101 protein-coding genes, 8 pseudogenes and 1 riboswitch (2 of these 110 only partly in view) are annotated in these 111139 nt (G+C 70.4%); of the genes and pseudogenes, 69 read left to right on the top strand and 40 right to left on the bottom strand.

Annotation, left to right across the window (positions count from 1 at the left end):
• Positions 1 to 88, top strand: partial view of a cache domain-containing protein gene (locus DEW08_RS29055; RefSeq protein WP_146214784.1) — the final stretch only. Its footprint begins 488 nt before the window's first position; the window shows 88 of its 576 coding nt (coding positions 489–576); its start codon lies off the left edge, out of view; it ends in the stop codon at positions 86 to 88.
• Positions 55 to 1479, top strand: a complete 1425-nt coding sequence (locus tag DEW08_RS29050; RefSeq protein ID WP_245987073.1) for a methyl-accepting chemotaxis protein — start codon at positions 55 to 57, stop codon at positions 1477 to 1479. The genes DEW08_RS29055 and DEW08_RS29050 overlap by 34 nt, the downstream gene beginning before the upstream one ends.
• An 84-nt stretch (positions 1480 to 1563) precedes the next feature.
• Here DEW08_RS29050 and DEW08_RS29045 read toward each other — a convergent pair whose 3' ends face one another.
• A complete protein-coding gene (locus tag DEW08_RS29045) occupies positions 1564 to 2421 on the bottom strand; it encodes a polyphosphate kinase 2 family protein (protein WP_109333954.1) in 858 nt (285 codons plus the stop codon).
• Positions 2422 to 2629: 208 nt separating this feature from the next.
• On the opposite strand from DEW08_RS29045, the gene DEW08_RS29040 reads away from it, so the two are divergent.
• The 3 genes and pseudogenes from DEW08_RS29040 (at position 2630) to DEW08_RS29035 (ending at position 7548) form a co-directional block, all read left to right on the top strand.
• Positions 2630 to 5953, top strand: a complete 3324-nt coding sequence (locus DEW08_RS29040; RefSeq protein WP_109333952.1) for a maltotransferase domain-containing protein — start codon at positions 2630 to 2632, stop codon at positions 5951 to 5953.
• A 174-nt stretch (positions 5954 to 6127) separates the two neighbouring features.
• Positions 6128 to 6259, top strand: a pseudogene (locus tag DEW08_RS33625) (IS4/Tn5 family transposase DNA-binding protein); the annotation flags it as partial.
• Between the two features lie 2 nt (positions 6260 to 6261).
• On the top strand, positions 6262 to 7548 hold the full coding sequence (locus DEW08_RS29035; protein WP_342760821.1) for an IS4 family transposase: 1287 nt from the start codon (positions 6262 to 6264) through the stop codon (positions 7546 to 7548).
• A 16-nt stretch (positions 7549 to 7564) separates the two neighbouring features.
• Here DEW08_RS29035 and DEW08_RS29030 read toward each other — a convergent pair whose 3' ends face one another.
• Positions 7565 to 8515 carry a hypothetical protein gene (locus DEW08_RS29030; protein ID WP_109333950.1) on the bottom strand — a complete coding sequence of 317 codons (951 nt, stop codon included), beginning with the start codon at positions 8513 to 8515 and terminating at the stop codon, positions 7565 to 7567.
• Between the two features lie 574 nt (positions 8516 to 9089).
• Positions 9090 to 10016, bottom strand: coding sequence for a glycosyltransferase (locus DEW08_RS29025; protein WP_109333948.1), 927 nt, complete (start codon positions 10014 to 10016; stop codon positions 9090 to 9092).
• 173 nt (positions 10017 to 10189) lie between these two features.
• Between DEW08_RS29025 and DEW08_RS29020 the strand changes: the two genes are divergently transcribed.
• Together DEW08_RS29020 and DEW08_RS29015 are read left to right on the top strand one after the other, a co-directional pair.
• Complete coding sequence (locus tag DEW08_RS29020; protein ID WP_109333946.1) at positions 10190 to 10489, top strand: hypothetical protein; 300 nt, start codon at positions 10190 to 10192, stop codon at positions 10487 to 10489.
• Positions 10490 to 10585: 96 nt separating this feature from the next.
• Positions 10586 to 11623: an SDR family oxidoreductase gene (locus DEW08_RS29015; protein ID WP_109333944.1), complete on the top strand. Its 1038-nt coding sequence runs from the start codon at positions 10586 to 10588 to the stop codon at positions 11621 to 11623.
• On the opposite strand, the gene DEW08_RS29010 is transcribed toward DEW08_RS29015, so the two are convergent.
• From DEW08_RS29010 to DEW08_RS32995, 8 genes and pseudogenes are all read right to left on the bottom strand, one after another.
• Positions 11620 to 12060, bottom strand: a complete 441-nt coding sequence (locus tag DEW08_RS29010; protein ID WP_109333941.1) for a periplasmic heavy metal sensor — start codon at positions 12058 to 12060, stop codon at positions 11620 to 11622. The genes DEW08_RS29015 and DEW08_RS29010 overlap by 4 nt on opposite strands.
• A complete protein-coding gene (locus DEW08_RS29005; protein WP_109333939.1) occupies positions 12057 to 12500 on the bottom strand; it encodes a hypothetical protein in 444 nt (147 codons plus the stop codon). The genes DEW08_RS29010 and DEW08_RS29005 overlap by 4 nt, the downstream gene beginning before the upstream one ends.
• Positions 12497 to 13138, bottom strand: coding sequence for an RNA polymerase sigma factor (locus DEW08_RS29000; protein ID WP_109334174.1), 642 nt, complete (start codon positions 13136 to 13138; stop codon positions 12497 to 12499). Before DEW08_RS29000 ends, DEW08_RS29005 begins: the two co-directional genes overlap by 4 nt.
• 5 nt (positions 13139 to 13143) lie before the next feature.
• Positions 13144 to 16224, bottom strand: coding sequence for an efflux RND transporter permease subunit (locus tag DEW08_RS28995; protein ID WP_109333937.1), 3081 nt, complete (start codon positions 16222 to 16224; stop codon positions 13144 to 13146).
• Between the two features lie 127 nt (positions 16225 to 16351).
• Positions 16352 to 19411, bottom strand: a pseudogene (locus DEW08_RS28990) (multidrug efflux RND transporter permease subunit); the annotation flags it as partial.
• On the bottom strand, positions 19408 to 20733 hold the full coding sequence (locus DEW08_RS28985; protein WP_109334172.1) for an efflux RND transporter periplasmic adaptor subunit: 1326 nt from the start codon (positions 20731 to 20733) through the stop codon (positions 19408 to 19410). The gene DEW08_RS28985 and the pseudogene DEW08_RS28990, both read right to left, overlap by 4 nt.
• 111 nt (positions 20734 to 20844) lie before the next feature.
• On the bottom strand, positions 20845 to 21825 hold the full coding sequence (locus DEW08_RS33000) for an ATP-grasp domain-containing protein (RefSeq protein ID WP_245987072.1): 981 nt from the start codon (positions 21823 to 21825) through the stop codon (positions 20845 to 20847).
• Positions 21714 to 22502 (bottom strand): DedA family protein, encoded by a 789-nt coding sequence (locus DEW08_RS32995; RefSeq protein ID WP_245987071.1) that lies wholly within the window; start codon positions 22500 to 22502, stop codon positions 21714 to 21716. The genes DEW08_RS33000 and DEW08_RS32995 overlap by 112 nt, the downstream gene beginning before the upstream one ends.
• 317 nt (positions 22503 to 22819) lie before the next feature.
• On the opposite strand from DEW08_RS32995, the gene DEW08_RS28975 reads away from it, so the two are divergent.
• Genes DEW08_RS28975 through DEW08_RS28965 form a run of 3 tightly spaced genes read left to right on the top strand, consistent with a single transcriptional unit; the run spans position 22820 to position 25724 of the window.
• Entirely contained in the window at positions 22820 to 23992 is a 1173-nt protein-coding gene (locus DEW08_RS28975) for an acyl-CoA dehydrogenase (protein ID WP_425429150.1), read from the top strand.
• A gap of 38 nt (positions 23993 to 24030) precedes the next feature.
• A complete protein-coding gene (locus DEW08_RS28970) occupies positions 24031 to 24780 on the top strand; it encodes an electron transfer flavoprotein subunit beta/FixA family protein (protein ID WP_109333933.1) in 750 nt (249 codons plus the stop codon).
• 2 nt (positions 24781 to 24782) lie between these two features.
• Positions 24783 to 25724: an electron transfer flavoprotein subunit alpha/FixB family protein gene (locus tag DEW08_RS28965; protein WP_109333931.1), complete on the top strand. Its 942-nt coding sequence runs from the start codon at positions 24783 to 24785 to the stop codon at positions 25722 to 25724.
• Between the two features lie 100 nt (positions 25725 to 25824).
• Here DEW08_RS28965 and DEW08_RS28960 read toward each other — a convergent pair whose 3' ends face one another.
• Positions 25825 to 28038 carry a DNA topoisomerase gene (locus DEW08_RS28960; RefSeq protein WP_109333929.1) on the bottom strand — a complete coding sequence of 738 codons (2214 nt, stop codon included), beginning with the start codon at positions 28036 to 28038 and terminating at the stop codon, positions 25825 to 25827.
• A 21-nt stretch (positions 28039 to 28059) separates the two neighbouring features.
• Between DEW08_RS28960 and DEW08_RS28955 the strand changes: the two genes are divergently transcribed.
• The 5 genes from DEW08_RS28955 to DEW08_RS28935 all read left to right on the top strand — a co-directional run bounded on the left by DEW08_RS28955 (position 28060) and on the right by DEW08_RS28935 (position 33901).
• Positions 28060 to 28845, top strand: coding sequence for a trypsin-like serine peptidase (locus DEW08_RS28955; RefSeq protein WP_109333927.1), 786 nt, complete (start codon positions 28060 to 28062; stop codon positions 28843 to 28845).
• Positions 28846 to 28938: 93 nt separating this feature from the next.
• Entirely contained in the window at positions 28939 to 29298 is a 360-nt protein-coding gene (locus DEW08_RS28950; protein ID WP_109333925.1) for a RidA family protein, read from the top strand.
• 226 nt (positions 29299 to 29524) lie between these two features.
• Positions 29525 to 31666 (top strand): elongation factor G, encoded by a 2142-nt coding sequence (gene fusA, locus DEW08_RS28945; protein ID WP_109333923.1) that lies wholly within the window; start codon positions 29525 to 29527, stop codon positions 31664 to 31666.
• Between the two features lie 250 nt (positions 31667 to 31916).
• Positions 31917 to 32441, top strand: coding sequence for a tetratricopeptide repeat protein (locus DEW08_RS28940; protein WP_245987070.1), 525 nt, complete (start codon positions 31917 to 31919; stop codon positions 32439 to 32441).
• 104 nt (positions 32442 to 32545) lie between these two features.
• Complete coding sequence (locus DEW08_RS28935; RefSeq protein WP_146214783.1) at positions 32546 to 33901, top strand: hypothetical protein; 1356 nt, start codon at positions 32546 to 32548, stop codon at positions 33899 to 33901.
• 3 nt (positions 33902 to 33904) lie between these two features.
• On the opposite strand, the gene pyk is transcribed toward DEW08_RS28935, so the two are convergent.
• The gene (pyk, locus tag DEW08_RS28930) at positions 33905 to 35347 is read right to left on the bottom strand and encodes a pyruvate kinase (protein ID WP_109333917.1); all 1443 of its coding nucleotides are present in this window, start codon (positions 35345 to 35347) and stop codon (positions 33905 to 33907) included.
• A 234-nt stretch (positions 35348 to 35581) separates the two neighbouring features.
• Here pyk and DEW08_RS28925 point away from each other — a divergent pair, with 234 nt between their 5' ends.
• From DEW08_RS28925 to DEW08_RS28900, 6 genes are all read left to right on the top strand, one after another.
• Positions 35582 to 36808 carry an ISAs1 family transposase gene (locus DEW08_RS28925; RefSeq protein WP_109326513.1) on the top strand — a complete coding sequence of 409 codons (1227 nt, stop codon included), beginning with the start codon at positions 35582 to 35584 and terminating at the stop codon, positions 36806 to 36808.
• Positions 36809 to 37075: 267 nt separating this feature from the next.
• A complete protein-coding gene (gene rpsM / locus DEW08_RS28920; protein WP_109333915.1) occupies positions 37076 to 37444 on the top strand; it encodes a 30S ribosomal protein S13 in 369 nt (122 codons plus the stop codon).
• Positions 37445 to 37462: 18 nt separating this feature from the next.
• Positions 37463 to 37861, top strand: a complete 399-nt coding sequence (gene rpsK / locus DEW08_RS28915) for a 30S ribosomal protein S11 (RefSeq protein ID WP_012974490.1) — start codon at positions 37463 to 37465, stop codon at positions 37859 to 37861.
• 135 nt (positions 37862 to 37996) lie between these two features.
• Complete coding sequence (locus DEW08_RS28910) at positions 37997 to 39013, top strand: DNA-directed RNA polymerase subunit alpha (protein WP_109333913.1); 1017 nt, start codon at positions 37997 to 37999, stop codon at positions 39011 to 39013.
• Between the two features lie 241 nt (positions 39014 to 39254).
• On the top strand, positions 39255 to 39677 hold the full coding sequence (rplQ, locus tag DEW08_RS28905) for a 50S ribosomal protein L17 (protein WP_109333911.1): 423 nt from the start codon (positions 39255 to 39257) through the stop codon (positions 39675 to 39677).
• Between the two features lie 158 nt (positions 39678 to 39835).
• A complete protein-coding gene (locus DEW08_RS28900; RefSeq protein ID WP_109333909.1) occupies positions 39836 to 40414 on the top strand; it encodes a YqaA family protein in 579 nt (192 codons plus the stop codon).
• 53 nt (positions 40415 to 40467) lie between these two features.
• Here the strand turns inward: DEW08_RS28900 and DEW08_RS28895 are convergent, their stop codons facing one another.
• Positions 40468 to 40731 carry a hypothetical protein gene (locus DEW08_RS28895; protein WP_109333907.1) on the bottom strand — a complete coding sequence of 88 codons (264 nt, stop codon included), beginning with the start codon at positions 40729 to 40731 and terminating at the stop codon, positions 40468 to 40470.
• A 168-nt stretch (positions 40732 to 40899) separates the two neighbouring features.
• Between DEW08_RS28895 and DEW08_RS28890 the strand changes: the two genes are divergently transcribed.
• Genes DEW08_RS28890 through DEW08_RS28880 form a run of 3 tightly spaced genes read left to right on the top strand, consistent with a single transcriptional unit; the run spans position 40900 to position 43553 of the window.
• Positions 40900 to 41295: a hypothetical protein gene (locus DEW08_RS28890; RefSeq protein ID WP_109333905.1), complete on the top strand. Its 396-nt coding sequence runs from the start codon at positions 40900 to 40902 to the stop codon at positions 41293 to 41295.
• A 9-nt stretch (positions 41296 to 41304) separates the two neighbouring features.
• Positions 41305 to 42627 carry a replication-associated recombination protein A gene (locus DEW08_RS28885; protein ID WP_109333903.1) on the top strand — a complete coding sequence of 441 codons (1323 nt, stop codon included), beginning with the start codon at positions 41305 to 41307 and terminating at the stop codon, positions 42625 to 42627.
• Positions 42624 to 43553, top strand: coding sequence for a hypothetical protein (locus DEW08_RS28880; RefSeq protein WP_109333901.1), 930 nt, complete (start codon positions 42624 to 42626; stop codon positions 43551 to 43553). The genes DEW08_RS28885 and DEW08_RS28880 overlap by 4 nt, the downstream gene beginning before the upstream one ends.
• Here DEW08_RS28880 and DEW08_RS28875 read toward each other — a convergent pair.
• Positions 43513 to 44097, bottom strand: a complete 585-nt coding sequence (locus DEW08_RS28875) for a cysteine hydrolase family protein (protein WP_109333899.1) — start codon at positions 44095 to 44097, stop codon at positions 43513 to 43515. The genes DEW08_RS28880 and DEW08_RS28875 overlap by 41 nt on opposite strands.
• Positions 44098 to 44203: 106 nt before the next feature.
• Between DEW08_RS28875 and crcB the strand changes: the two genes are divergently transcribed.
• From crcB to DEW08_RS28855, 4 genes are read left to right on the top strand one after another with little or no spacing between them, the layout of a single operon-like run.
• Positions 44204 to 44605 (top strand): fluoride efflux transporter CrcB, encoded by a 402-nt coding sequence (crcB, locus tag DEW08_RS28870; RefSeq protein WP_109333897.1) that lies wholly within the window; start codon positions 44204 to 44206, stop codon positions 44603 to 44605.
• Entirely contained in the window at positions 44605 to 45630 is a 1026-nt protein-coding gene (locus DEW08_RS28865; protein WP_109333895.1) for an RluA family pseudouridine synthase, read from the top strand. The genes crcB and DEW08_RS28865 overlap by 1 nt, the downstream gene beginning before the upstream one ends.
• A gap of 7 nt (positions 45631 to 45637) precedes the next feature.
• The gene (locus DEW08_RS28860; protein ID WP_109333893.1) at positions 45638 to 46312 is read left to right on the top strand and encodes an HAD-IA family hydrolase; all 675 of its coding nucleotides are present in this window, start codon (positions 45638 to 45640) and stop codon (positions 46310 to 46312) included.
• Positions 46313 to 46315: 3 nt separating this feature from the next.
• Positions 46316 to 47011 (top strand): ATP12 family chaperone protein, encoded by a 696-nt coding sequence (locus DEW08_RS28855; protein WP_109333891.1) that lies wholly within the window; start codon positions 46316 to 46318, stop codon positions 47009 to 47011.
• Positions 47012 to 47115: 104 nt separating this feature from the next.
• On the opposite strand, the gene DEW08_RS28850 is transcribed toward DEW08_RS28855, so the two are convergent.
• The 4 genes and pseudogenes from DEW08_RS28850 to DEW08_RS28835 form a co-directional block, all read right to left on the bottom strand.
• Positions 47116 to 47673 (bottom strand): PRC-barrel domain-containing protein, encoded by a 558-nt coding sequence (locus DEW08_RS28850; protein ID WP_109333889.1) that lies wholly within the window; start codon positions 47671 to 47673, stop codon positions 47116 to 47118.
• A gap of 130 nt (positions 47674 to 47803) precedes the next feature.
• Positions 47804 to 48700 carry a CAF17-like 4Fe-4S cluster assembly/insertion protein YgfZ gene (gene ygfZ, locus DEW08_RS28845; protein WP_109334170.1) on the bottom strand — a complete coding sequence of 299 codons (897 nt, stop codon included), beginning with the start codon at positions 48698 to 48700 and terminating at the stop codon, positions 47804 to 47806.
• Positions 48701 to 48892: 192 nt separating this feature from the next.
• Positions 48893 to 49057 (bottom strand): annotated as a pseudogene (locus DEW08_RS28840) (GreA/GreB family elongation factor); the annotation flags it as partial.
• Positions 49006 to 49281: a hypothetical protein gene (locus DEW08_RS28835; RefSeq protein WP_168220550.1), complete on the bottom strand. Its 276-nt coding sequence runs from the start codon at positions 49279 to 49281 to the stop codon at positions 49006 to 49008. The gene DEW08_RS28835 and the pseudogene DEW08_RS28840, both read right to left, overlap by 52 nt.
• A 330-nt stretch (positions 49282 to 49611) precedes the next feature.
• Here DEW08_RS28835 and DEW08_RS28830 point away from each other — a divergent pair.
• From DEW08_RS28830 to DEW08_RS28815, 4 genes and pseudogenes are all read left to right on the top strand, one after another.
• Positions 49612 to 51230: pseudogene (locus tag DEW08_RS28830) on the top strand (ABC transporter ATP-binding protein).
• Positions 51227 to 52303, top strand: a complete 1077-nt coding sequence (locus DEW08_RS28825; RefSeq protein ID WP_109333883.1) for an ABC transporter permease — start codon at positions 51227 to 51229, stop codon at positions 52301 to 52303. The pseudogene DEW08_RS28830 and the gene DEW08_RS28825 overlap by 4 nt, the downstream one beginning before the upstream one ends.
• Positions 52300 to 53232: an ABC transporter permease gene (locus DEW08_RS28820; RefSeq protein WP_109333881.1), complete on the top strand. Its 933-nt coding sequence runs from the start codon at positions 52300 to 52302 to the stop codon at positions 53230 to 53232. The genes DEW08_RS28825 and DEW08_RS28820 overlap by 4 nt, the downstream gene beginning before the upstream one ends.
• A gap of 88 nt (positions 53233 to 53320) precedes the next feature.
• Positions 53321 to 54397 (top strand): BMP family ABC transporter substrate-binding protein, encoded by a 1077-nt coding sequence (locus DEW08_RS28815; RefSeq protein ID WP_109333879.1) that lies wholly within the window; start codon positions 53321 to 53323, stop codon positions 54395 to 54397.
• 60 nt (positions 54398 to 54457) lie between these two features.
• Here DEW08_RS28815 and DEW08_RS28810 read toward each other — a convergent pair whose 3' ends face one another.
• Both DEW08_RS28810 and DEW08_RS28805 read right to left on the bottom strand, forming a co-directional pair.
• Positions 54458 to 55501 carry a GTPase gene (locus DEW08_RS28810; protein ID WP_168220549.1) on the bottom strand — a complete coding sequence of 348 codons (1044 nt, stop codon included), beginning with the start codon at positions 55499 to 55501 and terminating at the stop codon, positions 54458 to 54460.
• Between the two features lie 134 nt (positions 55502 to 55635).
• Positions 55636 to 56094: a hypothetical protein gene (locus DEW08_RS28805; RefSeq protein ID WP_109333875.1), complete on the bottom strand. Its 459-nt coding sequence runs from the start codon at positions 56092 to 56094 to the stop codon at positions 55636 to 55638.
• A 126-nt stretch (positions 56095 to 56220) separates the two neighbouring features.
• Between DEW08_RS28805 and DEW08_RS28800 the strand changes: the two genes are divergently transcribed.
• The gene (locus DEW08_RS28800) at positions 56221 to 56919 is read left to right on the top strand and encodes a phosphatidylserine decarboxylase (RefSeq protein WP_109333873.1); all 699 of its coding nucleotides are present in this window, start codon (positions 56221 to 56223) and stop codon (positions 56917 to 56919) included.
• A complete protein-coding gene (gene pssA, locus DEW08_RS28795; protein ID WP_109333871.1) occupies positions 56916 to 57812 on the top strand; it encodes a CDP-diacylglycerol--serine O-phosphatidyltransferase in 897 nt (298 codons plus the stop codon). Before DEW08_RS28800 ends, pssA begins: the two co-directional genes overlap by 4 nt.
• 4 nt (positions 57813 to 57816) lie before the next feature.
• Here the strand turns inward: pssA and DEW08_RS28790 are convergent, their stop codons facing one another.
• Positions 57817 to 58149, bottom strand: a complete 333-nt coding sequence (locus DEW08_RS28790; protein WP_109333869.1) for a hypothetical protein — start codon at positions 58147 to 58149, stop codon at positions 57817 to 57819.
• Between the two features lie 286 nt (positions 58150 to 58435).
• Here DEW08_RS28790 and DEW08_RS28785 point away from each other — a divergent pair, with 286 nt between their 5' ends.
• Together DEW08_RS28785 and DEW08_RS28780 are read left to right on the top strand one after the other, a co-directional pair.
• Positions 58436 to 59041 (top strand): GNAT family N-acetyltransferase, encoded by a 606-nt coding sequence (locus DEW08_RS28785; RefSeq protein WP_109333867.1) that lies wholly within the window; start codon positions 58436 to 58438, stop codon positions 59039 to 59041.
• A gap of 103 nt (positions 59042 to 59144) precedes the next feature.
• Positions 59145 to 59801, top strand: a complete 657-nt coding sequence (locus DEW08_RS28780; RefSeq protein WP_245987069.1) for a DedA family protein — start codon at positions 59145 to 59147, stop codon at positions 59799 to 59801.
• Here the strand turns inward: DEW08_RS28780 and DEW08_RS28775 are convergent.
• Positions 59782 to 60435 (bottom strand): LysE family translocator, encoded by a 654-nt coding sequence (locus tag DEW08_RS28775; protein WP_109333865.1) that lies wholly within the window; start codon positions 60433 to 60435, stop codon positions 59782 to 59784. The two genes, DEW08_RS28780 and DEW08_RS28775, sit on opposite strands and share 20 nt — an antisense overlap.
• Positions 60436 to 60739: 304 nt before the next feature.
• Here DEW08_RS28775 and DEW08_RS28770 point away from each other — a divergent pair, with 304 nt between their 5' ends.
• The 19 genes from DEW08_RS28770 (at position 60740) to DEW08_RS28685 (ending at position 78686) form a co-directional block, all read left to right on the top strand.
• A complete protein-coding gene (locus DEW08_RS28770) occupies positions 60740 to 61744 on the top strand; it encodes a BMP family lipoprotein (RefSeq protein ID WP_109333863.1) in 1005 nt (334 codons plus the stop codon).
• Positions 61745 to 61767: 23 nt separating this feature from the next.
• Entirely contained in the window at positions 61768 to 63330 is a 1563-nt protein-coding gene (locus DEW08_RS28765; RefSeq protein ID WP_109333861.1) for an ABC transporter ATP-binding protein, read from the top strand.
• A 31-nt stretch (positions 63331 to 63361) separates the two neighbouring features.
• Positions 63362 to 64078, top strand: coding sequence for a helix-turn-helix transcriptional regulator (locus DEW08_RS28760; RefSeq protein ID WP_109333859.1), 717 nt, complete (start codon positions 63362 to 63364; stop codon positions 64076 to 64078).
• Between the two features lie 100 nt (positions 64079 to 64178).
• Positions 64179 to 64559 carry a VOC family protein gene (locus DEW08_RS28755; protein WP_109333856.1) on the top strand — a complete coding sequence of 127 codons (381 nt, stop codon included), beginning with the start codon at positions 64179 to 64181 and terminating at the stop codon, positions 64557 to 64559.
• Positions 64559 to 65041: an EVE domain-containing protein gene (locus tag DEW08_RS28750; RefSeq protein ID WP_109333846.1), complete on the top strand. Its 483-nt coding sequence runs from the start codon at positions 64559 to 64561 to the stop codon at positions 65039 to 65041. The genes DEW08_RS28755 and DEW08_RS28750 overlap by 1 nt, the downstream gene beginning before the upstream one ends.
• A 105-nt stretch (positions 65042 to 65146) precedes the next feature.
• On the top strand, positions 65147 to 66292 hold the full coding sequence (locus DEW08_RS28745) for an ABC transporter permease (RefSeq protein ID WP_425429147.1): 1146 nt from the start codon (positions 65147 to 65149) through the stop codon (positions 66290 to 66292).
• Between the two features lie 3 nt (positions 66293 to 66295).
• The gene (locus tag DEW08_RS28740; protein WP_109333844.1) at positions 66296 to 67270 is read left to right on the top strand and encodes an ABC transporter permease; all 975 of its coding nucleotides are present in this window, start codon (positions 66296 to 66298) and stop codon (positions 67268 to 67270) included.
• 2 nt (positions 67271 to 67272) lie between these two features.
• Positions 67273 to 67692 (top strand): cytidine deaminase, encoded by a 420-nt coding sequence (gene cdd / locus DEW08_RS28735; RefSeq protein WP_109333842.1) that lies wholly within the window; start codon positions 67273 to 67275, stop codon positions 67690 to 67692.
• Between the two features lie 13 nt (positions 67693 to 67705).
• Positions 67706 to 68554 (top strand): purine-nucleoside phosphorylase, encoded by an 849-nt coding sequence (locus DEW08_RS28730; RefSeq protein ID WP_109333840.1) that lies wholly within the window; start codon positions 67706 to 67708, stop codon positions 68552 to 68554.
• Complete coding sequence (gene deoC / locus DEW08_RS28725; protein ID WP_109333838.1) at positions 68551 to 69375, top strand: deoxyribose-phosphate aldolase; 825 nt, start codon at positions 68551 to 68553, stop codon at positions 69373 to 69375. The genes DEW08_RS28730 and deoC overlap by 4 nt, the downstream gene beginning before the upstream one ends.
• A 7-nt stretch (positions 69376 to 69382) precedes the next feature.
• Complete coding sequence (gene deoA / locus DEW08_RS28720; RefSeq protein ID WP_109334164.1) at positions 69383 to 70699, top strand: thymidine phosphorylase; 1317 nt, start codon at positions 69383 to 69385, stop codon at positions 70697 to 70699.
• 101 nt (positions 70700 to 70800) lie between these two features.
• Positions 70801 to 71691, top strand: a complete 891-nt coding sequence (locus DEW08_RS28715; RefSeq protein WP_109334162.1) for a DMT family transporter — start codon at positions 70801 to 70803, stop codon at positions 71689 to 71691.
• A gap of 62 nt (positions 71692 to 71753) precedes the next feature.
• Complete coding sequence (locus DEW08_RS28710; RefSeq protein WP_425429146.1) at positions 71754 to 72593, top strand: GNAT family N-acetyltransferase; 840 nt, start codon at positions 71754 to 71756, stop codon at positions 72591 to 72593.
• Between the two features lie 70 nt (positions 72594 to 72663).
• Positions 72664 to 72760, top strand: a riboswitch (TPP riboswitch).
• A gap of 72 nt (positions 72761 to 72832) precedes the next feature.
• Positions 72833 to 73993, top strand: coding sequence for an ABC transporter substrate-binding protein (locus DEW08_RS28705; RefSeq protein ID WP_109333836.1), 1161 nt, complete (start codon positions 72833 to 72835; stop codon positions 73991 to 73993).
• Between the two features lie 4 nt (positions 73994 to 73997).
• Positions 73998 to 74645: a branched-chain amino acid ABC transporter permease gene (locus DEW08_RS28700; RefSeq protein ID WP_245987068.1), complete on the top strand. Its 648-nt coding sequence runs from the start codon at positions 73998 to 74000 to the stop codon at positions 74643 to 74645.
• A complete protein-coding gene (locus DEW08_RS32990; protein WP_245987067.1) occupies positions 74642 to 74881 on the top strand; it encodes an ABC transporter permease subunit in 240 nt (79 codons plus the stop codon). Before DEW08_RS28700 ends, DEW08_RS32990 begins: the two co-directional genes overlap by 4 nt.
• Positions 74874 to 76598 (top strand): branched-chain amino acid ABC transporter ATP-binding protein/permease, encoded by a 1725-nt coding sequence (locus tag DEW08_RS28695; RefSeq protein WP_245987066.1) that lies wholly within the window; start codon positions 74874 to 74876, stop codon positions 76596 to 76598. Before DEW08_RS32990 ends, DEW08_RS28695 begins: the two co-directional genes overlap by 8 nt.
• The gene (locus tag DEW08_RS28690) at positions 76595 to 77299 is read left to right on the top strand and encodes an ABC transporter ATP-binding protein (RefSeq protein WP_109333831.1); all 705 of its coding nucleotides are present in this window, start codon (positions 76595 to 76597) and stop codon (positions 77297 to 77299) included. Before DEW08_RS28695 ends, DEW08_RS28690 begins: the two co-directional genes overlap by 4 nt.
• A 121-nt stretch (positions 77300 to 77420) precedes the next feature.
• Positions 77421 to 78686 carry a hypothetical protein gene (locus DEW08_RS28685; RefSeq protein ID WP_109333829.1) on the top strand — a complete coding sequence of 422 codons (1266 nt, stop codon included), beginning with the start codon at positions 77421 to 77423 and terminating at the stop codon, positions 78684 to 78686.
• 53 nt (positions 78687 to 78739) lie between these two features.
• Here DEW08_RS28685 and DEW08_RS28675 read toward each other — a convergent pair whose 3' ends face one another.
• Positions 78740 to 79084 (bottom strand): hypothetical protein, encoded by a 345-nt coding sequence (locus tag DEW08_RS28675; protein ID WP_109333825.1) that lies wholly within the window; start codon positions 79082 to 79084, stop codon positions 78740 to 78742.
• A gap of 167 nt (positions 79085 to 79251) precedes the next feature.
• On the opposite strand from DEW08_RS28675, the gene DEW08_RS28670 reads away from it, so the two are divergent.
• Positions 79252 to 79926 (top strand): dienelactone hydrolase family protein, encoded by a 675-nt coding sequence (locus DEW08_RS28670; protein ID WP_109333823.1) that lies wholly within the window; start codon positions 79252 to 79254, stop codon positions 79924 to 79926.
• Here DEW08_RS28670 and DEW08_RS28665 read toward each other — a convergent pair.
• Both DEW08_RS28665 and msrP read right to left on the bottom strand, forming a co-directional pair.
• Complete coding sequence (locus DEW08_RS28665) at positions 79838 to 80539, bottom strand: protein-methionine-sulfoxide reductase heme-binding subunit MsrQ (RefSeq protein WP_109333821.1); 702 nt, start codon at positions 80537 to 80539, stop codon at positions 79838 to 79840. The genes DEW08_RS28670 and DEW08_RS28665 overlap by 89 nt on opposite strands.
• A 1-nt stretch (position 80540) precedes the next feature.
• Positions 80541 to 81488, bottom strand: a complete 948-nt coding sequence (gene msrP, locus DEW08_RS28660; protein ID WP_109333819.1) for a protein-methionine-sulfoxide reductase catalytic subunit MsrP — start codon at positions 81486 to 81488, stop codon at positions 80541 to 80543.
• Between the two features lie 536 nt (positions 81489 to 82024).
• On the opposite strand from msrP, the gene DEW08_RS28650 reads away from it, so the two are divergent.
• From DEW08_RS28650 to DEW08_RS28625, 7 genes are all read left to right on the top strand, one after another.
• Positions 82025 to 82465, top strand: a complete 441-nt coding sequence (locus DEW08_RS28650) for a hypothetical protein (RefSeq protein WP_109333814.1) — start codon at positions 82025 to 82027, stop codon at positions 82463 to 82465.
• 457 nt (positions 82466 to 82922) lie between these two features.
• Positions 82923 to 88745, top strand: coding sequence for a HAMP domain-containing protein (locus tag DEW08_RS28645; RefSeq protein ID WP_425429149.1), 5823 nt, complete (start codon positions 82923 to 82925; stop codon positions 88743 to 88745).
• 214 nt (positions 88746 to 88959) lie between these two features.
• Positions 88960 to 90036: an ATP-binding response regulator gene (locus DEW08_RS32985; RefSeq protein ID WP_245987065.1), complete on the top strand. Its 1077-nt coding sequence runs from the start codon at positions 88960 to 88962 to the stop codon at positions 90034 to 90036.
• The gene (locus DEW08_RS32980) at positions 90000 to 91058 is read left to right on the top strand and encodes an ATP-binding protein (RefSeq protein WP_245987064.1); all 1059 of its coding nucleotides are present in this window, start codon (positions 90000 to 90002) and stop codon (positions 91056 to 91058) included. The genes DEW08_RS32985 and DEW08_RS32980 overlap by 37 nt, the downstream gene beginning before the upstream one ends.
• Before the next feature lie 145 nt (positions 91059 to 91203).
• Positions 91204 to 91578 (top strand): hypothetical protein, encoded by a 375-nt coding sequence (locus DEW08_RS28635; RefSeq protein WP_109333812.1) that lies wholly within the window; start codon positions 91204 to 91206, stop codon positions 91576 to 91578.
• Position 91579: 1 nt separating this feature from the next.
• Entirely contained in the window at positions 91580 to 91849 is a 270-nt protein-coding gene (locus DEW08_RS28630) for a DUF5985 family protein (RefSeq protein WP_181449498.1), read from the top strand.
• Positions 91846 to 92142: a DUF5985 family protein gene (locus tag DEW08_RS28625; protein ID WP_342760817.1), complete on the top strand. Its 297-nt coding sequence runs from the start codon at positions 91846 to 91848 to the stop codon at positions 92140 to 92142. Before DEW08_RS28630 ends, DEW08_RS28625 begins: the two co-directional genes overlap by 4 nt.
• 21 nt (positions 92143 to 92163) lie before the next feature.
• On the opposite strand, the pseudogene DEW08_RS28620 reads toward DEW08_RS28625, so the two are convergent.
• From DEW08_RS28620 to DEW08_RS28595, 7 genes and pseudogenes are all read right to left on the bottom strand, one after another.
• Positions 92164 to 93413, bottom strand: a pseudogene (locus tag DEW08_RS28620) (MFS transporter).
• Positions 93410 to 94585 carry a thiolase family protein gene (locus DEW08_RS28615; RefSeq protein ID WP_109333808.1) on the bottom strand — a complete coding sequence of 392 codons (1176 nt, stop codon included), beginning with the start codon at positions 94583 to 94585 and terminating at the stop codon, positions 93410 to 93412. The pseudogene DEW08_RS28620 and the gene DEW08_RS28615 overlap by 4 nt, the downstream one beginning before the upstream one ends.
• Positions 94582 to 96033, bottom strand: coding sequence for a class I adenylate-forming enzyme family protein (locus DEW08_RS28610; protein WP_109333806.1), 1452 nt, complete (start codon positions 96031 to 96033; stop codon positions 94582 to 94584). Before DEW08_RS28610 ends, DEW08_RS28615 begins: the two co-directional genes overlap by 4 nt.
• Positions 96034 to 96037: 4 nt before the next feature.
• On the bottom strand, positions 96038 to 96583 hold the full coding sequence (locus tag DEW08_RS28605) for a biotin transporter BioY (protein ID WP_168220562.1): 546 nt from the start codon (positions 96581 to 96583) through the stop codon (positions 96038 to 96040).
• Positions 96584 to 96590: 7 nt separating this feature from the next.
• Entirely contained in the window at positions 96591 to 97040 is a 450-nt protein-coding gene (locus tag DEW08_RS28600; protein WP_245987063.1) for an energy-coupling factor transporter transmembrane component T, read from the bottom strand.
• Positions 97010 to 97219 (bottom strand): hypothetical protein, encoded by a 210-nt coding sequence (locus DEW08_RS32975; protein WP_245987062.1) that lies wholly within the window; start codon positions 97217 to 97219, stop codon positions 97010 to 97012. Before DEW08_RS32975 ends, DEW08_RS28600 begins: the two co-directional genes overlap by 31 nt.
• The gene (locus tag DEW08_RS28595; RefSeq protein ID WP_109333802.1) at positions 97219 to 97893 is read right to left on the bottom strand and encodes an energy-coupling factor ABC transporter ATP-binding protein; all 675 of its coding nucleotides are present in this window, start codon (positions 97891 to 97893) and stop codon (positions 97219 to 97221) included. Before DEW08_RS28595 ends, DEW08_RS32975 begins: the two co-directional genes overlap by 1 nt.
• 275 nt (positions 97894 to 98168) lie before the next feature.
• On the opposite strand from DEW08_RS28595, the gene DEW08_RS28590 reads away from it, so the two are divergent.
• The 5 genes and pseudogenes from DEW08_RS28590 to DEW08_RS28570 all read left to right on the top strand — a co-directional run bounded on the left by DEW08_RS28590 (position 98169) and on the right by DEW08_RS28570 (position 103394).
• On the top strand, positions 98169 to 99824 hold the full coding sequence (locus DEW08_RS28590) for a thiamine pyrophosphate-binding protein (RefSeq protein WP_109333800.1): 1656 nt from the start codon (positions 98169 to 98171) through the stop codon (positions 99822 to 99824).
• A gap of 59 nt (positions 99825 to 99883) precedes the next feature.
• Positions 99884 to 101370: pseudogene (gene amaB / locus DEW08_RS28585) on the top strand (L-piperidine-6-carboxylate dehydrogenase).
• Positions 101371 to 101519: 149 nt separating this feature from the next.
• Positions 101520 to 102194 (top strand): DUF6134 family protein, encoded by a 675-nt coding sequence (locus DEW08_RS28580; RefSeq protein WP_109333798.1) that lies wholly within the window; start codon positions 101520 to 101522, stop codon positions 102192 to 102194.
• Positions 102191 to 102937, top strand: coding sequence for an SDR family NAD(P)-dependent oxidoreductase (locus tag DEW08_RS28575; protein ID WP_342760814.1), 747 nt, complete (start codon positions 102191 to 102193; stop codon positions 102935 to 102937). Before DEW08_RS28580 ends, DEW08_RS28575 begins: the two co-directional genes overlap by 4 nt.
• A 7-nt stretch (positions 102938 to 102944) precedes the next feature.
• Complete coding sequence (locus tag DEW08_RS28570) at positions 102945 to 103394, top strand: nuclear transport factor 2 family protein (protein WP_109333796.1); 450 nt, start codon at positions 102945 to 102947, stop codon at positions 103392 to 103394.
• Here the strand turns inward: DEW08_RS28570 and DEW08_RS28565 are convergent.
• From DEW08_RS28565 to DEW08_RS28535, 7 genes and pseudogenes are all read right to left on the bottom strand, one after another.
• Complete coding sequence (locus DEW08_RS28565) at positions 103324 to 103944, bottom strand: DUF3833 domain-containing protein (protein WP_109333794.1); 621 nt, start codon at positions 103942 to 103944, stop codon at positions 103324 to 103326. The two genes, DEW08_RS28570 and DEW08_RS28565, sit on opposite strands and share 71 nt — an antisense overlap.
• Complete coding sequence (locus DEW08_RS28560) at positions 103941 to 105278, bottom strand: MFS transporter (RefSeq protein WP_109333792.1); 1338 nt, start codon at positions 105276 to 105278, stop codon at positions 103941 to 103943. Before DEW08_RS28560 ends, DEW08_RS28565 begins: the two co-directional genes overlap by 4 nt.
• A 10-nt stretch (positions 105279 to 105288) precedes the next feature.
• Positions 105289 to 106508 (bottom strand): annotated as a pseudogene (locus DEW08_RS28555) (class I SAM-dependent methyltransferase).
• On the bottom strand, positions 106505 to 107353 hold the full coding sequence (locus DEW08_RS28550; RefSeq protein WP_109333789.1) for a DUF1365 domain-containing protein: 849 nt from the start codon (positions 107351 to 107353) through the stop codon (positions 106505 to 106507). The pseudogene DEW08_RS28555 and the gene DEW08_RS28550 overlap by 4 nt, the downstream one beginning before the upstream one ends.
• The gene (locus tag DEW08_RS28545; RefSeq protein ID WP_109333787.1) at positions 107353 to 108732 is read right to left on the bottom strand and encodes an NAD(P)/FAD-dependent oxidoreductase; all 1380 of its coding nucleotides are present in this window, start codon (positions 108730 to 108732) and stop codon (positions 107353 to 107355) included. Before DEW08_RS28545 ends, DEW08_RS28550 begins: the two co-directional genes overlap by 1 nt.
• Before the next feature lie 112 nt (positions 108733 to 108844).
• Positions 108845 to 108979: pseudogene (locus DEW08_RS28540) on the bottom strand (ribbon-helix-helix domain-containing protein); the annotation flags it as partial.
• 105 nt (positions 108980 to 109084) lie between these two features.
• Positions 109085 to 110839, bottom strand: coding sequence for a thiamine pyrophosphate-dependent enzyme (locus DEW08_RS28535; RefSeq protein WP_109333785.1), 1755 nt, complete (start codon positions 110837 to 110839; stop codon positions 109085 to 109087).
• Positions 110840 to 110992: 153 nt separating this feature from the next.
• On the opposite strand from DEW08_RS28535, the gene DEW08_RS28530 reads away from it, so the two are divergent.
• A protein-coding gene (locus DEW08_RS28530) for a sigma-70 family RNA polymerase sigma factor (protein ID WP_109333783.1) crosses the window boundary here: on the top strand, positions 110993 to 111139 show its beginning. It continues 462 nt past the right edge of the window; 147 of the gene's 609 nt are visible here — the first part of the coding sequence; it begins with the start codon at positions 110993 to 110995; its stop codon lies beyond the right edge, outside the window.

The following is a 111139-nucleotide window of genomic DNA, read 5'->3' as shown; positions in this document are numbered from 1 at the left end:
CACCATCGCGCGGCCGGTCGCCGGTGCCGGCGATATGGCGGGCGGTGTGGCGGGGTGGCCGGCGCCGACCTCGACCTGTCGCGGGTGAACGACTTCCTCCACGGCATGGCGCTGGACGGCAACGGCTATGCCTTCCTGGTGGACTCCGAGGGAACGGTCCTGGTCCATCCCGACCAGTCCAAGGTCCTGAAGGCGCTGGACGGCGGCTTCGACCCGGCGCGCGCCGGGCGGACCGCCGGCGACGGCGACACGATGACCAGCTTCTTCCCCATCACCGGGCTGACCTCGGCCAGGTGGTATGTCGGCATCACGCTGGACCGCGCGACGGTCATGGCGCCGCTGGACGATTTCCGGCGTACGCTGATCCTGTCGGTCGGCGGGGTGATCGTGCTGCTGCTGGCGGCGCTCGGCGTGCTGATCTACCGCCTCGTCGCGCGGCCGGTGACGCAGATCACCGGGGCGATGCGCCGGCTCGCCGACGGCGACATGGAGGGGGACATCCCCGGGCAGGAGCGGTCGGACGAGATCGGCGCCATGGCGGAAACGCTGCTGGTCTTCAAGCGCAACATGGCCGAACACCGGCGGCTCGCCGCCGAGCAGGAGGCGCTGAAGGCCCGCGCCGAGGAGGAGAAGCGCAAGTCCATGCTCCTCCTCGCCGACGGCTTCGAGGAGACGGTCGGCGGCGTCATCCACGCGGTCGCCACCGAGTCCAAGGACATGGAGCGCCGGGCCCAGGAGATGGCGCGGGTCGCCGACCGCACCGGCCAGCTTGCCGGAACGGTGGTCGCGGCGACCGAGCAGACCTCGGCGAACGTGCAGACGGTGGCCGCCGCCACCGAGGAGCTGTCCAGCTCCATCGGCGAGATCAGCCGCCGGGTCGGCGAATCCTCGCGGATCGCCAACGAGGCGGTGGTGGTGGCCGAGCAGGCCAACGGCAAGGTCGAGGGCCTCGCCACGGCGGTCGAGCGGATCGGCGCGGTGGTCGAGCTGATCAACTCCATCGCCAGCCAGACCAATCTGCTGGCGCTGAACGCCACCATCGAGGCGGCCCGCGCCGGCGAGGCGGGCAAGGGCTTCGCCGTCGTGGCGCAGGAGGTCAAGGCGCTGGCCAACCAGACGGCCAAGGCCACCGAGGAGATCGCCGCCCAGGTCGCCGCCATCCAGTCGGCGACCGGCGACGCGGTGCAGCAGATCAAGCAGATCGGCCGCATCATCACCGCCATCGACGAGGCCGCCACCTCCATCGCCTCGGCGGTCGAGGAGCAGGGGGCGGCGACGCGCGAGATCAGCCGCAATGTCCAGCAGGCGGCGCTCGGCACCCAGGAGGTCGCCAACAGCATCGCCGGCGTCAACGCCGCCGCCGACGAAAGCAACACGGTCGCCGGCGAGGTGCTGCAGACGGTCCGGCAGCTCTCGGTCCAGGCCGACACCCTGAAGACCGAGGTCGGGCATTTCCTGGCGGGCGTGCGCGCCGGCTGACCGTCCGGGCCCGCGAGACCTTGCGGGGCGGGGCGGCGGACGAACCGTGGGCCGCCGCCCCGCCGCCGCCCCGTCCAGCCCCGCCTACCCCGCCTTGGCCGGCGCCATGACCTGGCTGATGTGGACGCCCAGCAGCTCGGCGGCGCTGCGGGCGACGTCCTGGTCCATGGGAGGCGGGGCGATGTTGACGCCCTCCTTCAGGGCCTTGGTCACGATCTCCAGCACGCGCAGGCGGGCGTACCATTTCGAGTTGGCGGGGATGGCGTGCCAGGGCGCCCGCTCGGTGGAGGTGTGGTCGAACATGTCCTCCGTCGCCTTCACGTAATCGTCCCAGCGCGCCCGGTTGCGCAGGTCCTCCTCGGTCAGCTTCCAGCGCTTGTAGGGGTTGGTCAGGCGCTCGCGGAAGCGGTTGAGCTGCTCCTCGGCGGTGATGTGCATGAAGATCTTGATGATCCGCACGCCGTCGTCGGTCAGCAGCCGCTCGAACTCGTTGATCTCGTCGTAGGCGCGCTTCCACTGCTCCCTGGTCGCCAGCTTCTCCACCCGCTCCACCAGGACGCGGCCGTACCAGGAGCGGTCGAAGATGGCGAAGGTGCCGCGGGCCGGCAGCTTGGTCCAGAAGCGGTAGAGATAGTGCTTGCCCTGCTCCTCGGCGGTGGGGGCGGAGATCGGCCAGACGTGGAAGCCGCGGGGGTCGAGCGGTTCGGTCAGCCGGCGGATGGCGCCGCCCTTGCCGCCGGCGTCCCAGCCCTCGAACACCAGGACGGCGCGGCGCTTCTCGTGCCAGTAGGTCTGCTGGATGTGCAGAAGCTCCTTCTGCAGCTTGCCCAGGCGGCGGTCGTACTCCTCCGCCGAGTCGATTCGGGCGTCGGCCATGTCCAGCTTGTCCAGCCGGATCTTCTTCGGTTTGCCGGTCTTGTCGGAGCCGTTCTTCTCGGCCATGCGCGGGTCCTTCGGTCGCAGGGGGCGGGGGTGGCGGGCAGGCGGCCGGGGAACCTTCGCCGGTGCCGCGGGTTGAGCGCGTGGCGGCCCGTCCGGTGCCGGTTGCAGTTCCGTGACCTTCCCGTTCAACGATCCCACATGGGTGGGTCCGGACTGTCAACGGCCGAACGCGCAAGCCGTTGCCCCATGCCGACGGAGAACCACACCCATGCCGACCGCCGGACCCCGAATCTACAATCTGTTCCCGACTCTGGCCGGGCCCGTGCGCGACTGGGCGCAGCACCTGCCCCGCATCGGCGGCATGGGGTTCGACTGGATCTTCCTGAACCCGATCCATTATCCGGGCTTCTCCGGCAGCCTCTATGCGGTGAAGGACCCCTACCGGCTGCACGACATCCTGCAGGGCGGATCGCCCGAAAGCCCCGCGGAGCTGCTGCGCGGTTTCGTCGCGGCGGCGGCGCGCCACGGCCAGTCGGTGATGATGGATCTCGTCATCAACCACACCGCCAGGGACGCGCTGCTGGTGGCGGAGCACCCCGACTGGTACCGGCGCGACGCCCGGGGAGAGCTCTACAGCCCGCGCGCCGTCGATCCGGTGGACGCCACGCGCGTCACCGTCTGGGGCGACCTCGCCGAGCTGGACTATGGCCGCGCCGAGGCGCGCGCCGGGCTGGTGGAGTACTGGACGCGCTACCTGCGCCACCATATCGGGCTGGGGGTGAAGGGCTTCCGCTGCGACGCCGCCTATCAGGTGCCGGCGGAGGTGTGGCGCAGCCTGATCGACGCCGCCCGCGCCGCCGATCCGGAGGTGAAGTTCTTCGCCGAGACGCTGGGCTGCACCATGGAGCAGGTGCGCGACCTGCGCGGGGCCGGCTTCGACTTCCTGTTCAACAGCGCCAAATGGTGGGACTTCAAGGCGGACTGGCTGCTCGACCAGTATGAGGCCTATCGCTGGATCGCGCCGACCGTCGCCTTTCCGGAGAGCCACGACACCGACCGTCTGGCGGCCGAGGTCGGCAGCCAGGACACCGAGCGGCTGGCCGCCCAGCTCAAGATGCACTACCTGTTCGCCGCCAGCTTCTCCACCGGCGTGATGATGCCCGTGGGGTTCGAATACGGCTTCACCCGCAAGCTGGACGTGGTGAACACCCGGCCGGAGGACTGGGAGCAGCCGAAGCTGGACCTGACCGGCTTCATCGGTCACGTCAACGCCATGAAGGCCGCCACGCCGGCGCTGAACGTCGAGGGGCCGCAGCGCCGCATGACCTCGCCGCAGGGGCCGGTGCTGGGGCTGCTGCGCACGGTGGACGGGGCGGATCCGGACGGGCCGGACGGCTGTTCCATCCTGCTGCTGAACCCGGACGAGTCGCGCAGCCATCCCATCGACCCCGGCCCGCTGCTGGCCGAGACCGGCGGCCGGTTCGAGGATTTCGAGGACGTCACCCCCGACAGCATGCCGCAGCCCTTCGAGCCGGGCCGGCCGCTGACCCTGCGCCCGCTGGAGATGCGGCTGTTCCGCGGCCGGCCGGCGCAGGCCCGTCCCGTCGAACTGCACGACGTGGAGGAGCGGGCCTGGATGGACGACCTCGCCGCCGGCCGCGTCGCCATCGAGGCGGTCTATCCGGAGGTCGAGGGCGGCCGCTTCCCCATCAAGCGGGTGGTCGGCGACCTGCTGGAGGTCTGGGCCGACATCTTCACCGACGGCCATTTCGAGCTGTCGGCCGCCGTGCTCTACAAGGCGGTCGACGAGCCGGACTGGCACGAGGTGCGCATGTCCTACTTCGACAACGACCGCTGGATCGGCCGGGTGCCGCTGACGCGCAACACCCGCTACCTCTACACCGTGCTGGGCTGGCGCGACGTGTGGGAGAGCTGGCGCGTCGATTTCCGCAAGAAGGTCGATGCCGGGCTGGTGGTGGATCTGGAGCTGATCGAGGGCCGCCGGTTCGTCGAGCGCGCCCTGGAGCTCGCCGCCACGGACGAGGCGCGCGGCAGCCTGCAGGCGGTGATCGACCGCATGATGACGCTGCGCGGGCGCGAGCTGATCGACTATGCCCTGTCGGAGCACCCGCGCCGGGTGATGGAGCGGCACGGCGAGCGGCAGTACCTGTCGCGCTACGGCCGCGACCTGCAGGTCTATGTCGACCGCACCGCCGGCGCCTTCGCCGCCTGGTTCGAGATCTTCCCGCGCTCCGCCTCGCCCGACCCGTCGCGGCCGGGGACCTTCGACGACGTCATCGGCCTGCTGCCGATGGTGCGCGACATGGGATTCGACGTGCTGTACTTCCCGCCGATCCACCCGATCGGCCGCAGCTTCCGCAAGGGGAGGAACAACACGCTGAACCCCGGGCCGGACGATCCCGGCGTGCCCTACGCCATCGGCGCGGAGGAGGGCGGGCATGACGCCATCGCGCCGGAGATCGGCGATTTCGAGAGCTTCCGCCGCCTGATCCGCGAGGCGAAGCGCCACGGGATCGAGATCGCGCTGGACTTCGCCGTCCAGTGCTCGCCGGACCATCCCTGGATCAGGGAGCATCCGGAGTGGTTCTACTGGCGGCCCGACGGCACCATCCGCTATGCCGAGAATCCGCCGAAGAAGTACCAGGACATCGTCAACGTCAGCTTCTACCGCGAGTCCTATCCGGACCTGTGGTACGCGCTGCGCGACGTGGTCCTGCTGTGGTGCCGCGAGGGGGTGCGGACCTTCCGCGTCGACAACCCGCACACCAAGCCCTTCCCCTTCTGGGAGTGGCTGATCCGCGAGGTGCAGGACCGCTATCCCGACGCCATCTTCCTGGCCGAGGCCTTCACCCGGCCGAAGCTGATGAGCCGGCTGGCCAAGGTCGGCTACACCCAGTCCTACAGCTACTTCACCTGGCGCAACACCAAGCAGGAGCTGACCGAGTATCTGACCGAGCTGACGCAGGGGCCGTCGAAGGAGTACATGCGCCCCAACTTCTTCGCCAACACGCCGGACATCCTGCCGCCGATCCTGGTCCATGGCGGCCGGCCGGCGCACATGATGCGCGCGGTGCTGGCGGCGACGCTGGGCGGCGTCTACGGGCTCTACGCGCCCTATCTGGTGTGCGAGGCCGATCCCTTCCCCGGCAAGGAGGAGTACAACCACTCCGAGAAGTACGAGGTGCGGCACTGGAACTGGGACCAGCCCGGCAACATCCGCGACTATGTCACGCGGATCAACCGCATCCGGCGGGAGAATCCGGCGCTGCACCGCTTCACCAACCTGACCTTCCACACGGCGCACGACGACAACATCCTGCTCTACGGCAAGATGACCGAGACGAAGGACAACGTCATCCTGATCGCCGTGAACCTCGACCCGCACAATGTCCGCGGCGGGACGATCGAGGTGCCGCTGTGGGAGCTGGGCCTGCCCGACGGGGCGCATGTCCAGGTGGAGGACCTGTTCACCGGCCACCGCTTCACCTGGATCGGCAAGTACCAGCAGGTCTGGCTCGACCCGCAGCAGAACCCGGCCGCGATCTGGCGGATCCTGCGGCCGGGGGCATAGCGAGCGTCGCTGCGGCGGTGGTGAGCGCCGCGGCCGGACGCCGCCCGAGGCGCGGCGGCGTCCGGCGCCTGTTAATTACCCACATCGTCGAAGGTCGTGCAGTAGACGGCGCGGTGGTCTTGGCCGTGTCGAGCCTCCGGCTGTTGGCATCGGAAAGAGGTGCTGGAGGTACCGATGGCCGATGCGTCAAGAACCTGGATCGACGATGAACTTGCCAGTTGCCAGTTGCTGGACCAGCGCCTGAACCGGCGGCTCCACGGATTGCTCGGGCAACTGGCGGATAACATGGGAGAGAGCATTCCCTTTGCCTGCCAGGACTGGGCCAACACCAAGGCGGCCTACCGGTTCTTCGCCAACAGCCGTGTCGGCGAGGGCGACATCCTGGGGGCCACGTCGAAGCAACGCGCCGTCGGGTTGCCGCCACGCGCGGCACCATCCTGGTCATCCAGGACACCACCGAGTTCTCCTTCGAGCGCGAGCGTCCCGACCGGGTCGGCTGGACCTACAAAGGCAACGGCAGCAATGAGCGGCAGGGGGGCGTGCGCCCGTACACCGCCTGCGGGCTGCTGATGCACTCCAGCCTGGTGGTCACAACGGACGGGCTGCCGCTTGGCCTGGGTGCGGTCAAATTCTGGACCCGCAAGAAATTCAAAGGAACCGCCGCCCTCAAAAGGCACATCAATCCGACGCGGGTCCCGATCGATGGGAAGGAAAGTGTCCGCTGGCTGGACAACATGCGGCGGACGGCCGAGCTGTTCGGGGATCCGGCCCGCTGCGTCTACATCGGCGATCGTGAGAACGATATTTACGAGTTCTTCTGTCTCGCGCGGGATCTCGGAACCCACTTCCTGGTTCGGACGTGTGTCGACCGGCTCGCGGGTGACGGCACCACGACGGTCGCCCGCTTGATGGACGAGGTGGCGGTGGGCGGTCGGCACCGCATCGAGGTCCGGGACGCCGGCGGGCGAACCGAAACCGCGGAAGTCGAACTCACCTACGCCACCCTGCACGTCCGGCCACCGATCGGGAAGGAAAAGCGCTATCCTGCCCTCGACCTGACAATCTTGTACGCCCGGGAACCAGATCAACCCGAGAACCGCCCACGCATCGACTGGAAGATTGCCACCGACCTGCCAGTCACCGACACCGCCTCTGCTGTGGAGAAGCTGCGCTGGTACGCTATGCGGTGGCGCGTGGAGGAATTCCACAAGATTATGAAGTCGGGGTGCAAAGTGGAGGCAGCGCGGCTCCGGACGGCTGAGCGCCTGGTGAAGCTGATTGCTGTCCTGTGCATCGTGGGCTGGCGCGTCTTCTGGTTGCGGATGATGAACCGGGTGGTGCCGGATGCCGAACCGGGTGTCGCCTTGACCGGAATCGAAACCGCGGTCCTCGATCGCGTGGTTCCCGACCGCGGCTCCAACCAGCCCCGTATTCGAGATTTGGCCAGCTACGTGCGGAAGATCGCAAGGCTCGGCGGCTGGCTCGCCCGCGCGGGGGACCCGCCACCCGGCGACAGGGTCCTATGGCGCGGCATGACGCGCCTGACCGATATCGTTCTCGGCGCCACCCTCACTCTCGACGATGTGGGTAATTAGCAGGTCCGGCGCGCCCTTACACCAGCACGGCCTCGGCGGCGTCGATGAGAATGTCGCCGAGGATGTGGATGGCCGCTTCGCGCAGCGTCTCGTTGACCGGATCCTGCTGGACGGCGGGCTTGGCGACGAAGCGCGTCACGGTGATGGCGACGCTCTTGGGATTGTTGTCGATCTGGAGCCAGCCGGTGACCGGCGTCCCCTGGTAGAGCCAGATGCTGCCGTCGCGATGCAGCTCGTAGAGCTTGCCGCCGCCGGCGGCGATGGCCGCGGCCTGCGGGTTGTTGTCGAGCATGGTCCAGCCGGTGATCGGCGTGCCGTCGTAGCGCCAGATGCTGCCGTCGTCGTGGAGCTGGTAGATCTGCCCGCTGGACTGGTCGACCATGATGCCGACGCTCTTGGGATTGTCGTCGATCTGGAGCCAGCCGGTGACCGGTGTCCCCTGGTAGAGCCAGATGCTGCCGTCGGAGTGGAGCTGGCAGAGGGTGCCGTGTCCGCCGGCGATCGCCCGCGTCTTGGGATTGTCGTCGATCTGGAGCCAGCTCGTCATCGGCGTGCCGCCGTAGGACCAGATGGAGCCGTCGTCGTGCGCCTGATAGAGCGCGTTGCCGTCGGCCAGGATGCCGATGGTCCGGGGGTTGTTGTCGATCTGGAGCCAGCCGGTGACCGGCGTTCCCTGATAGAGCCAGAGGCTGCCGTCGCGGTGCAGCTCGTAGAGCTTGCCGCCGCCGGCGGTGATGGCCGCGGCCTGCGGGTTGTTGTCGAGCATCGTCCAGGCGGCGGCCGGCTTGCCGTCCAAGCGCCAGATGGTGCCGTCATTGTGCATCTGGTAGAGCGCGCCGGTCGTGCTGTCGGACGTGATGGCGACGGTCTTGGGGTTGTTGTCGATTTGCAGCCAGCTCGTCATCGGCGTGCCGCCGTAGGACCAGATGGAGCCATCCTGGTGAATCTGATAAAGGGTTCCGGCCATAGTCATTTCTCCTGATTCTCGCGGTAATGGTCTCGGGATTCGAAGTGATCGCGGTGTTTTTCAAAGACGGCTGCTGAGCGGCATCGCGGCCAGGGCAGTGAATGCCGCAGACTGCGATGCGGAAACCGTGCCGCTTTCCCTGGGATGCAAGTGGTATCGGCCGTCGCCCAGCCCGCCTGCCGGCGCTTTTCGAGACTTCCCCGCTCCGTTGGAGGAAGGAAATCCCTTTTCCTGCGAGGTTTCGTTTCTGCTTACGAGAAATTTTATTGCAGAGTACGCAACTCACAGTCAATCGCATCATGGAAGCGAAAAGAAACTGATTTCCACCAATCCGATTATATTATCCATACCATCGCATGAACTGGTTATTCTGTTGAAACGCAGATCATGCATATGTATCTATATGGGTATTCTCGGGATCCGCGGATGGGATCCTGGTTTTTCTTTTGCCGTTATGGAAGCGATGTAAGACAAAGCACGACGAACCGGCCGCGAGCCCTTCGCGGCCGGTCGGAGTTTTGCGGATCGGTATGCGGATCTGTCGGGCCGGGCGTTGCCGGCGTACGGGTGGAGGCTATGCCTCCACCGGCTCCGGCTGGTCCGCCCAGGCCGGATAGCGCAGGCTCAGCCTGTGCTCGCGGTCGTCCATGTCCAGCACCGGGCGCAGCACGGCCGGGTCGGCGCGCATGGCGTCCTCGCCGGCGAGGTGGACGATGCCGAGGCGGCGGTTGGGCAGGTAGTACTCCACCAGTTCCCGCTTTTCGGAGTCGAAGCGCCAGGGGCCGATGTAGTTGCACCATTCCGGCAGCAGCTCGACCGGCAGCTTGTCGAGGTAGATGGCGCCGGCCATGGCGAGCTGGTCGGAGGTGAAGAGGCGGCCCTTGACCAGCACCCGCTTCTGCCAGCGCTGGAAGGCCTCCCAGTGCGGCGCGTCGGCCCTCAGCGCATAGGCGCCGGCGTTCAGCGTCGGGCGGGTCGCCAGCGCCCGGCACTCCGCACCGGACAGGCCGGCACGGCTGGCGTTCTTGAACAGGATGGAGCGCACGCGGGCGAAGCGGCCGAACAGCCAGTCGAGCCGCAGCTCCGTCTCCGAAAAGCGGCCGAACTGGGCGACGATGGCGAAGCGGCCGGTCGCCGCGCCGCGGCGCAGCAGTTCCACCGCCTCCCAGTCCTGCACCCAGGCGTCGGCGTCGATCCAGATGACGGTCTCGTAGCCGGGGAAATAGGTGGGCAGGTGCAGCTTGGCGAGGTTGGCCTTGAGGTGGATGCGGTTGCGCAGCCGGTGCGCCGGGATCTCCACCGGCCAGGGCGGCGTGACCACGGCCAGGCCCTGGCCCTTCAGCTCCGCCCGCTGCTCGTCGGTCAGGCCGGCGTCGATGATCCCGATCGGACAGGCCGCCGCCGGCCGCAGGGCGCGCAGCGAGGCCACCAGTTCCCGGATCAGCGGGCAGTAGCGGGAATCGCCACCGGTGACGATGATGAAGGAACCGGGCTGGGCCATGGAGGGAATCACCGGGAAAACGGAAAGGCGCAAGGCGGGGGAAGGCGGGCCCGGCGAGGGTGGATCCCCGTTGGTGGTATGTCAAGCGGCGTACCGAAGCTCTGGCGGTTGTCCTCGCGGACCGGTAGAAAGTCAGTCACGGAAATCAACGGAGGCGGAGGACCGGCCGGGGGATGCAGATTCGGCCCGACGACGAGGCGGCCTTGTGCTCGATCGAGATCCTGGCGGAGGCGGTGGACCGCGCCTGCGTGCCGGGGCTGCTCGACCTGCGCATGCTGCGCAACGCGCTGCGCGAGGCGGCGCGGAGCCCGACCCCCGACACCGTGAAGATCGCCTTCGGCATGTTCTCGCGCCTCGACGGCGACTACCGCCGCCGAATCGCGCACGAGGCGCTGAGCATCGCCGCCGAACAGCGCGGCCGCTTCGCCCCGCGGGGACGGCGGGGGCCGCGCCGCCTGCGCGCCGGGGCCTGAGGCGGGAACTCCCCGCCCGCCCGGGTCGTTGGGGTGGAGGCGCCCGGTCCGGAAGCCCGGCCGGTGCCGAGACCCGCGTCAGGAGATCGCCCCGCCATGTCCGGCCCCCATGGTTCCCGCCCCTACAACCGTCCCCCCGTCGTCTGCGTGACCGGCGCCTCCGCCGGCGTCGGCCGCGCCACCGTGCTGGCCTTCGCGGCGCGCTGGCGGGGGGCGCGGTTCGGGCTGATGGCCCGGTCCCGCGGCGCGCTGGAGGAGGTGAAGGCGGAGGTCGAGCGGCTGGGCGGCAGCGCCGTGGTCCTGCCGCTGGACGTGGCGGACGCCGACGCGGTGTCGGCCGCCGCCGACCGGGTGGAGCGCGAGTTCGACCCGGTCGACGTCTGGGTCAACGCCGCCATGGTGACGGTCTTCGGCCGGGTCGGCGACCTGACGCCGGAGGAGCTGCGGCGGGTGACCGAGGTGACCTATCTCGGCTCCGTCCACGGCATCCAGGCGGCGCTGCGCCACATGCAGCCGCGCGACCACGGGGTGATCGTGCAGGTGGGCTCGGCCGTCGCCTATCGCGCCATCCCGCTGCAGGCGGCCTACAGCGGCGCCAAGCACGCCATCCGCGGCTTCGTCGACAGCCTGCGCACCGAGCTGATCCACGACGGCAGCCATGTGAAGGTGACGATGGTGCATCTGCCGGCGGTCAACACCCCGCAGTTCGAATGGGGCCGCAGCCACATGCCGCGCCGCGCCCGGCCGATGGGCGCCATCTACCAGCCGGAGGACATCGGCCGCGCCATCGTCGACGCGGCGGAGAACCCGCGGCGGGAATACTGGCTGGGCGCCAGCTCGATGGAGGCGATCATCGGCAACTCGGTGATGCCCGGCCCGCTGGACCATTATCTGGCGGCGACCGCGGTGGACGGGCAGTTGACCGACGAGCCGGAAGTCCCCGGCCGCCCCGACAACCTGTTCACGCCGGTCGAGGGGCTGCACCGGATGCGCGGCCGGTTCGGCGAGCCGCGCAAGACGCTGCACCTCGCCAGCAGCGAGGGGCTGGCGCGCGGGCTGGTGCTGGCCGGCGGCGTGGCGCTGGTCGGCGGCCTCGGCGTCCTGGCGCGCACCGCCTTCGGCGGGCGGCGCTAGAGTCCCTTCCCGGCCAGCCTGGCGCGGGAGGCGGGCGGCAGGTCGGGGAGGATGGAGAGCAGCGTTTCCTCCGTCACCTCGCCGAACTGGCGGCGCTTGGCGCGGGCGTCCTCCAGGGCGCTGCGCAGCGCAGGCAGGTCGAGCGGGTCGGCCTGGGCCAGGAGACGGACCTTCTCGCGGGCGGCGCGGTAGTCGCGGCTCATCGCGTCGTAGCGCGGGCGCTGCCGGTCGAAGGCCTGGCGCAGGCGCTGTCCGTCCTCCGCCGGCAGGGCCGGGGCGACGCGTTCGACATAGCGGTCGGGCATCGGCAGGGGCGGCGGGCGCTGGTAGGCGGCCGCCAGCATGGCCCCCAGGAACAGGTTCAGCCCCAGCGAGGCCAGCGTCAGCAGGCGCCAGCCCGGCTTCGGTCCGCGCAAGCCCGTCGGGTTGCCGGTCATCGGCCGTCTCCGTCGAACAGGATGGTCACGTCGTCGCCCGGCAGCGCCACCTCCGTCGTGCCGACATGCGGCACCGTGGCGCCGATGACCCAGCCCAGCAGCAGAAGCCCGAGCCCCAGAGCCGCCGCCGCCGGGCGGGGCAGGGGGCCGAGCAGGAAGACCAGCAGCGAGTCCGGCGCCGCCCCCCGGGGGGTGTCCCGGGCCGCCCGGGTGACCGAGGCGACGAGATGCCGGACGCGTGCCTCGTCCACCACCGGCACGACGCCGGCGAGGCGGCGGTCGAAGGCGGCCTCCGCCGCGAGCAGGTCGCGCAGGGCGGGGCGGTCGGCGATCGTCCGGCCGGCGAGCAGCTGGTGGGCGGCGGCGCGCAGCTCCGCCGGCCAGCGGGCGGGATCGGCACCGTAATCGGCGAGGTGGCGCAGGAACTCCTGCTCGGTCATGGCTCCCGTCCTCCCGTCCTCAACGCGGCCCTCAGCGCCGCCCGTGCCCGTGCCAGGAGCGAGGCGAAGGCGCTTTCCCCGAGCCCCAGCACCTCCGCCCCGCGTCTCATGCTCATGCCTTCCTGATGGAACAGCACCACCGCGGCCCGCTGGCGGTCGGGCAGGGCGGCCAGCGCCTCGGCCACCTCCGCCGCCTGCTGCCGTTCGGCGATCCGCTCGTCGGCGTCGGGGCCGGGATCGGGCGGGTCGCCGGCCGCCTCCAGCGGCTGCCAACCGGGCCGGCGGCGGCGGTCGATGGCGAGGTTGACGACGATCCGGTGCAACCAGGTGGTGAAGGCGGCGCGCGAGCCGTCCCAGCGCCCGGCATGCTGCCAGACGCGCAGGAAGGCCTCCTGCGCCACCTCGTCGGCGTCGGCGGCGTTGCCGGTCAGCCGCTCGGCCAGAACGACGGCGCGGCGCATGTGGCGGGCGGCGAGCCGGGCGAAGGCGTCGGCGTCGCCGGCCGCCACCCGCTCCATCAGGGCGTCGTCGCTGTCGGCCGGCTGGGTCATCGCGGAGGCGGAGGCGGGCGCATGGAACGGTGGTAGCGCCGCCGGGCCGGGAATGCACGCGCGGAGGTCGGGGAACAGCCACGCCATCGCCGCTACTCCGCCGCCGCCAGGCGCCGGGGGGCGCCGCGGCGCAGCGCCAGACGCTCCAGCGCCAGATAGACCACCGGGGTGGTGTAGAGGGTCAGCATCTGGCTGACCAGCAGGCCGCCGATGATGGCGACGCCGAGCGGCCGGCGGATCTCGCCCCCCGTCCCGAAGTCGAGCGCCAGCGGCAGGGCGCCGAGCAGCGCCGCCATGGTGGTCATCATGATCGGGCGGAAGCGCACCAGCCCGGCCTCGCGGATCGCCTCCAGCGGCGACAGGCCGCGGCTGCGCTCCGCCTCCAGCGCGAAGTCGATCATCATGATGGCGTTCTTCTTCACGATGCCGACCAGCAGGATGATGCCGATCAGCGCCACGATCGACAGCTCGTTGCCCGTCAGCACCAGCGCGATCAGCGCGCCGAGCCCGGCCGAGGGCAGGGTGGACAGGATGGTCAGCGGGTGGATCAGGCTTTCGTAGAGGACGCCGAGCACGATGTAGATGGCGATCAGCGCCGCGGCGATCAGCAGCGGCTGGGTCGAGGTGGTGTCGTTGTAGGTGCGGGCGGTGCCCTGGAAGCCGGCGCGGATGCTCGCCGGAAGCCCGATCTCCTCCGACGCCCGCTTGATCGCCTCCGTCGCCTGGCTGAGCGGGACGCCGGGCGCCAGGTTGAAGGACAGGTTGGCGACCGGGAAGGAACCCTGGTGCTGGATGGAGGCCGGCCGGGTGACGATCGACACGGAGGCCACCGCCCCCAGCGGCACGAGCTTTCCGCCGCGTCCCGGCACATGCAGCCGGTCGAGCGATTCCGGGCCGGTCTGCTCGAAGGGCGGCACCTCCAGCACCACCTTGTGCTGGTTCTGCATGGTGTACATGGTGGTGACCTGCCGCTGCCCGAAGGCGTCGTACAGCACCGCGTCGATGTCGCGCAGCGCCACCCCCAGCCGGGCCGCGGCGTCGCGGTCGACGGTGATGCGCGTCTCCAGCCCGCCGTTCTGCTGGTCGTTGCCGACGTCCACCAGCTCCGGCAGGGTGCGCAGCGTCTCCACCAGCCGCGGCGCCCAGGCGTTGAGGGCGGCGATGTCGCTGCCTTGCAGGGAGTAGAGGTACTGGCCGCGCCCGGACCGCCCGCCCACCCGGACGTCCTGCACCGCCACCATGAAGAGCTGGATGCCCGGAACCCGCTGGGCCTTCTGGCGGAGCCGCTGCATGACCGCGCCGATGTCGTCGCGCTGGTCGCGCGGCTTCAGCGTGATGAAGAGCTGGCCGCGCCCGGCGGAATTGCCGCTGACGAAGGAGCTCACCCCCTCCACCGCCGGGTCGCCGGCGACGGCGTCCTGCATGGCCCGCTGGCGCGGCACCATGGCGCGGAAGGAGATGTCGGGCGGCGCCTCGGTGAAGCCGATCAGCAGGCCGGTGTCCTGCTGCGGGAAGAAGCCCTTCGGCACCTGCCCGTAGAGCCAGACGGTGATCCCGGCGATGGCGACCGTGAGGGCGAGCATGGTGCGGCGGTGGACGAGCACCCAGTCCAGCCCGTCGGCATAGAGGGCGAACAGCCGGTCGCCGGTCCGGTCCAGCAGCCGGCCGGGCAGTCCGGGCCGGCCGCGCGCGGCCTCCTCCGTCAGCAGGTGGCCGCACATCATCGGCGTCAGCGTCAGCGAGACGACGGCCGACACGACGATGGCGATGGACAGCGTCACCGCGAACTCGCGGAACAGCCGGCCGAGGATGCCGCCCATGAACAGGATCGGGATGAAGACGGCGACCAGCGACAGGCTGATCGACAGCACGGTGAAGGCGACCTGCCGCGCCCCCTCCACCGCCGCCTGCAGCGGCTTCGCCCCCCTCTCCAGGTGGCGCACGACGTTCTCGATCACCACGATGGCGTCGTCGACCACGAAGCCGACGGAGATGGTCAGCGCCATCAGCGAGAAGTTGTCGAGGCTGTAGCCGACCAGCCACATGACCGCGCAGGTGCCGGCGAGCGACAGCGGCACGGCGGCGGTCGGGATCACCGTCGCCCAGAAGCGGCGCAGGAACAGCGCCATCACCATGACGACCAGCGCCACGGTGATCGCCAGCGTCTTCTGCACGTCGGCGATGGAGGCGCGGATGGTCGGGGTGCGGTCGGTACGCACGGCGAGGTCGACGGCGGGCGGCAGCCAGCGCCGCAGGGTCGGCAGCTCGGCACGCACGCGGTCCACCGTCTCGACCACGTTGGCGCCGGCCTCCTTCTGGACGTTGACCAGCACGGCGCGGCGGCCGTTGTACCAGGCGGCGACGCGGGCGTTCTCCGTCGCGTCGACCACCTCGGCCACGTCGCCCAGCCGGACGACGGCACCGCGGTTCTCCGCCACCACCAGCCGGCGGTAGGCGTCGGCGCCGAAGAGCTGGTCGCTGGCGGCGATGGCCCAGCTCTCGGCATCGCCGTCGAAGCTGCCCTTGGGCGCGTTGGCGTTGGCCTGGGCCAGCGTCTTGCGCACGTCCTCCAGACTGACGCCCATGGCGGCCGCGGCGGCGGCGTCGACCCGCACCCGCACCGCCGTCTTCTCGGCCCCGTTGATGGTGACCTGGCTGACCCCCTCGATCTGGCTCAGCCGCTGTCCGACGATGGTGTCGGCCAGCGTGTAGACCTCGCCCGGCTCCAGCGTGTCGGAGGTCATCGCCAGCACCATCACCGGCGCGTCGGCCGGGTTGGCCCGGCGCAGCCGCGGCGGGCTCGGCAGGTCGGCCGGCAGGTCGCCGCCCGCCGCGTTGATCGCCGCCTGGACGTCGCGCGAGGCCGCCTCGATGTCGCGGTTCAGCGAGAACTGCACGACGACGGAGGTCGAGCCGAGCGAGCTGTTGGAGGTGATCTCCGTCACGTCGGCGATGCGGGCGAGCCGCCGTTCCAGCGGCGTGGCGACGGAGGCCGCCATCGTCTCCGGGCTGGCGCCCGGCAGGCCGGCGGTGACGACGATGGTCGGGAACTCCACCTGCGGCAGCGGCGCCACCGGCAGGAAGCGGTAGGCGACGATGCCCACCAGCAGCAGCCCCAGCATCAGCAGCGAGGTGCCGACCGGACGGTGGATGAACGGGGTGGAGAGCGACATGGCTCAGGCGCCCTCCGTTTTCCCGGCGGCCGGGCGGGATGGCGGGCGGGGGCTCATTCCGCCGCCTCTCCGCCCACGCCGTGCGGCAGCGGGTCCGGGGGCAGCGGGTCCGGGGAGGGCCGCCCCCGCGCAGCCGGCGGCCGAAGCGGTCCATGTAGAGGTAGACGACCGGCGTCGTGTAGAGCGTCAGGAGCTGGCTGACCAGAAGCCCGCCGACGATGGCGATGCCGAGCGGCCGGCGCAGCTCCGACCCCGTGCCGTTCTCCAGCGCCAGCGGCAGGGCGCCGAGCAGCGCCGCCATGGTCGTCATCATGATCGGCCGGAAGCGCAGCAGCGACGCCTCGTAGATCGAGCGCTCCGGGCTCATCCCCTGGTGGCGTTCGGCCTCCAGCGCGAAGTCGATCATCATGATCGCGTTCTTCTTCACGATGCCGATCAGCAGGACGATGCCGACCAGCGCGATCAGCGTCAGGTGGTGCCCGGTCGCCATCAGGGCGAGCAGCGCCCCCACCCCGGCCGAGGGCAGGGTGGACAGGATGGTGACGGGATGGATCGTGCTTTCGTAGAGGATGCCCAGCACGATGTAGACCGCCACCACCGCCGCCAGGATCAGCCAGGGCTGGCTGGCGAGCGAGCTGCGGAACTCCGCCGCCGTCCCCATGAAGCTGGCGGTGATGGTCTCCGGCAGGCCGATGCGCGCGCTCTCCTCCTGGATCGCCCGGACGGCGGCGCCCAGCGACACCCCCTCGGCGACGTTGAAGGACAGGGTGGCGGCGGGGAACTGGCCCTGGTGGGTGATGACCAGCGGGGCGGTGGTCTTCTCGACCGCGACCAGCGCGGTCAGCGGCACGACGGCGCCGGTCGTGCTCTTCACGTAGATCTTGGAGAGCGAGTCCGGGTCCTTCTGGAAGCCTGGCTCGACCTCCAGGATCACGCGGTACTGGTTGGTCTGGGTGTAGATGGTGGAGACCTGCCGCTGCCCGAAGGCGTCGTAGAGCGTGTCGTCGATCGCCTGCGGCAGCACATGCAGCCGCGAGGCGGCGTCGCGGTCGATGCGGAGATAGACCTGCAGGCCGTAGGGCTGCTGGTCGGTGGCGACGTCGGTCAGCTCCGCCCGGCCCTTCAGCGCCGCCAGCAGGCGGGGTGTCCAGCCGTCGAGTTCCTTCGGGTCGGCGGACTGCAGGACGTACTGGTACTGGGTGCGGCTGATGCGGCTGTCGATCTGGACGTCCTGCACCGACTGCATGAAGAGCGAGATGCCGGGAACCGCGGCGGTGGCGGCGCGCAGCTGGGCGATGACCTCCTCGGCCGTCGCGCCGCGCCGGTCGCGCGGCTTCAGCGCGATGGTCAGGCGGCCGGTGTTGGTCGTCGGGTTGACGGTCCCGGTGCCGACGAAGCTCGCCACACCCGCCACGTCGGGGTCGCGGCGCACGATGTCGGCGACGGCGCGCTGCCGCTCCGCCATCGCGGCGACGGAGATCGAGGGGGCGGCATCGGTCACTCCGATGATGACGCCGGTGTCCTGCTGCGGCAGGAAGCCCTTGGGCACCGCGTCGTAGAGCCAGAGCGTGGCGCCCAGCGTCAGGACGGCGAAGGCCAGCGTCGCCGGCTGGTGCCGCAGCACGACACGCAGCGAGGCGGCATAGCCGTCGCGCATCGCGTCGAAGGCGCGCTCGCTCCAGCGGAACAGGCGGCCCTCCGTCCCGCTCTGCGGCTTCAGCAGGCGGGCGCACATCATCGGCGTCAGCGTCAGCGAGACGACGGCGGAGACCAGCACGGCGATGGACAGGGTGATGGCGAACTCGCGGAAGAGGCGCCCGACCACGCCGCCCATGAACAGCAGCGGGATGAACACCGCGATCAGCGAGACGGTGAGCGACACCACGGTGAAGCCGATCTGGCGCGCGCCCTTCAGCGCCGCCTCCATCGGCGGATCGCCCGCCTCGATGTGGCGGACGATGTTCTCGATCATCACGATGGCGTCGTCCACCACGAAGCCCGATGCGATGGTCAGCGCCATCAGCGACAGGTTGTCGAGGCTGAAGCCGCACAGCGCCATGATGCCGAAGGTGCCGATCAGCGACAGCGGCAGCGCCGCCGCCGGGATCACCGTCGCCCACGCCTTGCGCAGGAAGAGGAAGATCACCAGCACCACCAGGGCGGCGGTCAGCACCAGCGTCTTCTGCACGTCGGCGACGGAGGCGCGGATCATCTCCGTCCGGTCGGTCAGGACGGAGAGCGCGATCTGCGGCGGGATGGCGGACTGGAGCTGCGGCAGCAGGGCGCGCAGCCGGTCCACCGTCTCGATGATGTTGGCGCCGGGCTGGCGCTGGATGTTCAGCAGCACCGCCGGCCTGCCGTCGTGCCAGGCGCCGAGCCGGGTGTTCTCCACCGAATCGACCACCGCCCCGATGTCCGACAGCCGCACCGGGCCGCCGTTGCGGTAGGCGACGATGATCGGGCGGTAGGCCGCCGCCCCGTCGATCTGGTCGTTGACCCCGATGGAATAGGCCTGCCGCGCCCCGTCGAAGCTGCCCTTGGGCGCGTTGACGTTGGCCTGGGTCAGGGTGGTGCGCACGTCCTCCAGCGTCAGGCCGAGCCCGGCGACCGCCGCCGGATTGACCTGCACCCGCACCGCCGGGCGCATGCCGCCCTCGATCCCGACGAAGCCGACGCCCTCCACCTGGCTCAGCTTCTGCGCCATCAGCGTGTCGGCGGCGTCGCTGACCGCCTCCAGCGGCAGGCTGTCGGAGCTGAGCGCCAGCACCATGACCGGCGTGTCGGCCGGGTTGACCTTGTTGTAGACGGGCGGGTTCGGCAGCCCCTTGGGCAGGTTGCCCGCGGCGGCGCTGATCGCCGACTGCACGTCCTGCGCCGCGGCGTCGATGTTGCGCGACAGGCTGAACTGCAGGGTGATGTTCGACAGCCCGAAGGAGCTGGTCGAGATCATCGAGGTGACCCCGGCGATCTGGCCGAGCTGCCGTTCCAGCGGCGCGGTGACCGAGGAGGCGACGACCTCCGGCGCGGCGCCGGGGAGCTGCGCCGTCACCTGCACCGTCGGGAAATCCACCGTCGGCAGGGAGGAGACCGGCAGCACGCCATAGCCCAGCAGGCCGAGCAGCACCACCGCCGCCATCAGCAGCGAGGTGGCGACCGGCCGGAGGATGAAGGGGGCCGAGATGTTCATGAGCGGTTCGGCTGCTCCTGCGCGGCCCGCTCCGGAACCGCCTGCTCCGCGGCCGGCCGCTCGCGGTTCTGGCGCCGCCGCTCCTCGCGCGGGGCGGCGGCGGGGCCAGCCGGTGCGGCGGCGGGATCGGCGGCGTCGGAGGTGACCGCGGGGGCGGCCGCGCCGGATCCGGCCGGCGCGTCGGTCAGCCGGACCCGGGAGCCGGGCTGCAGCCGGTACTGGCCGTCCACCACCACGCGGTCGCCGGGCTTCAGCCCCTCCTCGATCACCGCCTTGCCGGACTCGATCAGCCCGACGCGGATCGGCCGCGGCTCGACCGTCATGTCCTCCTTCACCAGGTAGGCGTAGGTGCCCTGCGGGCCGCGCTGGACCACCGTCGCCGGCACGGTGGTGGCGCCGCGCCGGGTCGCGGCGAGCAGCCGGACATTGACGAACTGGCCCGGCCACAGCCGCTGCGGCTCGTTGGGCATGGTGGCCTTCAGCCGGATGGTGCCGGTCGTCTGGTCGATCTGGTTGTCGACCACCGCCAGCGTGCCGTTGCCGAGCGGCCGGCGCCCCTCGCGGTCGAGCGCCTGGACGGCGGCCTCGCCCGCCGCCTGCGATTCCAGGACGGTCGGCAGCAGCTTTTCCGGCAGGGTGAAGACAACGGCGATGGGCTGCACCTGGGTGATGGTGGCGAGCCCGCTCTGGTCGCCCGCCCGCACGATGTTGCCGACGTCGAGGGTGCGCAGGCCGATCCGGCCGGAGATCGGGGCGGTGACGGTGGTGTAGCCGAGCTGGACCCGGGCATTCTCGATGACCGCCTCGTCGGCGCGGACCTGGGCCTCCAGCGCCGCCACCTGGGCGCGCTGGGTGTCCGCCGACTGGCGGGAGGCGTATTCCCGCAGGTTCATCGTGCGGTCGAGGTCGCGGCGGGCATTGGCGAGCTGCGCCTCGTCCTGCGCCTTCTTGGCCTCGGCCTGGGCGAGCTGGGCCTTGTAGGGGCGGGGGTCGATCTGGGCCAGCAGGTCGCCGGCCTTGACCAGCTGCCCCTCCTTCAGGGGAAGCTGCAGGATCTCGCCGTCGGCCCGCGCCCGCACGACGGCGCTGTTGAAGGCCTGCACCGTGCCGATGCCGTCGAGCCAGACCGGCACGTCCTCCCGCGCGGCGATGCCGGCGACCACCGGGACGGCACCGCCGCGTCCGCCGCCCGGCGGCCCGGCCTGCCCCTGCGGCGGGGCGGTCAGGCGGTCCTGCACGGCATAGCCGACCCCGCCCACCAGGACGGCGAGGATCAGGCCGGTGACGACCGGCTTCCAGCGGATGCTCTTCTTGGAACTCACGACGGACTCACGGCTGGGGCGGCAGAGGACGGCGGCCGGCAAGGGGCCTTGTCCTGATACGCGGCAGCCGGGAGAAGTCGTCGCGGAAAAATGAGCCGGGTGCGCGGGTCCTCAGTTGGAGGCGGGGTAGAGCGGCAGCAGGGTCTGCTGGCGGCGCTGGTAGCGCACCAGCTCCATCGCGGTCAGCGGCTGGAAGCCGCGGGCACGGTTGGCGGCGGCCACCTCGAACATCAGGGATTGCTGGTGGAACAGGGCGGCGTAGGCGTCGATCAGGCCGAATTCCGGATCCCACATGTGGATGGCCTCGGCGCCGGCGCCGTTCACCTCGATGATCCGGAACTCCTCGCCGCGCTGCAGCGACTCGATGGAGGCGAAGCGCACGTCGAAGCGGCCGAAATGGAACTCCGGCATCGAGTCGGCGATCTCGTCGAAGCGGGCGGTCAGCGTCGCCGTCACGTAGCCGCAGGCGTCCTTGTAGAGGCCGCCGACCCGGCTGCTGCCGACCAGCGACAGCCGCACCCGCTCGCCGGCCACGGGGATCTCGTGCAGGCGGTCGCGCAGGGCGTCGCGGTGCAGCTTCCCCTTCATGGCGGCGCGCGGGTCGCGGGCGATCAGCTCGTCCAGGGTCGAATGGCCGTCGCCGACGACATGCGGATAATAGCGGAAGGTCATGGAGAAGATGCGGCCGTGCCGCTCGCCCGGCATGCGGGCGTAGAAGACCCCGGCCTCGCCGGCATAGGGCACATAGGCCTGCAGGATGAAGCGGCAGTCGGCGGGGAAGCCGCGCAGATACTCCTGCAGATCCTCCACCGAGCGGACCAGCCGGACGCCGAAGCCGCGCCAGCCGATATCGGGCTTCACCACCAGCGGGAAGGACAGGCCGGCCGCACCGACGGCGGCGTCGAGGTCGGCCGCCGTCCAGCCGGCGCGGTTGCGCAGGGCCTGCGACTCGGCGACCCAGCGGCGGGCGTCGCCGGTGATCAGGTCGATGCAGGCGATCTTCGATTCGCCGAGCAGCCCCCCGCCTCGATCGACGGGTTGGCGGCGGTCGGCAGGGTCAGGCTGCGGTGGCGGAAGCCGAGGGCGAACCACTGGATGACCAGCGGGATGTAGAACAGCAGCGGCGGGATGCGCTCGGCGATGCCGATCGAGCCGGAGCCCGCCGGGACCAGCGGCAGGCCCGGCAGGTCGACCGCCTGCGGCAGCGCCGGCCCGTGCAGGACCGGGCGGAGCCAGGGAGCCAGCCGGCGGGCGGCCCGCCGCAGCACCGCGCGCGCCAGCGACTGCGCCGTGTGCGTCCGGGCGGCCATGATGGTGAGGACGGCGGCGACGCCGATCACCTGCACCTCCAGCGCCGCCGCCTCCAGCGAGGAGGTCATCAGGGTCAGCAGCAGCCAGACATGGGCGATCGCCGTCACCGTGGTGATCACGGTGAAGCGCAGGAAGGGCACCCGCATGATGCCGCAGGCGAAATAGGTCGGGAACAGGACGCCCGGAATCAGCCGGCAGGTCACCAGGGTGGTGAGGAGGTTGCGGTGAAGCGCCGAGCGGCAGCGCTCCAGCAACGGACCCTCCGACCGGCGCCGCAGCCAGCCGACGCGAAGGGACAGCAGGCCCAGGCAATAGATGACGACGTCGCCCGCAATGATGCCACCCATGAGGGCAAAGGCGGCGACGCCCAGGCTGACGGTGCCGAGGCTGATCAGGCTGGCGCCGGCGGCAATCGCGACGTCCTCGTGCAGCAGAGTCAGCAGAGCAAGGCCAAACAACAGGGGGAGTTCGGAGAAGGCCGTTATTGGGTGCAACGCAGCAAACACGGGGCCTGTCCCTTCGATGGATCGCTTAGGCCGAAAGTAGGAAGGAGAATACAAAAAAAAGGGTTACGGAGCCTACAAAACTTTTGCCGGCGACCCCAGCTTCGCGTTCTCCGCATGCCATAGCGAAACGATATGGCTTTCATCGCGAATATGTGTTTGCCACTATGGCCGGCGGCGGGGCAAAGTGCGCATCGGTCAATTGGACGCCACCCCAATCATTGCGCGCCAATACAAGCCCAACCCGAGTCAGGAGACGCGTCGTGAAGAGCATGCAGTGGGATGATCCCTTCCTTCTCGAAGACCAGCTTTCGGACGAAGAGAAGCTGATCCGCGACACGGCGCGCGCCTATTGCCAGGACAAGCTGCAGAGCCGGGTGATCTCCGCCTTCCGCGAGGAGCGGTTCGACCGCGAGATCATGACCGAGATGGGCGCGCTGGGCCTGCTCGGCCCGACCATCCCCGAGGAATACGGCGGGCCGGGCGTCAACCACGTCGCCTACGGGCTGGTGGCGCGCGAGGTCGAGCGGGTGGACAGCGGCTACCGCTCCGCCATGTCGGTGCAGTCCTCGCTGGTGATGCACCCGATCCACGCCTACGGCAGCGAGGAGCAGAAGAAGAAGTGGCTGCCGAAGCTGGCGACCGGCGAGATGGTCGGCTGCTTCGGCCTGACCGAGCCGGACCACGGCTCCGACCCCGGCGGCATGAAGACCCGCGCCCGCAAGGTGGACGGCGGCTATCTGCTGACCGGCTCCAAGATGTGGATCACCAACTCGCCGATCGCCGACCTCGCGGTGGTCTGGGCGAAGTCGGACGCCCATGACAACAAGATCAAGGGCTTCGTTGTCGAGCGCGGCACCAAGGGCTTCTCGACTCCGAAGATCGAGGGCAAGCTGAGCCTGCGTGCCTCGGTCACCGGCGAGATCGTGCTGGACGAGGCCTTCGTGCCGGACGAGAACCTGCTGCCCAACGCCAGCGGCCTCGGCGGGCCGTTCGGCTGCCTGAACAAGGCGCGCTACGGCATCGCCTGGGGCGTGATGGGGGCTGCGGAGTTCTGCTGGCACGCCGCCCGCCAGTACACGCTGGACCGCAAGCAGTTCGGCCGGCCGCTGGCCGCCAATCAGCTCATCCAGAAGAAGCTCGCCGACATGCAGACGGAAATCGCGCTGGGCCTGCAGGCCTGCCTGCGCGTCGGCCGCATGATGGACGAGGGAAGCTGGTCGCCGGAGGCGGTGTCGCTGATCAAGCGCAACAACTGCGGCAAGGCGCTAGACATCGCCCGCATGGCCCGCGACATGCACGGCGGCAACGGCATCTCCGACGAGTTCCAGGTCATCCGCCACATGGTGAACCTGGAGACGGTGAACACCTACGAAGGCACCCACGACGTGCACGCCCTGATCCTGGGCCGTGTGCAGACGGGCATCCAGGCCTTCTCGGCCTGACTACAGCCTGACTGCGGCCTGCCGAGGGAGATGAGACGATGAAGGTTCTGGTCCCGGTCAAGCGGGTGGTGGACTACAACGTGAAGATCCGCGTGAAGGCGGATGGGTCCGGCGTTGAGACCGCCAACGTGAAGATGAGCATGAACCCGTTCGACGAGATCGCGGTCGAGGAGGCGGTCCGTCTGAAGGAGGCGGGCAAGGCGGTGGAGATCGTGGCGGTGTCGATCGGTCCTGCGGCCTCGCAGGAGACGCTGCGCACGGCACTCGCCATGGGGGCCGACCGGGCCATCCTGGTGCAGACCGACGCCGAGACCCAGCCGCTGGCGGTGGCCAAGACGCTGAAGGCGCTGGTCGACAAGGAGGGCCCGCAGCTCGTCATCCTGGGCAAGCAGGCGATCGACGACGACTGCAACCAGACCGGCCAGATGCTGGCGGCCCTGCTCGGCTGGGGCCAGGGCACCTTCGCCTCGAAGCTGGAGGCCGGCGAGGGCAAGGTCACGGTGACGCGCGAGATCGACGGCGGTCTGGAGACGGTCGAGCTCGCCCTGCCGGCGGTGGTGACGGCCGACCTGCGGCTGAACGAGCCGCGCTACGCCTCGCTGCCCAACATCATGAAGGCCAAGAAGAAGCCGCTGGAGACCGTGACGCCCGACAGCCTGGGCGTCGACGTGGCGCCGCGGCTGAAGACGCTCAAGGTGGCCGAGCCGGCCAAGCGCAAGGCCGGCGTGAAGGTGGCGGACGTCGCCGCCCTGGTGGACAAGCTGAAGACCGAAGCGCGGGTGATCTGACCATGGCCAGCATTCTTGTTCTCGCGGAGCACGACAACGCGACGCTGAAGCCCGCCACGCTGCATGCGGTGACGGCGGCCGGGAAGATTGGTGGGGAGATCCACGTGCTGGTGGCCGGCCAGGGGGCGCAGGCCGCGGCGGCGGCGGCGGCCAGGGTGGCCGGTGTGGCGAAGGTGCTGCTGGCCGACGATGGCGCCTATGCCCACCAGCTTCCCGAGGCGGTGGCGCCGCTGGTGGTGGGGCTTGCCCAGGGTGGCTACGGCCATGTGCTGGCGGCGGCGACGTCGATGGGCAAGAACCTGCTGCCGCGGGTGGCGGCCCTGCTGGACGTGGCGATGGTGTCGGACATCACGGCGGTGGTGTCGGCGGACAGCTTCGAGCGGCCGATCTATGCCGGCAACGCGATCGCGACGGTGCAGTCGCCGGACGCGGTGAAGGTGGTCACCGTGCGCACCACCGCCTTCGAGGCGGCGGCCGGCGAAGGTGGTGCTGCGGCGGTCGAGAGCGTGGCGGCGGCGCAGGACGTGGCGGCCGGTCTGTCGCGCTTCGTGTCGGCGGAGCTGACGAAGTCGGAGCGTCCGGAGCTGACGGCGGCGCGGGTGGTGGTGTCGGGCGGCCGGGGCATGCAGTCGGGCGAGAACTTCGTGCTTCTGGAGGCGCTGGCCGACAAGCTGGGGGCGGCGGTCGGCGCCAGCCGGGCGGCGGTCGACGCGGGCTTCGTGCCCAATGATTACCAGGTCGGGCAAACCGGCAAGATCGTGGCGCCCGAGCTGTACATCGCGGTCGGCATCTCCGGTGCGATCCAGCACCTCGCCGGCATGAAGGACAGCAAGGTCATCGTCGCGATCAACAAGGACGAGGAAGCGCCCATCTTCCAGGTCGCCGATTACGGGCTCGTCGCGGACCTCTTCAAGGCCGTGCCGGAGCTGACCTCGTCCCTCTGATCCGGTCCGTTTCCGAGTTTCTTCCCTGCGATCTCCCCTGCCTCTCCCGCCGTCCTGGCGGGAGAGGATTTTTTCTTTACGGGACAGGCGCTTGGGAAGCCTACTTCGCGTGCTGGTCCAGGAACTGGCGGCAGTGGTCGAAGTCGTGCAGGCACGCCTCCGGCAGGGCGATTCCCTTGCGGGTGGCGAGGCTGCGGGCGAAGGCCAGCATGCGCTCCGTCGGCTCCCTGCGCCGCGCCGCTCCGGCCGCCGGGGCGGGGGCGGGGGCGGCGCCGTCCGACCCGGATCGCGCTGCATCCGGCAGCGCAGCCGCAGCGGCCGGTTTGCGGGTCCGCCGGACGCGGGGTTTCGGCGCTTCCTCCGCGGTGCCGGCAGCGGCGCCCTTGGGGCTCCGGCGCCGGCCCGCGCGGGGACCGGCAGCCGCGGTGGCGCCGCGCCGGCGGGTGAAGCGGCCCTTGGGCGCCGGGGTGCCGAGGTCGACCGTCGCGCCGCGGCTGCCGCACAGCACGCCGATCAACCGCCCGGCCTCCTCCGCGATGGCGTCGATCACCGCGCGGAAGGGCGCGCGGCCGGTCACCACCTCGTCCAGCTTCATCTCCCACAGGGCGGTGGTGCCGGGATCGACCAGGACGGGGGCGGCGGCGCGCAGCGTCTCGAAGAGCTGCAGCCCGGCCGGCGTCGGCATCAGCCACTTGCCGTCGGCGGTCAGCAGGTTCTGCCGGCGCAGGCCCTTGATGACCTCGGCGCGGGTGGCGGGGGTGCCGATGCCCTTCGCCTCCTTCAGCCGGTCGCGCAGGGCCGGATCCTCGACGAAGCGCCAGGCGTTCTGCATGGCGTCGACCAGCGTGCCCTCGTTGTAGCGCGGCGGCGCCTGGGTGCGCCTGGCCTCGACCCTGGCGTCGGACAGCGCCGCCGGCTCCCCGTCGGTCAGCGGCGGCAGGGTCTGTTCCGCCTCCTCCTCCTTGCCGGAGTCCGAGTCGGCGGAGCCGAAGGCCGCCTTCCAGCCGAGCAGCAGCGGGATGCGGCCGACCGCGCGGAAGGGCAGCGGCCGGCCCTCCACCGGGACCGGCATCACCACGGTGGTCTGGCGGTACTCGTAGTCCGGCATGACGGCGGCGAGGTAGGAGCGGCAGATCAGCGCGAACAGCCGCTTCTCGTCGTCGCCGAGCCGGGCCAGCCGCGGCTCGAGGTCGTCCAGCACGTTGACGTTGGGGATCACCGCATGGTGCGACACCCCCTCCAGCGCCTTGTCGCAGAAATGGCCGGACCTGCCCTTGCGGATCACCGGCCGGCCGATCTCCAGATGGGCGAAGCCGCGCAGCCGGGTCAGCGCCCCGACGATGGCCGGCACGTCGGCGATCTGGTTCTCCGACAGGTAGCGGGCCTCGGCGCGGGGATAGGTGATCAGCTTCTTGCCGTCGCCGTCGTAGAGCTCCTGCGCCACCGCCAGCGTCCGGTCGGCGGTCCAGCCCCAGCGCTGCCCGCAGGTCTTCTGCAGCGACGGCAGGTCGTAGAGCTTCGGCGGCCCCTGCCGCTTCGCCTCCACCGTCACCGACAGCGGCCCGCCATGCCCCTCCGCCGCGCGGGCGATCGCCTCGGCGCGGGCACGGTCCTTGATGCGGTCCTTCGGCGCCGGGGCGTGGCGCATCAGGAAGCTGCCGCCGGCGACGGTGGCGGTCGCCACCACCTCGAAATAATCCTCCGGCTTGAAGTCGCGGATCTCCAGCTCGCGCAGGCAGACGATGGCGAGCGTCGGCGTCTTCACCCGGCCGATGCCGATCACCCCGCGCGTGCCGGGCGCCAGCAGGGTCTTGGTGGCCGTGCGGGTCAGGGTGAGGTTGAAGATCTGGTCGGCCTGCTGGCGCGCCACCGCCGCCTCGTAGAGCGGCCGCATCGCCTCGTTGGGCCTGAGCGCGGAGAAGGCGTCGCGGATCGTCTTGGGGTCCTGGGCGGTGAAGAGCGCCCGCTCCACCCGGCCGCGGAACCCCAGATGCTCCAGGATCTCCTGTCCGATGAGCTGCCCCTCGCGGTCGCAGTCGGTGGCGAGGATGACCCGGTCGCAGGAGCGCAGCGCCGCCTTGATCGCCTCCAGCTTCGCCGCCTTGTTGCCGCCGGTGTCGGGCCGGGTGGGGTAGAGCCCGTCCGGCTTCAGCAGGGTCGGCGACCAGCGTTTCCAGGCGGGATCGACCTCCTCCGGCTCGGCCAGCCGCAGCAGATGGCCCTCGGCCGGCAGGATGCGCCCCCAGCGCTCGCCGAGCGCTGCGCGCAGATCCTTCGCCTGACTGGTTTTCTCGGTGATGATGACGGTCGCCATGGGCGGAAGGATAAGGCCAGGATGAAAACGGATCAAGAACACCGATGGCTGCCGCTTCTCCTCGCCGCCGGGCTGCTGCTGGCCGCCGGGCCGGCGCGGGCGGAGCGTCCGCTGCTGCCCGGCATCGGCGCGGAGGACCGGCGGGAGGCGGTGCCGGCGGCGGAGGCGCCGTGGCGCAGCCTGTCGCGGGTGCAGACCAGCCTCGGCGGGCGCTGCACCGGCGTGCTGGTGGCGCCCGACCGGGTGGCGACCGCCGCCCACTGCCTGCTGAACCGCGCCCGCCGGCCGCTGCCGGAGTCGTCGCTGCACGTCCTGTTCGGCTATGAGCGGGGCACCTTCCAAAGCCACGCCGCGGTGCGCGCCATCGCCGCCGATCCGGCCTATGATCCCGCCCTCCCCGCCCAGGCGATCGCGCGCGACTGGGCGGTGCTGACGCTCGCCGCGCCGGCCCCGTCCGGCGTGGTGCCGGTGCCGCTGCTCGACCGGGAGCCGCAGCCGGGCGAAGCGGCCATGCTCGGCGGCTACAGCCAGGACCGGGCGCAGATCCTGACCGCCGACCGGGCCTGCCGGATCCTCGGCACCGCGGCGGCGCCCGGCGGGCCGCTGCTGGTCCACGACTGCGCCGCCACCCGCGGCACCAGCGGGACCGCCCTGTTCGTCCGCGACGGCGGGGGATGGGCGGTGGCGGGGATCGGGGTTGCTGCAGGGCAGGGGGCCGGGCAGGAGACGGGGCGGCGCAATTTCGCGGTCCCGGCCGCCTCTTTGCGCCGCGCGGTGGGGGTATTCGCGCCCTCACGGCAGCCTTGAGCGGACGACGCGCATTTTTTGCTAGGTCGGCGCGCCTGAATCGCATAGAGGTACGCGCGTCCGAGCCTCGATAGATTCCGGAGACACCTCGTCATGTCGATTCAGCGCTTCCATACCGGACCGCGCATGAGCCAGATGGTCGTCCACAACGATACGGTCTACCTCGCCGGTCAGGTCGCCGAGTTCGGCGCGGGCGAGATGGTCGCCGAGGTCGAGGCGCAGACGGCCCAGATCCTGCGCCAGATCGACGCCCTGCTGGCGGAGGCCGGGACGGACAAGAGCAAGCTGTTGTCCGCCACCATCTACCTCGCGGACATCGCGACCTTCGGCCAGATGAACAAGGCCTGGGAAGCCTGGGTCGATACCCGGAACCCGCCGGCCCGCGCCACCGTCGAAGCGAAGCTCGCGGCGCCGCAATATCTCGTTGAAATTCAGGTCACCGCGGCCAAATAAGTCCGCGGGAACGGGGCAACCCGGCAGCCTCGGTTGGGGTGTGCCGGCGTGGCCCGACAACTGTGAGGGCCTCGCTCGCGGAAAAATCGGTGGAAAAAAGCTCCTCCGGTTTACAGAGTGTTAATGACGCCTTAACGGATCGCCCGTACAACCCCGACCAACCCTTGCCGCCGGAGCCGACACTCGTCGCGCCCCGGAAGCCGCGTTAATGTAATGGATCTGCAACATGCCGCGCCAAACGCCACTTTCTGACATCCGCAACATCGGCATCATCGCCCACGTCGATGCCGGCAAGACGACGACGACCGAGCGCATCCTGTACTACACGGGCCGGAAGCACACGATCATCGACGTCCACGAGACCAAGGACCTGAAGACGTCGACGACGACGGACTATCTGGAGCAGGAGCAGAAGCGCGGCATCACGATTCAGTCGGCCGCGGTCTCGGCGTTCTGGCGCGGCAAGAAGATCAACGTCATCGACACCCCGGGCCACGTGGACTTCACCATCGAGGTGAACCGCTCGCTGCGCGTGCTCGACGGCGCGGTCGTGGTGTTCGACGGCGTGGCCGGCGTGGAGCCGCAGTCCGAGACGAACTGGCGCCTGGCGGACAACTACAACGTCCCGCGCATGTGCTACGTCAACAAGATGGACCGCTCGGGCGCGAACTTCCGCCGTTGCGTGGACATGATCCGCAACCGCCTGGGCGCCCGTCCGCTGTGCCTGCAGGTTCCGCTGGGCTCGGAAGACAACTTCCGCGGCATGGTCGACCTCATCGAGATGAAGGCCTACGTCTGGTTCTCCGATGACAAGGACGCCAAGTGGGAAATCTGGGACATCACCGATGACCTGGCGAGCAAGCTGAACCTGACGGTCAAGGAAGACCTCGACAACATCGAGAGCATCCCGGGCCTGCGGCAGGAGCTGGTCGACACTGCCCTGGAGCAGGACGACGCCGCGATGGAGGCCTATCTGGAGACCGGTGAGGAGCCGTCGCCCGACGTGCTGCGCACCTGCATCCGCAAGGGCACCATCACCAGCGCCTTCACCCCGGTCCTCTGCGGCTCGTCCTACAAGAACAAGGGCGTGACCCAGGTTCTGGACGCCGTCGTCGACTATCTGCCGGCCCCGACCGACGTTCCGGCCATCGCGACCGTGGACGAGGACGGCAACCCGAACGGCGAGCGCGCCAGCTCGGACGAGGCGCCCTTCTCGGCCCTGGCCTTCAAGGTGATCAACGACACCTACGGCTCGATGACCTTCATCCGCGTCTATTCGGGCGTGCTGACGAAGGGCATGTCGATCCTCAACTCGACCCGCGGCAAGCGCGAGAAGATCGGCCGCATGGTCGAGATGTTCGCCAAGGAAGCCAACGCGATCGAAGAGGCCCGCGCCGGCGACATCGTCGCCCTCGTCTCGCTGACCGAGACCGAGACCGGCGACACGCTGTGCGACGCCTCGTCGCCCGTCATCCTGGAGCGCATGCGCTTCCCCGACCCCGTCATCAGCGTGTCGGTCGAGCCGAAGACCAAGGGCGAGCAGGAGAAGTTCTCCATCGCGCTCGGCAAGATGGTCCGCGCGGATCCGTCGCTCCGCCTGGAGACCGACCGTGAAACCGGCCAGACCATCCTGCGCGGCATGGGCGAGCTGCACCTCGAGGTGACTCTCGACCGCATGCGCACGGAGTTCGGCGTGGAAGGCAACATGGGCAAGCCCCAGGTCGCCTACCGCGAGACGATCACCAAGCCGGTCGAGCTGGTCTACACCCACAAGAAGCAGACCGGCGGTTCGGGCCAGTTCGCCGAGGTGAAGATCATCTTCGAGCCGCTGGAGCGTGGCCAGGGCTTCGAGTTCAAGGACGAGACGGTCGGCGGCTCGGTGCCGCGCGAGTATGTCCCGTCGGTGCAGAAGGGCCTGACGCTGCAGAAGGAAGACGGCGTCCTCGCCGGCTATCCGACCGTGGACTTCCGCGCCCGCTTGGTGGACGGCAAGTACCACGACGTCGACTCGAACGCCCTGACGTTCGAAATCGCCGCCAAGGCCTGCTTCCGCGAGGCCCTGCCGAAGGCCGCCCCGATCCTGCTCGAGCCGGTGATGAAGGTCGAGATCGTGACGCCGGAGGACTACCTCGGCGACGTGATCGGCGACATCAACCGCCGCCGCGGCACGGTGCTGGGCCAGCTGGAGCGCGGCTCGAACATCGCCGTCGAGGCCAACGTGCCCCTGAACGAGATGTTCGGCTACATCGGCCAGCTGCGCGGCATGACCTCGGGCCGTGCGTCCTACACCATGGAGTTCAGCCACTACGAGCCGGTGCCGCGCAACGTCACCGACGAAATCGTGGCCGGCCGCAACAAGGCCGCCTGATCTCCCGACCCCGTCCGGTCCCCGGTGAGGGGGCCGGACGACGGTTCTACGGCGACGGCCGGCGGAGCGATCCGCCGGCCGTTTCCTTTTGGCCCGGAATGCGGCGGAGCGGACGCGGCTTTGGTCAGGGCATAGGCCGTTCGCGAAAATTTTTCCGACTTTGGCAGAATCGACGAAAAGGGGGTTGGCGGTCCCGCCGGACACACCCACACTCTCTTTCATGAGCCAGCGCTTCTTTTTCTTGACTGTTGTGCTGACGCTTCTGCTTGGCGCCCCCGCCGGGGCGGGGCAGGGAAGCGCGCCGCTCGATTCGCTGTTCCAGGCCCTGCGCGCCGCCCCCGACGATGTCGCCGCCGAGCCGGTGGAGGGCCGGATCTGGGACGTCTGGCTGCAGCATCCCGACGAGACGCTGCTGGCGGAGATGCGGTCCGGCGTGCTCAGCCTGAACGCCGACGACTATCCGGCCGCCCTGGACGCCTTCGACCGCGTCGTCGCGCGCGATCCGACCTATGCCGAGGGATGGAACAAGCGGGCCAGCGCCCATTACATGCTGGGCGACTACGAGTCGGCGATGAACGATCTGCGCCGCGCCCTGCTGCTGGAGCCCCGCCATTTCGGCGCCCTGGCTACGCTCGGCCTCGTCTATCTCGAACTCGACCGGCCGGCCGCCGCCCTGCGCGCCTTCGACGCGGCGCTCGCCATCAACCCGCACCTGCCCAATCTGCGCCGGCAGGCGCAGTCCATCCGCATCAGCGCCGCCGGCCTCGCGCTGTGACATACGTCTGCATGTGTTTCGCGTAATTCTTTGCGTTTACTCCCGCTTTGGGTGTATGAAGAACGGCCTGGGCGGGCCGCCCGGCGACCGCGGCGGGATCTCGCATGTTGCACGGTATCTTTGAAGTCGTGGCGGAGCTGCGTGTCCTCAGCGCCGTCGCCCTGTTGTGCCTGTCCTTCATCCTGCCGCTGACGATCTTCATCGGCCGCAGCAACATCAAGACGATCCGGCAGAAGATCATCGCCGATCTGGAGAATGTCTTCCGCATCGACGGCCACGGTCCGGACACGCTGATCCCGTCCTTCGAGTTCGCCGCCTACAAGTACCGGGCGCTGCCGCATCAGAGCGACCAGCCGCAGCCATCGGAATGGCGGGCCTATTTCCTGCCGGTGCTGGTCTTCATCCTGGTGTCGTTCAGCGGATTCCTGACCTCGTCCGGCCTTTTGCTGACGCATGCCCGGCTGGAGCATTTCCAGCCCTTCTTCAGCGGCATGACGCTGGTCACCGGCGACCCCGCCAGCCGGACGACGATGGTCCATTACCAGATGCAGACCATGTCGGCGCTGACCTTCACCTTCATCGGCGCCTATATCTGGTCGATCGATTACCTGGTGCGGCGGATCTCCAACTACGACCTGTCGCCGATCTCCTTCCTGCGGGTGACGGCGCACATCATCCTGGCCTGCGTCACCTCGGTCACGCTGCATCACGGCTATGTCGAGCTGATGAACAGCAGTCCGTCCAGCGTGGTCGGCGACCGGGTGCCGGAGCTGATCGTCGCCTTCCTGATCGGCTTCTTCCCGAAGCTCGGCCTGCAGACCCTGCTGAGCCGGGTGCCGCAGCTCCAGGTGCGGCGGGTCGATCCGCGCGCCTCCGGCTTCGCCAAGGAATATCCCATCGACATGGTGCTGGGAATCGATTCGGCCATCAAGTTCCGGCTGGCCGAGTTCGAGATCGAGGACGTGCAGAACCTCGCCACCGCCAACCCGATCCTGCTGTTCGTCGAGACGCCCTACGGCATCTACGAGACGATGGACTGGGTGGCGCAGGCGCAGCTGATCCTGGCGCTGGACCTCGACCAGATCGAGGCGCTGCGGCTGATCAACGTGCGGACCATCTTCGACCTGGAGCATTTCCTGGAGACGCCGGCCTCGCGCGCCCTGCTCGTGACGGCGCTGAACACGCCGCGCACCGACGGCAAGGGCACCGTCCTGCAGCAGGACCGCGGCATCACCGACGCCACGGTCGAGACCATCGTCCGGGCGATCGGCGAGGACCTGCATGTCCAGCGCCTGCGCCAGATCTGGCGCAACATCGAGCTGAAGCTGAAGTTCGACCTGCCGCATGTCCGGCGGGAGAGCGAGATGCTGCACGCCCCCTGCCTGGATGCCGAGCCGCCGGCCCCGCCGCCGCCCCGCCCGCACGGGGAGGGGCGCAAGACCCTGGCGGCGGTGGAGTAGCGGCTACTCGCCCTCCACCCAGGCGATGCGCAGGATGTTGGTGTTGCCGGGGGTGCCGAAGGGCACGCCGGCGGTAATGACCAGCCGCTGGCCTTCCAGCGCGATGCCGTCGCGGAAGGCCGTGCGGGTCGCCGTCTGGACCATTTCCGAGAAGTTGCTGATGTCCTGGGTGTGGACGGCGTGGACGCCGTAGGCGAGCTGCAGCCGCCGCGCCGTCTCCATCGCCGAGGTCAGGCAGAGGATCGGCACCTCCGGCCGCTCGCGCGCCGCGCGCAGCGTGGTCGAGCCGGAGGTGGTGTAGGTGGCGATGGCCGCCGCCTGGATGGTGTGGGCCACCTGGCGGGCCGCCGCGGTGATGGCGTCGGCGGCGGTCTGCTGCGGGTCCGGATGCTGGGCGTCCATGATGGAGCGGTAGAGCGGGTCATGTTCCACCCGGCGGGCGATGCGGTCCATGATCGACACCGCCTCCACCGGATAGGAGCCGCTGGCCGTCTCCGCCGACAGCATCACGGCGTCCGCCCCGTCATAGACGGCGGTGGCGACGTCCGAAGCCTCGGCCCGGGTCGGCGCCGGGGCGGCGACCATCGACTCGAGCATCTGGGTGGCGACGATCACCGGCTTGCCGGAGCGGCGCGACTCGCGGACGATCCGCTTTTGCAGCGTCGGGACGTCCTCCGCCGGCAGCTCGACGCCGAGATCGCCGCGGGCGACCATGATGCCGTCCGACAGCTCGATGATCTCGGCGAGATGGGCGATGGCCTGGGGCTTCTCCAGCTTCGACAGCAGCGCGGCGCGGCCGGCGATCAGGCGCCGCGCCTCCGCCACGTCCTCCGGCTTCTGCACGAAGCTGAGCGCCACCCAGTCGACCCCGTGGTCGAGCGCGAAGGCGAGGTCGGCGCGGTCCTTCTGGGTGAGCGGCGACAGCGGCAGCACGACGCCGGGCACGTTGACGCCCTTGCGGTCCGACAGCCGGGTCCCGGACACCACGCGGGTGTCGGCATGGTCGGGGCCGCAGGACAGCACGCGCAGCCGCACCCGGCCGTCGTCGAGCAGCAGGTCGGTGTCCGGCGTCAGCGCCGCGAAGATCTCCGGATGGGGCATGCCGACGCGGCGGTCGTCGCCCGGCTCCTTCGACAGGTCCAGACGGAACTCCTGGCCGGCGGTCAGGGTGATCGGGCCGTTGGCGAAGGTGGCGATGCGCAGCTTCGGACCCTGCAGGTCGGCCATGACGGCGATCGGGCGGCCGGTCTCCGCCTCCAGCTCGCGCAGGATGGCGAGGCGCTGGCCGTGGTCCTCGTGGGTGCCGTGGCTGAAGTTCAGGCGGAAGACGTCCACCCCGGCCTCGAACAGGGCGCGGATCACCTCCGGCGAGGCGGAGGCGGGGCCGAGCGTGGCGACGATCTTGGTGAGGCGGGAGCGGCGGATCGGGCGGCCGGTGGCGGTCATCGGGGAGGCTTCCGTTGCGGTCGGACGGGACGGGCGGGAACGGCGCGGCCGGGCGGGCCGCCAACGCTGCGAACAGCGCATCCCCCGCCCATGTTGCCCGACCCGGTGCGCCGATCAAGCCCGGCATGCGCGGCCGGCCGGATCGGACAGGGCTCCGAAGTCGGGTTAACGCTGGTTTACGAACGGCACGGTTTCTGATTCGGTGGGGCCGAACCGGATCGGGGGTGCCGTGCCATGAGTTCCATCGCAGCCGAATTTGGTCAGAAATCGCGTCTGAAGGCGCTGCTGGATCATTTTTCGCTGATCGACGATCCGCGCGATCCGTGGCGGGTGGCCTATCCCTTGCCGGAGATTCTGCTTCTGGCGGTCTGTGGGACGATCGCCGATTGTGAGGATTATGAGGCGATCGCAGCGTGGGGCGAAGCCCGGCTCGATTTTCTGCGGCGGTTTCAGCCCTACCATCACGGGGTGCCGAGCGGACGCTGGCTGACCGTGTTCATGAACCGGATCAACCCGTGCCTGTTCCAGGACTGCTTCACAGCCTGGGTGCGCGAGGCTTGGCCCGACCGCCCCGAGCTTGTCGCCATCGACGGCAAGACCTCGCGGCGCAGCCATGACCGCAGCCGCGCTCAAGCCCCTCTCCACTTGGTGTCGGCCTTCGCCACCACCAGCCGTCTGGTGCTCGGGCAGGAAGCCGTCGAAGACAAGGCTGGCGAACTCGCGGCCATTCCCGTTCTTCTGGAGCGCCTGGCGGCCGACGGCGGCCTCACGGGAGCGATCGTGACCATCGACGCCATCGCCTGCAACGCCACCATCGCCCAAGCCATCCGCGACGCCGGGGCCGACTACCTGCTGGCGGTCAAGGCCAACCAGCCGACCCTGCGCGATGAGATCGAAACTTACTTCGCCGAGGCCCCGGACGTGGCCCTCGAGCACGCCACCGACATCGACAAGGGCCATGGCCGGATCGAGCAGCGCACGGTCACGGTCGCCCGCGAGGTCGATTGGCTGACCGGCGAGCGCCGCTTCCCCGGCGAGGTGCGTCTGCCCGCCGTCGCCTCGATCATTCGGGTTGGCAGCAAAGCCGAGTTGAAGGACCGCTGCCGCTTCGACACCCGCTACTACGTTTCTTCCGCCACGCTGAGCGCCCAGGCAGCGGCTGAGGCCATTCGGGGGCATTGGGGCATCGAGAACCGGCTGCATTGGGTTCTCGACGTCGTCTTCACCGACGACCAGTCCCGCTTGCGCAAGGGACATGGCGCTCAGAACATGGCCGTCGTCCGCCATTTCGCCATCAATCTCGTCCGCAAGGCCGAGGAACCCGCCCGGCCGCGCTCGGGACTGCGGCGCGCCACCAAAAAACCGGCCAAACCCAAAGCGACAAGCATCAAGCTCCGACGAAAGCTGGCGGGATGGGACACCGATTACCTCGACGCCATCCTTGCCGCCAAAATCCGTTAACCTGGATTCGGAGCCCTGCCGGATCGGACACCCCGCTTGCCCCGGCGGAGGAATCGCTTTATGTCCGTGTCCGTGCGCTGCGAACGCCCCGGCCGGGGATTCATCTTGACAAATGGCCGGTGGTTTTCAATATTCGCACCCTCTCGTGCCCCACCAGGGGTTCGAACGAAGTTTTGCGTCCCGAGATCAGGGGGATCTGGATCGGGCCGCTTTGTCGCACCGGCGGCCCCTTTTGGGGGCGGTTGTTGAGAATCGAGGAGAGCAGGCGTGGCGCGTATTGCTGGCGTCAACATCCCCGCGCAGAAGCGCGTGGAGATCGCGTTGACCTACATCCATGGGATCGGCCCGTTCAAGGCCAAGGAAATCTGCAAGAAGCTGGACATCCCGGCCGAGCGCCGCGTGAACCAGCTGACGGACGACGAAGTCCTGAAGATCCGCGAGACGATCGACAGCGACTATCAGGTCGAGGGTGACCTGCGTCGCGAAGTCGCGATGAACATCAAGCGTCTGATGGACCTGGGCTGCTACCGCGGCCTGCGTCACCGCAAGGGCCTGCCGGTCCGCGGCCAGCGCACCCACACCAATGCCCGCACCCGCAAGGGTCCGGCCAAGCCGATCGCCGGCAAGAAGAAGTAAGACAGAGGATTACCTTCCATGGCCAAGCCGTCCGCCGCCTCGCAGCGTCTTCGTCGTCGTGAGCGTAAGAACATCACTGCCGGCGTCGCCCACGTGAACGCCTCGTTCAACAACACGATGATCACCATCACCGACGCGCAGGGCAACACCATTGCCTGGTCGTCGTCGGGCACCATGGGCTTCAAGGGCTCGCGCAAGTCGACCCCGTACGCCGCCCAGGTGGCTGCCGAGGATGCCGGCCGCAAGGCTCAGGAGCACGGCATGAAGACCCTGGAGGTCGAGGTCAAGGGTCCGGGTTCGGGACGTGAGTCCGCCCTGCGCGCCCTGCAGTCGATCGGCTTCCAGATCACCTCGATCCGCGACGTCACGCCGATCCCCCACAACGGCGTCCGCCCGCCGAAGAAGCGTCGCGTCTAAGTCCGCAAGACGTCTCCGCGCCCGCGGGGACCAGCCGTTCCGGGACAGGGGGCCGCAGCCATCGCGGCCCTCGCAGAATGGGAACGGCCGGTCGCCGCGGTTTCGTGATTCACCCGATGGCAAGAGGTACGATCCGTGCTTCAGAAGAACTGGCAGGAACTCATCAAGCCGTCGAAGCTGGAAATCCAGCCCGGCGACGACGCCGACCGTGTGGCGACCGTGGTCGCCGAGCCGCTGGAACGCGGCTTCGGTCTGACCCTCGGCAATGCGCTCCGCCGCGTCCTGCTCTCCTCGCTGCAGGGTGCCGCCGTCACGTCGATCCACATCGACGGCGTGCTGCATGAGTTCTCCTCGATCCCCGGCGTCCGCGAGGACGTGACCGACATCGTCCTGAACATCAAGACGATGGGCCTGCGCATGGGCGGCGACGGCCCGAAGCGCATGCGCCTGCGCGCCGAAGGCCCGGGCGAGGTCAAGGCCGGCATGATCGAGACCGGCGCCGACATCCAGGTCATGGACCCGGATCTGGTCATCTGCACGCTGGACAACGGCGCGCGGCTGAACATGGAACTGACGGTCGAGACCGGCAAGGGCTATGTCCCGGCCAGCCAGAACCGGCCCGAGGACGCGCCGATCGGCCTGATCCCCGTCGACGCGCTGTTCTCGCCGGTGCGCAAGGTCTCCTACAAGGTCGACAACGCCCGCGTCGGCCAGGTCACCGACTATGACCGCCTGTCGATGACGGTGGAGACCAACGGCGCCGTGAAGCCGGACGATGCGGTGGCGCTCGCCGCCCGTATCCTGCAGGACCAGCTCCAGCTCTTCATCAACTTCGAGGAACCGACCCACACGGTCGCCGAGGAGAAGCACGAGGAGGTTCCGTTCAACAAGAACCTGCTCCGCAAGGTGGACGAGCTCGAGCTGTCGGTCCGGTCGGCCAACTGCCTCAAGAACGACAACATCGTCTACATCGGCGACCTGGTGCAGAAGACCGAGGCGGAAATGCTCCGCACCCCGAACTTCGGCCGCAAGTCGCTGAACGAGATCAAGGAAGTGCTGGCCCAGATGGGCCTGCACCTGGGTATGGAAATCCCGAACTGGCCGCCCGAGAACATCGAGGAGCTGGCCAAGCGTCTGGAAGAGCCGTACTAAGCCTTTTCTCGACACCGAGGTCATCCGTCCCCGCCGGCCGCCCGCCGGCGGGGACGTTTGTCAGGGCCATCCGGCCCGTTCCATCCCAGGGCCGTCCCGGCCCTCTTGTTTCCCAGGGCCGTTCCGGCCCTACTGTTTCCCAGGGCCGTCCCGGCCCGTCCCCTACCGTACCGGCTCCATCCGGGCGGCGGGGTCCACGATCGGCTCCCCGAGGGGGGCCAAGCCATGAAGGAGGACCGCCATGCGTCACGGCGTTTCCGGACGTAAGCTCAGCAAGACCAGCAGCCACCGCAAGGCGATGTTCGCCAACATGGCGAACGCGCTGATCAAGCACGAGCAGATCAAGACCACCCTGCCGAAGGCCAAGGAGCTGCGCCCGATCGCGGACAAGCTCATCACCCTCGGCAAGAAGGGTGGCCTCGCCAACCGCCGCCTGGCCTTCGCCCAGCTGCGCGACAACGCGATGGTCGACAAGCTGTTCACCGTTCTGGCCGACCGCTACAAGGACCGCCAGGGCGGCTACACCCGCGTCCTGAAGGCCGGCTTCCGCTACGGCGACGCCGCCGACATGGCGGTGATCGAGCTGGTCGACCGCGACGTGGAGGCCAAGGGCCAGGATTCGGGCCCGGTGCTGGTCTCCGAAGAGGCCGCGGGCGAGGAGTAACGGTCGCCTCACGGTGACCGGGTCGGCCGCCGCTTTGCTGGGCACTCAAATGGTTGTGCTTCGCGGGGCGGCGTCCGATATAGGTGATCGGCCAACCCGACCGACCCTTCCACCGGGCCTGTCTCCGGTGGAAGGGTTTCCCTTATCCGGCTGACGGAATGTTGCGATCCCTTTACAATCGAATCCAGCAGGCGGCCGCCCGCAAGGACGCCGTGTGGTGGATGTCCGCCGTCTCCTTCGCGGAGAGCTCCTTCTTCCCGCTTCCGCCGGACGTGATGCTGGTGCCGATGTGCCTGTCACAGCCGAAGAAGCTGTGGTTCTACACCAACGTCTGCGCCATCGCCTCGCTGATCGGCGGGCTGTTCGGCTATGCCGTCGGCTTCTACCTGTTCGAGAGCGTCGGGCGCCTGATCATCGACTTCTACAACGCCCAGGATTCCTTCCTGCGGTTCCAGGAGATGTTCGCCGAGTTCGGCCCCTGGTTCCTGATCCTGAAGGGCGTCACGCCGATTCCCTACAAGCTGCTGACGATCACCGCCGGCTTCGCGCATCTCGACCTGACGGTCTTCATCCTCTGCTCGATCGTCGCGCGCTTCTCGCGGTTCTACATGATCGCGATCCTGCTGCACTTCTACGGGCCGCAGGTCCAGCAGATCATCGAGCGGCGCCTGATGCTGGTCACCACGATCCTGGTGGTCATCGTGGTCGGCGGCCTGCTCAGCTTCAAGTTCGTCTGATCGGGCCCGGCCCTGGCTGAGCGCGCAGCCAGGGCCGTTTGCCCGGCCGCCCGTCAGTTCGGCGTGCCGTGATCCTGGCGGTCGCGGACCGAGGGCGGCAGCGACTCGCGGTCCCGCCGGTCGCGCCGCACGATCATCGCGATGGCGCCGGCGATCAGCAGCCCGCCCAGGAAGGGCAGGATCATATCCCCGAGTCCGACGTCCGGCCGGGCCAGGACGCGCATGCCCAGCATGGCGAGCCCGGCGATCAGCAGGGCTGCGAACAGCAGGACGGGCTTTCCCCGTCCCGGACGGCGGTCTCCGGTCTCTCGGCTCATTTGGGTCATTCCCTTCTCACACAGGTTACCGGCATAGTGGGGCCTGACCGGTCGGTGGTCCAGCGGCGTGGCGTCGTGCCGGCCCGGATGCGCCCGACGATCAGACCGACCTCGCACCGACCCCGTACCAGCACTCCGGTACCAAGAACAATGGGAGCTCCAGCCGAGATGTTCCGCCCCTTCCGCACCCTCACCGTGCCCGCCGTCCTGGCCATCGCCGTGATGGCGCTGAGCGCCTGTGCCGAACGGGCTCCGCAGCGCAGCAGCGGCAGCGCCCCGGCGGTGACGCAGTCCGCCCCGGCCCAGAGCGCCCCGCGGACCACCCCCGCCCCCGGCGCCTCCACGCGGACGGACGACCAGTCGCTGCGGCTCGACAACGAGATGACCGGCGTCGGCTCCTGCCGGACGCAGTGCGAGCGCAGCCACAACATGTGCATGGATTCGGTCGCCGCCCGCACGCAGAGCGGCGTCGAGCGGCCGGACCGCGCCGGTCCCTTCACCCCGATGGACAATTGCGGCGACGAGCTGCGCCGCTGCTACCAGCGCTGCAACACGGCGCGCTGAGTCCCGGCCATGGCGAGGCGAAGCGGGTCGGGCGACGGGGGCGGGCTGTTCGAATCGGCAGCACCGCGCCCGCTGGCCGACCGGCTGCGCCCGCGCACGCTGGACGAGGTGGTCGGGCAGGAGCATCTGCTGAAGCCCGACGGGCCGGTCGGCCGCATGGTGGCGGCCCGCCGCCTCGCCTCGATGATCCTGTGGGGGCCGCCGGGCTGCGGCAAGACGACGATCGCCCGGCTGCTCGCCCAGACCACCGACCTGCATTTCGAGCCGCTGTCGGCCGTCTTTTCCGGCGTCGCCGACCTGCGCAAGGTGTTCGACGCCGCCCGCGCCCGCCGCGCCGCCGGCCAGGGCACGCTGCTGTTCATCGACGAGATCCATCGCTTCAACCGCTCCCAGCAGGACGGCTTCCTGCCCTATGTCGAGGACGGGACGGTCACGCTGGTCGGCGCCACGACGGAGAATCCGTCCTTCGAGCTGAACGCCGCGCTGCTGTCCCGTGCCCAGGTCTTCGTGCTGAACCGCCTGGACGACGCGGCGCTGGAGCGGCTGCTGCAGCGCGCCGAGGCGGAGACGGGCCGCCCGCTGCCGGTGGACGCCGACGCCCGCGCCGCGCTGAAGGCGATGGCGGACGGCGACGGCCGCTTCTGCCTGAACCTGTGCGAGGAGCTGTTCGCCCTGCCCGAGGGCACCCTGCTCGACAACAACGGCCTCGCCACCACCATCCAGCGCCGGGCGCCGCTCTACGACAAGGCGCAGGAGGGGCACTACAACCTCATCAGCGCGCTGCACAAGTCGCTGCGCGGCTCCGACACCGATGCGGCGCTCTACTGGTACGCCCGCATGCTGTCGGGCGGCGAGGACCCGCGCTACATCGCCCGCCGCCTGACCCGCTTCGCGGTGGAGGACATCGGGCTGGCCGACCCCAACGCCCTGACCCAGGCCATCGCCGCCTGGGAGGCCTATGAGCGGCTGGGCAGCCCGGAAGGGGAGCTGGCGATCGCGCAGCTCGTCATCTATCTCGGCACCGCGCCCAAGTCGAACGCCGGCTATTCCGCCTACAAGGCGGCGGTGCGTGCCGCGAAGGAAACGGGCTCGCTGATGCCGCCCAAGCATATCCTGAACGCCCCGACCAAGCTGATGAAGCAGATCGGCTACGGCAAGGGCTACGAGTACGACCACGACACGGCCGAGGGCTTCTCGGGCCAGAACTACTTCCCCGACGGCATGGAGCGCCGCGAGTTCTACCAGCCGGTGGAGCGCGGATTCGAGCGCGAGATCCGCAAGCGGCTGGATTATTGGGCGAAGCTGCGGGACCGCAGGACGGAGGAGGGGTGACGGCGCCGCCGCAGGTCGGCCGCGTCGTCGCCATCGACTGGTCGGGCGCCCGCGGCCGGCGCTATGCCGGCATCGCGGTGGCGGAGTGCGACGCCGGCGCCGCGGCGCCGCGGCTGGTCGCGGGGCCGGGCGGCTGGTGGTCGCGCAGCGCGGTGTTCGACTGGCTGCGCCGCTCGCTGGACCGCGGGCCGGCGCTGGTCGGCATCGACTGCGCCTTCTCGCTGCCCTTCGCCGTGTCCCGGCGCTATTTCGCCGATCCCGCGCGGGCGACCGTCTTCGACCTCTGGGAGCTGATCGACCGCGTCGCGGCCGGCGAGCCCGATTTCGGCGGCGGCCCCTTCGTCGAGCATCCCGACTATGGCGGCGATTTCTGGCGCAGCGGCCTGCAGCCGGACTGGTACCGCGATCCGCACCGCCGGGCCGAGATGGCCTGCCGGGCCGACGGGCTGGGCAGCCCGCAGAGCCCCTACAAGCTGATCGGCTCCAGGCAGGTGGGGAAGGGCGGGCTGGCCGGCATGCGGATGCTGCACGCCCTGCGCCGGGCCGAGCCGGAACGGGTGGCGGTCTGGCCCTTCGAGGATCCCGCGCCCGGCCGGACGCTGTTCTGCGAGATCTATCCGCGCCTGTTCCTGAAGCAGACCGGCTTCGGCCAGAGGAAGATCCGCGATGGCGCGGAGCTCGACGCGGCACTGGCCGCGCTCGGCTCCTGCCCGCTGGGGATGGTGGGCGTGGTCAGCGACCACGATGCCGACGCCCTGGTCTCCGCCGCCGGCCTGCGCCGGCTGGCCAGCCTGGCGGAGGCCTGGGAGCCGCCGGGCCTCGACCCGCCCGCCCGCCGCATCGAGGGGTGGATCTTCGGGGTGGGCGGAGCCGGGCTGGCGGGGCTCACTCCCCCAGCAGCGCCAGCACCGCCGCGGTGTCGGTGATCGTCGCGTATTCGCCCGACAGGTTGGCGAGCGACAGGTCGTGGACCTCCCCGGCGCTGCGCAGGCGGCCGGACCAGTCGCGCCGGGCGAAGGTGAAGGTGGCGTCGGCGACGAGCCGGGTGTCGAAGCCGAGGTTGCCGGCCATGCGCGCCGTCGCCTCGACGCTGTTGTTGGTGATGGCGCCGGCGATCACCAGCACCCAGATGCCCTGCTCGCGCAGCCAGACATCGAGATCGGTGCCGATGAAGGCGCTGTTGGTGGTCTTGGACACCACGCGCTCGCCGGGCAGGGGCAGCACCTCCGGCTTGAAGGCGTGGCCGGCGGAGGCCGGGTCGTAGGTCGAGCCCGGCTCCAGCGAATCGTGGCGCACATGGATCACCGGACGGCCGGTGCGGCGCCAGGCCGCCAGCAGGGCGGCGGTGTTGGATTCGGCCTGCGGGTTGTTCCGCGGGCCATCGGCCGCCCAGCGCGGATCGTCGAGGGCCTTCTGCAGGTCCACGATCATCAGGGCGGCATTGTGGGGGAGGGTGGGATGGGTCGTCATGGCCACGATACCATGCCCTGCGCGTCCGTCGCGTGACAAGCGCCGCGCTTTCTGGCTCTAATCCGCCGGCAACCCCGATTCCCCGCAACCCCGCTTCGGAGGCCCCGTGCTCCCATCCCCCGCAATGCTCGCCGCGGTCGCCGCCGGCGGTGCCGCCGGGTCGGTCGCGCGCTATCTTCTGATGACGGCGGTCGGCCAGTGGCTCGGCACCCAGTTCCCCTACGGCACCCTGGCCGTGAACGCGCTCGGCTGCTTCGCCATGGGCGTGCTGGCGGAGCTGGCGGCGCTGGTCTGGTCGCCCTCGCCGGAGCTGCGGGCGCTGCTGATGGTCGGGGTGCTGGGGGGATTCACGACCTTCTCCTCCTTCACGCTCGACGTCGGGGCGCTGGTGGGGCGCAACGAGCTGGCCGCCGCGGCCGGCTATGTGCTGGCCTCGCTGGTGCTGACCGTCGTCGGTTTCTTCGCCGGCCTCGCGGTCGTGCGGTCCTTTGTTCCGGTGTCCCTCTGATGTCCGATTCTCCCAAGCCCGTTTCCGACAAGCCCGCCGTGGAGCTGCGCACCGTCACCGCCGACGAGGCGGAGATGCGGCTCGACCGCTGGTTCAAGCGCCATTTCCCGGACGTGAACCACAGCTACCTGCAGAAGCTCCTGCGCACGGGACAGGTGCGGGTGGACGGCAAACGGGCGGAGACCTCGACCCGGCTGGCCGCCGGACAGGCGGTCCGCATCCCGCCGCTCGCCGCCTGGGCCGCCCCGGTGGCGTCGCCGGTCACGGCCAAGCCCAAGCCGGCGATCTCGGACAAGGAGGCCGAGGAGCTGCGGGCGCTGGTGCTCTACAAGGACGCCGACGTCATCGCGCTGAACAAGCCGGCGGGTCTTGCCGTGCAGGGCGGCACCGGGACCTCCAGGCATCTCGACGCCATGCTCGACGCACTGCGCTTCGATTCGCCGGAGCGTCCGAAGCTGGTCCACCGGCTGGACAAGGACACCTCGGGCGTCCTGCTGCTGGCGCGCAACAGCTTCGCCGCGACCAAGCTGACCGAGCAGTTCCGCGGCCGCGACGTGCGCAAGATCTACTGGGCCGCCACGGTCGGCGTGCCGAAGCCCTTCCAGGGCAAGGTCGACCTGCCGCTGTCCAAGGAGACCGGCGGCGGCGAGCGCGTCGTGATCGACGAGAAGGAGGGCAAGAAGGCCGTCACCTACTTCTCGGTGCTGGAGAATGTCGGCAAGCAGGCGGCCTTCGTTGCCATGTGGCCGCGCACCGGCCGCACCCATCAGCTTCGCGTGCATATGAACGCCATCGGCACGCCGATCCTGGGCGACGGCAAATATGCCGGGCAGAACGCCTCGGTCGCCGGGGCGGAGGTGCCGAAGAAGCTGCACCTGCACGCCCGGCGGCTGATCCTGCCGCATCCGCGCGGCGGGCGGACCATCGACGTGACGGCCCCGCTGCCCGACCACATGCAGGCGACCTGGAAGTATTTCGGCTTCAGCCCCAACCTGCGCGGCGACCCCTTCGAAGGGGTGGAGTGACCCGACCATGACGGCCCCCTTGCGACTGGCCCTGTTCGACTGCGACGGGACCCTGGTGGACAGCCAGTTCTCCATCATCGACGCGATGACCGCCGCCTGGGCGGAGCACGGGCTGGGCGAGCCCGACCCGCTGGAGGTCCGCCGCATGGTCGGTCTGCCGCTGGTGGAGGCGGTGGCGCTGCTGCTGCCGGCGCTCGACCGCGGGACCCACGAGGCGGTGGCGGAGAGCTACAAGCAGGCCTTCGCCGCCAGCCGCGCCCGCGGCGAGGTGGACGAGCCGCTGTTCCCCGGCATCCTCGACACGCTGACGGCGCTGGAGGACGCCGGCGTGCTGCTGGGCATCGCCACCGGCAAGTCGCGCCGCGGCCTGGATGCCGTGCTGAAGGGGCACGGGCTGACCGGCCGCTTCGTCACGCTGCAGACCAGCGACGCCTGCCCGGGCAAGCCGCACCCGCACATGGTGCAGCGGGCGCTCGGGGAAACCGGGGTGGACGGCGCGCGGACGGTTGTGATCGGCGACACGACCTACGACATTCTGATGGCCCGCAACGCGCGGGTGGCGTCGGTGGGCGTGTCCTGGGGCTACCATCCGGTGGCGGACCTGGAGGCGGCCGGCGCCGACCGCATCGTGCATCGCGGACGGGACGTCGCGACGGCGGTCCTGGACCTGCTGGAAGGCTGAGGAATGAAGCGTTTCTACAAGACCGTGTCGGTGGAGCCCGCGGCGGGCGGGTTCGAGGTCCGCCTGGACAACCGCCCGATCCGCAGCCCCGCCAAGGCTCCGCTGGTCTTCTCCAGCGCGGCGCTCGCCGGCGGGGTGGCCGGGGAGTGGGAGGCCCAGGGCGAGCAGATCGACGCCAACTCCATGCCGCTGATGCAGCTTTCGAGCACGGCGGTCGACCTGATCCCGGCCAAGCGGCCGGACATCGTGGCGGCGGTCTCCGCCTATGCCGAGACCGACCTGCTGTGCTATCGCGCGGAGCATCCGCAGGAGCTGGTGGAGCGGCAGCACCGCGCCTGGCAGCCGCTGCTCGACTGGGCGACCCTGCGCTTCGACGCGCCGCTGCAGGTCTGCGCCGGGCTGATGCCCAGGCCGCAGCCCCCCGAGGCGCTGCGCGCCCTGCGCAGTGCCGTCGATTCGCACGACGACTGGATGCTGTCGGCCCTGCAGACGGCCACCGGGGCCTGCGGCTCGCTGGTGGTGGCGCTCGCCCTGCTGGACGGGCGGCTGTCGGCCGTCGAGGCCTTCGAGGTCTCGCAGCTCGACGAGAATTACCAGATCGAGCAGTGGGGCGAGGATCCGGAGGCCGCCAGGCGCCGCGCCGGCCTGCGCGCCGAGATCGACTCCTGCCGGCGCTTCGCCGATCTGCTGCGGGGATAGGGATGGACGGCGGGCCTCCCCCTCCGGGCGGAGAGGGAGGCCGGAGAGGGAGGCCACGGCCCTTGGCTGACTGCCGTCGACCGCCTGCCGTCGACCACCTGCCGTTACTTGGCGGTCGAACCCTGCTGGTCGCGCTGGTTGCGGTTCAGCGAGGTCATGCTGTCGTCGTACTGGAACTCCGGCATGTTGCGGATGTCGTCACGGCTCATCCCCGACAGGGTGATGCGGTCCTGCGACTTGTCCCAGTTCGCGGCGTTGTAGTCGATGGCGACCTTCTTGTCGCCGATGCCGAGGAAGCCGCCCGAGGACAGGACGAGCTGCTTGGCCTGGCCGCTCTGGTCGAGGATCACGTCCTCCACCTCGCCGATCTTCTCGTTGTCGCGGCCGTAGACGTTCTTGCCGAGAAGCTCGTCGGCGCTCGCCATCTGCCCGCCGGTCAGGCCGCCGCCCGTCGAGGTGACGCCGCCGTTGCCGGTGGTCGCGGTGCCGGTCGCGGTCGTGCCCTTGTTGGCGTCGGTGTCGGGCATCGGCGCGGTCAGAGAGGTCGAGCCCGATCCGTCGCTCGACGTGGGGCTGTTCGTGGCCGGGTTCGAGGTCTGGGCGATCGCGGCGCCGGAGAAAAGGGCGAGGGCCGCCGTGGTGGCAATGAAAGTGCGTCGCATCGTTGGCTCCCTTTGTCGTCAATGCCATTGGCAATCCTGACAACAGGGAAGCGCCGGACCCGTCACGTCATTACGGCGATTTAACGCGCGGGCCTTCGCGCGGCAGGAAACCCCCGCCGTTCCCGCGCGGTCACGCCTCCCAGGCCGGCAGGCGGGCGACCAGGGTGGCGGAGCCCGCCTGCAGGGGCAGGCCGCCGGCAACCGCCGCGGCCGTCTCCTCCAGCCGCAGCAGGGCGAGCGCCGCGGAGTCGCGGCCGCTGCGCACCTCGCCCACCTCCTTGCCCTCCAGCGTCACCGGCGTGCCCGGCTCCGGCAGGGGGCCGCTGACCGTGACGGGGAACAGCTTCTTCTTGACCAGCCCGCGGTAGCGGGTGCGGGCGGTCAGCTCCTGCCCCATGTAGCAGCCCTTGTCCCAGGAGATGGCGTTCAGCCCGTCGAGCCGGTTCTCCAGCGCGATGGCCTTCTCCGGCACCATGTCGCGGCTGCCGTCCGGCACGCCGAGCGACAGGCGCAGCCGGTCGTAGGCCTCCGGACCGGCTGCGGTGAGGCCCGCGGCCTCCAGGGCGCCGGCCAGCCCGGCGGCGGGGAGGAAGGCGCGGGCGCCGAGCTCCGGCAGGCGCGGGTCGGTGAAGGCGATCCCGCCGCCGAACGGCACCGCCGCGCCGGCTCCGGCCGGCAGCCCGAGCCGGTCGAGCGCCCCGGCGCCGAACAGCGCGACCACGGCCAGACGGTCGGCACGGTCCTCCAGCGTCACCTTGGAGCGCAGCTTGTACAGCTTCAGCCGCTTCAGCAGGTCGGCCCGCCGCTCCGCCTCGGGGTCGAGCAGCAGGGCGCCGTCCAGTTCGGCCAGCGTGAAATCATGCAGGAACTTTCCCTGCGGGGTCAGGAACAGCGAATAGGCGGCCCGTCCCGGCCCGACCGGGCGGACGTCGGCCGACACCAGCCCCTGCAGGAACGCCGCGCGGTCCTCGCCGGCCACCGCGATCACCGCGCGGTCCGCCAGCACCGCATAGCTTGCTCCAGCCATCTCCATGATCCTCTCCCGCGGCAGATCCCGCCGTCATACCGTCCAGCCCCGATAGTTGGGCGACGGGGCCGGGCGAGGCAAGGGTGATGGCAACCGCTCCGCCGAGCGGCGGGACACGAGGCGATGGCGGAGCGGCGCGTCCGGTCAGCAGCGGACGCGCCGGACTCCCGGCCCTTCCGGGCCGCCGGACGATCAGCCGGCCGGATGGAGCCGCAGGACCCGCACCGACTTGGTGCGGCCGTCGAGGGTGGTGTAGGCGATGGACTGCCCCTCCGACAGGCCGAGCAGCGCGGCGCCGACGGGGGTCAGGATGGAGATGCCGTCCGGCCGCATCTCGCCGGGGGCGAGAAGGGTGGCGGTATGGCGGCTGCCACGGTCGTCGTCGAAGGTGACGCGGGTGCCGAGGGCGACGAAGGAGCCGGGGCCGCATCCTCGACGCTGGCGCGGTCGAGTTCGCGCTGCAGGAAGTCGACGACCGGCGAGGGGCGGCTGAGCTGGGACAGGATGCTGTCGAGAAGGCCGAGGTCGCGCGGGGTGATGCGGATCGGCGGCGGGTCGCCCAGCAGCGATTTGCGGTTCATGGTCATGGTCTCCGTTCACAAGACAACGGCCGCCCGGACGGGACGGCCCACCCCTAGCAGAGAGGGGATCCGGGCTGCTTGTCAATCATTGCCCAACCACTGTGCAACCGCCTGAAGACCGGGCGGTTTTCCGCAGGGGTTGACGGGCGACGCCCAAGACGCGCTAGTGTGCTAAAAGGTGGCACGGCGCTGGCAAAGCCGGATCCCGCGCACCTCCTTCGGAGAGCGATTTTCCGGTCACCGTCCACCCGCCTGTCGATCACCCGCCCATCGGTCAAGCCGCCCTTCGGATACGCCACACTTGACGTCCGCACCTCCGCCCTCCCCAGCATCGCCCGCCGGACGGCCTCCCGGAACACCCCCGGAGCGCCCCCAGGAGCGCCCAGGCTCGAGCTGCGCGGCATCACCAAGCGCTTTCCCGGCTGCCTGGCGAACGACCATGTCGACCTCGTCCTCCGGCCCGGCGAGATCCATGCGCTGCTCGGCGAGAACGGGGCCGGGAAGTCCACGCTCGTCAAGATGATCTACGGCGTGCTGCATGCCGATTCCGGCAGCCTGCTGTGGGAGGGGCGGGAGACCGCGGTGCCCAGCCCTGCCGGCGCCCGGCAGCTCGGCATCGGCATGGTGTTCCAGCACTTCTCGCTGTTCGACACGCTGACGGTGGCGGAGAACATCGCGCTCGGCCTCGACAATCCCGGCCCGATGGATGCGCTGGCGCAGCGGATCAGCATGGTGTCGGAACGCTACGGGCTGTCGCTCGACCCGCAGCGCCACGTCTACCACCTGTCGGTCGGCGAGCGGCAGCGGGTGGAGATCGTGCGCTGCCTGCTGCAGGACCCCAAGCTGCTGATCATGGACGAGCCGACCTCCGTCCTGACCCCGCAGGAGGCGACGCGCCTGTTCGAGACGCTGCGGCGGCTGGCGGCGGAGGGCTGCACCATCCTCTACATCTCGCACAAGCTGGAGGAGATCCGCGCGCTGTGCGACCGCGCCACCGTCCTGCGCGGCGGCCGGGTGGTCGGCGCCTGCGACCCGCGGCAGGAAACGGCGCGCAGCCTCGCCGAGATGATGATCGGCACCGAGCTGTCGTCGCCCGAACGGCTGCCGCAGGCTGCGGCGGGGGCGGCGCGGCTGCAGGTGCGCAACCTGTCCACCACCTCCGACAACCCGTTCGCCACCAACCTGAAGGAAGTGACCTTCGAGGTGCGGGCGGGCGAGATCCTGGGCATCGCCGGCGTCGCCGGCAACGGCCAGGCGGAGCTGATGGCGGCGCTGAGCGGCGAGATGCTGGTCCCCGACCCCAACGCCGTGCAGATCGAGGGACGGCCGGCCGGTCATCTCGGGCCGCGGGAGCGGCGTGGCCTCGGCCTCGCCTTCGTGCCGGAGGAGCGGCTGGGCCGCGGCGCCGTGCCGGAGCTCAGCCTGTCGGAGAACGCGCTGCTGTCGGGCTACGCCCGCGAATCGCTGGTGCGCGGCGGGCTGGTGCATTTCGGCCGGGCGCGCAGCTATGCCGAGACGATCATCCGCCTGTTCAACGTGGTCACCCACGGGCACCGGGCGGAGGCGCGCTCGCTGTCGGGCGGCAACCTGCAGAAATTCATCATCGGGCGCGAGATCCTGCAGAAGCCGCGGCTTCTGGTGGTCGGCCAGCCGACCTGGGGGTCGACGCCGGCGCCGCCGCGGCGATCCACAAGGCGCTGATCGGGCTGGCGCGCGAGGGCGCCGCGGTGCTGGTCATCAGCCAGGACCTGGACGAGCTGTTCGTGCTGTCGGACCGCATCTCGGTGCTGTTCCACGGCCGCCTGTCGCCGAGCCGCCCGACCCATGAGACGAGCGTGGAGCAGATCGGCCTGCTGATGGGCGGCCTGTTCGGCACGCCGCCGGACGAGGATGGGGGATCGCCCGTGCGATGTGAGTGTTTCGGCGCCGGCGCCGGAGGGGCGGCATGAGCCTGCTGCGTCTCGAACCGCGTGGCCAGGCTTCCCGGGCCATGGTCTATCTTACGCCGCTGCTGGCGGTGGCGCTGACGCTCGCCAGCGGCTTCCTGCTGTTCTGGGCGATGGGGTTCGACCCGGTGAAGGCGCTGAACGCCTTCTTCATCGCGCCGCTGTCGACGGCGCGCGGGCTGGGCGAGCTGGTGGTGAAGGCCACGCCGCTGGTGCTGTGCGCCATCGGGCTCGCCATCGGCTTCCGCGCCAATGTCTGGAACATCGGGGCGGAAGGGCAGCTCACCATGGGGGCGGTCGCCGGCGGCGGGCTGGCGCTCGCCTTCTACGGCGACGGCGGCTGGTGGGTGCTGCCGCTGATGGTGGTGGCCGGGGCGGCCGGCGGCATGGCCTGGGCGGCGATCCCCGCCTGGCTGCGCATCCGCTTCAACGCCAGCGAGATCCTGACCAGCCTGATGCTGACCTACGTGGCGCTGCTGCTGCTGAACTATCTGGTGCACGGCCCCTACCGCGATCCCGAGGGCTTCGCCTTCCCGGAATCGCGGCTGTTCGAGCCCTACGCCATGCTGCCGAATCTCGTTGCCGGGACACGCGTGCATCTCGGCGCGCTGTTCGCCCTGCTGGCGGTGGCGGGCGGCTGGGTGCTGATCGCGCGGACCTTCATCGGCTTCCAGATCAAGGTGATCGGCCTGACCCCGGCGGCGGCCGGCTATGCCGGTTTCGACCAGAAGCGGATCATCTGGATGACCTTCCTGCTGTCGGGCGGGCTGGCGGGCATCGCCGGGCTGGGCGAGGTGGCGGGGCCGATCGGCCAGATCACCGCCAGCATCTCGCCCGGCTACGGCTTCACCGCCATCATCGTCGCCTTCCTCGGCCGGCTGCATCCGGTGGGGATCCTGCTGGCGGCGCTGCTGATGGCACTGTCCTTCATCGGCGGCGAGCAGGCGCAGATCGCGCTCGGCCTGCCCAAGGCGATCACCGGGGTGTTCCAGGGGATGCTGCTGTTCTTCCTGCTGGCGACCGACGTGCTGATCCGCTACCGCATCCGCATCGGCGGCCGGAGGGCCGTGGCATGAGCAACGAGCTTCTGCTGCTCGGCCCCATCCTGGCGGCCATGTTCACCGCGGCGACGCCGCTGCTGTTCGCGGCGCTGGGCGAGCTGGTGGTCGAGAAGTCGGGGGTCCTCAACCTCGGGGTCGAGGGCATGATGCTGGTCGGGGCGGTCTGCGGCTTCGCCATCACGGTGAAGACCGGCAGCTCCACCGCCGGCTTCGCCGCCGCCGCGGTGGCGGGGGCCGCGATGGGCGCGCTGTTCGGCGTGCTGACCCTGCTGCTGCTCGCCAACCAAGTGGCGACCGGGCTGGCGCTGACCCTGTTCGGCATCGGGCTGTCGTCGCTGATCGGGCAGCCTTATGTCGGCACCCCCATCGCCGACGTGCCGGAACTGCACATCCCCGGCCTGACCGACATCCCGGTGATCGGCGAGGCGCTGTTCGGGCAGGACGCGGTGGTCTATCTGGCGCTGCTGATGGTGCCGCTGGTCCATCTGTACCTCTACCGCACCCGCTCCGGCCTCGTGCTGCGGGCAGTGGGGGAGAACCATGCCGCCGCGCATGCGCTGGGCTACAAGGTCGTGCGCATCCGCTTCCTGGCGGTGATGTTCGGCGGTGCGATGAGCGGGCTGGCCGGGGCGTACCTGTCGCTGGACTACACGCCGATGTGGGCGGAGAGCATGACGTCGGGGCGCGGCTGGATCGCGCTGGCGCTGGTGGTCTTCGCCACCTGGAAGCCGGGGCGGGTGCTGCTGGGCGCCTGGCTGTTCGGCGGGGTGACCATCGCGCAGCTCCACGTCCAGGGCATGGGCATCGCGATCCCGTCGCAGCTCTTGTCGATGCTGCCCTATCTGGCTACCGTCGTGGTCCTGGTGGCGATCTCGCGGGACGTCGCCCGCATCCGTTTGAACGCGCCGGCCTGCCTGGGCAAGGTCTTCCATCCCGATGCCTGAGCCGGGGCAGGCGCCGCCGACTCCCTGCGTCGACAACACGAACAAACCACTCACACAGACGAGGAGCTTTCACGTGAACAGAAGGACGATGGGGAAGACCCTGCTGGGGCTCGCCGGGGCCGCCGTGGCGCTGTCCGTCGGTGCCGGCGCGGCGCTCGCCCAGGACAAGCTGAAGGTCGGCTTCGTCTATGTCGGCCCGGTCAGCGATCACGGTTACAGCTACCAGCACGACCAGGGCCGTCTGGCCGTGGAGAAGGCGCTGGGCGACAAGGTGACCACCACCTATGTCGAGAACGTGCCGGAAGGCGCCGACGCCGAGCGCGTGATCGAGCAGCTCGCCGCCTCCGGCCACAAGCTGATCTTCACCACCTCCTTCGGCTTCATGAACCCGACGCTGAAGGTGGCGCAGCGCTATCCCGACGTGAAGTTCGAGCACGCGACGGGCTACAAGCGCGCCGCCAATGTCGCGACCTACTCCGGCCGCTTCTACGAGGCGCGCACGGTGGTCGGCGCCATCGCCGGCAAGATGACCAAGTCGAACATCATCGGCTATGTCGGGTCCTACCCGATCCCGGAGGTGGTGGGCGGCATCAACGCCTTCACGCTGGCCCTGCGCGAGCAGAACCCGAAGGCCGAGGTCCGCGTCGTGTGGGTCAACAGCTGGTACGATCCCGGCAAGGAGGCCGAGGCGGCCAAGGCCCTGATCGACCAGGGCGCCGACGTCATCGTCCAGCACACCGACAGCCCGGCCCCGATCCAGACCGCGCAGGAGCGCGGGCTGTGGTCGGTCGGCCAGTCGTCGGACATGACCCGCTTCGGGCCGAAGTCGCACCTGACCGCGATCATCGAGGACTGGAACGGCTATTACGTCAACCGCGTCAAGGCGGTGCTCGACGGGAGCTGGAAGCCGGTCGACACCTGGGGCGGCATCGGCACCGGCATGGTCGAGCTCGCGCCCTACAACCCGGCGATCCCGGCCGACGTCGTGACGCTGGCCGACCAGATCAAGGCCGACATCGTCTCCGGCAAGCGCCACGCCTTCCAGGGCCCGGTGAAGGACCAGGCCGGCAAGGTCGTGATTCCGGAAGGCAAGACCGCCACCGACGAGCAGATCCTGAAGATGGACTGGTACGTCGAGGGCGTGCAGGGCAAGGTTCCGAAGTAAGCGCCTAATCTTGATTCAAGAAAGGGCCGGGAACTCCCCGGCCCTTTTTTCAATATTTAATCAATATGATAGTCTTTTATTCAAAACCTCCGTTGCCAGATCATGGCAATCTTTTAAATACGACATGCCTGCACTATATGTTATCCCGAAACCAATTGATGCGGCAATTAGTTGACCCACAACAGGAACGAATCTAACCGTCGTCTTTACCACCTCACGAGTTGCGACTGATTTGAGAAGCATTAAGATTCCTTCTTTGGCTGCATATTGTGCAGCCTTCCCGGCAAGCTGTGCGATCAAGGGCACTGATTGCTGCTTCAATTCAACAACTAGTTCGTCAGCAAGACCATAAGATTCTCTTATCTCGCGAAAAAGCACCACTAATGTACTTATGTCGACAGCTACATCGGTTCCTGGGATGGGGTTTAACCCGTTGGCAGCAGAAACCGCAGCAGCGATCTGCACTTTTCGTTCACAAGCGTTTTTCTTCTCTTCAAGAAACACCTGAGAATACGCCTTTGCACTGCGTAGCCATCTCTCTCGCTTTGCCTCGTGAAGATTTTGGGCAATAAGGTTCTGAAGGTCGTCTAGACCTTCATTCGTCCGGCAGCTCGTAAAAACGACAGGCACTTGATGACCAACGTGTTTTACAATGTCATCGCGGCGACGCTGTTTAAGCTCTGATAGTGGAATGTCGTCCTCCCACAATTCGTCATACTTATTCGATACAAATATACATATTTTCCCAAATTTTATCAGTTCCGAGAAAAGCTCCGCATCACTTTGAAGGAGCTTTCCGCTGGTCACGCATAAAAATAAATCTCTACTCGGAATGTCAAATTCCTCGAAGTATCCTTCCTTCGGAAACTTTTTCGTTCCGTAACCAGGAAGATCAACGAATGTAATACCTTTTGATTCATATTCGCCAGCGGATACGGTCTTGTCCGTCTCGACGCCAACGGCGGCAAGCTTCTGTCCAATCATTTTGTTGATTAGGGATGATTTGCCGGCCCCAGGTTGCCCAAAAAGCGCAACGGAGACCCTCAATCTGTCGTCTTTATATAGTTCTCCGCGAATTCTCTCTACTTCATCGTGCAGCGGCATTCCACTCCTCCAGCGCATGGGTTGATAGCTGCACTCATGCTACCAACCGCCACCGGAGCTCTTAAACAGCCTTCTGGTCGATATTTGGTGACAGAATGCCGCATAAAGGCTGCACTCCACCCGTTGATGTTCGTCTACAGATACTCCCCCAGCAGCCGCAGGAAGGGGCGGGCCTCCTGGATCGCCAGGATGGTCTGGTGGAACAGGTCCTCGGGCGCCGCCTGATGGTCCAGCCGGACCTCGGAGAACAGCAGGATCTTGTGGCCGCCCTGGACGATGAAGCGGACATGCTTCAGCCCCTCGATCCCGCGCAGGATGGCCAGCACGTTGCGCCGCTTCTCCGGCGCCTGGGCGGTGTAGGGGACATGGCCCACGTCGGCGAAGATCTGGCAGACGGAGCCGTCGCCCTCGTGCCGCACCGCCACGTTGAAGGGCAGCCCGTCGGCGAAGTAGGTCAGCTTGCACGGGCGCGGCGGCTTGGCGATCCCCAGCACGCCTTCCGGAGTCATGAAGATCGACTCGGAGGAGATCGGGAGGGCGCCGTCAGGCACCTCGGCCAGCGACTGGATCGTCTGCAGATCGGGAACGGACACGGGTTTCGCTCATTTCCTCAAGGCAATGCCCGAGCATCAGGCATGCCCGCTAAAATTCTGTAAAGGGCGCAGGCGCGCGTCTAGAATGCGCCCTCCTTTCGAGACTGGAAGAGTGAAACCCAGGCGATGTCCGCCATCGATACCGTCGTCGTTCCGATCCATCGTGCCGGCTGGCCTTTCATCGCCGCGTTCGCGGTGGTGTCCCTGATCCTGGGTCTGGCGGTGTGGGCGCCGCTGGGGTGGATCGGCCTCGTGCTGACCGCCTGGTGCGCGTACTTCTTCCGCGACCCCGACCGCGTGACCCCGACCCGGCCCGGCCTGATGGTCAGCCCGGCCGACGGGCGCGTCACCATGATCGTCCCGGCCGTGCCGCCGCCGGAGCTGGGCATGGGCGACAAGCCGCTGACCCGCATCAGCATCTTCCTGAACGTCTTCAACGTGCACGTCAACCGCGTGCCGGTGGACGGCACCATCGTGGCGGCGGAGTACCATCCCGGCACCTTCCTGAACGCGGCGCTGGACAAGGCGAGCGAGACGAACGAGCGCATGTCCTTCCGCCACCGGCTGCCCGACGGGCGCGAGATCGCCTATGTGCAGATCGCCGGGCTGGTCGCCCGCCGCATCCTGTGGTGGGTGAAGGCCGGGCAGGAGGTCAGGGCGGGCGAGCGATTCGGCCTGATCCGCTTCGGCAGCCGCACCGACGTCTATCTGCCGGACGGCGTGGCGCCGCTGGTCTGCGTCGGGCAGACCGCCATCGGCGGCGAGACGATCCTCGCCGACCTCGCCGGCACAGAGCCGCAACGACAAGGGGACGTGCGCCGATGAACCGGCCGCCGGTCTTCCGCAAGCCGATGTTCCGGCCGGCCGGTGCGCCGCGCCGCAGCCGGCGTCCGCATCCCCGGCTGAAGGGGTTGTCGATCAACCACCTGCTGCCGAACGTCCTGACCGTCCTGGCGCTGTGCTCCGGCCTGACGGCGATCCGCTTCGCCATGCAGGACCGCTGGGAACCGGCGGTCATCGCCATCGTCATCGCCGCCATCCTCGACGCGCTGGACGGCCGCATCGCCCGGCTGCTGAACGGGCAGAGCAAGTTCGGCGCCGAGCTGGACAGCCTGTCCGACGTGATCAGCTTCGGCGTGGCGCCGGCCGTCATGATGTATCTGTGGGGCCTGAACAACGCCGGCAGCCTGGGCTGGATCGCGGCGATGGCCTATGCCGTGTGCTGCGCCCTGCGGCTCGCCCGCTTCAACTCGCGCCTCGGCATCGTCGACCTGCCGCCCTGGGCCTTCAACTACTTCACCGGCGTCCCGGCGCCGGCCGGGGCCGGGCTGGTGCTGCTGCCGATGATCGTCGGGTTCGAGGCCGGGCCGTCGCTGGCCGGCCACCCGATCATCACCGTTCCCTGGACCCTGATGACCGGCGTCCTGATGGTCAGCACGCTGCCGACCTTCTCCTTCAAGGGGATGCGGGTGCCGGCCCATCTGGTGGTGCCGGCCCTGGCCGGAGTCGGCCTGCTCGCCGCCTTGCTGGTCAGCCAGCCCTGGTGGACCCTGTCGGGGGTCGGCATCGCCTATCTGGCCAGCCTGCCCTTCTCGGTCGCGCAGTTCCGCAAGCTTCAGCGCGCCGCCCAGATCATGCAGGAGCCGATCGCCGAGCCCGAGGCGGAGGCTGCGAAGGCCGCTGCGGAGGCCGGCAAGCCGGCCGCCGGCCCGCATTGACGGATCATTCGGCCGCGACCGGCAGGGGGACGGAGGTGCTGCGCTCGCGCACCAGCACCTCCGCCACCATCGGGATCTGGCGCAGGCAGTTGCCGATATGCTCCGACTCGGCGCGGACCATGCCCTGCACCTCCATCTCGATGGCCAGCATCCCGTCGGCCAGCCGGCTGGTGAGGGTGAGCGGGACGAGGCCGCGCTTGGCGACCAGTTCCAGGACGCGGGGCAGGGTGCCGGGATCGGCATCGGCCAGGACGCAGAAGTCGACGCGGCGCCCGGGATCGGTCGGGCGCGTCTCAGCGGCCGGCGGAGCCAGCGTGACGGTCCCTGAGGATGCCATGAGGGTGGATGCAGTGGGGGCGGCAGCGGGGGGCATGGTCGAGGTGGACATGGCAAATCGGCGCCTTCATATGGTTTGACAGTCTGGACGAGCGAAATTCCCCGGCTCTCAAAGGAGAACCGGGCCGCTAATTCGCAGAATGCTGGCAAACCGATGTCCAACCATGCCGTCGAGCGTACCGGCGAACGGCCTCCGCGGTCAACAGCAGACGACGGGACCGATCCGGCCCGGGACCGATCCTGCCGGGACGGCCCCGCCGGAGGACGGAAGGGAAGGAAGCGCGACCATGAGCGACAGCAGCGCCGTCATGCCGGACCTGATCATCCGGCCGGCCGAGGCCGAGGACGCCCCCGATCTGGCCCGGCTGCTCCTGCTGGCCGGGGGCGGGGTGTACGAGTTCCTGCTGGACGGCATCGTGCCGGGCCTCCCGGCCGAGCACATGCTGATCCCCGGCCTCGCCGGGACGGCCGGCTCACTGTCCTACCGGCTGAGCGGCGTCGCCGAGCTGAACGGCCGGGTGGTCGGCATCGCCCACGGCTATCCCGTGGACTGGATGAAGACCGAGGACCACAGCGGCCTGCCGCCCGACCGGGTGGAGCATCTCTCCAGCTTCGCGGCCTTGCAGGACTGGGGGAGCTACTTCCTCTCGGCGCTCGCCGTCGATCCGGCGTACCGGCGGGCCGGCATCGCCGGGCGGCTGCTCGCCTGGTTCTACGCCAAGGCGCGGCGCGGCGGCTTCGACCGGGTGTCGCTGCATGTCTGGGCCGACAACGAGGCGGCGCGGGAACTCTACCGCCGCGAGGGCTTCGAGGAGCACGGGCAGGCCGCCGTGCCGTGGCATCCCCGCCTGCCGCATCGCGGCGGCAGCGTCCTGCTGGTCAAGAGGCTATAGCCGGCCGCTCATCCGACACAGGTCCGCGCCCCGCTCCGCCCGCCAAGGAACAGCCGGCCCTCCGCCGGTGTTGCCCGAGTCGGGGATCAGTCTCGGATGGTGGATGATGAGCGGCGGGTTGACGGACTGGCTGGTGCAGGTGATGCATCAGCTCGATTATGTGGGAATCTTCCTGCTGCTGGTGCTGGCGCGGGTCGTGCCGCCGGTCCCGGCGGAAAGTGTGATCCCGCTGGCGGGCATCGGTGCGGCCACCGGCGAATACAGCCTGGTCGGGATCGCGGTGGCCGGCGGGCTGGGGTCGCTGGTCGGGCAGCTCGTCTGGTTCCTGCCGAGTCGCCTGATGGGCCGCGAGCGGCTGGAGGCCTTCTTGAAGACGTACGGGCCCTGGCTGACCATCCCTCCGAAGAAGGTCAGGCAGAGCACGGAATGGTTCGGCAGGCATGGCTGGAAGGCCGTGCTGTTCTCGCAGCCGGTCCCGGGGGTGCGGACGCTGATCTCGATCCCGGCCGGGGCCTGCCGGATGCCGATCCTGGTCTACAGCCTGTGTTCCGGGTTCGGATCGATCCTGTGGACGCTGGTGCTGGCCTGGACCGGCTACATGCTGTCCACCTGGCCCTTCGCCCACCGGCTGGTCGGCTACTTCACCATCGGGCTTCTGGTGGTGCTGGTCGGGCTCTATCTCTACCGCCTCGTGCGGAACCTGCGCGAGATGCGGCAGGCGGCGGGGACGAAGAGCCGGGTCACTCCATCGCCATGCTGACCATGCCGGTGACGGCGAGGCCGAGCGCCCACAGCCCGAAGCAGGCGAGCGCCACGCCGGTGCAGTGGTTCAGCATGACCAGCCCGCGGTCGGAGATGCGGTGGCGGACCGCCGCCACGCCCATCGACAGGGTGAACCACCAGAGCGACGCGCCGAGGAAGACGCCGAGCACGAGCGTCGAGGCCTCGATCCGGCTGAGCGTCCCGCCGAGTCCGAATCCGGCGAAGATGGCGATGAAGGCCATGATGGTGGCGGGGTTGGTCAGGGTCAGCGACAGGCCGGTCATGAAGCCGCCGATCCAGGTCTTGCTGTCGACCACCGGCTCGACCTCCCGCTCCTCGTCCTCCGGCCGCTGGCGGAAGGTGCGCACGGCGACCACCAGCAGGAAGATGCCGCCGACGAGCTGGAAGGCCGTCTCGTGCCCGCGCAGGAAGCTGAGCGCCGTCGAGACGCCGAAGGCGGCGATGGCACCGTAGATGGTGTCGGCGATCGCCGCCCCGAAGCCGGTGAAGAAGCCCATCAGCGGACCGTGCTGGATCGTGCGGCGGATGCAGAGCAGGCCGATCGGTCCCACCGGCGCCGCGATCGCGAAGCCGAGGACGATGCCCTGCACCAGCACGATCAACTCTTCCACTGAACGAGATCCTCCGGGATGGCGGAGCGCCGGTCGTGGCGCGGCGCCGGGAAGCGATGGCTGTCCAGCCGGACGGCGCGGCAGGGCGGACGTGCCGCGCGCGAAGGGTCGACGGTGGCGGGTGATAGCCGTCCCCCCGGCATCCGTCAACTGCTGGCGTCAACCGCCGGGGGGCGGAATCGCTGCCGGCCCATTTCCGCCGCCGGCCCGATTCCGTGCCGTAAGCGTCGCCTTTCCCTGTTGTACGGGCACGCTGTGCGGTTATGCTTTTCGCCAACCCGCCATCGGTGAAAGGGATTTAGGTATGAAGTCGCGCTGTCTGGCCGTGCTGGCCCGGTCGGTCCTGACCGTATCGCTCCTGGCATTCCCCGTCCTGGCCGCTCCCGCCGGGGCGCAGGACTTCGTGCCGGCGGTGGTGTTCGACCAGGGCGGCAAGTTCGACAAGTCCTTCAACGAGGCCGCCTACAACGGGGCGGAGCGGTTCAAGAAGGACACCGGCATCGCCTATCGCGAGTTCGAGGTCACCAACGAGGGACAGCGCGAGCAGGCCCTGCGCACGCTCGCCCGCCGCGGCGCCAACCTGGTGGTGGCGGTCGGCTTCTCCCACACCGCGGCGCTGACCAAGGTGGCCAAGGAGTTCCCCAACACCCGGTTCTGCCTGATCGACGACAAGCTGGACGCCGCGAACGTGCAGTCGGTCACCTTCAAGGAGCATGAGGGCTCCTTCCTGGTCGGCATGGCGGCGGCGCTGGCGTCGAAGACCGGCAAGGCGGGCTTCATCGGCGGCATGGACATCCCGCTGATCCGCAACTTCCTGACCGGCTACGAGCAGGGCTTCAAGCATGTGACGCCGAACGGCGAGGTCTTCGCCAACATGACCGGCACCACCCCCGCCGCCTGGAACGACCCGACCCGCGGGGCGGAGCTGGCCCGCAGCCAGTTCGGCCGCGGCGCCGACGTGGTGTTCGCCGCGGCGGGGGCGACGGGGCTTGGCGTCCTGCAGGCGGCGGCCGACTCGGGCAAGCTCGGCATCGGCGTGGACAGCAACCAGAACTTCCTGCATCCGGGCAAGGTGCTGACCTCGATGGTCAAGGGCGTCGACGTGGTCGTCTACGACTGCATGAAGTCCGCCAAGGAGGGAAGCTGGGCCGCCGGCCACCGCTATGTCGGCCTGAAGGAGGGGGCGGTCGGCTACGCGCTCGACGACAACAACCGCAAGCTGATCACCCCGGAGATCGAGGCCAAGCTGGAAGAGGCCAAGAAGCAGATCATCGCCGGCAGCCTGTCGGTGAAGCCCTACCAGCCCTGACCGCGACGAGCCGCGCCGCCGACATGCCCGACCCCCTCGCCCAGCCCCAGATCCGTCCGCCGGCCCTGGAAACCCGGTCCATCGACAAGTGGTTCGGCGCCAACCATGCCAACCGGGCGGTGTCGCTGAGCGTGTCCGCCGGCACCATCCACGGCATCGTCGGCGAGAACGGGGCCGGCAAGTCGACGGTGATGAGCATCGTCTACGGCTATCTCCAGCCGGACGGCGGCGAGATCCTGGTCCATGGCCGGCCGGTGGCGATCCGCAGCCCGCGCGACGCGCTGGCCGCCGGCATCGGCATGGTCCACCAGCACTTCATGCTGGTCGATCCCTTCACCGTGCTGGAGAACGTCCTGCTGGGGGCGGAGGGCGGCGTCACGCTGTCCGCCGGGCTGGCGCGGGCGCGGCAGGAGCTGACCCGGCTGGCCCGCGACTACGGACTGGAGGTCGACCTCGACAGCCCGGTCGGCGACCTGCCGGTCGGCGCGCAGCAGCGCGTCGAGATCCTGAAGGCGCTCTACCGCGGCGCGGAGATCCTCATCCTGGACGAGCCGACCGGCGTCCTCACCCCGCAGGAGACCGACCACCTCTTCCGCATCCTCCGCGCGCTGCGCGAGCAGGGCAAGACGGTGATCATCATCACCCACAAGCTGCGGGAGATCATGGCGCTGACCGACAACGTGACGGTCATGCGCCGTGGCGCCGTGGCGGCCAACGTCGCCACCCGCGAGACCAGCCGCGAGCAGCTCGCCGAGCTGATGGTCGGCCGCAAGGTGCTGCTGCGCGTGGAGAAGACCCCCGCGGCGCCGGGCGGGGAGATCCTGCGGGTCGAGGGGCTGCGGGTCGCCGACGCGCAGCGGGTGGAGCGGGTCAAGGGCGTCGATCTGACGGTGCGCGCGGGGGAGATCGTCGGCATCGCCGGCGTCTCCGGCAATGGCCAGTCGGAGCTGCTGGAGGCTCTCGCCGGCATGCGGCCGATCGCCGGCGGCCGGGTCTTCCTGCGCGGCGAGGAGCTGTCGGGCCATCCCGACCGCTTCAACGCCCACGCCCTGCGCCGGCTCGGCGTCGGGCATGTGCCGGAGGACCGGCAGAAGGTCGGGCTGGTCACCAGCTTTTCCGCCAACGAATGCGCCATCCTGGGCTTCCAGGACGATCCGGCGTGGAACGGCCGCGTCCTGCTGGACCGCAAGGCGGTGGCGGCCCATTGCGCGAAGGAGATGGAGGCCTACGACACCCGCCCGCGCGATCCGGAGCTGCCGGCCGCCAACTTCTCCGGCGGCAACCAGCAGAAGATCGTGCTGGCCCGCGAGATCGAACGCAACCCGCACCTGCTGCTGGTCGGCCAGCCGACGCGCGGGGTGGACATCGGCGCCATCGAGTTCATCCACCGCCGGTTGATCGCGCTGCGCGACCAGGGGGCGGCGATCCTGCTGGTCTCGGTCGAGCTCGACGAGATCCGGGCGTTGTCCGACCGCATCCTGGTGATGTTCGACGGCCATCTGGTCGGCGAGATGATGCCGGACGAGGCCGCCACCGGCGACGGCGAATGCCGGCTCGGCCTGATGATGGCCGGGGCGGCAGGCTGACGCCCCCTCCCGTTTTCCGGAGCGCAAGGCAATGTCGCGCGCCCAGCGCCTGCTCGACCTTCTGCAGATCCTGCGGCGCCACCGCCGGCCGGTGACCGGAAAGGCCATCGCCGAGGAGCTGGGCGTCAGCCTGCGCACGCTCTACCGCGACATCGCGACGCTGCAGGCCCAGGGCGCCCGGATCGAGGGGGAGCCGGGGGTGGGCTACCTGCTGCGCCCCGGCTTCCTGCTGCCGCCGCTGATGTTCTCGGAGGAGGAGATCGAGGCGCTGGTTCTGGGCTCCCGCTGGGTGGCGGACCGCACCGACGACCTGCTGGGCGCGGCGGCGCGCGACGCGCTCGCCAAGATCGCCGCCGTCCTGCCGGAGGAACTGCGCGAGGATCTGGACGCCACCACCCTGCTGATCGGCCCCGGCCCGCCGGCGGTGGAGGCCGCCATCGACCTGGCCGCCATCCGCCAGGCGATCCGCGAGGAGCGCAAGCTGGAGATCGCCTATCGCGACGTCGAGGATGCCGAGACGCGGCGGACCGTCTGGCCCTTCGCGCTGGGCTTCTTCGACCGCGTGCGCATCCTGGTCGCCTGGTGCGAGCTGCGCGACGGCTTCCGCCATTTCCGCGCCGACCGCATCCTCTCCATCACCGCCACCGACCGCCGCTATCCCCGCCGCCGCCAGGCCCTGCTGAAGGACTGGCGGGAGGACATGCGGCGGCAGAAGGAAGCCGGACGCGCGGCGAACACTCCCGGGTGAACGCTGCTGACAGAATCTGACAGCGGGTGCCCTTAGCTTTGGGTTCACCGGACGCTGCGGCGCCGGCGAAAACCGAAAGCTCCAGGAAGGAAGACACCCGATGTTCGACGTCAACCACGTCATCCTCTACGTCGCGAACCCGCCGGCCAGCGCCGATTTCTACGCGGGGCTGACCGGGCGGGCGCCGGTCGAGGTCTCCCCGACCTTCGCGCTGCTGATCCTGCCGTCGGGCCTGAAGCTGGGGCTGTGGTCGCGGGACACGGTGGAGCCTTCGGCCGCAGCGGCCGGCGGCGGTGCCGAGCTGTGCTTCAGCGTCGCCGACGAGGCGGCCGTGCGGGCCATCCATGACGCGTGGAGCGGGCGCGGCATGACGATGCTGCAGCAGCCGACCCGGATGGATTTCGGCTTCACCTTCACCGCCACCGACCCGGACGGCCATCGGCTGCGCGTCTACGCGCTCGACGAGATGGACGCCGCCTGATGGCCGTCCGGAGCTGGATCGCCGTCGCCTGCGCCGAGCATGTCCGGCGCGGGCGGGCCGAAGGCTTCATGCAGGTCTGCCACGGGAAGGCGGCGCCGCTGCGCCGCCTCTCCGCCGGCGACCGGGTGGCCTACTACTCCCCCACCGTCACCTTCCGGGGACCGGACCCGCTGCAGGCCTTCACCGCCATCGGGCTGGTGCGGCCGGGCGCCCCCTATCAGGCGGACATGGGCTACGGCTTCCACCCCTTCCGCCGCGATGTCGACTGGCTGGACGGTGCCGAGGCGCCGATCCGCCCGCTGCTCGACCGGCTGGAGTTCGCCCGCGGCGGCCGGACCTGGGGCTACCAGCTCCGATTCGGGCTGTTCGAGGTCAGCGGGGCCGACATGGACCTGATCGCCGGGGCGATGGGGCTGGACGATCTGGCCCTTCGGCTGCCGCCGCCCGCCCAACCGGAGATCCCGGCGCTGCTCCACCGGTGAACGACTCCGGAGCCGCCGCGCCACGCTTGCGTTGCTTCCCCGGGCCGGGCACTTTCGCCCCTGGATCCGCGTTGAGACTGCGGGGACGGGGCGAGGGGGCAGGGGATGGCGCAGGCCGGGATGGTCAAGGCGGGCGGGCAGCCGGGCATGGTTCCCGGCTGGGTGGGCTATGCCCTGATGCCGGTGCTGAACCTGATCGCGGCCTTCCTGCTGTCGGGCCTCGTCATCCTGGTGATCGGGGAGAATCCGGTCGACGTGCTGTCGCTGATGCTGTCGGAGGCCGTCGGCTATCCGGAGGCGATCGGCTACACGCTCTACTACACGACCGACTACATCTTCACCGGGCTCGCCGTCGCCATCGCCTTCCATTGCGGCCTGTTCAACATCGGCGGCGAGGGGCAGGCCTATCTCGGCGGGCTCGGTGCCGGGCTGGTCGGGCTGGCGCTGACCGGCTGGCCCTGGCCGGTGGCGGCGCTGGCGGCCATCCTGGCCTCCGCCCTGCTCGGCGCCGCCTGGGCCTGGATCCCGGCGGTTCTGCAGGCCAAGCGCGGCAGCCACATCGTCATCACGACGATCATGTTCAACTTCATCGCCGCCGCGCTGATGACCTGGCTGCTGGTCGACGTGCTGATCAAGCCGGGCCAGCAGTCGCCGGAAACCCGCGAGTTCGATCCCGGTGTCTGGCTGCCCTCGATGGAGCAGGCGGCCGGCTGGTTCGGCGTGACCCTGCCCAACTCGCCGCTGAACCTCTCCTTCCTGTGGGCGCTCGCCTGCTGCGGGCTGTTCCACCTGTTCCTGTGGCACACGCGCTGGGGCTATGCGCTGCGCACGGTGGGGCGCAACGAGCGGGCGGCGGTCTATGCCGGCATCTCCCCCTCCCGCCAGATCATCGTCGCCATGCTGATCTCCGGCGCGCTCGCCGGCTTCGTCGGGGTGAACGAGATCCTGGGGGTGCAGCACCGCATCATCCTGAACTTCACGGGCGGCGTCGGCTTCGTCGGCATCGCGGTGGCGCTGATGGGCCGCAACCATCCGGTCGGCATCATCCTGGCGGCCCTGCTGTTCGGCGTGCTGGCCCAGGGCGGCGCCCAGGTCTCCTTCGAGTATCCGACCATCAACCGCGAGCTGGTGATGGTCATCCAGGGGCTGGTGATCCTGTTCGCCGGCGCGCTGGAGAACCTGTTCAGGCCGCAGGTGGAGGCGCTGTTCCGCCGCCGCGGCGCGGCCGCCACCGAACCGGGACGGGGGTGAGGGATGGAAGACGCGCTCCTGCTTGCCCTGCAGCTCCTCGGCGCCACCGTCCGGCTGGCGACCCCGCTGGTGCTGGCCGCCTTCGCCGGCATCTATTGCGAGCGGGCCGGCGTGGTCGACATCGGGCTGGAGGGCAAGATGCTGGCCGGCGCCTTCTTCGCCGCCGCCGCCGCCTCGGCCACCGGCAGCCCCTGGCTCGGGCTGCTGGCCGCGGTGGCGGCCGGGGTGGCGCTGGCGCTGGTCCACGGCTTCGCCTGCATCACCCACAACGGCAACCAGGTCGTCTCCGGCATGGCGATCAACATCCTGGTCGCCGGGCTGGCCCCGACGCTCGCCTATGCCTGGTTCCATTACGGCGGCCAGACGCCGCTGCTGCCCTCGTCGGCCCGCCTGCCGCAGATCGACCTGCCGGGGGTGGAGGCCGTCGGCGCCGTCCCGGTGCTGGGGCCGGTCTACCGCGAGCTGATCACCGGCAACAACCTGTTGATCTGGATGACGCTGGTCATCGTGCTGGCGACCCAGTGGGTGCTGTTCCGCTCCCGCTTCGGGCTGCGGCTGCGCGCGGTGGGGGAGAATCCGGCGGCCGTCGACACCGCCGGCCTTTCCGTCACGCGGCTGCGCTATCAGGCCCTGATGATCACCGGCGTGCTGACCGGGCTGGCCGGCGCCTACCTCTCCACCGGCCATGGGGCGGGGTTCGTGCGCGACATGACGGCCGGCAAGGGCTATCTGGCGCTGGCGGCGCTGATCTTCGGCAAGTGGCGGCCGGGGCCGACCCTGTTCGCCTGCCTGCTGTTCGCCTTCACCGACGCCCTTCAGGCGCGGCTGCAGGGCGTGCCCCTGCCGGGCATCGGGGTGATCCCGGTGCAGTTCATCCAGATGCTGCCCTATGTCCTGACCGTGCTGCTGCTCGCCGGCTTCGTCGGCAAGGCGGTGGCGCCCAGGGCCAGCGGCATCCCCTACGTGAAGGAGCGGTGAGCATGAGCGGTCCGCAGGTCCTGCCCGACGATCTGGTCTCCGCCGCCATCCGGGTGCGGGAGAACGCCCACGCCCCTTATTCCCGCTTCAAGGTCGGGGCCGCCATCCTCGGCGAGTCGGGCCGCGTCTTCCTCGGCGCCAACGTCGAGAACGCCGCCTATCCGCAGGGCCACTGCGCCGAGGCCTCGGCCATCGGGGCGATGATCGCGGCGGGCGACCGGCGCATCCGCGCCGTCGCCGTGGTGGGCGGCGAGGCCGGCGGCGACCTCTGCACGCCCTGCGGCGGCTGCCGGCAGCGCATCCGGGAGTTCGCGGCCGACGACGTGCCGATCCATATCGGCGATGCCGGCGGCCTGCGCCGGACCTTCACGCTGGGCGAGCTGTTGCCCTATTCATTCGGCCCCACCAATTTGAGCTTCTGACCGGAGTGTTCCCATGACCGCTGCCCGCGCCGCCGCGGAAATCCTGCACCGTGCCGCCGGGCACCGCCCGCGGGTCGGGATCGTGCTCGGCTCCGGACTCGGCGCCGTCGCCGACCGGGCCGAGGACGCGGTCGCCATCCCCTATGCGGAGCTGCCGGGCTTCCCGGTTCCCAGCGTCTCCGGCCATGCCGGGCGCTTGGTGGTCGGTCGCATCGCCGGGGTCGAGGTCGCGGTCATGCAGGGCCGCGTCCACGCCTATGAGGGCAACGGCTTCGACGCGCTGAAGACCGCGGTGCGGGCGCTGAAGCTCGCCGGCTGCGAGATGCTGGTGCTGACCTGCGCCGCCGGCTCGCTGCGGACCGAGGTCGGGCCGGGCCGGCTGATGATGATCGCCGACCACATCAACCTGCTGGGCGCCAACCCGCTGACCGGCCCCAACGACGACGCCTTCGGCCCGCGCTTCCCGTCCCTGACCGACGCCTGGGATCCGGCGCTGCGCCGGGTGATGGCCGGGACGGCGGAGATGCTCGGCATCGATCTGGCCGAGGGCGTCTATGCCGCCTTCCCCGGCCCGAGCTTCGAGACGCCGGCCGAGGTGCGGATGATCCGGGGGCTGGGGGCCGACGCGGTCGGCATGTCGACGGTGCCGGAATGCATCATCGCGCGCCATTGCGGCCTGCGGGTCGCCGGCTGCGCCGTCATCACCAACCTCGGCGTGGGGCTCGGCGACGGGCCGGTGGACCACGACCAGACTCTGCGTGCCGCCTCGGCCGCGGCTGCCGACCTGGAGCGGCTGCTGGTGGCCTTCATCGAGCGTATCAAGGACCTATCCCTCGACGAGAAGGACGGAGCCCGGTCATGAAACTGTCCGCCGACCTGCAAAGCGCGCTCGACGCCTCGCGCAGCGTTCCGTCCGATCCGGACGTGGCCTGCCGGGCGGTCGGGCTGCTCGACCTCACCAGCCTGAACGGCGACGACACCGACCGGGTGGTGGAGGCGCTGTGCGCCCGCGCCGTCACCCCGGTCGGCCCGGTGGCCGCCGTCTGCGTCTGGCCCCGCTTCGTGGAGACCGCCCGCCGGGCGCTGGAGGGGACACCGGTGCGCGTCGCCACCGTCGTCAACTTCCCGACCGGAGAGGCCGACGCCCCCTCCGTCGCCGCGGAGACGCGGCGCGCCATCGACACCGGCGCGCAGGAGATCGACGTGGTGCTGCCCTACCAGGCCTTCATCGACGGCGCCCGCACCCAGCCGATGAGCGTCGTGCGCGCCTGCCGCGAGGCCTGCGGCGAGGGCATCCCGATGAAGGTGATCCTGGAATCGGGGACCTATCCCGATCCGGAGCTGCTGGCCTGGGCGGCGCGCGACTCGATTGCCGCCGGGGCGGACTTCCTGAAGACCTCCACCGGCAAGACCCAGCCGGCCGCGACGCTGGAAGCGGCTGCGGTGATGCTGGACACCATCCACGATTCGGGCAGGACGGTCGGCTTCAAGGCGTCGGGCGGCATCCGCACGGCCGACGAGGCGGTGTCCTATCTGGCGCTGGCCGAGCATCTGCTGGGCAAGGGCTGGGCGACGCCGCAGACCTTCCGCTTCGGCGCCTCCAGCCTGCTCGACGCGCTGCTCGCCACCTGCGGGCACGGCGCGCCGGGCGATGCGATGCAGCCGGCAACCGCGGGATACTGAGGTGACGATGCTTCCGCAGGAAATCATCCGGGTGAAGCGCGACGGCGGCACGCTGGACGCCGCCGCCATCCAGGCCTTCGTCCGCGGCATCACCGACGGCTCGGTGACCGAGGGGCAGGCCGCGGCCTTCGCCATGGCGGTCTTCTTCCGCGGCATGTCGCTGGACGAGCGGGTGGCGCTGACCCGCGCGATGCGCGATTCCGGCACGGTGATGGACTGGCGCCCGCTCGACCTGCCGGGGCCGGTGATCGACAAGCACTCGACCGGCGGCGTCGGCGACAAGGTCAGCCTGATCCTGGCACCGGCGCTTGCCGCCTGCGGCGGCTTCGTGCCGATGGTCTCGGGCCGCGGCCTGGGCCATACCGGCGGCACGCTCGACAAGTTCGAGAGCATTCCCGGCTATCGCGCCAAGCCCGATCCGGAGCTGCTGCGCCGCGTGGTGAAGGAGGTCGGATGCGCCGTCATCGGCGCCACCGACGACATCGCGCCGGCCGACCGGCGGCTCTACGCCATCCGCGACGTGACGGCGACCGTCGAGTCGCTGGACCTGATCACCGCCTCCATCCTGTCGAAGAAGCTGGCGGCCGGGCTGGACGCGCTGGTGATGGACGTGAAGTTCGGCTCCGGCGCCTTCATGGCCGATCTCGACAAGGCGGCGGGGCTGGCGGAGAGCATCGTCACCGTCTCGCGCGGCGCCGGCCTGCCGGCGGTCGGGCTGCTGACCGACATGAACGAGGTGCTGGGCCGCAGCGCCGGCAACGCGCTGGAGATGCGCGAGTGCCTCGCCATCCTGCGCGGCGAGCCGGCCGACGGCCGCCTCTACGAGGTGACGGCGGAGCTGGCGGCGGAGCTGCTGGCGCTGGCCCGGCTGGCGCCGGACGCCAAGGTCGGCCGGGCGATGTTCGACGAGGCGATGCGCAGCGGGGCGGCGGCGGAACGCTTCGCCCGCATGGTGGCGGCGCTGGGCGGCCCGTCCGACCTGCTGGAGAACCCCGACCGCCACCTGGACCGGGCGCCGGTGGTGCGGCCGGTGACGGCGGAGCGGCCGGGCTTCGTCGCCGCCATCGACACCCGCGCGGTCGGCATCGCCGTGGTGGCGCTGGGCGGCGGTCGGACCAAGGTCACCGACGCCATCGACTTCGCGGTCGGGCTGGACGAGGTGGCCGGTCTGGGGGCGGAGGTCGGGCCGGCCGGCCGGCCGCTCGCCATCGTCCATGCCCGCAGCGAGGCCCAGGCCGATCAGGCCGCCCTGGCCCTGCGCCGGGCCTTCACCCTGTCGGACCGGCCGGCGGAACGCGGGCCGCTGATCGCCCGCCGCATCTGACGGGCATCGTCGGCGAACCGGAAGGACGCGGGGCGGACTGAGGGTCTGACCCGCGTTCGCGGCATTGGGCAGCGCGACGTCATGCCGCTACTTTGGGCATCATGACAGAAGCCCGCGCCCTTCCGGCGGTTCCCGATTCCGTCCGCTACGCCACCGCCTGCTACCTGTCGGCGGTGCTGCTGTTCGGCATGATGGACACGCTGATCAAGCTGCTGTCGGCGGAGTACCCGGTGCCGCAGCTCATGTTCGTGCGGTCGCTGGTGGCGCTGCTGATCGTCGGCGGCTGGGCGGTGGCGCGGGACGGCAACGTCGCCTCGCTGCGCACCCGGCGCTCGCTCGGCCATGTCTGGCGGGCCTTCGCCGGACTGATCTCCATGGGCTGCTTCTTCTACGCCTTCAAGCATCTGCCTCTGGCCGAGGTCTATGTGCTGAGCTTCGCCGGGCCGCTGTTCATCACCGCCCTGTCGGTGCCGCTGCTGGGCGAGACGGTGGGCTGGCGGCGCTGGGCGGCGGTGCTGGTCGGCTTCGCCGGGGTGGTCATCATGGCCGGGCCGTCCTCCTCCGGCGCGCCGCTGCTGCCGGTGCTGGTCGGTCTGACCGCCGCCTTCTTCTATGCGCTGGCTGTGCTCGCCGTGCGCGGACTGGCGCGGACCGAGACGAGCACCTCTACCGTCGTCTACCTGCTGCTGACGACGACGGTGGTCAGCGGGGTCCTGACGATTCCGGTGTGGGAGACTCCGGACGCCCGCGGCCTCGGGCTGATGGCGCTGGTCGGCACGCTGGGGGCGGCGGCGCAGGTGCTGCTGACCCAGGCCTTCCGCCGCGCTCCGCCGGCCACGGTGGCGCCCTTCGAGTATACCGGCATGATCTGGGCGACGCTGTTCGGCTTCCTGGTGTTCGGCGAGGTGCCGACCCCGGCGGTGCTGGCCGGCGCGCTGGTCATCATCGGCAGCGGCCTCTACATCCTGCACCGCGAGACGATGCGTCGGTGATGCGGTAGAATCATCCCGTGCGGACGGCGCCGGGCCGTCCGGCCGCAGGGGAGGACGGGAGCGTGCAGGGCTATCGCATCGGGGTGATGAGCCGGGCCGAGCTGGATCTGGCGGTGGACTGGGCGCGGGCGGAGGGCTGGAACCCCGGCCTGCACGATGCCGGGGCCTTCCATGCCGCCGATCCCAGCGGCTTCCTCGCCGGTCGGCTGGACGGCCGGCCGGTCGCCAGCATCTCCGTCGTCCGCTATCCCGGCAGGTTCGGCTTCCTCGGCTTCTACATCGTGCGGCCGGAGGCGCGCGGCCGCGGCTATGGCTGGCAGCTCTGGCAGGCGGGCCTGAAGCACCTGGAGGGCTGCACCGTCGGCCTGGACGGCGTGGTGGCGCAGCAGGAGAACTACCGCCGGTCGGGCTTCGCGCTCGCCTACCGCAACATCCGCTTCGGCGGGGCGCCGCCGCGCGGCGCCATCGGGCGGCGGCCGGCCGACGCGCGGACGGTGCCGTTCGACCGGCTGCTGGCGCTCGATTCCGCGCTGTTCCCGGCCCCGCGGCCGGGCTTCCTCGCCAACTGGATCGCCCTGCCTGGGACGACGGCGCTCGCCGCTCTGCGGGACGGCGGCCTCGCGGGCTTCGGCGTCATCCGGCCCTGCCACAGCGGCCACAAGATCGGCCCGCTCTATGCCGACGACGACGCCACGGCCCGCGACCTGCTGCTGGCGCTCGCGGAGCAGGCGGGGGAGGGGCCGGTCTACCTCGACGTGCCGGAGGTCAACGCCCCGGCCGTCCGCCTGGCGGAGGAGCTGGGGCTGACGCCGCAGTTCGAGACCGCCCGCATGTATCTCGGGCCGGCTCCCGCCGTCGACACCAGCCGGCTGTTCGGCGTCACCACCTTCGAGCTGGGGTGAGCGCCGGATCGAAGGGCAGGGCCAAGGACCGGGGTTGACAAGCCGCCCGCCCCGGTCCAACTCTCGCGCCACCACACGGCTGGGGTGCCTGCGGCGACGCGGGCTGAGAGACACCCATCGAACCTGATCCGGGTCATGCCGGCGAAGGGAGCCGCCCGTTCTCGAGAACCGCCGGACCGGCATCCTCCTCGCGACGGCCTCCCCGCCCGCCATGCCCGGGCAGCAGGAGGAGAGACGACATGCGGCGGCTTACCCACTCCCTGATCGCGGCCTCCCTGATCGCAGGATCGGCCCTCGCCACGGCTGCCCCTCCGGCGGCCCGCGCGGCCGGATCGGGGGAGCCCGCCGCCTTCCCGGTCCTGGTGCCGCTGACCGGCTTCCTGTCGCTGGAAGGCACCAGCCAGCGCAACGGCGCGCTGCTGGCGCTGAAGGAGGCCCCGCCCGACGTCGCCGTGGCCGGCGAGGTGATCGATACCGGCACCTCGCCCGAAGCCGCGGTGACGGCGCTGGAGCGGGCGGCCGGGCGCGGCCGGGTGGCCGGCGTGGCGGCCAGCATGCTGGGCACCCAGATGCTCGCCATGCTGCCGCTGGCGGCGGAGCTGAAGCTGCCGCTGATCACCGTGTCCGGCACCGCCTCGATCACGGAACAGGGCAATCCCTGGGTCTTCCGCTTCTTCCCCGGCGACGCGGTGACCAAGACCGCCCATGCCCGCTATGTGGTGGAGGAGCTGGGCAGGACGCGGCCGGCGGTCATCTACCAGACCACCGCCTATGGCCAGAGCGGCCGGACCCACCTCGCCGCCGCCTTCAAGGCGCTGGGCGTCGAGCCGGTGTTCGAGGAGGGGGTCGATCCCGCCGCCAAGGACCTGCTGCCGGTGCTGACCAAGGCGCTCGCCGCCAATCCCGACGTGCTGGTGCTGCACCTCCATGCCGGACCGACGGCGCTGCTGCTGCGGCAGGCGGCGGCCAACGGGGTGACGGTGCCGATCGTCGCCGGCTCCGCCATGCACCAGCCGAGCACGGCCGCCCTGCTGGAGCCGGCCGAATTGAAGGGCGTGTGCGCGGAGACCGCCGCCTCGCCCATTTCCGGCGGCTCGCCGGAGATGGAGTCGTTCACCCGCGCCTACCGCGCCGCCTTCAATGCGGAGCCGGACGCCTTCGCGCTCGGCCAGTATGACGGCATGCGCATGGCGGTGGAGGCGGCCAGGGCCGGCGCCCGCACGCCCGAGGAGATCCGCAAGGCGCTGTCCGCCACCAGCTACCGGGGCCTCGCCATGACCTATGCCTCGGACGGCAAGGGGAACATGGCGCATTCCGCCGTCATCGTCTGCTTCGACGGCACCTCGCGCGTGCCGGCGGTGGCGAAGCGCTACGACAACGTCACGGGCGTGGTGAAGTAAGGCCATGACCGCCCTCCAGCTCCTCCTGAACGGGGTCGCGCTGGGGGCGGCCTATGCGCTGGTGGCGCTCGGCTTCGTCCTGGTGCTGAACGCCACCGCGGCGGTGAATTTCGCGCAGGGCGACCTCGTCATGGCCGGCGGGCTGCTGGCGGTGGCGCTCGCCCCGCCGGTGGCGCAGGCGGTGCCGCTGCCGGGCCTGCTGCTGTTGCCGCTGGTGATGGCGCTGATGGCGGGGCTGGGACTGCTGCTTGCCGCCGTGGCCTATCTGCCGCTGCGCGGCCGGCCGCCGGTCGCGGTCTTCATCAGCACCATCGCGGTCGGCATCATCCTGCAGAACGGCGCCTCCGTCCTGTTCGGGCCGGAGCCGCGGGCCGCGCCGCCGCTGGTCACCGGGCAGACGCTGCGCGTCGGCGACCTCGTGGTGCCGGAACAGTCGCTCGCCATCGTCGCGGTGGCGGCGCTGCTGATCGGTCTGCAGCAATGGGTGTTCGGCCGCACGCAGCTCGGCCGGCGGCTGCGCGCGACGGCGCAGGATCCGGAGATGGCGCGGGCCTGCGGCGTGCCGGTGACGGGGATGATCCTGCTGACCTTCGCCATCGCCGCCGCCTTCGCCGGGCGGCGGGCCTGCTGCTCGCCAACCGCTATTTCGTGACGCCGACCGCGGGCGGCGACCTGATCCTGAAGGCCTACATCGCCGTGACCATCGGCGGCTGGGGCTCCGTTCCCGGGGCGGTGGCGGGCGCGCTGCTGATCGCGCTGTTCGAGGTGGGGGTGTCCTCGCTGCTCTCCTACCCGGTGGCGCTCGGGCTGCTCTATGCCACGCTGCTGGTCATCCTGGTCGCCCGGCCGCAGGGCCTGTTCGGCGAGGCGGCGCGGCGCCGTGCGTGACCGGCTCTCCCCTCTGCTGCTGACGCTCGGCGCCCTGGCGCTCGGCCTCTACGCGGTCGGCTACGCCACGCCCTACGGGCTGCGGGTGCTGACCGTGGCGGGGGTCTATGCGCTCGCCACCTTCGGCTTCCAGATCGTCTTCGGGCTGGGCGGCGCCCTGTCGCTGGCCCAGGGCGCCTTCTTCGGGCTCGGCGCCTACACCACCGGCCTGCTGGCGACGCAGATGGGCTGGGGCTTCGCCCTGACCTTTCCGCTGTCGCTGCTGGTCCCGCTGCTGGCCGCCCTGCTGGTCGGGCTGCCGGTGCTGCGGCTGGAATCGCATTACTTCGCGCTGGCGACGCTGGGCGTCGCGCAGGTCCTGCTTCTGCTGGCGGTCAACCTGCCTGGGCTGACCGGCGGGGCCAACGGCATTCCCGGCGTGCCGGGGGTCGTGCTGTTCGGCTGGCCGGTCGGGCGCGGGCTGCCGATGGCTCTGCTGGTCTGGGGAGCGGTGGCGGCCGGCGGCGTGATCGCCTGGAGCCTGGCACGGGGCCGCTTCGGCCGCTCGCTCACCCTGCTGCGGGACGATCCGCTGGCGGCGGCGACGCTGGGGCTGGATGTCGGCCGGCTGCGGCTGGCGGCCTTCGCGATGAGCGCGCTGTTCGCCGGGGCGGCGGGAGCCCTGGCGGTCCATACCCAGCGGGTGGTCTCGCCGGAGGTGCTGGAGTTCCCGGTGATGGTGACCATCCTGACCATCGCCGTGGTCGGCGGCCGGGGCCGCATGGCCGGGGCCGTGCTGGGTGCCGTCCTGCTGATCCACCTGCCGGAGTGGTTCCGCGCGCTGGAGCGCAGCTACCTGATCGTCTACGGCGGCGCCCTGCTGGCCGCGATCGTGCTGGCGCCGGAGGGGCTGACCGGGCTGCTCGACCGGTTGGCGGGGCGCCCGCGGGTCCGGCTGCCGGGCCGCCCGGCGGAGCCTGCGGAACAGCCGGGCCTCGTGCCGAACCGATCGGCGCTGCAGGTCGACGGCCTGTCCAAGCGGTTCGGCGGCGTGCTGGCGGTCGACGGCCTGTCCTTCCCGCTGGAGCCGGGGACGATCACCGGCCTGATCGGGCCGAATGGATCGGGAAAGACGACGGCCATCAACCTGATCTCCGGGCTGGAGCGGCCGGATGCCGGATCGGTCCGGCTGGGCGGGCGGGAGCTTGCCGGGCAGCGTCCCGACCGCATCGCGGCGGCCGGCCTCGCGCGGACCTTCCAGGCGGGATCGCTGCCGGAAGGGGCGACGGTGCTGCAGGCGGTGGCCGCCGCCCGGCTGACGCTCGACCGGTCGGTCGAGCAGGCCGAAGCGACCGCGCACCGGATCCTCGACCGGCTGGGCATCGCCGGCCATGCGGCGAGCCCCTGCGCCGGGCTGCCGGCGGCGCTGCGGCGGCGGGTCGATCTCGCCCGCGCGCTCGCCCGCCGGCCGGCGGTGCTGCTGCTCGACGAGCCGGCAGCCGGGTTGACCGACGGCGAGAAGGCGGAGCTGGCGGCCCTGCTGCGCGGCGTCGCGGCGGAGGGTACCGCCCTGCTGGTGGTGGAGCATGACATGGGCTTCCTGCTGCCGCTCGCCGGCCATGTTCTGTGCCTCGACCAGGGGCGCCTTCTCTATGCCGGGCCGCCGGAGGGGGTGCGCCGCGATCCGGCGGTGGTCGCCGCCTATCTGGGAACCGGCCGGCGGGGAGGGCAGGCATGACGGCCGTTCTGCGGGTGGAGGGCTTGCGCGCCGGCCCCGGCGGCGTGACGGCGGTCGACGGCGTCTCGCTGAGCGTCGCGGCGGGGGAGACGGTGGCGCTGCTCGGCGCCAACGGGGCGGGCAAGTCCACCCTTCTGAAGGCGGTGCTGGGTCTGCTGCCGGCGGCCGGCGGGCGCGTCCTGCTGGATGGCCGCGAGGTCACCACGCTGCCGGCGGAGCGGCGGGTGCGCCTCGGCCTCGGCTATGTGCCGGAGGGGCGGCGGGTCTTCCCCGGCATGAGCGTGCTGGACAATCTGGAGGTCGCGAGCCCGCTCGACCGCCACGGGCGGGCAGCGGACCTGGAGCGCATCTTCGCCCTGTTCCCCGACCTGCGGACCAAGGCGCGGGAAAGCGCCTGGCGCCTGTCGGGCGGGCAGCAGCAGATGCTGGCGGTCGGCCGGGCGCTGATGGGCAGGCCGCGGCTGCTTCTGCTCGATGAACCGTCGCTCGGCCTGTCGCCCCGGCTGGCGGGGGAGATGTTCGCCGCGGTGCGCTCGATCGCCGCGGCCGGCACCGCGGTGCTGCTGGCCGAGCAGAGCGCGGCGCGCGCGCTGGAGGTGGCGGGGCGGGCGGTCCTGCTGCGGCTCGGCCGCGTCGTCCATGACGGGCCGGCCGGGGCGGTGTCGCAGGACGTCCTGCAGGACACCTTCCTCGGGCTGTAATCTGTGGTCTGAAAACCCCAGTTCTATGACCTTTGTTACGGATGCAAGTGGTATCGCTTGCCCGGAAGAGGCGAGGTCGTTAGCTTCCCGCTCGCATAGCCCTTTCCAGGACTTCTCCGCCATGACCGTCCGCCGCTCCGCCCTGCTGTCGACCCTTCTCCTGCTCGGCGGAACGGCCTGTCCCGCGCTGGCCGACCTGGTGCCGGTGGAGCCGGAGCTGCCGCCCGCCCTGATGTACGGCGTGCCCTCGCCCGAGCCGGTGGCGCCGCCGCCCGCGGCCTCCGCCGCCCCGGGCAAGGCGCAGGGAGCCAACGCCGCCCCGGCCAAGGATGGGCCGGCCAAGGATGGACCGGCGGAGCTGGAGGACGGCTGGGAAGGCGGGGCGGCGCGGGAAAAGGACGGCAAGTTCGCCTATTGCGTCGTCGAGGGGCGCTTCAACTCCGGCCATGTCCTGCTGATCGCCCGCAGCCCGAAGGGCGAGACCAACATCGGCATCGGCATCCCCGGCGCCGAGCTGCCGAAGGGCGAGCAGTGGCCGGTCAAGGTCGCGGTCGACAACAAGCTGACCCGCGAGCGGGTCGCCGTCGCCTCCGGCACCGACATGCTGGTGGTGCCGAACGGCAAGGACGAGGAGCTGGTGACCGCCCTGATGAACGGGAAGCAGCTTGTCGTCTCCTCCGCCAGCGACCGCATCGCCTTCACGCTGAAGGGCACCAAGAAGGTCCTGACCGACCTGAAGACCTGCGTCGACAAGGCGGGTGACGTGCCGCCGATCAACACCTCCACCGGCGTCAAGACCTCCAGGCTGCCGCCGGGGCTGGTCGACCTGCTGGCGGCGGCCGGCCTGCGCGGGCCGGAGCTGGTGCCGATGGACAACATCCCGAAGGACCAGCGCCCGGCCGACGTCGCCTGGCGCGTCGGTCCGCTGGTCGGCGGCATCCGCGAGCGGGTGGTCGAGGAGGGGGCGAAGCTGGACGACCTGTCCGGCGCCTTCGCCGATGCGATGAAGAGCCGCTGCGAGGGCACCGGCACCATCGCCCTGAACAACACCGAGGCGGCCGGCGCCGTATCGGTCCGCACCGGCGCCGTGCGCTGCGAACTGAAGGACGGTACGCTGCACGTCGCCCTGACCTTCATGCTGGCCCAGGGGCGCCTGTTCACCGTGCTGTTCCACGAGGCGACGGAGAACGACGTCGTGCTCGCCGACAAGGCGCGCGACAACCTCGCCCAGGTGCTGCTGCGCGCGGCGGGCGCCAACGCCGCCGCCCAGGGGCAGGGTGTCCAAAGCCAGGGGCAGGGACAGGGGCAGGCTCCCGCGGCACCGGGTCCGGCAGCCCCGGCGGCCGGCGGAGCCTCAAGCCAGGCGGCGCCGCCGGCGAAGAAGTAAGCGGCCGGGCGACCGCCCCGGCCTTGCGGGTGCTCGCCGTCAGCCTCCGGCCATCAATCCCAGGAGAAGCCCTGGTCCTTCATATAGATGTTCTTCACCTTGCACCAGTCGACGCTGAACTTTTCCGCTTCATAGCCGATCCAGCTCACACGGAAGGGCACGACGCAGTTGCCCTCGTCGGTGCCCCAGTCCATCTCGGCGGCCTCGCCGGGCTTCAGGGTGAAGTTGATCCAGTTCTTGCTCCAGGCTCCATTCTCATAGGTCTGGAAGCCGTTGATCACATACTGGGACGACTTGTTGTGCAGGTTGAACTTGTAGGTGTCTCCGGCCGCGGCGGGAGGAACGGTGGCGGTGCCGGCAAAAAGGGCTGCTGCGGCGAGAAGTGCAAGACGTCGCATGGCTGGTCCTTTCGGGTGTGCTGCGGCACGCGGATGGGAGGTCCGCGGCCCGAAAAGACGCTAACACCGATAATCATAGCACCAAAAGATTACTCCATAAGACGGGCGGTTGCCCTTGGCCGCCCGATCCCTATCATCAGCCCACCAACCGCAGAGGGGACCGGGAGATGAGCGGGATCGACAGCGCATGGGTCAACCTGACGTCCGGCGACGGCCACCGGCTGCGCGCCTTCCAGGCCCGGCCGCGCGGGGCGGAGAAGGGACGGCTGCTGGTCGTCCAGGAGATCTTCGGCGTCAACCGCCACATCCGCGCGGTCTGCGAGCGCTATGCGGAGGAAGGGTACCTGACGCTGGCGCCCGCCCTCTTCGACCGGGTCGAGCATGACGTCGAGCTGGCCTATGACGAGGCGGGGATCCAGCGCGGCCGGACGCTGATGGGCGCCGTGCCGATGGACGGCGCGCTCGCCGACGTCGAGGCGGCGCTGGGCCATCTCGGCGGGGCCGGGTCGGCGGCGGTCGTCGGCTATTGCTGGGGCGGAACCATCGCCTGGGCGGCGGCCTCCCGCCTGCCGCTGCGCGCGGCCATCGCCTATTACGGCGGCGGCATCGGCAACCGGCTGGACGAGGCGCCGCGCATGCCGGCCCTGCTGCATTTCGGCGAGCAGGACCACGCCATCCCGCCCTCCGTCGCCGACGGGGTGCGGGAGCGGCACCCCGGCGCCATCGTCCACCTCTACCCGGCCGGGCACGGATTCAACTGCGACGAGCGGGCGAGCTTCCATCGGGAAAGCGCCGGGCTGGCGTATCGGCGCTCGCTCGGGCTGCTGCAGGCCGTATTCTGACCGGCCAGCGGCGGAAGGCCAGCAGCCCGACGCAGAGCGCGGCATAGACCAGGGGTGGCGTCTGCCACCCCTTCACCAGCATGACATAGTGCAGGCAGCCGGCCAGCCCGGCGACGAAGACGCCCTTGTGCAGCGCCCGCCAGCGGCGCCCGCCCAGCCGCTTCACCATTGCGTCGGTCGAGGTGGCGGCAAGTGCGGTCAGGATGAGGAAGGCGCCCATCCCCACGGTGATGTAGGGGCGCTTGACGATCTCCTTCCAGATCGCCGGCCAGTCGAAGAACTGGTCGAGCCCGATCCAGGTGGAGAGGTGGAGGGCGGCATAGAAGAAGGCGAAGAGCCCGAGCATCCGGCGGAAGCGGGCGAGCGCCGCCACCCCCGTCAGCATCCGCAGCGGCGTCACCGCCAGGGCGACGAGCAGGAAGCGCAGGGCCCACAGCCCGCTTTGCCGCACGCTCTCCAGCACCGGCTCGGCCCCCAGCCCGCCCGACCAGCCGAGCCAGACCGTCCAGGCCAGCGGGACGAGGGCCGCCGCGAAGACCAGCGGCTTGGCCCAGGGCGACAGCAGGGCGCCGTTGGCCGCCTGCCGCCAGCCATCCCTCGCGGAAACGGCCATCTCAGTAGAACTTCCGCAGGTCCATCCCGGCATAGAGCGAGGCGACCTCCCCGGCATAGCCGTTGAAGGGCAGCGTCTTGCGGCGGGAGAATTCGCCGACCCGGCGTTCGGTCGCCTGGCTCCAGCGCGGGTGGTCGACCTCCGGGTTGACGTTCGAATAGAAGCCGTACTCGCTGGGCTGCGAGCGGTTCCAGGATGTGGGCGGCTGGTCGCGGACCAGCGTGATGCGGACGACCGACTTGATCGACTTGAAGCCGTATTTCCAGGGGACGACGAGACGGACCGGCGCGCCGTTCTGGTTGGGCAGCACCTCGCCATACATGCCGACCGCCATCAGGGTCAGCGGGTGCATCGCCTCGTCCAGCCGCAGCCCCTCGACATAGGGCCATTGCAGAACCCAGCTTTTCAGGCCGGGCATCTGGGCCGGGTCGTTCAGCGTCTGGAAGGCGACGAACTTCGCGCTGCCGGTCGGTTCCACCCGCTTCAGGATCTCGTTCAGGGAGAAGCCGACCCAGGGGATGACCATCGACCAGCCCTCGACGCAGCGCAGGCGGTAGATGCGCTCCTCCTGCGGGAAGGCCAGCAGATCCTCGATCCCGAAGGTGGCGGGCTTCGCCACCTCGCCGTCCACCACGATCTGCCAGGGCCGGGTCTTCAGGGTTCCGGCATAGTCGGCCGGGTCGGACTTGCCGGTACCGAACTCGTAGAAGTTGTTGTAGGTGGTCGCCGACTTCAGGGGCGTCGGCGCGTCCATCTTCGGGTCCGGGGGCTGGATGGTGGTCGGCACCTTGAAGGCCGCCGCCGGAGCCGTCTGGAGCCAGCCGGCGATCCCGCCGGCCGCGACCGCCGCCATGCCGCCGGCCATCACCGAGCGGCGGGAAAGGACCAGGGCGCGCGGCGTGACCTCGTCTTCGCGGGCCGCCGAGGGGGCGGGGAACCTGAACAGCATCGGCCGTCTCCGATCACATCGTTCGACGGCATAACAGTAGGCCCGTAGGGGCTCCACGGCAAATGAAGCTCCCGTAATCGCCCCCGGCCGTCCTATCCGATACGACGGCGGTCCTTCAGTTGGATCACCGCGGCGCAGCCCCGGCCGGCGTCCTGCCGGCCGTCAGCCCTGTGGGTGCGGGCTCCGCGGATATCGGCGTCCAGGGCAGGAAAGGGGACCACCACCGCTTGCGTCAGGGGGAAGGGTGCGCCGTCCGGCATCCCGAACGTTCGAAACAGAGCCATGCCTTGGTGGCAGGTGCTGATCCATGAGAGCGCACACCAGGTCGCGGAATATGTGGTAAACGTCCAGAGGAACATCCTGGATACCGTATGTTACGACAAGGACTTACACGGTGCGCGGCCGGCGGCGGACGCATCGTTGCCCTGTCTCGTCCATAACCCCGCGGCCGGAGGAGTCGTTCCGCCGGACCCGGTGCTTTTCCGGATTTTCGCCGTGGGGTGTTACGGGCCGGGAAGCCACCGAGGGAGGATCCCATGACGTCGCAACCGTCAACGCCGACCCCGATTCCGACCATCGCCGACCTCGCGAAAGTCTGGACTCCGTGGCAGACCGTGCTGTCCGACCAGACGCGGCTGTGGCTGCGCGGTCAGGCACAGGCCCTGGCGGCGCTCGAGCGCTTCAACGAGGACTGGCTGCGCCGACGCCGGGCCGGGGTGAACGCGGCGCTTGCCGCGCTCGACCGGATGAACGCGACCGACGACGCGGCGGAGCGCAACGCCATCGCCAATGCCTGGGCGACCGAAGCGGCCGGCCGCTGGGTGGAGGATATGAAGAGCATGGCGGACTGCATGGAGGCCGTGACGAAGGAGACGATGGCCAGCGGCGGCGAAGCGGCGGAGCGCAGCGCGTCCGCGGCCGGCGGGCTGCGGGCGGCGGCAAGGGCCACCGCCGCCGCCGCCAGGACATCGGGTTGAACGGCCGGGACCGGCCACGCCTCCTTCCCCTGACTCAAGCACAGGTTTCGGCCCGCACCGGCACCCCCGATGCGGGCCATCCTCTTTTTCCGGTCCGTAACGGACGGAGGATCGAGGCGCAAGCCCGGCTTATGGCAAAAGCCATTGTCACAGTCTTCCAACAAAACTCTCGGAAGATTGGTATCCAAGGGCATATGCCAAGCTCATATCGCCGACGGATGAGCGCCGACCAAAGTTCAAGTTGACCCAAATGCCCTTTACTTCATCGTGTGGCGCTGTGCTACAGCAGGGCGATTCGCCGGATTTCATAATCCTGCGATGACTGTAGGCGCGGCTATTTCAGAGTTCGCTTCGGGCCTGGACAAGAATCTTGCGACAGGCCGGACCGGCCGGCGGCAAGAGCGGGGAACGGCCGGAGAACCGGCAGCGGCTGAACAGGGAAGGCGAGATGACGGCGATGATGGCGCAGGGCGATACGCTGGATCCGAAGGCTCTGCTGGCCGCCTTGCGGCAGTTGCGCAAGGGCGACTTCTCGGTCCGGCTGCCGCTGGACCTGACGGGGCTCGATGGGGACATCGCCGCCGCCTTCAACGACGTCGTCGAGCTCAACGAGAAGCTGACCGCGGAGGTCAGCCGGCTGTCCGTCGCCATCGGCAAGGAAGGCAAGATCAGCCAGCGGGCCAAGCTCTCCAACGCGTCGGGCGGCTGGGAGACCTGCGTCGACAGCATCAACACGCTGATCGGCGACATGATCCAGCCGACCACGGAAATCGCCCGCGTGATCGGCGCCGTCGCCAAGGGCGACCTCTCCAAGACCATGGCGCTGGAGATCGAGGGCCGACCGCTGCAGGGCGAATTCCTGCGCACCGCCCGCAACGTCAACACCATGGTGGAGCAGCTGGTTTCCGTCACCAGCGAGCTGACCCGCGTCGCCCGCGAGGTGGGCATCGAGGGCAAGCTCGGCGGGCAGGCCCAGGTGAAGGGCGTCGCCGGCACCTGGAAGGACCTGACCGACAACGTCAACATGATGGCGGAGAACCTGACCGGCCAGGTCCGCAACATCGCCGAAGTGACGACGGCGGTCGCCAGGGGCGACCTGTCGAAGAAGATCACGGTGGACGTGAAGGGCGAAATCCTCGAACTCAAGTCCACCATCAACACGATGGTGGATCAGCTCAACAGCTTCGCCTCCGAGGTGACGCGCGTGGCGCGCGAGGTGGGCTCCGAGGGCAAGCTCGGCGGGCAGGCCAAGGTCGAAGGCGTCGGCGGCACCTGGAAGGACCTGACCGACAACGTCAACATGATGGCGGAGAACCTGACCGGTCAGGTCCGCAACATCGCCGAGGTGACGACCGCCGTCGCCAAGGGCGATTTGTCGAAGAAGATCACCGTCGACGTGAAGGGCGAGATCCTGGAGCTGAAGTCCACCATCAACACGATGGTGGATCAGCTCAACAGCTTCGCCTCCGAGGTGACGCGCGTGGCGCGCGAGGTGGGCTCCGAGGGCAAGCTCGGCGGGCAGGCCAAGGTCGAAGGCGTCGGCGGCACCTGGAAGGACCTGACCGACAGCGTCAACATGATGGCCGCCAACCTGACGGGGCAGGTGCGCAACATCGCGGAAGTCACCACGGCGGTGGCGAACGGCGATTTGTCGAAGAAGATCACCGTCGACGTGAAGGGCGAGATCCTGGAGCTGAAGTCCACCATCAACACCATGGTGGACCAGCTCAACAGCTTCGCCTCCGAGGTGACGCGCGTCGCGCGCGAGGTGGGTTCGGAAGGCAAGCTCGGCGGGCAGGCGCAGGTGAAGGGGGTCGGCGGCACCTGGAAGGACCTGACCGACAGCGTGAACCTGATGGCGGCCAACCTCACCGGGCAGGTGCGCAACATCGCCGAGGTCACCACGGCGGTGGCGACCGGCGACCTGTCGAAGAAGATCACCGTGCCGGTCAAGGGTGAGATCCTGGAGTTGAAGAACACCATCAACACCATGGTGGACCAGCTCAACAGCTTCGCCTCCGAGGTGACGCGCGTGGCGCGAGAGGTGGGCTCGGAAGGCAAGCTCGGCGGACAGGCCCAGGTGAAGGGCGTCGCCGGCACCTGGAAGGACCTCACCGACAGCGTGAACCTGATGGCCGCCAACCTGACGGGTCAGGTGCGCAACATCGCCGAGGTCACCACGGCGGTGGCGAACGGCGACCTGTCGAAGAAGATCACCGTCGACGTGAAGGGCGAGATCCTGGAGCTGAAGTCGACCATCAACACCATGGTGGACCAGCTCAACAGCTTCGCCTCCGAGGTGACGCGCGTGGCGCGCGAAGTGGGCTCGGAAGGCAAGCTCGGCGGGCAGGCCCAGGTGAAGGGTGTCGCCGGCACCTGGAAGGACCTCACCGACAACGTCAACGCGATGGCGACCAACCTGACCGGGCAGGTGCGCAACATCGCCGAGGTCACCACGGCGGTGGCGAACGGCGACCTGTCGAAGAAGATCACCGTCGACGTGAAGGGCGAGATCCTGGAGCTGAAGCTGACCATCAACACCATGGTGGACCAGCTCAACAGCTTTGCCTCGGAGGTCGCCCGTGTCGCCCGCGAGGTGGGCATCGAGGGCAAGCTGGGCGGGCAGGCGCAGGTCAAGGGCGTCGCCGGCACCTGGAAGGACCTGACCGACAACGTCAACATGATGGCCGCCAACCTGACGGGTCAGGTGCGCAACATCGCCGAAGTGACCACCGCCGTCGCCAGGGGCGACCTGTCGAAGAAGATCACCGTCGACGTCCGCGGCGAGATCCTGGAGCTGAAGAACACCATCAACACCATGGTGGACCAGCTCAACAGCTTCGCCTCCGAGGTGACGCGCGTGGCGCGAGAGGTGGGCTCGGAAGGCAAGCTCGGCGGACAGGCAAAGGTCGAGGGCGTCGGCGGCACCTGGAAGGACCTGACCGACAACGTCAACATGATGGCCGCCAACCTGACGGGTCAGGTGCGCGGCATCGCCAGCGTGGTGACCGCCGTCGCCAACGGCGACCTGAAGCAGAAGCTGGCGGTGGAGGCCAAGGGCGAGATCGCCGCCCTGGCCAACACCATCAACGGCATGATCGAGACGCTGGCGACCTTCGCCGACCAGGTGACCAACGTCGCCCGCGAGGTCGGCATCGAAGGCAAGCTCGGCGGACAGGCCCGCGTGCCGGGTGCCGCCGGCCTGTGGAAGGACCTGACGGAGAACGTCAACCAGCTCGCCGCCAACCTGACGACCCAGGTCCGCGCCATCGCCGAGGTGGCGACCGCCGTGACCAAGGGCGACCTGACCCGCTCCATCACCGTCGAGGCGATGGGCGAGGTCGCGGCGCTGAAGGACAACATCAACGAGATGATCCGCAACCTTCGCGACACGACGCTGAAGAATGCGGAGCAGGACTGGCTGAAGACCAACCTCGCCAAATTCACCCGCATGCTGCAGGGCGAGCGCGATCTGGTCACCGTCTCCAACATGATCCTGTCGGAGATCGCACCGCTGGTCAACGCGCAGCACGGCGTCTTCTACGTCGCCGGCCGCGAGCGCGACGAGGCGATGCTGGAGCTGGTCGCCAGCTATGCCCTGAAGGAGCGCAAGAACCTCGCCAACCGCTTCGCCTTGAAGGAAGGGCTGGTCGGCCAGTGCGCCTACGAGAAGAAGCGCATCCTGCTGACCAACGTGCCGAAGGACTACGTCTCCATCAGCTCCGGCCTCGGCGAGGCGCCGCCGCTCAACATCATCGTCCTGCCGGTGCTGTTCGAGGACGAGGTGAAGGCGGTGATCGAGCTCGCCTCCTTCAGCCGCTTCAGCGAGACGCACCAGTCCTTCCTGGAGCAGCTGACCGAGAGCATCGGGATCGTGCTCAACACCATCGCCGCCAACATGCGCACCGAGGGGCTGCTGAAGCAGTCGCAGCGCCTGACCAGCGAGCTGCAGAGCCAGCAGGAGGAGCTGAAGACCACCAACGAGCGGCTTGAACAGCAGGCCGCCTCGCTGCGCAAGTCGGAAGAGCTGCTGAAGGCCCAGCAGGAGAAGCTGACCACCGCCAACGAGGCGCTGGAGGAAAAGGCCGAGCAGCTCGAAAAGCAGAATGCCGAGGTCGAGCGCAAGAATCGCGAAGTGGTGCTTGCCAAGGCGGCGCTGGAGGAGAAGGCGGAACAGCTCGCCCTCACCTCCAAGTACAAGTCGCAGTTCCTCGCCAACATGAGCCACGAGCTGCGCACGCCGCTGAACAGCCTGCTGATCCTGTCGAAGCTGCTGGCCGACAATCCCGATACCAACCTGTCGGACAAGCAGGTGGAGTTCGCCCGCACCATCCATGCCGCCGGCTCCGACCTGCTGGGGCTGATCAACGACATCCTGGATCTGTCGAAGATCGAGTCCGGCACGGTGACGCTGGAGATCGGCGAGGTAGTGCTGTCCGACCTGCGCAGCCATGTCGAGCGCACCTTCAGCCAGATCGCCGACCAGAAGCGGCTGAGCTTCACCATCGATCTGGATCCGGGCCTGCCGGCCGCCATCCAGACCGACGAGAAGCGGCTGGAGCAGGTGCTGAACAACCTGCTGTCCAACGCCTTCAAGTTCACCGACAGCGGCGGCGTCACCTTCCGCGTGGCACCCGCCGCCGGCGGATGGAGCGCCGCCCACCCGGCGCTGAACGCCGCGGAATCGGTGCTGGCCTTCACGGTCACCGATACCGGCATCGGCATCCCCGAGGACAAGCAGCGCATCATCTTCGAGGCGTTCCAGCAGGCCGACGGCACCACCAGCCGCAAATACGGCGGCACCGGGCTCGGCCTGTCGATCAGCCGCGAGATCGCCCGCCTGCTGGGCGGCGAGATCCGCGTAACGAGCGAGCCCGGCCGGGGCAGCAGCTTCACCCTCTTCATCCCGCTCGACTTCGAGACGGCGAGGGAGGGGCAGTCGCAGCCGCAGTCCTCGCGCCAGCCGGAAGCGCCGCGCCCCATCGTCGCCGCCGGGTCGGAGGAAGGGCTGGCCCTGCTGCAGTACCATCCCGCCGCCGACGACCGGGAGAAGATCCGGCCCGGCGACCCGGTGGTGCTGATCGTCGAGGACGATGCCAAGTTCGCCTCGATCCTGATCGACCTGGCGCGGGAAAAGGGCTTCCGCACCGTCGTCTCCCCCGCCGGGCAGCCGACCGTCGGGCTCGCCCGCAAGTTCCGGCCGGACGCCATCCTGCTGGACATCGGGCTGCCGGACATGGACGGCTGGGCGCTGCTCGACCTGCTGAAGCACGACCCGCAGACCCGCCACATCCCGGTCCACGTCATCTCCGCCAAGGACGGGCGGCGGCGCGGCCTGTCGATGGGCGCGTTCGACTATTCGGAGAAGCCGGTCGACCGGGAGGCGATCTTCGCCGCGCTGAACCGGGTGAAGAGCTTCGTCGAGCGGCCCTACCGCAAGCTGCTGATCGTCGAGAAGGAAAGCCGCCAGCCGGGCGGCATCGCCGCCCTGATCGGCAACGGCGACGTCACCTCGCGCACCGTCACCACGACCGAGGCGGCGGCGGCGGCCCTGCAGGAGGAGGCGTTCGACTGCATGGTGCTCGACCTCTCCACCCCGCAGGCCGCCGATTTCGAGCTGATCGAGGGGCTGCGGGGGCGCGAGACCGGCGCCTGGATGCCGGTGGTGGTCTATGCCGCGACCGACATCAGCCCGGAGGACGAGGCGCGGCTGCGCCGGCTGGCCGAGATGGTCGTGCTGAAGAGCGCCAGCTCGCCCGCCGGGCTGCTGGACGAGACGGCCCTGTTCCTGCACCGCGCGGTCGACCGCCTGCCGGAGGAGAAGCGCCGCGCGCTGCTCGACCTGCACCAGCACGACCCGCATCTGGCCGGCCGCCGCGCGCTCGTCATCGACGACGACATCCGCAACATCTTCTCGCTCGCCAGCGTGATGGAGGCCCACGACATGGAGGTCCTGCATGCCGAAAGCGGCAGGGAGGGCATCCAGCTCCTGCGGCAGCATCCGGACATCGACGTGGTGCTGGTCGACATCATGATGCCGGAAATGGACGGCTACCAGACCATGCGCGAGATCCGCGCGATGGAGGAGCTGCGCGGGCTGCCGGTGATCGCCGTCACCGCCAAGGCGATGAAGGGCGACCGCGAGAAGTGCATCGAGGCGGGGGCGACCGACTATCTCGCCAAGCCGGTGGACATCGACCACCTGCTGTCGCTCCTGCGCATCTGGACCTCCATGCGCGGCAACCGCAACGGCGGCCGCCAGCAGGCCGAATGGGTGTGATCCGATGAACCGCCGACTCAGCGCCCGCCCGCGGGCCAGCCTTTCACCGGCGCATCGGGGCCGGCCCGGAACGGGAACCGGCGCGCGCCGGCCGGGGGGCCCGTCCCCCTTCCTGATCCCGCGCCAGGCGCTCATGCCCCTGAACCCGAGGCCCCCGATGCCCGTCCCGTCCGCGCGGGGGGCAGGGGGACTTCCGGCGCGGGAGCCCAACGTGATGACCCGAGATCCGAAGCCCGACGCCCGTCCGCCGGACGTCAACATCCTGATCGTCGACGACGACAGCCGGAACCTGTTCGCCGTCCGCGAGACGCTGGAGGATCTGGGCGCCGCCCTGGTGCTGGCCAAGTCGGGTGAGGAGGCGCTGAAGCACCTGCTGCGCCAGGATTTCGCGCTGATCCTGCTGGACGTCCACATGCCGGGGATGGACGGCTACGAGACGGCGGAGATGATCCGCAAGCGCGAGAAGTGCCGGCACATCCCCATCATCTTCCTGACCGCCATCAACAAGGACGAGATGCACATCTTCCGCGGCTATTCCGCGGGAGCGGTGGACTACATGTTCAAGCCGGTCGACCCGCAGGTCCTGCGCTGCAAGGTCTCCGTCTTCGTCGAGCTGTTCCGCAAGACCGAGGAGATCCGCCAGCAGGCGGAGGCGCGGCAGCGGCTGCTGGACGAGAACTACCGCGTCCGCATGGAGAAGCTGCAGGCCGAGCAGGCGCTGCGCCGGTCGGAGGAGCGGCAGGCGCTGATCCTGCGCCAGCTTCCCATCGTGCTCTACACGGCGGCGGTGGAGCCGGGCCAGCCCTTCCGCTTCCTGTCCGGCAATGTCGAGACGCTGTTCGGCTTCCCCGCCGCCCGGTTCATCGAGGATCCGGGCCTGTGGGAGGAGCGGCTGCACCCCGACGACCGGCCCCGCCTGCAGCAGCAGATGGCGGCCATCCTGACGACCGGCGTCTCCACCGCCGAGTACCGCCTGCGCTGCGCCGACGGCACGGAGCGGCACCTGCTGGACCAGGCGGTGGTGGTGCGCGACGAGGCGGGCGTGCCGCGCGAGGTGTTCGGCACCATCCTGGACGTGACCGAGACCAGGACGGCGCAGCAGCAGCTCGCCCATGCCCAGAAGATGGAGATGGTCGGGCAGCTCACCGGCGGGATCGCCCACGACTTCAACAACATGCTGATGGTGGTGATCGGCAGCCTGGAACGGCTGGAACGCTCGCTGCAGGACGATCCCGCCGCGGCGCGCCGGCCGACATGGCGCTGCAGGCCGCCCTGCGCTGCTCCGACATGACGCGCCGGCTGCTGACCTTCGCCCGCCGTCAGACGCTGAACCCCGAGCCGGTCGACCTGCACGCGCTGGCCGCCGGCATGGGCGAGCTGATGGAACGCACGCTCGGCCGCAGCATCGCGATCTCGATCGCGGGGGAGGAGGCGGGGACGCTGTGGCCGGCGACCGTCGACCGTTCCCAGGCGGAATCGGCGCTGCTGAACCTGGTGATCAACGCCCGCGACGCCATGCCCCAGGGCGGCCGGCTGACGATCCGTACCGCCAACGCCCGCCTGACGGAACCGCTGAGCGGCCACGGCATCACGGCGGAGCCCGGCGACTATGTCGTGCTCAGCGTCGCCGACACCGGCTGCGGCATGCCGCCGGAGGTGCTGGAGCGGGCGTTCGAGCCCTTCTTCACCACCAAGGAGACGGGCAAGGGAACCGGTCTCGGCCTCAGCATGATCTACGGCTTCGTCAAGCAGAGCGGGGGGCTGATCCGCATCGACAGCGCGGTCGGGCAGGGCACGACCTTCAGCCTCTACCTGCCGCGCGCCGCGGCCGGCGGCCAGCCCGCCGCGGGAGCCGCCGACGGCGCGGCCCCGCTGACCGGCCGGGGCGAGACGGTGCTGGTGGTGGACGACGACGCGGACGTCCGGCGGGTCACCGTGCAGGCGGTCCGCGACCTCGGCTACCGGGTGCTGGAGGCCGAGGGGGCGGAGCAGGCGCTCGCCCAGCTCACCGCCGGGCGCAGGGTGGATCTGCTGTTCACCGACATCGTCATGCCCGGAATGAATGGGCGCGAGCTGGCGCGCGAGGGGCTGCGGCGCTGCCCCGGCCTGCGGGTGCTGTTCGCCTCCGGCTATGCCGACGGCACGGCTGCGGAGGCGGATGCCGAGCTCGCCCCCGTCGAGACGCTCGCCAAGCCCTACCGCGACGCCGACCTCGCCCGGGCTCTGCACCGGGCTCTGGACGATGGGACGCCCGATGCCTGCGCGGCCGGCGGCGGCGTGCCCGATCACGGAAAGGCGGTTTCCGCAGAATGACGCGGCCGGGCGCGGAGGAGCTTTCCGTGTCCGGCCGGCTGAACCGCCGGACCGCTCCGGTGCAGGGCCGGAACGGCCGGGCGGATCCGTCCTTGCTCCCGATGCGGGGCAGGGCCCTGGTCATCGGCATGATTGAGTTTGGTTCATGGTGTTGTCCGACGATGCGCTCACGCTTCTCCGCAGGTCCGTCCGGTCCGTCTGGGCTCTCGAGCTTCTCCTTCTCCTCCGCCGCGAGTGCGGGCGGAGCTGGACCCCCGACACGCTGGTCGCGGAGCTTCGCGGCAGTCCCATGGTGGTCGGGGAGGCGCTGGGCGCCCTGACCGCCGCCGGGCTGGTGGCGAAGGAGCCGGACGGGGCTTTGCGCTACCATCCGGTGGCCGAGGTGCTCGACCGGTGGGTGCAGGAGATCGCGGAGGCCTACAGCCTGCGCCCCTCCGCGGTGATCCGGGAGATCTTCGCGTCGCCGCAGAGCAAGGTGCAGATCTTCGCGGACTCCTTCCGGTTCCGGAGCCTCGACTGACATGGATGTGGTGAAGTCCGCCGTCTACCTGCTGTGCTTCGCATCGAGCATGCTGTGCATGGCGCTTCTGGCGCGCAGCTACCGGCGATCCCACAGCCGGCTCCTGCTGTGGAGCACGCTGTGCTTCGTCGGGCTGGCGATGAACAACCTGCTGCTGTTCATCGACGTGGTCCTCCTGCCGACCGAGGTCGACCTGCTGCCGCTGCGCCACGCCAGTGCGCTTGCCGGTGTGGGGCTGCTGCTGTTCGGCTTCATCTGGGATGCCGAATGATGACACCCACCGCTTACGCCTTCATGACCGGCGTCCTGACTGCGCTGTACCTGATCGCCGGGCTGTTCTTCCTGCGCTTCTGGCGGCGGACGCGCGACGGCCTGTTCCTCGCCTTCGCCGCCGCCTTCGCGCTGATGGCGCTGAACCAGGGGATCCTGGCGCTGGGCGGGCTGCTGCGGGAGGAGCAGACCTGGGTCTATCTGCTGCGGCTGGCCGCCTTCCTGCTGATCATCCTGGGGATCGCCCGCAAGAACATCGGCCGGCAGGCGGCGCGGCAGGCGGCGCGGAGCTGATCCGCGGCCCCCGGCGGGACGTCAGCGGACGTCCGACAGCCGGTCGATGCGGCGCAGCGCAGGGAACAGCCAGCCCCAGAGGCCGGCGAGGCCGACCGCACCGATCCCGCCGAGCACGACGGCCGGCACCGCCCCGAGCAGGGCCGCCGCCGCACCGGATTCGAACTCGCCGAGCTGGTTGGACGCACCGATGAACAGCGAGGTGACGGCGCCGACCCGGCCGCGCATGGCGTCGGGCGTGGCGAGCTGGATCAGCGTCTGGCGGACGAACATGCTGATCTGGTCGGTGGCGCCCACCGCCAGCAGGGCGAAGAAGGACAGCACCGGGTCGGCCGACAGGCCGAAGGCGATGGTGGCGACGCCGAACCCCGCCACCGCCACCAGCATCCGCCGCCCGGCATGGCGCTTGACGCCGTAGCGGGTGATGACCACCGCCATCATCAGCGCCCCGATGGCCGGCGCGCTGCGCAGCAGGCCGAGGCCCCAGGGCCCGACATGCAGCACGTCGCGGGCATAGACCGGCAGCAGGGCCGTGGCGCCGCCGAGCAGCACCGCGAAGAGGTCGAGCGAGATGGCGCCGAGGATCGCCGGCCGGCTGCGGATGAAGGAGACGCCGGCCAGGATCGCCCCCCAGCTCATGGCGCGCGGCGCCAGCTCCACCGCCCGCGGGCGCATCAGCAGGACGAGGAGGACCGCGACCGCCAGCATCACCGTGCTGAAGCCGTAGACCACCGCCGGCCCGGCGATGTAGAGCAGCCCGCCCAGCGCCGGACCGGAAATCTGCGCCACCTGCACCGCCGAGGAGTTCCAGGCGACCGCCGTCGGCAGCTCCTCCACCGGCACCACCGCCGACAGGATGGCCTGGTTCGCCGGCCCCTCGAAGCTCTTGGCGACGCCGATCAGCGCCACGACGCCGAAGACCACCAGCGGGGTCGGCAGCCCGGACAGCGTCATCAGGAACAGGATGCAGACCGCCACCGTCTCCACCCCAGCGCACCCATCAGCACCAGCCGGCGGTCGTTGCTGTCCACCACATGGCCGGAGACCAGGGCGAGCACCAGCGTGGGCAGGAACTGGAACAGCCCGACGAGCCCGAGGTCCAGCGGGTCGCTGGTCAGCTCGTAGATCTGCCAGCCGACCGCCACGACCTGCATCTGGATCGCCAGCATGGCGGCGATGCGGGCGCACCAGAACAGTGTGAAGGAGCGGTGGCGGAAGATGGAACGGCCGGCGGAGGCGGCTTCGGAGGGACTGCCGGTGGGGCTTGTCACGTCAGGACCTCCAAGAGGGTGGCAAGGCCGAGACCGCCGCCGATGCCGAGCGTGGCGAGCCCCCGCCGCGGGGCGGTGCCTGCCGGCGGGAAGAGCAGCTCGCTGAAGAGCCGCGTCACCAGGATGGCGCCGGAGGCTCCGTAGGGATGGCCGAGCGCCAGGGCTCCGCCGCCGACGCAGACCCGCTCCCGCGCGATGCCCAGCGTGTCGAGGCAGGCCAGCACCTGGGCGGCGAAGGCCTCGTTGAACTCCACCAGATCGACGTCGCCGAGGGCGAGGCCGGGATTGCGCGCGAGCAGCCGGCGCACCGCCGGAATCGGACCGGTGCCGAGCAGCCGCGGCTCCACCCCGGCCGCGGCGGAATCGGCCACCAGCAGTCCGGCCGGCCGGCCCATCCGGCGGAAGCGCTCCTCCGACACCAGCGCCACGACGGCGGCGCCGTCATTGACCGGGCAGGCGTTGCCGGCGGTGACCGTCCCGCCCTCGCGGAACACCGGCCGCAGCCGGGCGAGCTTCCCGGCCGAGGTGTCGGCACGCGGGCATTCGTCCTGCGCGGCGATCCGGCCGTCCGGCAGGGTGAGCGGCACGATCTCCCGCGTGAAGCGGCCGGCAGCCTGCGCGGCGACCGCCTTGCGGTGGCTCTCCAGCGCGTAGGCGTCCTGCCGCCCGCGGCCGATCCCCCAGGCCTCCGCGACATTCTCCGCCGCCACCCCCATGTCGGGGTCGCCGACCGCATCCGGGGCGAAGCGGGCGCGGCCGTAGAAGCGCGGGCTGCGGTAGAGGCTGTCGGGCTTCTCCACCCGCCAGGGGGCGGTGCTGGTGCTCTCCACCCCGCCGGCCAGCACGACGTCGACGGCGCCGGATTCGATCAGCCGGGCCGCCTGGTTGATCGCCTCCAGCCCGGACCCGCACTGGCGGTCGACCGTCACGCCGGGAACCGCGACGGGGAGACCGGCCTGCAGCGCCGACAGGCGGGCGACGTTGCCGCCCGGCCCGACCGCGTTGCCGAGGATGACCTCCTCCACCTCCGCCCCGTCCAGCCCGGCATCGGCGAGGACGGCGCGGATCACCGGGGCGGCGAGATGCTCGACGGGCAGGTCGCGCAGCATCCCGCCGATCCGTCCCACCGGGGTGCGGCGCGCGGCGACGATGACGGCGCGGCCTCCCCTCATGTCAGCGCCTCCAGGGTACCGGCGGCGGCGCGCTCGCGCACGGTGGCGCGGGCGATCTTGCCGCTGCCGGTCAGCGGCATGTCGGTCGCGGCGAACCAGCGGCGCGGCGCCTTGTAGCCCTCCAGCCGGCCGCGGCACCAGGAGCGGAGGTCCGCCGCGGTGGCGCGCGCCCCGCCCCGCCACCACAGGACGGCCGACACCGCATCGCCCCAATAGGGGTCGGGCAGGCCGAAGACCACCGCCTCCGCCACCGCGGGATGGGCGCGCAGGGCGGCCTCCACCTCCGCCGGATAGATGTTGAGGCCGCCGGAGATCAGCATGTCGCCGGCCCGGCCGATCAGGTGCAGCCAGCCGTCCCCGTCGATCCAGCCATAGTCGCCGACCGTCCCCCAGCCCCGGTGGGCGCGGAAGCCGCCGCCGTCGGTCGGGCCGATATAGCCGTCGCTGAGCATGGCGCTGCGCACCCAGACGGTGCCGACCGCCCCTCGCGGCACCGGCCGGCCGTCGCCGCCGCGCAGCTCCAGCGCGACACCGTGGAAGGCGCGGCCGACGCTGTCCGCCGGGGCGCCCTCGCGCGAGGAGCGCAGGCTGATGAAGCTGAGCTCCGAGGCGCCGTAATATTCGAAGACCGTGGCGCCGGGGAAGGCCGCCGCCAGACGGTCGTGCAGGGCGGGGGAGAGCTTCGCGCCGGAGGAGACGACGCGCGTCACCGCCGGAAAGCGCGATCCGGCGGCCTCCGCGGCGTCGAGCAGCCCGACCAGCATGGTCGGCACGGCGACGATGGTGGTCAGCCCATGCTCCGCCAGACGGCGCACCGCATCGGCCGCGTCGAATCTCGGCTGGACATGGACGGTGGCGCCCGCCGCCAGCCCCTCCACGGCGCCATAGAGGCCGAGGCCGTGGACGAGCGGTCCGGGAACCAGGACGCCGTCCTGCGGGCCGATGCCGAACTCCGCCCAGCTCGCCTCCAGCGTCGCCCGCCAGGAGCCCTGGTCGCGGACGAAGGCCTTGGGCCGGCCGGTGGTGCCGGAGGTGAAGCCGATCAGGAAGGGCGTGCGCGGATCGACCGGCGGCGGCGTCCATCCGTCGGGCTGGCCGGTGATCCAGGCGGCCGCCTGCGCGGCGCTTTCCACCAGCAGGGCGGGACGGACGGTGTCGAGCCCGGCGGCAAGCTGCTCCGCACTCCATTTCGGGTCGAGCAGGACGACCGTCCCGCCCGCCGCCACGGTGCCGAGAACCAGCGCCAGCAGCTCCACGCAGTTGCCGAGCCGCAGGGCGACGCGCGGCGGCTCCCCGCCCGCTCCGCGGGGCAGGGCGGCGACCCCGGCGCCCGCCTTCAGGCTGAGGCGCAGCAGGTCGCCGTAGCGGAGCGGCGTGCCGTCGACCAGCAGGGCCGGCCGGTCGGCATGACGGGCCGCCGCCCCGGCGAAGGGGGCGAAGAGCGGCACGGGGTCAGGCGTGGGCCGGCAGCACGCCGGCGCGGCGCACGGCGGCGGCGGTCGCGGCGGCGACGCCCGCCTTGATCAGGTCGCCGGGAATGAAGGCGAGCGACCCCATGGCCGCCTTTTCCAGCGGCAGGCCGGCGACCAGCCACAGCCAGGGAATGCCGCCGGCATAGACCACCAGGATTCCGCCGGCCGCGGCGGCGAGGAACAGCGGGATCGGGCGGGCGCCGGTCCCCAGCCGCTCGGCGATCAGGCCGGCGACGACGGCGCCGACCGGCCAGGCGAGCACGAAGCCGGCGGTCGGCCCCATCAGCACGCCGATGCCGCCGCGGCCGCCGGCCAGCAGCGGCAGCCCGGCCGCGACCAGGAGAAGGAAGAGCACCAGCGCGATGCCGCCGCGCTTCGCCCCCAGCAGGATGCCGGCCAGCATGACGCCCAGCGTCTGGGCGGTGACCGGCACCGGCAGGAAGCCCAGCGGAATGGGCGGAACCATGCCGAGCGCCGCGACCATGGCGGCGAACAGGGCGCAATAGACGAGGTCGCGGGTGCTCAGCATGTCCTCAAGCCTTCCTTCCGTTGGAACCGTCGGCGGGGTCATAGCCGCGGGCTTCCAATGCCGCGGTCAGATCATCGGCCAAGGTGAGCACCTTGACCAGCAGGGGAACGAACAGGGCGGCCATGCTGCGCTCCACCCCGCGCGCCTGCTGCGCCTGGCGGATCTCCCGCACCTGCTCGACCAGCAGGGGAATGAAACGGATGGTCAGCGCCAGCATCAGCGCCAGCTTCGCCGGATCGACGCCCAGCGGCCGGGCGAGCGCGAAGACCCGCTCGAACAGGTCGACCATCTCGGTCACGCGGGTGGTCATGGTGACGACGGTGGCCAGCAGCACCAGCGCCAGGAAACGCGCCGCCGCGACCATCGCCTCGCCCCATGACAGCTCGCCGAACGGCACCTGCACGGCGAACAGCAGCGCCAGCATCAGCAGGACCGGCCACAGCGACCGCGCCACCGGCCCCACGGGCAGGCGGGCCAGCCCGGCCAGCCCGACAGCCAGCAGCCCCGCCGCCGCGGCCCCCAGGCGCCGGGCGCGGCCAGCACCGCAACCGTCACCAGCAGCAGCCCGCCCAGCTTGACCGAGGCCGCCCAGCGGTGGACCGGGGAGTCGCGGTGGAGATAGAGGCCGAGCATCAGGACAGCCGCCGGACATAGGCCGGCACCGCCACGGCCGGCAGGTCGTCCGCCACCACCCGGCCGTCCTCCAGCACCAGCACGCGGTCGAACTCCCTCACCATGTCCAAGTCGTGGGTCACCACGATGACGGTCTGCGACAGGCCGCGGATCATCTCGATCACCTTGCGGCGGTTGCGCAGGTCGAGCAGCGTGGTCGGCTCGTCGAACACCAGATGATGCGGCTCCAGCACCAGCACCCCGGCAATGGCGAGAAGCTGCTTCTCGCCGCCGCTCAGCTTGTGGGCGGGGTGGTCGCGGTAGCGGCCGAGGCCGTAGCGGTCCAGCACCGCCTCCACCCGGCGCGCGATCTCCTCCTTCGGCAGCTTGCGCGCCTTCAGGCCGAAGGCGATGTCCTCGGCCACCGTGGGGTAGACGATCTGCACGTCGGGGTTCTGGAAGACGAAGCCGACCCGCTGCCGCGCCGCGCGGGCGTCGCGGCGGGTATCGTGGCCGTCCACCAGCACCTCCCCCTCGGTCGGCAGGATCAGGCCGTTCAGCAGGCGCGCGAAGGTGCTCTTGCCCGAACCGTTGCAACCGAGGACGGCGATGCGGCGCTCCGCCAGCGACAGGGAGATGCCGTTCAGCACCGGCCGCCCGTCATAGCTATGAAAAACGTTGCGAAGCTCGATCATAGCCTGGAAATGCTGGGAGTCGGGGGTTGCGAAGATTTGCGAAGCCGCTCCGTCTTAGAGGCTTTCGCGCGGCTTCGCCACTACAACCTGTTCCTGTTGAATGGCCGTCCCCGCGGGGGGCTCCCCGCGGACGGCCGGCGTCGGCACGGCCGATCCGCCGGAGGTCATTACCGCCGCTCATGACCTGTGGAAATAAAGTCGATTGCGGAACACACTGTCGGCAGGGCACCGTTCGGCTGCGGACGCGAAGTCATTCCAGGGGGGAAGCAGGCGCGATGAAGACCGGTGGCCAGTTGATCGTTGCGGCGCTGGAGGCCCAGGGCGTCCGGCGGGTGTTCGGCGTGCCGGGCGAGAGCTATCTGGCGGTGCTCGACGCGCTGCACGGGTCCCCCATCGAGATGATCGTCGCCCGCCACGAGGGCGGTGCGGCCATGATGGCGGAGGCCATGGGCAAGCTGACCGGCCGGCCCGGCGTCTGCCTCGTCACCCGCGGCCCCGGCGCCACCAACGCCGCCTCCGGCATCCATGTCGCCCAGCAGGACAGCACGCCGCTGGTCGTGCTGGTCGGCCAGATCGAGCGCGGCATGCGCGGACGCGACGCCTTCCAGGAGGTCGATTACGGCAAGCTGTTCGGCGGCATGGCCAAATGGGTGGCGGAGATCGACAGCGCCGCCCGCATTCCGGAGATGATCTCCCGCGCCTTCCACACCGCGATGGCCGGCCGGCCCGGCCCGGTGGTGCTGGCGATGCCCGAGGACGTGCTGACCGAGCTGGCGGACGCCCCCGTCGCCCGCATCGCCGAACCGGCCGAGCCCGCCCCGACACCGGCGCAGATGGAGCGGTTCGCCGCCCTGCTCGCCGGGGCGGAGAAGCCGCTGGTCATCGCCGGCGGCTCGCGCTGGACGGCGGACGGCGTCGCCGCGCTGCAGGGCTTCGCCGAGCGGCACGGCCTGCCGGTCGCCTGCAGCTTCCGCCGCCAGATGCTGTTCAACCACGACCACCCGCTCTATGCCGGCGACATCGGGCTGGGCATCAACCCCAAGCTGTCGGCCCTGGTGGCGGAGAGCGACCTGATCCTGCTGCTCGGCGGCCGCCTCTCCGAAGTGCCGTCGCAGAGCTACGGGCTGCTCGGGATTCCCGAGACGGGCAAGACGCTGGTCCACGTCCATCCCGCGCCCGAGGAGCTGGGGCGGGTCTACAACCCGACGCTGGCCGTCAACGCCACGCCCGGCAGCTTCCTCGAAGCGGCCAATGCGCTGCCCGCCGCGGCAAAGCCCGCCCGGACGGGACGCGCCGAGGCCGCCCACGCCGCCTATGAGGCGTGGAGCCAGCCGCCGCAGGCCATCCCCGGCGCGGTGCAGATGGGCGCCATCATGTCCTGGCTGCTGAAGACGCTGCCGGACGACGCCATCCTCACCAACGGGGCCGGCAACTACGCCACCTGGATCCACCGCTTCTGGCGCTTCCGCCGCTTCGGCACGCAGGTGGCGCCGGTCTGCGGCTCGATGGGCTACGGCCTGCCGGCCGCCATCGCGGCGAAGCTGAACCACCGCACCCGCAACGTCGTCTGCTTCGCCGGCGACGGCTGCTTCCAGATGACCGGGCTGGAGTTCGGCACCGCCATGCAGGAGGGGGCCGCCGTCATCGTGCTGGTCATCGACAACGGCATGTACGGCACCATCCGCATGCATCAGGAGCGGGAGTATCCCGGCCGCGTCTCCGGCACCAGGCTGCAGAACCCCGACTTCGCCGCCTTCGCCCGCAGCTATGGCGGCCATGGCGAGACGGTGGAGCGGACGGAGGAGTTCGCCCCCGCCTTCGAGCGCGCCCGCGCCTCCGGCCTGCCGGCCATCATCCATGTGAAGCTCGACCCCGAGGCCCTGACGCCGACCCGGACGCTGTCCGAGATCCGCGCGGCCGGCCGCAAGTAACCAGTCCAAGTACGCCCGAGCATCCCCGAGAAGGAGCCACCCCGGTGCAGCACAACGACATCCTCGCCCGTTTCGGCCTGACCTCCACCGCGTCCGCCGGGGCGGGCCTGACCGCGCGGTCGCCGGTGGACGGGGCGACGCTCGCCACCGTCGCCGCGACCGAGCCCGCGATGGTGCCGGACATCGTCGCCAACGCCACCCGCGCCTTCGAGGCGTGGCGGACCGTGCCGGCGCCGCGCCGCGGCGAGCTGGTCCGCCTGCTGGGCGAGGAGCTGCGCGCCGCCAAGGAGGATCTGGGCCGCCTCGTCTCGCTGGAGGCCGGCAAGATCCTGCAGGAAGGGCTGGGCGAAGTGCAGGAGATGATCGATATCTGCGACTTCGCGGTCGGCCTGTCCGCCAGCTCTACGGCCTGACCATCGCGTCGGAGCGGCCGGGCCACGCCATGCGCGAGACCTGGCACCCGGCCGGCCCCTGCCTCGTCATCTCCGCCTTCAACTTCCCGGTCGCGGTCTGGTCGTGGAACGCCGCCCTGGCCCTGGTCTGCGGCGACCCGGTGGTGTGGAAGCCGTCGGAGAAGACGCCGCTGACCGCCGCCGCCTGCCAGGCGATCTTCGAGCGGGCGGCGGCCCGCTTCGGCGACGCGCCGGCGCACCTGTCGCAGGTCGTCCAGGGCGGCCGCGAGGTCGGCGAGGCGCTGACGCGCCATCCCGGATTCCCCGTGGTGTCGGCCACCGGCTCGACCCGCATGGGCCGCGAGGTCGCCAAGCTGGTGGCGGAGCGGTTCGGCCGCTCGATCCTGGAGCTCGGCGGCAACAACGCCATGATCGTGGCGCCGTCGGCCGACCTCGACATGGCGGTGCGAGCCATCCTGTTCTCGGCGGTCGGCACCTGCGGCCAGCGCTGCACCACGCTGCGCCGGCTGATCGTCCACCGCTCGGTCCGCGACACGCTGCTGCCGCGGCTGAAGGCCGCCTACGCCTCGGTGCCGATCGGCAGCCCGCTGGAGGCCGGCACGCTGATGGGTCCGCTGGTCGACGCCGACGCCTTCCAGGCGATGCAGCGCGCGCTGGAACAGGCGAAGGCCGAGGGCGGCAGCGTCACCGGCGGCGGGCGGACGCTGGCCGACCGCTATCCGGACGCCTACTATGTCACCCCGGCCATCGTCGAGATGCCCGGCCAGACCGAGGTGGTGCGGCACGAGACCTTCGCGCCGATCCTCTATGTCCTGACCTACGACACGCTGGACGAGGCCATCGCGCTGCAGAACGCGGTGCCGCAGGGCCTGTCCTCCTGCATCTTCTCGACCGACCTGCGGGAGACGGAGCGTTTCCTGTCGGCCGCCGGCTCCGACTGCGGCATCGCCAACGTCAACATCGGGCCGAGCGGCGCGGAGATCGGCGGCGCCTTCGGCGGCGAGAAGGAGACCGGCGGCGGACGCGAGTCCGGCTCCGACGCCTGGAAGGCCTACATGCGGCGCCAGACCGCCACGGTGAACTACTCCGCCGCGCTGCCGCTGGCGCAGGGCATCAAGTTCGACCTCGGCTGACGCCGCACCGGTATCGCGGCTGACCGTCACCCGGGCCGCGGAACTCCATAAAAAAAACGGGTGAGGGTTGGGGCAGGGCCGGCGGGTGATCCGCCGGCCCTTTCCGCGCGTACCGGGGGTCCCGGACCTTGGAACGGAGGCCCCGACCGATGCGCGCGCGCAACTTCCTGACAGTCGGCACCCTGGGTGTCGTGCTGGCCCTGCCGGGCGGACAGGCACAAGCCGCCGACTATCTGTTCGAGATCCGACGCAACGGCACGCCGGTCGGAACCCACCGCGTGACGCTGCAGCCCGACGGCGAGCGGCTGCGGGTGGAGGCGCACAGCGAGATCACCGTGCGGCTGCTCGGCATCCCCGTCTACCGCTTCGACTACCGGTCGGACAGCCTGTGGGCGGGAGGCCGGCTGCAGTCGCTCCAGACCGTCACCGACGACGACGGCACGGTGACCCGGGTCGGCGCCCGCGCCGACGGCGGCTCCCTGCTGGTCGAAGGGGCGGACGGACGGGTGGGCGCGCCCGCCGGACTGATGCCGACCGACCACTGGAATCCGGCGGTGATCGGGGCGCGGCAGGTGCTGAACACCATCACCGGCAAGATCAACGAGGTCCGCATGACGCGCGAGGGGCGGGAGGAGGTGCCGGCCGGCGACGGGCGGCGCAGCGCCACGCGCTATTCATATCGCGGCGACCTGGAGGCCACCGTCTGGTACGACGACGCCGGCTCCTGGGTCGGGCTGCGCTTCGCCGCCCGCGACGGCTCGACCATCGACTATGTCTGCCGCCGCTGCGACGCCGGGCCGCAGATCGCCGGACGGTCGCCATGAGCGGCCCTCTCGGCAAGGCGGCCTGGGTCACCGGGGCCAGCAGCGGCATCGGCCGCGCGGTGACCCTGCGGCTGGCCGGGGAGGGGCTGACGGTCGCCGCCTCCGCCCGTTCCACCCTGGGGCTGCAGGCGGTCGCCGCCACCTCCGCCCGCCGCATCCTGCCGCTGCCGCTGGACGTCACCGACGCGGCGGCGGTGGAGGCCGCCGTCGCCGCCGCGGAAGACCGGCTCGGCCCGCTGGACCTCGCCATCCTGAACGCCGCGACGCACATCCCGATGGGGCTCGACGATTTCTCGGCGGAGACGGCGCGGACGCTGATGGAGGTCAACTACATGGGCGTGGTCCACGGGCTGGCCGCCCTGCTGCCGCGCTTCAAGGCGCGCGGGGCGGGGCGGATCGCCGTCGTCTCCTCGGTCGCCGGCTATCGCGGCCTGCCGACCGCCGCGGCCTACGGCCCGACCAAGGCGGCGCTGATCAACCTGTGCGAGGCGCTGAAGCCGGAGTGCGACCGCGCCGGGATCCGGCTGCATCTGGTCAATCCGGGATTCGTCGCGACACCGCTGACCGACCGCAACCCCTTCCCGATGCCGGACCTGATGCCGGTGGAGGAGGCGGCGAGGGCGCTGGTGGACGGGTTGAAGACCGACCGGTTCGAGATCACCTTCCCCGCCGCTTCGCCCGCGCGGTCAAGGCGGCCCGGCTGCTGCCCTACCGGCTCTATTTCCCCCTGGTGCGCAAGGTGACCGGCACATGACCATCGATGAGAACCGCGTGCAGGGGCTCGACGGCTGGGTCCGCTTCTTCGAGACGCTGGACCATGCCGCCCTCGACCGGCTGCCGGAGCTGACCACCGCCGAGGTGCGTTTCCGCGACCCCTTCAACGACTGCCGCGGCCGGGACGAGCTGCGCGCGGTGCTCGCCCACACGCTGGAGGGCTGCCGCGACCTGCGCTTCACCGTCACGCACCGGCTGCTCGCCGAGGATCTGGCGATCCTCCGCTGGCGCTTCGCCGCTACGCTGCCGGTGGTCGGCCGGGTGGACACCATCGGCACCAGCGAGGTCCGGCAGGCGGCCGACGGCCGGGTGTCGGAGCATGTCGACCACTGGGACGCGGGGGAGCAGATCTACCTCAGGCTCCCCCTGCTGGGGGCGCCGCTGCGGGCGATCCGGCGGCGGCTCGGCCGCTTTCCGCCCGGTTGAGGGTGGCGCCGGCCTCCGGCTGGAAGAACAGGGTGACGGTGCCGATCCACACGCCCCAGCGATAGACGTTGGCACGGTTGATCAGCACCCCGCCGGGCTGGAGGAACATCCAGTCGTCGAACCGCACCCGCCAGGTGCCGTCGCCGACCTTCAGGTCCATGTCGTAGCTCCAGTTCAGCGCGTTGCCGTAGGCTTTGCCCGTGGCGGTGCCGATCACGTCGCCGGCGCTGCCCTCGTAGTCGTGCTCGCCCGTCCTGGTGATGCGCCAGACGCGCCGGTCCGTCTCGCCGTCCGAATAGAGGAACTGTTCGTCCAGCACCAGTTCGCGCCCGTCCCAGCGCCCGTCGATGGTGACGGTGAACTCGCGCCGCAGCGTGCCGAAGCGGTCCTCGAAGATGCCCCAGGCATTGGTGCGGCCGGCGAAATACTCCTCGATCCGCAACTCCGGCCTGCGGCCTGCGAAGTCCTTGGGGTCCATGGCGGCACATCCGTTGAGGGCGAACAGGAGGATCAGCGGGAGAAGGAAACGATGCAGGCGTCGCGGGCTCATGGCGGCTCCGGGCTCCGGTGCTTGTCGAGGCGGCGGCGGATCGCGGCATGGCGCCGGCGGGTCAGCGGATGGCCCCACACCAGCGCGACCGCCGCGACCTTGGCTACGGTCGGCAGCCCGGCATAGATCACCGCAAGCGCGGCGAGGGCGCCCGGCAGCTGCACGTCCGCCTGCGGGTCGAAGCCGAACAGCCCGACCGCCGGCAGCGCCAGCGCCACGGCGGCGGCGAGCGCCAGCTTGGTCGCCATCGTCCACAGGGCGAAATAGAGGCCGGCGCGCGGGCGGCCACGCTCCTTCAGCGCGCCATAGTCCACCACGTCGGCCTGCATGGCCGGCGGCAGGGCGAGGTCGGCGCCGAGCGCCGCCCCGGTGACGAGGCAGATGACCGCGAAGGCCGCCCCGTCCCCCGGCCCGAGCAGCGGCACCCAGAGGAAGGCGGCGCAGGCGAGGATCATGGCGAGGCACCAGGTCCGGTGCTTCTCCAGCCGCCGCGCCAGCCGCAGCCAGAGCGGCACCGCCGCCACCGCCGACAGGAAGTAGAGCAGCAGGAACAGCCCCTTGGCCGTCTCCCCCAGCGCCAGGACCGACCCGACGAAGAAGGGGAAGAGCGTCGCCGGCACGCCGGTGGCGAGCCCGTTGACCGTCCAGGCGGCCAGCAGCCGCAGGAAGGGCCGGTTGCCCAGCAGGCCGCGCCACACCGCAGAATGCGGCAGTTCCGGTGCGGCATGCTCCGCCTCCCGCGGGGCCGCCTCGCGCACGCCCCACAGCAGCCCGGCGACGGCCGGGGCGCCCAGCGCCACCGTCGCCCAGGCGAGTGCCGCCAGCCCGGCCGTCGCCGGCCAGCCGAGGAACGCGGCGAGCGCCGGCACGCCGCCCGCCAGCAGCAGCCCGACCACCCCGGCGGCCTCCCGCGCGCCGGCGATGCGGGCGCGCTCGTGGTAGCCGGCGGCGAGTTCCGCCCCCCAGGCCTGATAGGGCACCTGCACCATCGTCCAGCCGAGATAGAGCGCGAGGCTCCAGCCGAAGAGGTGCGCCGCCCCGGCCCCGGCGGGCGGGCTGAACAGGTTGAGCAGCGCGATGCCGGCGATCAGGGCGCCGGCAAGGATCCAGGGCTTGCGCCGCCCGAACCGCCCGCCGCGGTCGCTCAACATCCCCACCAGCGGATCGCTCAGCACGTCGAGCAGCCGGGCGGCACCCAGCGCCGCCGCGGTCGCCCCGAGGCCGAGGCCCAGCGTGTCGGCGTAATGGGCCGGCAGCAGGACCGCGACCGGGATCGTCGGCAGGGCGAGCGGCAGGGCCGGCAGGGCGTAGAGCGCGAGCCGGCCGGGGGTCATGCCGGCGCCCTCACGGCTTGCGGAAGCGCCAGAGCCCGACGTCGATCGTCCCGCTGCGGAAGCCGGCCTCGCAATAGGCCAGGTAATAGTCCCACAGGCGGCGGAACCGCTCGTCGAAGCCCAGCGCGGTGATCCGCGGCCAGGCGGCCTGGAAACGCCTGCGCCATTCGGCGCAGGTCAGGGCGTAGGACGGACCGAAGGTCTCCACATGGTCGACCTGCAGCCCGGCCTGTGCCGCCTGCTCGCGCAACGCCGTCGGGCAGGGCAGCATGCCGCCGGGGAAGATGTGGCGCTGGATGAAGTCGCAGCCGCTGCGGTAGCCGGGGAAACGCTCGTCGGCAATGGTGATCGCCTGGACGACGGCGGCCCGCCGGGCGCCAGACGGTCGCGCAGCGTGGCGAAGTAGCGCGGCCAATGCTCCTCGCCCACCGCCTCGATCATCTCGATGGAGGCGATGCGGTCGAAGCTGCCGGTCACGTCGCGGTAGTCCTGCAGGCGCAGCTCCGCCCGTTCCCCCAGCCGGGCCGTGGCGTGGGCGAGCTGCTCGGTGGAGAGGGTGAGGCCGACCAGCCAGGCACCGCGGTCGCGGGTCAAATGGTCGGCCAGACCGCCCCAGCCGCAGCCGATCTCCAGCACCCGCATGCCGGGCGACAGGTCCAGCAGCTCGCCGACGCGGCGGATCTTGGCGTCCTGCGCCTCCTCCAGCCTCTGGTCCGGCCGCTCGTAGAGGGCGGAGGAATAGGTCATCCCCTCGTCCAGCCACAGCCGGTAGAAGGCGTTGCCGAGGTCGTAATGGGCGGCGATGTTGCGCCGGCTGCCGCGCCGGCTGTTGGCCCGGCTGCGGTGGAACAGGCGGTTCAGCCAGCCGGCCGCGGCGGAGCCGGTGATTCCCCGTCCCAGCTCCGCCTCGTTGCGGATGGCGAGCTCGATCAGCGCGGGCAGGTCGCCGGTGCGCCACAGCCCGTCGCCATAGGCTTCGGCAAAGCCGATGTCGCCGCCCAGCAGCAGGCGCCGCGCGGCGGCCGGATGGTCGAGGATCAGGTCGGCCACCGGCCCGCTGCGCCCGTCGCCGAAGCTGACGGAGCGGCCGTCGGGCAGCCGCAGCGTCAGCCGGCCGTGGCGGATGCGGGAGGCGAGACGCAGCAGGGCTTCCGTCGCCGGATTGCGGCCGGGCAGCAGCAGGCTCCACCAGCGCGGCGGGCGGGTGGTGGACGCGGCGAAATCGGTCATGCGGCGAATTCCCTGGCGGAAGAGGACGGCGTCGCGGAGGAGAGGGCGGCTGGCGCGGCCGTCGGGACGACGGTCACCGGCTCGGCGGGCGGCTCGGGGCGGGGATGGAGCCTCAGCCCCTTGCGCCAGAGATGCAGCGCCTCCCAGTGGATCCCGGCGACCACCTTGGCGGTCATCAGCGGGTGGCGCGCCCAGGCGCGCAGCAGGGCGGCGTCGCTGAGGTCCACCCGGCGGGCGGCGAGCGAAGCATGCAGCACCGCCCCCTCGGCGTCGGTCTGGTGGATGGCGACAGCCAGATGCTCGCCGGGCGGCCGGATGCGGAACTGGTAGGCGGTCTCCATCGCCATGAAGGGGGAGACGTAGAAGCGCTTGTCGCAGCTCTGCCGCACCAGCCCGTCCGGTCCGACCGCGGCGGGGATCAGGTAGCTGTGGCGCTGCCCGAAGGTGTTGGTGACCTCGTGCAGGATCGCCGACAGGCTGCCGTCGCGCCGGTGGCAGAACCAGACGCTGAGCGGGTTGAAGACGAAGCCGAGCACGCGCGGGAAGCACAGGATGCGCACCGGCCCGCCGCCCTCGATTCCCGCGCGGTCGAGCTGCGCGTCGGCCCAGGCCCGCAGGGGGCGCCCGTCGCCCGGCCCGTGGTCGCGGTCGCGGAACCCCAGCAGCCCGGCGCGGTTGTGCGAGAACAGCCGCAGGCGGCGGTCGAGCTCCGGCAGTTCCTCCAGGTCGGCCAGCAGGCTGAACACCCGGTAGGACAGGCGGTGCCGCACCGGCTTCAGCCGGCGATGCACCACCGTGCCGACATAAAGCGCGGAGGCGAAGTCGGGGAGGGAGGGGTCGGCCATCACGCGGCCTCCATCGGACGGGCGACCGCCGGGGCCGGGCCGATGTGGATGCGGCCGGATTCGTCCGACACCCGCCAGGGGCGCCTGACCCCGCCCAGCGCCTCCGCCGCGGCGAGCCCGGCCTGCAGCCCGTCCTCGTGGAAGCCGGCGCCGAAATAGCTGCCGGCGAACCAGGTGTTGCGCTGCCCCTGCAGGCTCCACAGCCTCTTCTGGGCGGCGAGCGCCCCCATGCCGAAGATCGGGTGGTCGTAGAGGAAGCTGCGCAGGATGCTGCCGTCGCGCGGCGGGCGCACCGGGTTCAGCGTGACGAACAGGTCGCGCTCCGCCGGCAGGAACCCCTGCAGCCGGTTCATCCAGTAGGTGACGCAGACGGCGTCGCTGCCGTCCTCGCCGCGCTGCGACAGGTAGTTCCAGCTCGACCAGGTCTTGCGGCGGCGCGGCATCAGCGAGGCGTCGCCGTGCAGGATGGCGATGTTGCGCTCGTAGGCGAAGGCGCCGAGCAGCGCCGTCTCGTCGCTGCCGGGATCGTCGAGCAGGGCGAGCGCCTGGTCGGCATGGGTCGCCAGCACGACATGGTCGAAGCTGCGCACGTCGCCCTTGCGGTCGCGCACCAGTACCCGGCCCGGCTCGCGCGTCACGGCCTCCACCGCCGTGTTGAGCCGCAAGGCGCCGCCCATGTCCTGCAGGATGCGCGAGACGTAGGCGCGGCTGCCGCCCTCGACCGTGCGCCAGACCGGGCGGCCGGTGATCTTCAGCAGGCCGTGATTCTCGCAGAAGCGGACGAAGGCGGCGGCGGGATGGTCGCGCATCGTCTCGACCGGGCTCGACCAGATGGCGGCGGCCATCGGCAGCAGATGGTCGCGCACGAAGGCGTCGGAATAGCCGCCGCGGTCCAGTACCTGACCGAGCGTCAGCCCGTCCGCCGCCGGATCGCTCAGCAGGCGCGGCGCCTCGCGGTAGAAGCGCAGCAGGTCGCGCAGCATCCGCCAGAAGCGGGGGCGCAGCAGGTTGCTCTTCTGCGCGAACAGCGTGCCGAGCGTGCTGCCGGCATACTCCACCCGCCCGCCGTCGAGCGAGGCGGAGAAGGACATGTCGGTCGCCCGCGTCGCCACGCCGAGATGGTCGAACAGCGCGACGAGGTTGGGATAGCAGGGCTCGTTATAGACGATGAAGCCGGTGTCGACCGGCCCGCTCCCTGCCGCCTCGACGGTGTTGGCATGCCCGCCCGGCCGGTCCTCCTTCTCGTAGAGCGTGACGCGGTGGGCCTTGGACAGCAGCCAGGCCGCCGACAGGCCGGAGATGCCGGAGCCGATGACGGCGATCTCCAGCGGACCGCCGTCGGACGGGGCGGAGGAGGGGCGGAAGGGGAGGACACTCATGGCGGGCAACCCTGCGGGACCAGTCAACAGTCCCGTCTACGTTACCCGTTCGGATATGGATCACCGTGTTTCACCGGGCGGCCGGATGCCCGCCACGACCGAACCGGTCAGCACGGTCCTTCTGTTCACGGTCCCGCCGGATGAGATCGCGCACATCGTCGCTCGAACTGGCGTATTCACCGGAGCGGACCTGGGCCTCTACCCATTCCTTCATCGGATAGGGAAGGGAAACGGTCATGGTCGCCATGCAGCGCCTCCTTTTCCCCGACGCCACGCCAGATAAGAAAAATCCACAAATGTTCTTACGCTCTTCCAGGAAGAGGCACCGGACGCCGATGCCTCCGCCGCATCGTCAGATGATCTCCCGCGCCCGGTTCCTGAACACCGTCGCGGCGATCTTCAGGGCGTCGGGCGTGCCGCGGGCGAGCGCCTCGGTCAGGTGCAGGGCCTGCTTGGCCTGGACCTTCGGCGGCATCGGCGGCTCGTTGCCGTCGACGATGCAGTCGACCACCACCGGCCCGGGATGGGCGAGCGCGGCGTCGAGCGCCGCGCCGCAGTCCTTGGGATCGGTGATGGTGAAGCCCTTGCCGCCGCAGGCCTCCGCCACCCTGGCGAAGTCGATGGGATGCAGGTCGCAGCCATATTCCGGGTTGCCGAGGAAGACCATCTGCTCCCACTTGATCTGGCCCAGCGACCGGTTGTTGTTGATCACCACCTTGATCGGCAGCCCGTACTTCACCGCCGTGGCGAAGTCGGCCATCAGCATGGAGAAGCCGCCGTCGCCGACATAGGCGACCACCTGCCGGTCGGGATGGGCGAGCTGCGCGGCGATGGCGTAGGGCAGGCCGGGCGCCATGGTGGCGAGGTTGCCGGACAGCGAGTGCATCTGCCCGCGCCGCGCCGGAATCTGCCGCGCCCACCAGGTCGCGATCGTGCCGCTGTCGCAGGCGACGATGGCGGTGTCGGTCAGCCGCTTGCCGAGTTCCCAGGCGACCACCTGCGGCTTCATCGGCAGGTCGGGGCGGGTGCCGCGTTCCTCCATCAGCCTCAGCCACCCGGCCTTGCCGGCCTGCGCCGTCTCCAGGAAGGAGCGGTCGGGATGCGGGGCGGCGCGCTCCAGCAGGATGTCGAGCGCCACGCGGCAGTCGCCGACCAGCCCGGCCTCCACCGGATAGCGCAGCCCGATGCGCGCGGCGTCGATGTCGATCTGGATGGCGCGGGCCTGCCCCGGCTTCGGGTAATACTCGATGTAGGGGAAGGTGGAGCCGGCGATCAGCAGAGTGTCGCAGGTCTCCAGCGCCTCCTGCGAGGGAGCGGTGCCGAGCAGGCCGACCTGCCCGGTGGTGAAGGGGCTGTCGTCGGGCACCGCGGCCTTGCCCAGCAGCGCCTTGACGATCACCGCCCCCAGCCGGTCGGCCAGCCGCTCGAGCTGGTCGGTCGCCTTCAGCGCCCCCTGGCCGGCGAGGATGACGATGCGCTGCCCGGCGTCCAGGATCCCGACGGCCCGCTTCACCTGCTCCTCCGAGGGAACCGGCAGCTCCGGCGCGAAGAGGCTGGTGTTGTGGCCCTTGACGTTGCGCGGCGCGCGCAGGTCGTCGCCCGCCGGCTGGTCCTGCAGGTCGACGGGGATGGTGATGTGGGCGACCCCGCGGTGGGCGAGCGCGGTGCGGCAGGCCAGCGTGGTGATGTTGTGGACATGGGCGGCGCCCATGATGCGCTGGTTGTAGAGCGCCACGTCCTGGAAGACCTTGTCGAGCTCCACGTCCTGCTGGGTGTAGGTGCCGACCAGGTCGTGGAACTGCAGCCCGGTGATCGCCAGCACCGGCTGGTGGTCGAGCTTGGCGTCGTAGAGCCCGTTCAGCAGATGGAGGCCGCCGGGGCCGGAGGTGGCGAGGCAGACGCCGAGCCGGCCGGTGAATTTGGCGTAGCCGCAGGCGGCGAAGGCCGCGGCCTCCTCGTGCCGGACCTGGACGAAGCGGATCTCGTCCTTGCGCGTGCGCAGCGCCTCCATGATGCCGTTGATGCCGTCGCCGGGAATGCCGAAGACCGTGTCGACCCCCCAGTCCACCAGCACGTCCACCAGGATGTCGGAAGCGGTTCTCGCCATGGCTGTCTCCATTGCCGGTCGGATCGGTCGGTCTCCGGACGGCAACCGCGGTCCGGCATGCCCGGTTCCCCGCCGGCCGGCCGGCCGGGCCGCAAAAAATCGTCTGCGAAAGGTTCGTGTGATCCGATCGCCGGGAGCCTGCGTAGAGGGGGCATGTTCGCGACCGCAGCCCAACCCGTGACGCCCCCGCCCGACCCGCCGCCCGACGGCGCGGCCGTCGAGCCTCTGGCCGCCGCCCTGCGGGCGGTGGCGGAGCGGCACGACCGGCAGGCCTTCGCCCTGCTGTTCGGGCATTTCGCC

Source organism: Azospirillum thermophilum (genome assembly GCF_003130795.1).
Classification (GTDB): domain Bacteria; phylum Pseudomonadota; class Alphaproteobacteria; order Azospirillales; family Azospirillaceae; genus Azospirillum; species Azospirillum thermophilum.
The sequence above is the reverse complement of the archived record's forward strand: the minus strand, read 5'-3'. Positions and strand labels throughout refer to the sequence as shown.

Excerpts from the sequence above, each read along its gene's own strand:
- DEW08_RS29045 (WP_109333954.1), bottom strand. The coding sequence starts at position 2,421 with ATGGCCGAGAAGAACGGCTCCGACAAGACCGGCAAACCGAAGAAGATC.
- DEW08_RS29040 (WP_109333952.1), top strand. The coding sequence starts at position 2,630 with ATGCCGACCGCCGGACCCCGAATCTACAATCTGTTCCCGACTCTGGCC.
- DEW08_RS29030 (WP_109333950.1), bottom strand. The coding sequence starts at position 8,515 with ATGGCCGGAACCCTTTATCAGATTCACCAGGATGGCTCCATCTGGTCC.
- DEW08_RS29025 (WP_109333948.1), bottom strand. The coding sequence starts at position 10,016 with ATGGCCCAGCCCGGTTCCTTCATCATCGTCACCGGTGGCGATTCCCGC.
- DEW08_RS29020 (WP_109333946.1), top strand. The coding sequence starts at position 10,190 with ATGCAGATTCGGCCCGACGACGAGGCGGCCTTGTGCTCGATCGAGATC.
- DEW08_RS29015 (WP_109333944.1), top strand. The coding sequence starts at position 10,586 with ATGTCCGGCCCCCATGGTTCCCGCCCCTACAACCGTCCCCCCGTCGTC.
- DEW08_RS29010 (WP_109333941.1), bottom strand. The coding sequence starts at position 12,060 with ATGACCGGCAACCCGACGGGCTTGCGCGGACCGAAGCCGGGCTGGCGC.
- DEW08_RS29005 (WP_109333939.1), bottom strand. The coding sequence starts at position 12,500 with ATGACCGAGCAGGAGTTCCTGCGCCACCTCGCCGATTACGGTGCCGAT.
- DEW08_RS29000 (WP_109334174.1), bottom strand. The coding sequence starts at position 13,138 with ATGGCGTGGCTGTTCCCCGACCTCCGCGCGTGCATTCCCGGCCCGGCG.
- DEW08_RS28995 (WP_109333937.1), bottom strand. The coding sequence starts at position 16,224 with ATGTCGCTCTCCACCCCGTTCATCCACCGTCCGGTCGGCACCTCGCTG.
- DEW08_RS28975 (WP_425429150.1), top strand. The coding sequence starts at position 22,820 with ATGCAGTGGGATGATCCCTTCCTTCTCGAAGACCAGCTTTCGGACGAA.
- DEW08_RS28970 (WP_109333933.1), top strand. The coding sequence starts at position 24,031 with ATGAAGGTTCTGGTCCCGGTCAAGCGGGTGGTGGACTACAACGTGAAG.
- DEW08_RS28965 (WP_109333931.1), top strand. The coding sequence starts at position 24,783 with ATGGCCAGCATTCTTGTTCTCGCGGAGCACGACAACGCGACGCTGAAG.
- DEW08_RS28960 (WP_109333929.1), bottom strand. The coding sequence starts at position 28,038 with ATGGCGACCGTCATCATCACCGAGAAAACCAGTCAGGCGAAGGATCTG.
- DEW08_RS28955 (WP_109333927.1), top strand. The coding sequence starts at position 28,060 with ATGAAAACGGATCAAGAACACCGATGGCTGCCGCTTCTCCTCGCCGCC.
- DEW08_RS28950 (WP_109333925.1), top strand. The coding sequence starts at position 28,939 with ATGTCGATTCAGCGCTTCCATACCGGACCGCGCATGAGCCAGATGGTC.
- fusA (WP_109333923.1), top strand. The coding sequence starts at position 29,525 with ATGCCGCGCCAAACGCCACTTTCTGACATCCGCAACATCGGCATCATC.
- DEW08_RS28935 (WP_146214783.1), top strand. The coding sequence starts at position 32,546 with ATGTTGCACGGTATCTTTGAAGTCGTGGCGGAGCTGCGTGTCCTCAGC.
- pyk (WP_109333917.1), bottom strand. The coding sequence starts at position 35,347 with ATGACCGCCACCGGCCGCCCGATCCGCCGCTCCCGCCTCACCAAGATC.
- DEW08_RS28925 (WP_109326513.1), top strand. The coding sequence starts at position 35,582 with ATGAGTTCCATCGCAGCCGAATTTGGTCAGAAATCGCGTCTGAAGGCG.
- rpsK (WP_012974490.1), top strand. The coding sequence starts at position 37,463 with ATGGCCAAGCCGTCCGCCGCCTCGCAGCGTCTTCGTCGTCGTGAGCGT.
- rplQ (WP_109333911.1), top strand. The coding sequence starts at position 39,255 with ATGCGTCACGGCGTTTCCGGACGTAAGCTCAGCAAGACCAGCAGCCAC.
- DEW08_RS28900 (WP_109333909.1), top strand. The coding sequence starts at position 39,836 with ATGTTGCGATCCCTTTACAATCGAATCCAGCAGGCGGCCGCCCGCAAG.
- DEW08_RS28895 (WP_109333907.1), bottom strand. The coding sequence starts at position 40,731 with ATGAGCCGAGAGACCGGAGACCGCCGTCCGGGACGGGGAAAGCCCGTC.
- DEW08_RS28890 (WP_109333905.1), top strand. The coding sequence starts at position 40,900 with ATGTTCCGCCCCTTCCGCACCCTCACCGTGCCCGCCGTCCTGGCCATC.
- DEW08_RS28885 (WP_109333903.1), top strand. The coding sequence starts at position 41,305 with ATGGCGAGGCGAAGCGGGTCGGGCGACGGGGGCGGGCTGTTCGAATCG.
- DEW08_RS28875 (WP_109333899.1), bottom strand. The coding sequence starts at position 44,097 with ATGACGACCCATCCCACCCTCCCCCACAATGCCGCCCTGATGATCGTG.
- DEW08_RS28865 (WP_109333895.1), top strand. The coding sequence starts at position 44,605 with ATGTCCGATTCTCCCAAGCCCGTTTCCGACAAGCCCGCCGTGGAGCTG.
- DEW08_RS28860 (WP_109333893.1), top strand. The coding sequence starts at position 45,638 with ATGACGGCCCCCTTGCGACTGGCCCTGTTCGACTGCGACGGGACCCTG.
- DEW08_RS28855 (WP_109333891.1), top strand. The coding sequence starts at position 46,316 with ATGAAGCGTTTCTACAAGACCGTGTCGGTGGAGCCCGCGGCGGGCGGG.
- DEW08_RS28850 (WP_109333889.1), bottom strand. The coding sequence starts at position 47,673 with ATGCGACGCACTTTCATTGCCACCACGGCGGCCCTCGCCCTTTTCTCC.
- ygfZ (WP_109334170.1), bottom strand. The coding sequence starts at position 48,700 with ATGGCTGGAGCAAGCTATGCGGTGCTGGCGGACCGCGCGGTGATCGCG.
- DEW08_RS28835 (WP_168220550.1), bottom strand. The coding sequence starts at position 49,281 with ATGAACCGCAAATCGCTGCTGGGCGACCCGCCGCCGATCCGCATCACC.
- DEW08_RS28825 (WP_109333883.1), top strand. The coding sequence starts at position 51,227 with ATGAGCCTGCTGCGTCTCGAACCGCGTGGCCAGGCTTCCCGGGCCATG.
- DEW08_RS28820 (WP_109333881.1), top strand. The coding sequence starts at position 52,300 with ATGAGCAACGAGCTTCTGCTGCTCGGCCCCATCCTGGCGGCCATGTTC.
- DEW08_RS28815 (WP_109333879.1), top strand. The coding sequence starts at position 53,321 with ATGGGGAAGACCCTGCTGGGGCTCGCCGGGGCCGCCGTGGCGCTGTCC.
- DEW08_RS28810 (WP_168220549.1), bottom strand. The coding sequence starts at position 55,501 with ATGCCGCTGCACGATGAAGTAGAGAGAATTCGCGGAGAACTATATAAA.
- DEW08_RS28800 (WP_109333873.1), top strand. The coding sequence starts at position 56,221 with ATGTCCGCCATCGATACCGTCGTCGTTCCGATCCATCGTGCCGGCTGG.
- pssA (WP_109333871.1), top strand. The coding sequence starts at position 56,916 with ATGAACCGGCCGCCGGTCTTCCGCAAGCCGATGTTCCGGCCGGCCGGT.
- DEW08_RS28790 (WP_109333869.1), bottom strand. The coding sequence starts at position 58,149 with ATGGCATCCTCAGGGACCGTCACGCTGGCTCCGCCGGCCGCTGAGACG.
- DEW08_RS28785 (WP_109333867.1), top strand. The coding sequence starts at position 58,436 with ATGAGCGACAGCAGCGCCGTCATGCCGGACCTGATCATCCGGCCGGCC.
- DEW08_RS28780 (WP_245987069.1), top strand. The coding sequence starts at position 59,145 with ATGATGAGCGGCGGGTTGACGGACTGGCTGGTGCAGGTGATGCATCAG.
- DEW08_RS28770 (WP_109333863.1), top strand. The coding sequence starts at position 60,740 with ATGAAGTCGCGCTGTCTGGCCGTGCTGGCCCGGTCGGTCCTGACCGTA.
- DEW08_RS28765 (WP_109333861.1), top strand. The coding sequence starts at position 61,768 with ATGCCCGACCCCCTCGCCCAGCCCCAGATCCGTCCGCCGGCCCTGGAA.
- DEW08_RS28760 (WP_109333859.1), top strand. The coding sequence starts at position 63,362 with ATGTCGCGCGCCCAGCGCCTGCTCGACCTTCTGCAGATCCTGCGGCGC.
- DEW08_RS28755 (WP_109333856.1), top strand. The coding sequence starts at position 64,179 with ATGTTCGACGTCAACCACGTCATCCTCTACGTCGCGAACCCGCCGGCC.
- DEW08_RS28750 (WP_109333846.1), top strand. The coding sequence starts at position 64,559 with ATGGCCGTCCGGAGCTGGATCGCCGTCGCCTGCGCCGAGCATGTCCGG.
- DEW08_RS28745 (WP_425429147.1), top strand. The coding sequence starts at position 65,147 with ATGGCGCAGGCCGGGATGGTCAAGGCGGGCGGGCAGCCGGGCATGGTT.
- DEW08_RS28740 (WP_109333844.1), top strand. The coding sequence starts at position 66,296 with ATGGAAGACGCGCTCCTGCTTGCCCTGCAGCTCCTCGGCGCCACCGTC.
- cdd (WP_109333842.1), top strand. The coding sequence starts at position 67,273 with ATGAGCGGTCCGCAGGTCCTGCCCGACGATCTGGTCTCCGCCGCCATC.
- DEW08_RS28730 (WP_109333840.1), top strand. The coding sequence starts at position 67,706 with ATGACCGCTGCCCGCGCCGCCGCGGAAATCCTGCACCGTGCCGCCGGG.
- deoC (WP_109333838.1), top strand. The coding sequence starts at position 68,551 with ATGAAACTGTCCGCCGACCTGCAAAGCGCGCTCGACGCCTCGCGCAGC.
- deoA (WP_109334164.1), top strand. The coding sequence starts at position 69,383 with ATGCTTCCGCAGGAAATCATCCGGGTGAAGCGCGACGGCGGCACGCTG.
- DEW08_RS28715 (WP_109334162.1), top strand. The coding sequence starts at position 70,801 with ATGACAGAAGCCCGCGCCCTTCCGGCGGTTCCCGATTCCGTCCGCTAC.
- DEW08_RS28705 (WP_109333836.1), top strand. The coding sequence starts at position 72,833 with ATGCGGCGGCTTACCCACTCCCTGATCGCGGCCTCCCTGATCGCAGGA.
- DEW08_RS28700 (WP_245987068.1), top strand. The coding sequence starts at position 73,998 with ATGACCGCCCTCCAGCTCCTCCTGAACGGGGTCGCGCTGGGGGCGGCC.
- DEW08_RS28690 (WP_109333831.1), top strand. The coding sequence starts at position 76,595 with ATGACGGCCGTTCTGCGGGTGGAGGGCTTGCGCGCCGGCCCCGGCGGC.
- DEW08_RS28685 (WP_109333829.1), top strand. The coding sequence starts at position 77,421 with ATGACCGTCCGCCGCTCCGCCCTGCTGTCGACCCTTCTCCTGCTCGGC.
- DEW08_RS28675 (WP_109333825.1), bottom strand. The coding sequence starts at position 79,084 with ATGCGACGTCTTGCACTTCTCGCCGCAGCAGCCCTTTTTGCCGGCACC.
- DEW08_RS28670 (WP_109333823.1), top strand. The coding sequence starts at position 79,252 with ATGAGCGGGATCGACAGCGCATGGGTCAACCTGACGTCCGGCGACGGC.
- DEW08_RS28665 (WP_109333821.1), bottom strand. The coding sequence starts at position 80,539 with ATGGCCGTTTCCGCGAGGGATGGCTGGCGGCAGGCGGCCAACGGCGCC.
- msrP (WP_109333819.1), bottom strand. The coding sequence starts at position 81,488 with ATGCTGTTCAGGTTCCCCGCCCCCTCGGCGGCCCGCGAAGACGAGGTC.
- DEW08_RS28650 (WP_109333814.1), top strand. The coding sequence starts at position 82,025 with ATGACGTCGCAACCGTCAACGCCGACCCCGATTCCGACCATCGCCGAC.
- DEW08_RS28645 (WP_425429149.1), top strand. The coding sequence starts at position 82,923 with ATGATGGCGCAGGGCGATACGCTGGATCCGAAGGCTCTGCTGGCCGCC.
- DEW08_RS32985 (WP_245987065.1), top strand. The coding sequence starts at position 88,960 with ATGACCCGAGATCCGAAGCCCGACGCCCGTCCGCCGGACGTCAACATC.
- DEW08_RS32980 (WP_245987064.1), top strand. The coding sequence starts at position 90,000 with ATGGCGCTGCAGGCCGCCCTGCGCTGCTCCGACATGACGCGCCGGCTG.
- DEW08_RS28635 (WP_109333812.1), top strand. The coding sequence starts at position 91,204 with ATGGTGTTGTCCGACGATGCGCTCACGCTTCTCCGCAGGTCCGTCCGG.
- DEW08_RS28630 (WP_181449498.1), top strand. The coding sequence starts at position 91,580 with ATGGATGTGGTGAAGTCCGCCGTCTACCTGCTGTGCTTCGCATCGAGC.
- DEW08_RS28625 (WP_342760817.1), top strand. The coding sequence starts at position 91,846 with ATGATGACACCCACCGCTTACGCCTTCATGACCGGCGTCCTGACTGCG.
- DEW08_RS28615 (WP_109333808.1), bottom strand. The coding sequence starts at position 94,585 with ATGAGGGGAGGCCGCGCCGTCATCGTCGCCGCGCGCCGCACCCCGGTG.
- DEW08_RS32975 (WP_245987062.1), bottom strand. The coding sequence starts at position 97,219 with ATGCTCGGCCTCTATCTCCACCGCGACTCCCCGGTCCACCGCTGGGCG.
- DEW08_RS28595 (WP_109333802.1), bottom strand. The coding sequence starts at position 97,893 with ATGATCGAGCTTCGCAACGTTTTTCATAGCTATGACGGGCGGCCGGTG.
- DEW08_RS28590 (WP_109333800.1), top strand. The coding sequence starts at position 98,169 with ATGAAGACCGGTGGCCAGTTGATCGTTGCGGCGCTGGAGGCCCAGGGC.
- DEW08_RS28580 (WP_109333798.1), top strand. The coding sequence starts at position 101,520 with ATGCGCGCGCGCAACTTCCTGACAGTCGGCACCCTGGGTGTCGTGCTG.
- DEW08_RS28575 (WP_342760814.1), top strand. The coding sequence starts at position 102,191 with ATGAGCGGCCCTCTCGGCAAGGCGGCCTGGGTCACCGGGGCCAGCAGC.
- DEW08_RS28570 (WP_109333796.1), top strand. The coding sequence starts at position 102,945 with ATGACCATCGATGAGAACCGCGTGCAGGGGCTCGACGGCTGGGTCCGC.
- DEW08_RS28565 (WP_109333794.1), bottom strand. The coding sequence starts at position 103,944 with ATGAGCCCGCGACGCCTGCATCGTTTCCTTCTCCCGCTGATCCTCCTG.
- DEW08_RS28560 (WP_109333792.1), bottom strand. The coding sequence starts at position 105,278 with ATGACCCCCGGCCGGCTCGCGCTCTACGCCCTGCCGGCCCTGCCGCTC.
- DEW08_RS28550 (WP_109333789.1), bottom strand. The coding sequence starts at position 107,353 with ATGGCCGACCCCTCCCTCCCCGACTTCGCCTCCGCGCTTTATGTCGGC.
- DEW08_RS28545 (WP_109333787.1), bottom strand. The coding sequence starts at position 108,732 with ATGAGTGTCCTCCCCTTCCGCCCCTCCTCCGCCCCGTCCGACGGCGGT.
- DEW08_RS28535 (WP_109333785.1), bottom strand. The coding sequence starts at position 110,839 with ATGGCGAGAACCGCTTCCGACATCCTGGTGGACGTGCTGGTGGACTGG.